The organism is Ruegeria sp. D1(2025), from assembly GCF_056536425.1.
Map to the genome: position 1 here is coordinate 165,371 of NZ_JBQFPO010000005.1, position 110,169 is coordinate 275,539.

Here is a 110,169-nt window from a genome sequence, read left to right on the forward strand (position 1 = left end):
GCTTCTGGTCAGCTATGTACCGGCTGACATGATCGCCCGGGTTGTCGGCGGGGACGGTGTTCTGCCGATCGTGATCGCGGCGCTGGTTGGCATGCCTGCCTATCTGAATTCCTACGTCGCACCGCCGTTACTGGCCGGCCTGACCGAACAGGGGATGAGCGCGGGTGCCGCCATGTCCTTCATGATCGCAGGCGCAGTCAGCTCGATCCCGGCGATGGCAGCGGTTTGGTCGCTGGTCAAACCCCGTGTCTTTGCCACCTATCTGGGTCTGGGGATCAGCGGTGCAATCATGGCCGGAATACTGTTCCAGATGATCTGAAAATGAAAAACCGCCCGGCGTTCAGGCCGGGCGGTTTTCATTAAGTCGTGAAGGCTCAGCCAGCCTCGCAATATCGCGGCAGTTTGAACCGGTACCGCGCCTCGCCGCTTTCCACGTAAACCCGCTTTTCGACGCAAGCGCTGGTGCCAACGGATTGCGCAATCGGAGCTTCGGTCGACGTTATCGATGCAGCTGAACCATCCGGCAGGCGCACCGACGCCACGACGCCGTTCTTCAGGTCGCCATTGATCGGCGAAGCGGTCAAAACATCGGCGACAAAATAAGAGTCGTGTTCGTGCACGCCGTCGTCATTCAGGATCAGCAAACCTGCCGTTACGGCGATGAGGGCCAGCACACCAGCGATGGCCAGACCCTTCGTCTGGGCAAAAGCATAGATGGATACAGCGCGATGCGGGCCAAAAATGGCTGACAATACGTTCAGCATGGTTCTTCCAAGAAAGTAAAACCCCGACCAGTCGGGCCGGGGTCACACGTCAATTATGGGCGCAGGTCGTCTTCGTCCTCTTCCTCGCCGCCACCCTTGGGCAGGTTGAAGAAGCTGTCGGCGTCCACGATCGGTTCGTTCTCTTCCTTGTCATCGCCGTCATCGGACAGCGAGAAGGTCTCGAGACCCTCGATGGCAGTCGGGATCTTGGGCGCGGCGTCCATTTCCAGCGACTGCTCGGTCGAAACCAGCCTGCGGCGTTCGTCATCGCTCATGACGCCGCCTTCGGCGGCTTTCTTGGCGGCGGCCTTCTGAACGATCGCGTCCAGCTCGGACTGTTTGCACAGGCCCAGTGCGACCGGGTCGATCGGCTGCATGTTGGCGATGTTCCAGTGGGTACGCTCGCGGATCGACTGGATGGTCGGTTTGGTGGTGCCGACCAGCTTGGCGATCTGACCGTCGCTGAGTTCGGGATGGAACTTGACCAGCCACAGGATCGAGTTCGGGCGGTCCTGACGCTTGGACAGCGGCGTGTAACGCGGGCCGCGGCGCTTTTCCTCGCCCGAGGCGGCCGGGTTGAACTTGAGCTTCAGCTTGTGCAGCGGATTGTTCTGCGCCGAGTCGATTTCTTCCTGGGTAAGCTGGTTGTTGGCGATGGGGTCGAACCCTTTGACGCCAGCAGCAACATCGCCATCCGCGATGCCCTGCACTTCAAGCTCGTGCATGCCTACGAAATCCGCGATCTGCTTGAAGCTGATCGTGGTGTTGTCCACCAGCCATACGGCTGTTGCCTTGGCCATAAGCGGTTTTGCCATCAGCCCATCTCCTATAAATACATCTTTCCCGTCGCCGGAATTCGGCGGCCCCTTGGTGTTGGGGCAGGTTTCCGTTGTCGGGGAACTTGGCCCGTATATAGTCGCGGGAAGGCAAGAAGGGAAGAGGCGAATGCGCCAAGGAATTGCGGGGCTGGTTTTGTGGGTGTTCGGTTCAATGGCGGCGCTGGCCGACGGCGAAAGAGCGGGTGAGTTCGACTATTACGTACTGGCGCTCAGCTGGTCGCCCAACTGGTGCGCCCGCGAAGGCGATGCGCGCGGATCGTACCAATGCGATGCGCGGCATGATCACGGCTGGATTTTGCATGGTCTCTGGCCGCAATACCATCAGGGCTGGCCAGCCTACTGCCGCACGCCAGAGTCACCGCCAACGCGCCGCATGACCCGGGAAATGGAAGACATTCAGGGCAGTTCTGGTCTCGCGTGGCATCAGTGGAAAAAGCATGGCACCTGTACGGGCCTCAGCGCGACCGACTATTTCACATTGTCCCGCCAAGCCTATCAGCGCGTTGAACGCCCGCCGGTGTTTCGTGAACTGGATGCGTCGGTGAAACTGCCCGCCTCGGTCGTTGAGGACGCGTTTGTGAAAGCAAACCCCGGTCTTGAACGCGATATGGTCACTGTGACCTGCAAACAGGGCTATATAGAAGAGGTCCGCCTGTGTCTGTCGCGTGATCTGAAGCCGGTGCCCTGCGGACGGGATGTGATCCACGACTGCACCGCCAAGGACGCCCTGTTCGATCCGATTCGTTAGAGCTTCTTGTTCTGGCAATCCCGCGCATATTCCAGCGCCTTGGCCGTGCCTTTGAGGTCGATTGCCATCACACGCTCACCTGCCGGGTTGTAGACGGTCATGGTTCTGTTCTGCGCAATCGCGTTTACGAAGTTGCGGTCGGTGAAAAACACCGTCCCCCCTGGCACGCGATCCTGCCTGAACCCGATGGCGGTGGCATCAAAGCTCTTGCCGTCCAGATCGAACCGGATCGGATAGGTTTTCCCGGGTTCGATATCGCCCCATGCCTTGTTGTAGACGGTGAAGTATCCGCGATCACCCAACGCGTCATAGCCCAGCCGCACGACCGACAGATCCTGATAGATCGTCTGGATCAGGCACCCGTTGCCAAGCGCCGGGTCCATCATGATGTTCCAGCCCTCGACAAAGCCTTTGTCGACAAGTTGTTGTGCCATAGCGGAGGTTGCAGTGAAAGCTGCAAAGGTGAAGGCGAGAAGGCGGGTCATCGAGGAATGCTCCAGCTAAAATGGTAGTGTTTGGATATCCTTAGCGCAGTTTTGCGCATAACCAAAGGCTGTGATCCGAAAGCGTGCAGCAGGCGCGTGTCGGATAATAATGCGGCCGCCTCTACCGAAGTGTCGTTTCCGTACCGTTGGAAAGATGGAAGACACACCCTTGTGTGCGAGGCAGCTTAAGCAGATCTTCCTGATCCAGGCCCAGCCAGATCCCCCTTAGCACCAAAGAAGTTACACCGTGGGTCACAATGATTGAGGGTTCTTCTTGCTCATCCAGAAAGGATCGGACTCTTGCCGATATCTCCTCAAAGCTCTCACCGCCAGGGCTGCGAAAAAACCACAAATAGCTTTCGTAAGCGTAGTCGATCTGCGACCTGATGACGTTCTTGGTTACACCTTCCCATTGGCCAAATGCGATTTCCTGAAGGCGGTGGTCAGTTTCCTGTTGCAGATGGGGTGCAATCGCAAGCCGAGCCGTGTGCCGCGCGCGCTCTTGCGGGCTGACGACGACCCGAGACGGTGTGTTCGGAATGCGGCTCAGAATTTGGTTTTGAGTGCGCGCCTGCGCCTTGCCCGTTTCGGTCAGCGGAGAGTCCTTGCGGCCTTGAAATTTCCCAAGAGTATTCCACTCGGTTTCGCCGTGTCGCAGTACGAATAGATCGGGATATCTGCTCATAAGTTACGCCCAACTCTGGAAAATCAAAGCATGATTCAAAAATGTTCTCGGGGCAGGTTCTGTGACCTTACAGTTCTTTCCGCGCCCTCAGCGCCGCCGTGATCGTCCCGTCGTCCAAATAATCCAGCTCACCCCCAATTGGCACACCCTGCGCAAGTGAAGTCAGGCGGACCTGTCCCTCCAACTGGTCGGCAATGTAGTGGGCGGTGGTCTGTCCGTCGACTGTGGCGTTCAGGGCAAGGATGATCTCGGTGATGCCCTCGGCCGTCACGCGGTCTTTGAGGCGGGGTATGCGCAACTCGTCCGGGCCGACACCGTCCAAGGCCGAAAGTGTACCGCCCAGAACGTGATAGCGGCCTTTGAAGACACCGGCACGTTCCATCGCCCAAAGATCAGCGACATCCTCGACGACACAAAGCTCTCCGGTGGCGCGGGCCTCGCTGTCGCAGATGTCGCAGATGTCAGCGGTACAGACATTGCCGCAATTCAGGCATTCGCGGGCGGTGGCGGCGACCTGCTGCATTGCGTCCGAGAGCGGTGTCAGCAGCAGGGCGCGTTTGCGGATCAGGTGCAGCACCGCGCGGCGGGCCGAGCGCGGGCCAAGCCCCGGCAGCTTGGCCATCAGGTCGATCAGGTTGTCGATGTCGCTGTTCGAACTCACGGCCTGTCCTGTTTGGCACCGAAGGGAGCCTCCGGCGGGAGTATTTTGGAAAAGATGAAGATCAGAACGGCAGTTTGATGTCTGCCGGCAGCCCCATGCTTTCAGTCAGCTTGGCCATTTCCGCCTGAGAGCGCTCGGCGGCCTTGGTCTGCGCGTCCTTGATGGCGGCCAGGATCAGGTCCTCGACCACTTCCTTGTCGTCTCCGTTGAAGATCGACGGGTCGATGTCCAGACCTTTGAGTTCGCCCTTGGCGGTGGCGCTGGCCTTGACCAGACCGGCGCCGGATTCGCCGACAACCATGAGGTTGTTCAGTTCTTCCTGCATTTCGGTCATTTTGGTCTGCAGGTCCTGCGCGGATTTCATCATCTTGGCCATATCGCCCAGACCGCCTAAACCTTTGAGCATCGGGTTTCTCCTGTAAATCGATTTGACGCCTAAATACGAAGGGTGACTGCGTGACACAAGGGGCATGGGCATCCTCCTGTATTCCAGGCAGATGTTCAGTCCTCTTCGAACGGGTCCCATTCGTCTTCGACCTCGGGCAGAGCCTCGGTTTCGACCTTGGCGGCGCGCTGTTCCGGGGTTTCGATCCGTTTGATGCGCGCCTTGGGAAACTGCATGAGTACCGCCTGAACCAGCGGGTGCTGCTCGGCCTGTGACCTTAGCGCGAGGTCGGCCGCATCGCGGATCTCGGCGATCGTGGCGGCTTCGCCATCTGCCACGATGGATACGGCCCACCGATTGCCTGTCCAGCGCTGCAGCGCCGTACCCAGCCGTTGGGCAAGGTCTGTCGGGGCATGATCGGTCGGTGTAAATTCGATCCGGCCCGGTGAGTAGGACATCAGCCGCACACCGTTTTCGACCTCGACCAGCAGCTTTACGTCCCGGTTTGTCCGGATCAGTTCGACCACATGTTCGAAGGTCGGATAGCGCGCCAGAGCAGTTTGGACGTCCTGTGCCAGGGCCGCAGTCGGCGCGCCGGCGGGACCGTGTGGAGCGGAAACGTAGGAAGACCTTGCCGATGCCTGAGGTTGTACCGGGGCGTGCGAGGGTACGGCCATGCCTCCACCGGGGCCTCCGTTCGGCGTGGGTGGAGGTGCGTCCTGCAAACGTTTGATCAGTTCTTCCGGGCTTGGCAGGTCGGCCACATGGGTCAACCGAATGACGGCCATTTCCGCTGCCATCATGGCGTTTGGTGCGGCTGAGACCTCTTCGAGCGCTTTCAGCAGCATTTGCCACATGCGGGTCAGGACACGCATCGGCAGGGCTTCGGCCATTTGCTGTCCGCGTGCGCGTTCGTCGGGCGAAACGGTCGGGTCCTCGGCGGCGTCTGGCGTGATTTTGACCACGGACACCCAATGGGTGATTTCGGCCAGATCGCGCAGCACGGCTAGCGGGTCGGCGCCCTCGGCGTACTGAGCGCTTAGCTCTGTCAGAGCCCCCGCCGCGTCGCCGCGCAGGATCATGTCCATCAGGTCCAGGACGCGGCCCCGGTCCGCCAGACCCAACATCGCCCGGACCTGATCGGCACTGGTTTCCCCGGCCCCGTGCGAGATCGCCTGATCCAGCAGCGAAGTTGCATCACGCGCCGAACCCTCGGCCGCCCGGGTGATCAGCGCCAGTGCGTCCTCTGCGATCTGAGCGCCCTCGGCGGTGGCGATCTTGTTCAGAAGACCGATCATGTCCTCGGGTTCGATCCGGCGCAGGTCGAAGCGTTGGCAGCGCGACAGGACCGTCACCGGAACCTTGCGGATTTCGGTGGTCGCGAAGATGAATTTCACATGTTCGGGCGGTTCCTCAAGCGTCTTGAGCAGCGCGTTGAACGCGCTGGTCGAAAGCATGTGAACCTCGTCGATGATATAGATCTTGTAGCGTGCGCTGGCGGCACGATAGCGGACGCTGTCTATGATCTCGCGGATGTCGTTGACGCCGGTGCGGCTGGCGGCGTCCATCTCCATCACGTCGACATGGCGGCCTTCCATGATCGCCACGCAATGTTCGCATTGGCCGCAGGGTTCGGTCGTCGGTTTGCCGTCGCCATCGGGGCCGATGCAGTTCATGCCCTTGGCGATGATCCGCGCCGTCGTCGTTTTGCCGGTGCCGCGGATGCCGGTCATGATGAAGGCCTGCGCGATCCGGTCTGCCTCGAACGCGTTTTTCAGGGTGCGCACCATGGCATCCTGACCAACCAGGTCGGCAAAGGTTTCCGGGCGGTATTTGCGGGCAAGAACCTGATAAGCGGGGCTTGGCGTGTCGGTCATTTCTGCTCTGTCGGATTCGTATCAGAAGTGCAGCGTAGAGTGCGCCGCCGCCTGCGTCCACAGCCGGTTCGCGAAATTCATTTGGGAATGCTTCGGGATGCGCGTAAAAATGAAGGTGAAAGCATTTTTGACCGGATTCTTGTGCGTAACGATTAAGGAGGGCGCGTTGCATGTCTCAGATGATTATTCATGCGCTGCAGGTCGGAGGAGGTACTCTGGCCCTGACATCAATGCCGGGACGTGGGGGTAATTATGCCCAGGACCTGAATGCGATTTCCGACTGGAAACCAGGTCTTGTCATTTCAATGACGACCGAAGTCGAGATGCTGCAGGACGGCGCGCGTGACTTCGGAACCGACATTCAGGCGCGCGCCTGCCGCTGGGTCCATCTGCCGGTCGAAGATTTCGGTGCACCCCCCGACGCCGTGACCGCGCGCTGGCCCGATGTAAGCGCGGCCGTCCGCCATGCCCTGTCAGGGGGCGGGCGCATTCTGGTGCATTGCCGGGGCGGCTGTGGCCGGTCCGGAATGGTGGTGTTGCGCCTGATGGTCGAATGCGGCGAGCAACCGGGTGCAGCCCTGAAACGGTTGAGGGCGGTGCGGCCCTGTGCGGTTGAAACAGATGCACAACTGGCATGGGCCACGCAATTGATTCCGGCCAGCGCGGACCCGTAGCTTAGGCCGACAAATGTCCGGCCTGGGCCGCCACTTGGCGACCTGCCAGGGCCGAAGCTTCAAGCATGGCGCAGGGCGGGTCCGACAGAATTGCGGACGGCAGCGCACGGAACTCTGCGCAGAACATCATGTCTGCATAATCCTCCAACCTGTCGCCCGGAGTTTCCTCATTCGTTCCGCAAAACACCCGGATTTTGTCTGGCCGCGCGTGGAACCGGGCCATGCACCCTTCGGGGCAATGGGCAAGCTCGCTGCTGCCTTCAATGGCGAATTGCGGGGTTGCGGCCGGGCCGGCGCTTGCCACGGCGCGCGTCAGAGCCCGCGCCATTTGCGCCAGTGCCGGACAGGGTTTGCCGGTGCGCTGGCACACAGTGGCAGAAAATTCGTGTGTCCTTGTCTTCCAGATCATAATGCGCCCTCCGCGCGCGGCGCGGGGCAAGGATCAGGTGTGACGGGGCTATGCCATCAGGACCTGCCCGGACACCCCGCCCGAGTTTCGGTTTCAGTATCGATGGCAGGTCTCCTGACTTGCGGGTCATCGCTTTGCCGACCTTCCCAGCCTTTCGGCCAGTGGTGTTTCGGCATTGCTCACCGCTTACAGTTGCGGGGGCAGTCTCGGCCTTGGTTCCTTCCGGCAATGCCAGACAGAACCGCACCGTGTTCCCTTTTCATCCCGGCCCGTTAAAGGGCGCGGAAACCATCTCCTCATCGCTAGCGGTTGCCGGGTCCCCGAGTCAAGCGCATTGCGCGGGCCGAGGCATTTGGTCCGATGCGTGGTCGGGAAAGCGGACGTTTGGTCATGTTTGCACCGGGTTGACTTGAGCGGGCGACTGGCCTGACAGATAGGTGAACTGAACTGTTCAGTTGAGAGCGGAGCATGATATGTTGGACATACAGGAACAGGTCTTGACCGAAGACATACGATTTCCCTCCGGGACGGCTATGCTGTCGGGTCGCCTGTACCTGCCTGTTGCAGCGCCTGATATCGTAGTTGTTCTGAACAGCGCGACCGGCGTTCCCCAGGACTATTATCAGCATTTTGCCCGGTGGCTGGCGGAAGAGCAGGGCATTGCCTGTCTGACCTATGATTACCGCGATTTCGGAAAATCGTTATCGGGGCGTCTGAAGGATTCGCGTGTCACCATGTCCGATTGGGCGCTGATCGATATTCCCGCGGCCCGGGCCGAGATGCGACGGCGATTCCCAAGTGCGCGGCAGTGGACCATTGGTCATTCGCTGGGGGGTATGCTTGAGCCATTGCAATCGGATGTGGATCAGATCGACCGGATGATTTGTGTGTGTTCAGGCCTGGTTACGTTGTCGGATCATCCCTGGCCCTACAGGGGGCTGGCCGGAATCTTCTGGTACGGGCATGCGCCTTTTGCAGTTCATGTGCTGGGGTATCTGCCCGGCAAGGCCATTGGGTTTGGTTCGGACCTGCCGTCAAAGGTCTACTGGCAATGGCGAAAATGGTGCACCTCGCCGAACAGCTATCTGCCTGAAATTGGCCAAAGCCTGCCCGCAGCGACCTGGCCGCGGGCCGGTGGTCCGGTTGACCTGTTTGCGATTTCGGACGACCAGATGGTGCCTGAAAATGCGGTCTGGAGGCTGGCCGAGCTATACGGCCCGGACGCCAACCGTCATGTGCTTGAACCAAAGGATTTCGGGCTGAAATCCATTGGCCACATTGGTGTTTTTGCGCGCAAAAACAAAGCGGTCTGGCCGAGGCTGATCGAGTCTGCGGAGCAGCAAGTCCGTTCCGACCGGAAAGATGTGACGATTGCGGGATGAAGTGAGAGGTTGGACATCGACCCAAGCGGGGCTCGTTGTGGCTGCTTCCTTCCGGACCTGACCAGGTTGGCGAGGCGCTCGCCCGCGCCAACCTCTCAATCGTCGATATAGGGAAGTTGCGCCAGGAAGACAACCCGTCAGAGTGACAGTCTGATCCGCAGAAAGCCTTCCGGGTCATGCCCCAGCACATGCGGATCGTATGCGTCCAGTTCGGAAAGATGCGCCCTTGCTCCCGGCCCGGTTTTTAGAATCGAAGCGTGCCCGGGAAGCCGGACAAGGCTGAAGGGGAAGGGCGCAGATTCAAGCGGGTCGTCCGGTAGTCCCCCCGAAAGATAGTCGCGCAGGACGTCCCTGATGGGTAAGGTCGGCAGATCGATCTGCCGGGCCTGATGCGCAACTGGGAAGTGTCCGCCGCCGCTGGCCCGGTAACTGTTCAGGGCCACAACGAATTTCTGGGTGGGTTCAATTGGGATTCCACCGCAGAAAATCTCGCGGACACGGTTTGCAGCGGGATTGACCAGCATTCCGTGAGAATCAAAACGCGCCGGCTGGGAAAGATCGATCCGATAGGTCAGGCCGAACAGCACATCGAAGTTATGCCCGGCCCGTGTTTCATCGGTCAGAGTGCGGACAGCTCCTGCATCCACCTGATTGAAAATGCCCGCCGACATTTCAAGCCAGTCACGGACCATGTCGCCGGTTACAAGCACGGCGCGCAGTTCATTCGGAAAAGAATGAAGATCCGAAACATTACGCAAACGCACCTTTCCGGGCGGTACATCCGTGTAGGAGCGCGGTCCCGCGCGGCCTCCGAACTTGCAGGGAGAAACAGCGGACAACAGTGGAAGCCCCCGTAGGTCTTCGTCCAAGTAACGACGCAGCGCTGCGGCCTGGGCGCTGGCGACCAGAGCGAGGCCCCGATCCGGTGCGCAAAAGCTGAAATAGCTGTGCAGGCTTTGACTGGTGTGGCCCACGGGTCTTGAGGCCAGTGCACGGGTTTCTTCGTGGCCGTAACTGAACAGATGCTGCATTCCGGGGTCTTCGGAAACCGCTTCGTTCCCGTGCCGGGAGAGAACAGGCGGCAGCTTGACCTGCTGCCCGACAACCGTCCATGGCCCGGCAGAGGTTTTCTGCACATGCAGGTCGATGATGCCAAGATGCGTCCCGGCGACGCCAGGCATGACAACCGGTTTGCCATGTACATGCCCCCGGGTTGCGTCCGTGTGATCCAGCCCTTCGTGATCCTTGCCGGGAAGTGTGAGATGCGTATGGCCTGCAACAATGGCGTCGATCCCGTCGATCGCGGCCAACGGTATGACGGCGTTCTCCAATCCGCGCGCGGGTTCCGAAGGTCCAAGGCCCGAATGCGCCAGCGCGACAATCACATCGCTGCCGTCCGTGCGCAGGGCCTCGACCGTCTTTTGCGCGGCCTCCAGAATATCTTCGAACACGACCACATCCTGTACCCGGTGCGCATTCCATTGCTCTGTCTGCGGCGGCAGGATCGACAAAAGACCCAGACGAAACGGGGTTTCGACGCCGTCAACCAGAAGAGAGCGTTCTAGTATTGCGCGGTCATTCCATTTGGCCCCGGTGGTCAATTGCCGGGCATTGCTGCAAATCACCGGGCACGGTGCGCCGTCCAGAATACGATTCAGCGTCGGCAGGCCAAAGTCGAAATCATGGTTGCCCAGTCCGATTGCGTCATAGCCAAGTTCCCGGAAGGCCTGCATCAACACGTGGTTGTCATCAGTCTGCTCTGCCGCCCAATCGCCAAACGGCGTTCCCTGAAGGGCATCTCCGTTGTCGAACAGGAATACCAGTGCTCCGTCTTTCTGCGCTTCTTCTCTGGCAGCGCGGATCAGACTGGCCGTTCGGGTGAAGCCCCGCGCCGGATCCGGTTCATCCGCGTGATAGTCGAACCCTGTCAGATTCATGTGCAGATCGGTCGTGGCCAAAATCCGAATGCGACCGGCTGAAGTATGTTGGCGCTGAGACGAAACAGTGGTCGGGTGCAATTTTCTACTTTGGGCAATTCAATCTAAGCCATGTTCACTAAAAGAATGAGTAAGTGCAAATAACTTGGCGCCGGTGGGACCATTCAGCGGCATTGCCACGTCCCGGTGTTCATGAATTGGCATTGCAACAACTCGGCAGTCGTGGCAGCCCTGTGCGCAACACACTGAGGATATTAAATGAAAAACGCGGAGTCAGTGACATTTGGCGGCTCGGGCCTGGATCGCGCAGCGCATCTCCGGGGAGATTCGGACAGGCTGGAACAGATGAAAACTGATTCACGCGCCGAATGCCTGCTGGTCTGGCGTGGCAAGATATTGGTGCAGGGCGAAGGTCTGGACCGGCTTGGATTGGTTGCGATGGCACATAGTCTGGTGCGCGAAGGTCCCGGAGGGGTTGTGGAAGGCCCGGTATTTCTGGGCCTTCGTGAAGACGATGCACCGATTTTTGCGGCGGATATATCGGACTGGTCGGCGGATGGGCAGGATTTGTCGGATATCGGTGCTTTTGTAGACCGGTCCGAGCAGCAGCATCCGGACCTGCCGGACGGGTACGTGTTTGCCGAATTGCGCCGGATCATGACGCGGCTGAGCGCCCGCGATGCCGAGCTTGCGGCAGCGGCCAAGGCCGTTATTGGCTGGCATGAAACGCACCGGTTCTGTGCGCGTTGCGGGGCTGCCAGTGAAATTGCACAGGCGGGGTGGCAGCGCAGCTGCCCCACCTGTGGCGGGCAGCATTTTCCGCGCACCGACCCTGTGGTGATCATGCTGATTACCCATGGAAACTCGGTCCTGATGGGCCGGTCTCCGGGTTGGCCCGAAGGCATGTACTCGCTGCTTGCGGGATTTGTCGAACCGGGTGAAACGCTGGAAGCCGCCGTGCGGCGCGAAGTAATGGAAGAGGCAGGCGTGCCGGTTGGTGCCGTTCACTATCTGGCCAGCCAGCCGTGGCCGTTTCCGGCCTCGTTGATGTTCGGCTGCGCGGGTGAGGCCCTGTCCCGCGAACTCAGGATTGATCCGGTCGAGATCGAAGACGCGATGTGGGTCAGCAAATCGGAAATGATGCGCGCTTTTTCCGGAGAGCATCCGGTCTTGTTGCCGGCCCGAAAAGGCGCCATTGCGCATTTCTTGCTGCAAAACTGGCTTGCAGACACTCTGGACTGACGAGACACTGAACGAAGGCAAAGGCACCGAGGGCGGACATGCAGTTTTCAGCGCGCGAAGATATTGAGGCCCCGATTGACGCGGTTTTCGACATGGTCGCGGATTTTGAGCGGTTCGAGCGGATGGCCATGCGCCGGGGTGTCGAAGTACGGCGACTGAACGAACAGGCCCCGATAACAACTGGTGCCACTTGGCTGACGGATTTCAATCTGCGGGGAAAACCGCGTCGGGTCGAAATACAGATGACCGATTGCGATACCCCGTCCCGCATGTGCTTTGAGATGTCCAGCAAAGGTATGAAAGGGGTGACATCGGTTGACTTTCTTGCCCTGTCCCAACGCAAAACCCGGCTGAGTGTCGAAATGTCGCTTGCTGCGAAGTCGCTACCGGCCCGCCTGTTGCTTCAGTCCCTGAAGCTGGGACAATCGCGGTTCCGCCGACAGTTTCAGATTCGCCTGAGCGAATTTGCCCGTGAATTGGAAGAGCGGCATGCACACGGTGTATGACGGAAAACTTGCAGGCATAAATTGAGCGGTCACTCCATTCGCCCCGCCGTTGCGGACGATGCCGAGGGGTTGGCCGCCGTTCTGAAGGCCCTTGTTCTTGCCGGACAACGCAGCAAGCCATCGGATGCGGCCTTTGTACTGTCGCATTATCTTTGCCACCCTCAGCAGATCCGGTGTTCGGTCGCCATCGACCTCGGGGGAACAGTATTGGGGTTCCAGTCTTTGAAGCTTGCAATTGCAGGCAATCCGTACAAGGTCGCTGAGGGGTGGGGCATTATTGGCACGCATATCAACCCGTCATCGGCCCGGCAGGGAATCGGACGGGCCTTGTTCAGATCCACTTTGCGGGCTGCGCAGGAAGTCGGCTTGCCTGCGATAGATGCCACCATTGGGGAAACCAATGTCGGGGGGTTGTCCTACTATGGTGCAATGGGCTTCACCGAATACCGCAGGTTGCCCGGCGCGATTTCGAAGTCGTTCACTCTGTCAGACTGCCAGTCGTTGGGCTGACTTTTTCTGATCGTATTAGCTGGTGAGGATCGCAAAACAATATGGGCCGCTGTCAGGCTATGACAGCGGCCCTTACCGATCAGAGTTCGGGGATCGGTTTCGCCCCCTCGAAAACCACTTAAAACACCAGCAACCAGAAAATCTTTCGATACTTTCGAAACTGACCCGCCTTGCTGATCGGTATGTCACTGTAATGCCGATAAACTTCGAGGCTCACAGTGAAGCAGTTCACATTGTTAAAACTTTTTTCATTTTTTCCAGTCGAAGAAGCCCGGTCCGGCCTGTTGCAGCAATCTCGCTGCCATCTGGCGACCCATTTCCGCGCCGTCTGCAACATCTCCGGTCACATCCTCGGCGATTGATTCTGACCCGTCTGGGCGCAGGACTTCTCCGCGCAGCCGAAGTTGCCCATTCAGAATTTCGGATAGGCCGGCGATCGGTGTCTCGCAGGAACCGTCAAGCGCCGCCAGCAGCGTGCGTTCCGCCGACATGCGCTGTCCGGTCTCGGCATGGTGAATGGCTTCGAGCATTTCAGCCGAACGGGTGTCGGACGCCCGGCGTTCAATGCTGATGGTGCCCTGCGCGATGGCGGGCAGCATGTCCTCGGGTGCAATGGCCGTGGCGGGGACGTCGTCCATCTGCAGTCGGCGCAGTCCGGCCATGGCCAGAAAGGTGCAGTCCGCCACCCCGTCGCCCAGCTTTTTCAGCCGGGTCTGAACGTTGCCCCGGAACTCGACAACCTTCAGGTCAGGCCGCCGGTTCAGCAATTGCGCCTTGCGGCGCAGCGACGACGTGCCGACCACGGCGCCATCGGGCAGGTCATGGATGGAACTCAGGTCCGGCGAGATGAAAGCGTCGCGAACATCCTCGCGCGGCAGGAACGTGTCCAGTACCAGTCCCGAGGGCTGTTCGACCGGCATGTCCTTGGTCGAATGCACGGCGATGTCGATATCGCTGCGCAGCATCGCCTCTTCGATTTCCTTGGTGAACAGGCCCTTGTTGCCGATCTCCTTCAGCGGGCGGTCCGCGTCGATCATGGCGCGATTGTCGCCGGTGGTCTTGATGACCACGATCTCGAACGCCTCTTCGGGCAGATCAAACGCATCGCGCAGTCTTTGACGGGTTTCGTAGGCCTGCGCCAGCGCCAGTGGCGAGCCACGGGTTCCAATCTTCAGCGGCGATGCGGGGGTCGGCAGAGTCAATGTCATGCGCACAGCTTTAGTCGCGTCACATTGCCCTGACAATGGGGGCAGAGCTTGACAAATTGCCGCCGAAGGCAGACCCGTTGCGGCAAACCGGACGATTGGGGACAAATATGGCCGAGACAAAGAAACTGCTGCGGGCGCTGGCGGGCGAGGTGCAGGACGTGCCGCCGATCTGGATGATGCGGCAGGCGGGGCGGTATCTGCCGGAGTATCGCGCGACACGGGCACAGGCAGGGGATTTCCTGTCCTTGTGCTACAACCCCGAACTGGCCGCCGAGGTTACATTGCAGCCGATCCGCCGCTACGGGTTCGACGCAGCCATTCTGTTTGCCGATATCCTGCTGGTGCCACAGGCGCTGGGTGCCGACCTGTGGTTCGTCACGGGTGAAGGGCCGCGCCTGTCGACCATCACACGGCAGTCCGATTTTGACGCTCTGAAGCCGGTAGAGGACATCCACGAAACCTTGTCTCCGGTCTACGAAACGGTGCGGATCCTGGCGCGGGAACTGCCCTCCGAAACCACGCTGATCGGATTTGCTGGCGCGCCCTGGACCGTGGCAACTTACATGATTGCCGGGCGTGGTACGCCGGATCAGGGCCCGGCCCATGCGCTGCGTGAAGGTGACACAGCCTTGTTCGAAGCACTGCTGGACCGGATCACTCTGGCCACTATCGAATACCTCTCCGCCCAGATCGATGCTGGGGCCGAGGTGGTCAAGATTTTCGATAGCTGGGCCGGGTCGCTGAAGGGTGAAGCGTTCCGCAAATACGCCCTTGAACCCTGCCGGGTTATCACGCAGGCGATCAAGGAGCGTCACCCGGGCATCCCCGTCATCGGTTTTCCGCGTGAGGCAGGGGACGGCTATGTCGGTTTTGCCAAGGCCACCGGTGTGGATTGTGTCGCGTTGGATAATTCCGTGTCGCCCGAGTGGGCAGCAGAACATGTGCAGGCCGATGGATGCGTTCAGGGAAATCTGGCGTCGTCGCATATGGTGACAGGTGGGCAGGCGCTGGTCGATGAGACGCGGCGGATTGTCGAGGCCTTCTCGAACGGGCCGCACATTTTCAATCTTGGGCACGGGATCACGCCGGACGCAAACCCGGACAACGTGCAACTGATGATCGATACGGTGCGCGGTCGGTAACGACGGGCAAGGGGGCCAGCCCCCTTCTTGGCCTTCGGCCAATTCATCCCCCGGGGATATTTTCGGCCAGATAAAGGGGCGGATCAGCGCAGGTTATCGAGCTCGGCCAGGATTTCCCCAGTGTGCTCACCGCGGGCAGGGCTGGTGCCAGGTTGCCAATTGCCGTCTGAAAACCGCGGCGCCGCAGCAGCCTGTAGGGTTCCGTCAACCTCCTGCCAGGTTTGGCGGGCGAGGTTCATCTCGTGGTTCTGTGCCTCTTGCGGGCTGAGGACCGGGGCAACGCAGGCGTCGGTGCCATTGAACAGGTCTGCCCAGTGATCGCGGGGCTTGTCGGCAAATATGGCACTCAGCCGCCGCGTCTGGTCGGGCCAGAGCTGAGGCTTGAATTGTTCCTTGAAAGCCGGATCCCCGGACAGATTCAGAACGCTCAGGAAAATGGCGTAGAATTTCGGTTCGAGGCATTGAACCGAGACAAAGCCATCATCGGCGCAGCGATAAGTGCGGCTCCAGTGCGGACCGTCCAGCAGGCTTTGACCGCGGGTGTCCGACAGGTTGCCGGTCTGGCGCAGGCTCATCAGCAGGTTCATCATATGGGCGGATCCGTCGTAGATCGCCGCATCGACAACGGTGCCCCGTCCGGTTCGTTGCGCATTGATCAGTCCGGCCAGAACGCCGGCGACCAGATACATCGCCCCGCCGCCAATATCGCCGACCAGCGTTGCCGGTGTTTGCGGCGGGTGATCCGGAGCAGAGGCGTACCAGAGTGCGCCCGACAGGGCGATATAGTTCAGATCGTGGCCAGCGTCGCCCGACAGCGGGCTGTCCTGACCCCATCCGGTCATGCGGCCGTAAACCAGTCTGGGGTTCCGTGCGTGGCAGATCTGCGGACCGAGCCCCAGTTTTTCCATGACACCTGGGCGAAATCCTTCGATCAGCGCATCGGCCGAGGCGATCAGGCGTTTGGCCGTTTCAAGGTCATCGGGATTTTTGAGGTCCAGATCGATAGAGCGTTTTCCACGATCCAGCAGCGAACGTTCCGGCATTCCGGGTGTCACAGCGCCGCCCTTGCGGTGAATGGTAATGACGTCCGCCCCAAGATCCGCCAGCAACATGGCCGCGAATGGGCCAGGTCCCAGCGCTTCGATTTCGATGACGCGTATTCCGAGCAGCATGACTGTCCTCCGTTGTCGCGCAAAATTTCGGGATGGCCGCAAAAATGCAAGGTCGGAGTTGCCGGGCGGGCGCGTTTCGAATCCGGCGTGCTTGCCTGCCACCACTATTCAGCGCTAGGTCTGTGAGAACCGTCAGAGAAACGACAAAGGGCCCGCGACCATGCAGATGAGTGATACCCGTGAAATCAAGGCATCGCCGGCAGAGTTGTATGCCGCGTTGCTTGACCCGGAGGTTCTGAAAGCCTGTGTCAGCGGCGCGCAAGAGGTTTCGGGCAACCCGCAGGACGGCTACGAGGCCACGGTTGTGCAAAAGGTTGGCCCGGTAAAGGCGACGTTCAAAGGCGTCGTCACAATGTCGGACATGGTCGAGGCCGAGCGGCTGACCATTGCCGGTGAGGGAAAGGGCGGCGCGGCAGGTTTTGCCAAGGGTCGCGCTACGGTTACATTTCAGCCAAACGCCGAGGGCGGCACAGTTCTGAGCTATGACGTCGATGCCAGTGTCGGTGGCAAACTTGCGCAACTGGGCAGCCGTCTGATCGACGGGTTTGCCAAGAAAATGGCAGATCAGTTCTTCGTAAACCTGCAGGCGCATTTCGAAGGCCCGGCAGAAGAAACAGCGAAAGACGGGGATGGAGAAAGCGGCAAAGGATGGCTGGGGCGCTTGACGGGCCGGGACTGATCCGTTTGTAAATGGTCTGTTCGGTAACGGCGCGGCACGGATGGGTCGTTGCCACCACAGGGAATATGCATGACCACCATTCTGTCCATCAGGGATCTGCGAAAATCGTATGCGGATGGCTTTGAGGCGCTGAAAGGCGTCTCTCTGGATATCGAGCAGGGTGAAATACTGGCGCTGCTGGGGCCGAACGGGGCCGGAAAGACGACCCTGATTTCAACGATTTGCGGGATCACCACGCCCAGTTCCGGGTCCGTCACGGTGGGTGGTCACGATATTCAGACAGAGTTTCGCGCCGCCCGCCGGATGATCGGTCTGGTGCCGCAGGAGATTGCGCTGGAACCGTTCGAGAAGGTCTGGAACACGGTGCGGTTTTCGCGAGGTCTGTTCGGGCTGGGCCGAGACAACGCCCGGCTTGAGGAGATTCTGCGCAAGCTCTCGCTGTGGGAAAAGCGCGGAAACGCCATCCGGGAACTGTCGGGCGGCATGAAGCGGCGGGTGCTGATTGCCAAGGCGCTGGCTCATGAGCCACGCGTGCTGTTTCTGGATGAACCCACCGCCGGTGTTGATGTCGAATTGCGCAAGGACATGTGGGAGATCGTGGCCGAGTTGAAGCGGGCCGGTGTCACCATCATCCTGACCACCCACTACATCGAAGAGGCCGAGGCCATCGCCGACCGCGTAGGTGTCATCGACAAGGGTGAGCTGTTGCTGGTGCAGGACAAGGACACCCTGATGGCGCAGATGGGGAAAAAGCAGATCGAGGTCATGCTGACCGAGCCGATCCCGACCATCCCGGACAGTCTGGCCGCGCACAATCTGGTTCTGAACGGAAGCGGGGACACCTTGGTCTACACCTACGACACGCATGCCGACAGGACGGGTATCACCACGTTGCTGAACGATGTGGCACAGGCCGGTCTGGTGTTGCGTGACGTGCAGACCCGGCAGTCGAGCCTTGAGGAGATTTTCGTCAATCTGGTGTCGGGAGAACCCGCATGAACTGGTCTGCCATCGCCGCCATCTATCGGTTCGAGATGCAGCGCTTTTTCCGCACTCTGGCGCAAAGTTTTCTGTCGCCGGTGTTGTCGACCTCTTTGTATTTCGTGGTCTTCGGCACGGCCATCGGCAGCCGCATCCAGGAGGTTGAGGGCGTATCGTATGGCGCCTTCATCGTGCCGGGGCTGATTATGCTGTCGGTGGTGATGCTTTCTATCTCGAACGCATCTTTCGGCATCTATTTCCCGAAATTCCTGGGCACGATCTACGAACTCCTGTCGGCCCCGGTCAATTTCATCGAAATCGTGATCGGTTACGTTGGCGCGGCAGCGACAAAAGCGTTGTTTGTGGGCGTGGTGATTTTGATTACCGCTACCTTCTTTGTGGATCTCAGGATTGAACACCCGTTGGCGATGATGGCCTTTCTGGTGCTGACTTGCCTCAGTTTTTCATTGCTGGGCTTCATCATTGGTATCTGGGCCAGCAATTTCGAACAGATGTCGCTGGTGCCGCAACTTGTGGTCACGCCATTGATCTTTTTGGGCGGCACGTTCTATTCGATCTCGATGCTGCCGCCGGTGTGGCAGACAATCACCCTGTTCAATCCGGTCGTCTATCTGATTTCGGGGTTCCGGTGGTCCTTCTATGGGCTTGCGGATGTGCCTATCGTGTTTAGCCTGCTGGCCATTCTGGCCTTTACAGGGATTTGTCTGGGCATCATCGGCTGGATCTTCAAAACCGGCTGGCGCATTCGCAGCTAGGGCGTTGCATTTTTGCCCATCGGATGTGTTTATTTGGTTCACGTCGCGTTTATGGCCGCGTCCGTCTCTTGTTTACCGTCAGGCAGCACTCTACATCGGCATCCATGAAACTCAGCCTTCCGTTTGTCAAAAAGCAGCCGCTTGTGGCCGTTGTGCGTTTGTCCGGCGCGATTGGGATGGCCGGTCGTGGGTCGCTGAACGACACCACGTTGGCCCCGATTCTGGAAAAGGCATTTCGCAAGGGCAAGCCTGCTGCCGTAGCGCTTGAGATCAACTCGCCCGGCGGTTCCCCGGTGCAAAGTTCCTTGATCGGCGCACGTATCCGGCGACTGGCGGAGGAGCTTAAAGTCCCTGTTTTCGCCTTTGTCGAGGATGTCGCGGCCTCGGGCGGCTACTGGCTGGCGGCGTCTGCGGATGAGATCTTTGCCGATGACAGTTCCGTACTGGGTTCGATTGGCGTGATTTCTTCGGGCTTTGGTGCGCATGTGTTCCTGAAACGCCAGGGGCTCGAACGGCGCGTACACACAGCGGGTCAGTCGAAATCCATGCTGGACCCCTTCGCGCCGGAAAAGAAAGAGGATGTGGCACGACTGCAGGGTTTGCTGGGCGATATCCACGATAACTTCATCACCCATGTCGTCACTCGACGCGGTGACAAGCTGGATGATGCGGCGGACCTTTTCAGTGGCGAGATCTGGCTGGCTAAACGCGCGCAGGAGCTGGGGTTGATCGATGGTATTGCCCATCTCAAACCTAAGATCCAGGAGCGGTTTGGCGATAAGGTGAAATTCCGCCGCTACGGCGTCCGCAAACCGATCTGGTCCCGCTTTGGGGCCGCCGTGGCGCAGGATGCCATTGCCGGGCTGGAGGAGCGGGCGGCTTACGCGCGCTTCGGTTTGTAACGTGATCATCAAGGCCGTCACTCTTTTTCTGATCGCCATGGGTGTATTGGCGATGTTCGGAAAGCTGCGCTTTCCGGGGCAGAAGCGGCTGCAGTCCTCAAGATGTCCCCGCTGCGGGCGGTTCAGGATCGGTAAAGGCCCCTGCGCCTGCGAAAAAGGAGGGCGGTCATGACGGCATGGCTGCTATCCGGCCTCGGATTGCTGATCCTTTTGCTGGCCGGTGACGCGCTGGTTCGGGGGGCGGTGAACCTGAGTCTGCGTCTGGGCGTGCCCGCCTTGATTGTCAGTCTGACGATTGTTGCCTTTGGCACATCGGCACCGGAACTGCTGATCTCCATCAGTGCCATACTGGAAAACGCGCCCGGTATCGCACTGGGGAACGTGGTTGGGTCGAACACGGCGAATATCCTGTTGGTGCTGGGCCTTCCCGCGCTGCTTGCCACGCTTCACACCAGTGAATGCGACAGCCGCAAGAACTATGTTTTCATGTTGCTGGCCTCGGTTCTGTTCATTGGGCTGGCCTTCTGCGGCACGTTCACCGTGATCAGTGGCCTCATATTGCTGGCTGCGTTGGCCCTGATGCTGTGGCACGCGTTCCGGGAAGCCCGCGCCCATCGCAAGGCCTGTGGCAAAGCTTGCGCCGACGATGAGGAGCTGGAAGGATTGGAAGAAGCCGATCCCGAAATGCCCTATTGGAAAGTGTCGATCTTTTTGGTTCTGGGTCTGGTCGGCCTGCCGATGGGTGCGCATTTGCTGGTCGAGAACGCAACAGTAATTGCGCGGCATTACGGTGTCAGTGAAACCGTGATCGGACTGACGCTGGTGGCGGTCGGAACATCTTTGCCCGAGCTGGCGACAACGGTCATGGCGGCGCTGCGCCGGCAGGCAGATGTGGCGCTGGGGAACGTCATCGGTTCGAACATGTTCAATCTGCTGGCGATTGTGGGGATCGCGACGCTGGTCGGTCCCATTCCCGTCGGTCCCGAGTTCCTGCACTTCGATCTGTGGGTCATGCTGGGCGCGTCGCTTCTGCTGATCCCGTTTGTTTTCCTCAAGCAAGACATCACACGGACCTGGGGTTTTGTCCTGTCCATCCTTTACGTGATTTATGTCATCATCCTGCTGGCGTGATCTGACTAAGAAAGGTGATCCATGACCCGAGCTCTAGTTACCGGTTCAGGCATTCGTCTTGGCCGGGCCATGGCGCTTTTTCTTGCGCGGCGGGGATATGACGTCGCGGTTCACTACGCCAGTTCGCGGGCCCCGGCAGAGGAGACCGTGGCCGAGGTTCAGGCGATGGGGCGCAAATCCGTTGCACTACAGGCCGACCTGCTGGACGAAGCCCAGGTCCAGGCGTTGCTGCCTCGCGCGGTCGAGGCGCTGGGCGGGCCGATCACCTGTCTGGTCAACAATGCTTCGGTCTTTGAGTACGACAATATCCGGACGGCCACCCGGCAAAGCTGGGACCGCCATCTCGACAGCAATCTGCGCGCGCCGTTTGTGCTGACGCAGGCAATGGCCGCGCAGGGGCTGGAGCCTGAAACGGACGAATCGGGCGAGCCCGTTGCCACCGGACTGATCATCAACATGGTGGACATGCGGGTGCGCAAGCTGACGCCGGAATTCATGTCCTACACCATAGCCAAGATGGGTCTTTGGGCGCTGACACGCACCGCGGCGCAGGCGCTGACGCCCGCGATTCGCGTCAATGCGATCGGGCCGGGCCCGACGATGCAGGGCCATCGGCAAAGCGAAGGGCACTTCAAAGCGCAACGCGCCAATACTGTTCTGGAACGCGGCGCGAACCCCTCCGATATCACCGCGGCGCTGGGGTATTTTCTGGATGCACATGCCGTAACCGGGCAGTTGCTTTGCGTCGACGGCGGCCAGCACCTTGGCTGGCGGACGCCTGACGTGCTGGGCCTGGAATAGGCAATTTTGCTGTAAGTTTTGCACCGCTCTCATTTGTGTTACCGGCACGTTACAAAAATGTCTTTTTTTTCATACACTTGTCACGCGTGAGAAAAAATCTCTATAAATAACAGGTGGTTATATGATCGCCTAATTATTAGGCAAACAGGGAAATAGGCAATGAAACAAGGGAAAAACGAGGCGATACAAAAGTTATCTGCACAGTTATCCACAGAAACCGTGGACTTGTTTACTCTTGATCTGAGGCCGACAAGATTGCAGCCATGGTCAGAGAATCATATCTCAGGCCAATGACCACCCAGGACGACCCTTCATCAGACACGCAGCCCACCGGCTATGCCTGCATTCAGCGTTACGTGAAAACGTTGGACAGCTCACCTGGTGTTTATCGCATGCTGGATAGCGACAGCCGCGTTCTTTATGTGGGAAAGGCGCGGAACCTCAGGGCGCGAGTGTCGAACTATGCGCGTCCGGGGCATTCGGGGCGGATCGAGCGGATGATTGCTGCGACGTCGTCGATGATGTTCCTGACCACCCGGACCGAGACCGAAGCGCTGCTGCTGGAACAGAACCTGATCAAGCAGCTCAAGCCGAAATACAACGTGCTGCTGCGCGATGACAAAAGCTTTCCGAATATTCTTGTCGCAAAGGATCATTCTTTTCCGCAGATCAAGAAACATCGCGGGGCGAAAAAGGAAAAGGGGGCCTATTTCGGCCCATTTGCCAGTGCGGGTGCGGTGAACCGGACCCTGAACCAGCTGCAAAAGGCGTTCCTGCTGCGCAACTGCTCGGATTCCATGTTCGACAGCCGCACACGACCTTGTCTGCTTTATCAGATCAAGCGCTGTTCCGGACCGTGCGTCGGCCTGATCTCCGAGGCTGACTATGGCGCAAGCGTCAAGGACGCAGAACGGTTCCTGTCCGGGCGGTCCACTCGGGTGCAGGAGGAATTGGCCGAACAGATGATGGTCGCCTCCGAGGCGATGGAGTTCGAACGCGCCGCCGGTCTGCGTGATCGCATCCGGGCGCTGACGCAGGTGCAGACCTCGCAGGGCATCAATCCGCGCGGGGTGGCCGAGGCAGATATCATCGGTCTTTACATGGACAGCGGGCAGGCCTGCGTTCAGGTGTTTTTCATCCGCGCCAACCAGAATTGGGGCAACAAGGATTTCTATCCTCGTGTGGGGCCCGAAGTATCGGCGGCCGAGGTCATGGAAGCTTTTCTGGGTCAGTTCTACGACAACAAGGAACCGCCCCGGCAATTGATCCTGTCAGACGGGATTGAAAACGCCGATCTGATGCAGGAGGCACTGTCTGAGAAGGCTGGCCGAAAGGTTGAGATTCTTGTGCCCCAGCGCGGTGAAAAGCAGGAGCTCGTGGCTGGCGCCTTGCGCAACGCCCGTGAATCTCTGGGCCGGCGCATGTCGGAAAGCGCAACGCAGGCCAAGCTGTTGCGCGGCGTGGCCGAGGCGTTTGATCTGGACAGTCAGCCGAACCGGATCGAGGTTTACGACAACAGCCACATTCAGGGCACCAACGCTGTGGGCGGCATGATTGTTGCGGGCCCGGAAGGGTTCATGAAAAACGCCTATCGTAAGTTCAACATCCGGGGCGACGATCTGACACCGGGTGACGATTTCGGCATGATGAAAGAGGTTCTGACCCGTCGGTTCACCCGTCTGCAAAAGGAGGACCCAGACCGGGACAAGGGGCTTTGGCCCGATTTGCTGTTGATTGATGGCGGCGCCGGTCAGGTGAGTGCCGTGCATGAAATTATGGTCGAACATGGTGTCGAAGACATCCCGATGGTCGGTGTCGCCAAAGGCGTTGATCGCGATCACGGCAAAGAAGAATTTCACCGGATCGGTCAGCGCCCCTTTGCGCTGAAACGCAACGACCCGGTGCTGTATTTCATTCAGCGCCTAAGGGACGAGGCGCATCGGTTTGCCATCGGAACACATCGCGCGAAACGGGCCAAAGCGGTGGGCGCGACACCTCTGGACGAAATCCCGGGGGTGGGTGCCGCGCGCAAAAGGGCGTTGCTGGCGCATTTCGGCAGTGCCAAGGCCGTCAGCCGAGCCAATCTGGCAGATCTGAAGGCGGTCGAGGGGATCTCAGCCGGGCTGGCGCAGAAGGTTTACGATTACTTCCACGACAAGGGCTAGACCTTCCGCCCGCGCCACAGGATGTACAGCCCCGAGGCAACGATCAGCGCGCTGCCGGTCCACATGGTCCGGTCCAATTGCTCGCCAAACATGACGACCCCCAGTCCGATACCGAACAACAACCGGGAATAGCGGAAGGGCGTGACCGCCGAGACCTCGCCCGTGCGCATCGCCTTCATCAGCGATGCATAGGCGATTGTGCCCATCAGTGTGGCACCAACCAGGTGCAGGCTTGTGTGCAGGGTCAAAGCGGCCATCGGCACATTTTCCCAGAACCGATAGGCCAAACCGGCAACGACGATGCAAAGAAAGCCATAGAACCCCAGCACTTCGGTTCCCAGTGACGCGGGAGCGGCACGGCTGGCCAGATCGCGTCCGGCAAAGCCCAGCATTCCCAGAACGGCGAGGATGGAAAGGGCCGAGAAACTGTCCCCGGTCGGCTGGATGATGATCACGACGCCGATCAGCCCGATCAGGATTGCGCTCCACCGCCGCCAGCCGACGGTTTCACCAAAGAACAGGGCCGCTCCGGCGACCACGACAAGGGGCGTGGCCTGCAGAATTACCGTGGCCGAAGACAGCGGTGTCAGCGCAATGGCCAGCACGTAGAACAAACGCCCAAGGATTTCGAAGACCACGCGCACCTTCATCGGGCGCGATAGCACGTCAGGCTGAAACAGCCGCGTGCCACGCAGCAAGGCGGCAATTCCAAACACAAGCGCACCGCCCGCGCCGAACAGAATCAGGACCTGCCAGATCGGCAACGCGGCCGAGGCGCTTTTTAGCAGCGCGTCCTCGAGCGCAAACAGCGCCATTGCCGAGATCATCCATAAACTGCCGATCAGATTTGACCGGGGGTCCGTTTGAATATGCGGTGTCATGCTGCTGTCGTTCCCCAACCGGTCCGCGCGCCAATCTGACGGCAAAGCGCGTGCGCGCCAAGCTGTATCTGGTTGAGATGCCCGGCTTGCGACCCTTTGACCACCAGAGCCGCAACCGCCTGTGATCGGGTCAGTTTTTTGCATGGCCGTCTTTTCTGTCCCGAACCGGCGATGTAGTGTCGATCCATGAAGTGGAACCTGCCCAATATCCTGACCGTCCTGCGCCTGTTGGCAGCACCCGGTCTGGCCGTGATGTTTCTGTATTTCACCCGCCCCTGGGCGGACTGGTTCGCTTTGATCCTGTTTCTGACGGCCGCCATCACCGACTGGTTCGATGGATATCTGGCGCGTGCGTGGAAACAGGAAACCAAGATCGGGGCCATGCTGGACCCGATTGCCGACAAGGCGATGGTGGTGATCGCCCTGATGATTCTGGTCGGCTATTCCGCCGAGCACTGGACGCCCTGGCTGGTGCTGCCCGCAACCGTCATCCTGTTTCGCGAGGTTTTCGTCTCGGGCTTGCGTGAATATCTGGGTGACGTGGCCGGGACGCTGAAAGTCACGAAGCTGGCCAAATGGAAAACCACTGCGCAGATGGTGGCGATTGCCATCCTGTTTTCGCAAGGGATATTCGAGCACCATTTTGTGATGGGGTCCTTTGGCATGGATGCCGAAACTCTCGATCGGGTCCTGATGGGCGAGATCGAGGATTTGAACGGCCTGCGCTGGCATCTTGAGGGGATGTTCTGGTCCGGGCGGATCGGGCTTTGGTTGTTGTGGATCGCGGCCACTCTGACATTGATCACGGGCTACGACTACCTACGTAAAGCCATGCCGCATCTGAAGGAGAGCTGAGTGATGGATGTGCTGTATTTCGCATGGGTGCGCGAACGCATCGGCCTGCCGAAAGAAAGGGTCGAGACCGAGGCCGCAACGGTATCCGAACTTGTGGCCGAGCTGAGCGCGCGAGAAGACCGCTATGCCGCAGCCTTTGCGGACCTGTCCGCATTGCGGGTAGCGCTGGATCAGGAACTTTCGGACTTTGACGCCTCGCTGGCCGGTGTGCGTGAAGTGGCGTTCTTTCCGCCCATGACCGGCGGCTGACGCGATGCGTATTGCCGTTCAGGAAGAAGCGTTTGACCTTGGCGCCGAAGCCAACGCTTTTGCGTCAGGGGATGCAGCCAACGGCGCCATCGTGACCTTTACCGGTATCGTGCGCGATCTGGCCACAGGTGATCTGGATGTGATGGAGATCGAGCATTACCCGGGCATGACCGAGCGCGCGCTGACCAGGATCGCCGTAGAGGCGCAGGAACGCTGGTCTTTGGGGGATGTTCTGGTAATCCACCGCCACGGGCGGCTGGCCCCGGGGGACCGGATCATGATGGTTGCCACGGCTGCGCGGCATCGCAAGGATGCATTCGAGGCGGCAGAGTACTTGATGGACTATCTGAAATCCCGCGCACCCTTCTGGAAGAAAGAGATCACCTCGGGCGGGGCGGAGTGGGTGGCCGCGAAAGATGAAGACGAAGACGCGTTGACCCGCTGGTAATACGCGAACCGGCACCCGTCGGGCGGATGCCGGCGCGTGTCAGGGCAGATCAGCCGGATTGTTCCGCGTTGCAGGTCCGTGCTGCCTCAATGGCTTTCTTTGTGCCATCCAGGTTGACGGTGAATGCGAATTCCTTTTCCGGGAACACGATCATTTCGTTTTTGTTGATGACGTCGTCAACGAACTGAGAGTTGTTCGCCAGGATGTACCCGCCGGTATATCCATCGGCCAGGTGCTTGGTTTTCTTGTGCGCTTCGGCCTCATAAACGTTGCCGTCCAGTGACAGGAAGATCTTTTCCTTCTTACCTTTCAGGCCGATGTCATTCTTCGTGAAAACCCCCAGATAGCCCATCTCATGGTCTTTGGTCAGGCCCATTTGAACGACGTTCTGGTTTTCGTCCATGCGCTCGATCAGGCAGGACCCGCGCGTATCATCTACAAATATGGTCCATCCGGATTCTTCCCCCCAATTTGAAAACGTATCGTTTTCCGAGGGGATGACATCGCCGGAAGCCAGGGCTGAGGTTGCGGAAAATGCGCAAAGCACTCTGGCGGTTTTCAAAGTGTCTTGGAAATTCATAGTACACTCCAATTTTCTGGATAGTGGACAGTGATGTGTGTAGGAAAAAAACACACCAATTCGTAGTATTGAATTTGTCGCCAATATTGAAGGCGAAAGAAACAGACCGGCCAAAACACGCCGATCTTGTTTACTGTTGTCCTGAGGCAAGCTCAGGTTGTGCAGTCGACGCCAAGGTTCAGTCGGCGTTGTTTATCCGCCCGCGCAGTTCTTCCGCTTCTTGCCGCGCCGCGCGCAGGCCGTCCATCGCGGCGGCTAGTTCGGCTTCGGTCTGGGTCAGCTGGTTGGACAGTTCGGCCTCGCGTTGTTGCAGGTAGGTAATCGCCTGATCGCGGGTTTCTTCGGCTTCATGTAACTCCTGGCTCATACGGTCCAGATCAGCGACGTCGCTTTGGCGGACGCGGGACAGACGATGGGCCAGCCAGTTGGCGAACCAGCCCATGCAGAAAGCTGCAAACAGGATAACGGCAGTGGCGATGATGAATTCGGTTCTGTTCACTTTACTGATCCCCTGCATCCGCATCAGATGCGCTGTTTTCCGGTACTTCAGGCTCGGATGGCGTTGCCTCCAGCGCATCTAACCCGGTTTCCCTGTCCGCAACCGGTTCGGGCCGGATCAGGCGAAATTCGATGCGGCGGTTTTCTTCCCGGCCTTCTTCGCTGTCGTTGTCCGCGATGGGTTGCGTTTCACCATAGCCGACGGCCGAGTAGCTTGCCGTCGGGATCCGGCGCGCGCGCAGCTCACTCAGAACGGACTGGGCGCGGGACTGGCTCAGCTGCTGGTTCATCTCTTCGCGGCCCTGACTGTCCGTGTGGCCCTGAATTTCAAGCCGGATGGGGCCACATTCCCGCAGGATCTCTGCGATCTGGTTCAGCGTATCCCGCGATTCGGTGGCAACGGTGGCCGAACCGGGTTCAAACGCGATCTTGCCTGTCGCCTGAATCTCGGCAATCCGGGATTCGCACAGCTCCGGATCGGGCAGGGCATCTTCGGGTTCGGGCGGTTCCTGATAGGTGATCGACAGGGTGAAATCCTGCGCTTCACCCAGTTTGTCAGACAGATGCCCGGCTATGCGGGCCTTTGCATCTTCCTCATGGCTGACACCGGACAGTTCCACCACCTCGGGCGTGACCGTCAGAACACCGTTGTGCAGTTCCGACAACGCCTCAAGCCCGGCCAGCACCCGCAGCGGCCAGTCGGCGGGCAGATCGGGAACAATGCGGGTTGCCACGTGCACCTGTTCCGAGCCGAAGGCCGCGCGGGCAAAACTGTCGACCATGTCCCGCAGGGTTTCATCCCCGACACGCCCGCGCAGTTGCACCAGGCCTTCCGGGCTGCGGGTTGCGGAAAACTCGGGCGGGCCGGCCTGGTCTTGGGTGTCGGGTTCGGGCAAAACGGCGTGCAGGGCAAAGACTTCCGGCAATGCGTTTTCCAATTCACCCACGACCCGGTCGAATGTGGCGGGGTCCGCGCCTTGCGCCGCAATCAGCGTGATGTCGGCATCGGACATGGTCACGGAACCCTGCCCGATATCGGCCAGCGCCCCGATGCTGAGCTCGGCTGCGCGGGCCCAGCGAGGCGAGGGGACACCCAGCCCGATGGTGCAACTGTAAGGACCGGACAATCCTGCTGCTTGCGCGGCGGCTACGATTGTCTGACGGGCCTCGTCATCCTGCGCCGAACAGGCGTCGAAACGCCCCCCTTCTTCGGTGATCAGGTAGCGCAGCGTAAAAGGTGTGATCACCGGGCGCGGTGCTGAAATCGACAGGCCGATCCGAAGGCTTGGCGGTGCTGCACGCGTCAGATCGCGCTCCAGCATCTCTTTTTCCTTCTGGCTGTCGGTGATGGCCGTGATCCGCACCAGCCCGGGGCTGGCCGAGATCTTGGCCCGGGGCAGCTTCGCCAGCGCGCTCAGCGCGTAAGTAAATGCGTCGTCCCAGCCCTTCGGCTTGGGATAGTCAGCCGTTTCCAGCAGATCTGACACGGGAGTGTTTGGAACCAGTTTTTCCAACTGGCTGATCATGGCGTCACGATCCACGCTGGCCGGGATCAGACCGATGACCGAGATGCCACTGTCGTTGCGCAGGATTTCGGTCGAAAACCGCGGTGCCGCCAACGTTGTGGTGGGCGCAACTTCCATCTCATCGATGACACGCGATGTATCGACTTCGGTTCCGGCAGCGGTCAGCGCGTTGAATCGCGTTGCCTCGTCCGAAGCGGTGCCGGTCAGAACCACGCGCAGCCCGTCTGAATGCACTTCGGCCCAGTCGTGACCCTTGAGATCCAGCGCCCGCCGCACGGCAAATTCCGAAGCTTCTTCGACCTTTGTCACGGCATAACTGGCCGCCAGCAGCGACAAACCGCCCGACACGAGAAAGATCAGGACAACAGCGATGGAAAAAGGCAAACGCATGTGCGGTTTCGGGACTCCTCGGGCGATTGGTCGGGACTCTTACAGAGGCGTGGCCTGGGGTGCAATCAGAGCAGAAGCGCGACGCAGAGGAAGATCAGCGGAATCAAGCCGGTGTCGCGGTTGGCCCGGAACAGTTGCAACAGTTTGGCGTTGTCTTCGATATCCAGCCCGCGCAATTGCCAGGCCATGTGCCAGCCCATCGCCCATGGCCCGGTCAAGGCAACGACCAGTGCCATGATGGACGCCTGTTGGGCCGCACCATCGATGATGGCAAGTCCCATAAGCGCGACGGTTGCGACCAGAAAATACTTGAGCCATTTCGCCGTATCCGTCCCGAACAGCCGCGCAGTGGATTTGATGCCGATCAGTTCGTCATCCTCGGCATCCTGATGGGCATAGATGGTATCGTAAAACAGCGTCCAGGCGATGCCTGACAGGTACAGGGTAACTGCGGGCCAGCCTACCGTGCCGCTATGGGCGGTCCAGGCCAGCAGCGCGCCCCAATTGAAGGCCAGGCCCAGAAAGACCTGAGGCCACCAAGTGAACCGCTTTGCGTAAGGGTAGATGGTCACGGGCAACAGGGACAGAACGCCCATGGCGATGGCCGCCTGATTGAACGTCAGAAGAATCCCCAGCGCCAGCAGGCATTGCAGGCCCATCCAGACAACGGCCTGTCGAACGCTGACCTGACCGGACGGGATCGGCCGGGACCGTGTGCGCTCCACCTGCCCGTCAAATTCGCGGTCGGTGATATCGTTCCAGGTACAGCCTGCACCACGCATAAGAAAGGCTCCGATGGCGCAGCCGATCGCGATCCACAGATCTTCCCAGCGTGGGTTCCCATCGCTGAGAATCGCCAGCGCAAGGCCCCACCAGCAGGGAATCAGCAGCAGCCACGTGCCGATGGGCCGGTCCGCGCGGCTGAGGCGCAGGTAGGGCCGCGCAAAAGCGGGCGCATGGGTGTCGACCCAGTTGCCGCTGACGGCATCGGCGACCTGACCATCTGGTGTTGGAGCATTGCCTTGCATATGTAAGGTCTCATGAGTGCAAAAATCAGACTGTATGTAGAGCACCCTCTGGGTCGGGGGCAATCCGTTGAATTGACCCGCGAGCAGGCACATTACCTGTTCGGCGTCATGCGTCTGGCTGTCGGGGCACACGTTGCCCTGTTCAACAGCCGGGACGGAGAGTGGCTGGCCGAGGTGGCCGAGGCAGGCAAACGCGGCGGCACGCTGGCCTGTGTCGAACAGACCAGACCGTTGCAGATGCCGCCTGACCTTTGGTTTCTGTTCGCGCCGATCAAAAAGGCACGCACCGACTTCATCGTTGAAAAGGCGGCGGAAATGGGTGCCGCTCGGATCATGCCGGTGCAGACCGAATTCACCAATTCCGAACGAATCCGGCAGGACCGTTTGCAGGCCCATGCGGTTGAGGCCGCCGAACAGTGCGGCGGAACCTTCGTACCCGAAGTTTGCGAGCTGCAGCGCCTGGACCGTGTGCTGGATGCTTGGCCCGATGGGCGGCAACTGATGTTCTGCAACGAGGCGGAAGTAGGCTCTGCGCTGAGGCTGGCCGAACAGGAAAAGGGCGGGCCGTGGGCCATTCTGATCGGTCCCGAGGGCGGGTTTTCCGAGCGTGAGCGCAACCGCTTGACCGCATTGCCTTATGCGCATGTGGTCAGTCTGGGCCCGCGCATTCTGCGCGCGGATACCGCGACTGTGGCGGCCCTGACCATGTGGCAGCAGGCGTTGGGGGATTGGTCGTGACCTGGTGTTTGGCGCAGGCAACCGACCTGCCCACGATCGAGGAATTCCTGCGCCGTCACCTGCAATCTTCAATGTTTCCGCTGGCCAATCTGCGGGATTTCGGACTGAACGGATCGGAACCCCGGTCCTTGAAAATCTGGATGCTGGGCGAGCCGCTACGCGCCGTTCTGGCCATCACGAACGAAGGAATGCTGTTGCCGCAGTGCCCGGATTGCACCGATGTCGAGCTTGAAGCGGTATTAAAGATGTTGAAAAGCCGCCCGGTCATCGGTGTGATCGGTGAGGCCGCCCAAGCCCGGCGCATTTTGCAACTGGCTGGCTGGCGAAACAGACCCGCTATCCTCAGCCGGGATGAGCCTGCCTTTTCGCTGGAACTGGAACAGCTGATTATTCCAGACCTGCCGGGAGCGCGCCTTGTCCCCTTGTCGGCAATTGACCGGGCGCTGGCCGTTCACTGGCGGCACAGCTACCATCTGGAATCCTTGGGAAAGGACTCGGATCAGGCGCAACATCAGGCCGAGCGCGACATTGACGGGTATCTGAGCCGGGACAGCCACCGGGCGTTGTTGGTGAACAACCAACCTGTCTGCATGACCGGTTTCAACGCCGTTTTGCCTGAAGTGGTTCAGATTGGCGGGGTTTATACGCCGCCCGAACTGCGCCGCCGCGGCTATGCCCGAACCGCCGTCGCGCTGCATCTGGCCGAGACGCGCGCAATCGGTGTGTCACGTGCCGTACTTTTTGCCGCTTCAGATTTTGCGGCGCGGGCCTATATCGCAGTAGGATTTGTTCGGGCAGGTCAGTTCTCGGTGAACCTGTTCAAGACGGAAAAGGAGGCCGCCGCATGAGTTTCATCCGCCCGGAAGCGAAACTGGCCCTTTGGCGTTGGCGCGAAGTGCTGGTGGCCGTTGCCGTTTTTCTGGTGGGCCTCAGTTGGATCGGCGGGCCCGGCGGGCTGCTGGGCTGGATGGGATGGATTTTGGTCGCCGTGGCGGTGGCGCTGGCGGTGATCGGGGTGCAGCGGGTGCGATTCCGCATGGGCGCGGGTGGTCCCGGTGTCGTGACAATAGACGAGGGGCAGATCACCTATCTCGGGCCTCTGGATGGCGGCATTGTCGCGGCGCGCGAAATCGAGAGGCTGGCGCTGGACCCGACCTCGGACCCGGCGCATTGGGTGCTGGACCAGCCGGGACAGCCCGCACTTCACATTCCTGTGAACGCCGAAGGCGCCGAGGCGCTGTTTGATGTGTTCTCGGCCCTGCCGGGGCTGAAAACCGAACAGATGTTGTCGGAACTCAACGGCGGATCGCCGCATCCGGTGGTAATCTGGGAACGCACGCCCTCGCGCCCGTCGCATGTGCGCCTGCATTGACACTGGCCGCGTTTGCGACCACGACTGACCCAGCAACAGACACTTCAGGAGCGGAGCGCGGTTCATGTCCATTCCCCAGTCCGGCGGCGGGCCGATCGAACGCCACGAGCAACTGGCCGAATATCTGGAATCGGGCTGCAAGCCCAAGGCCGATTGGCGTATCGGTACCGAGCATGAGAAGTTCGGGTATTGCAAGGACACGCTGAAACCGCTGCCGTTTGAAGGCACCCGGTCCATCGTTGCGGTGCTTGAAGGCTTGCGCGACCGTCACGGCTGGAGCGAGGTACGCGAAGCCGGGCATCTGATCGGTCTGGAAAAGGACGGCGCGAATGTCAGCCTGGAACCGGGCGGCGCGCTGGAATTGTCGGGTGCCCCACTGGAGACCATCCACGAAACCTGTGACGAGGTGAACACTCACCTGCGCGAGGTGAAGGATATCGCCGACGAGATTGGTGTCGGTTTCATTGGTTTGGGGGCGGCTCCGATCTGGACCCATGACCAGATGCCGCTGATGCCCAAGGGCCGTTATCGGCTGATGAACGACTATATGGAAGAAGTCGGCACCATGGGCCGCGCCATGATGCGGCGCACATGCACGGTACAGGTCAATATCGACTTCGGCTCCGAGGCCGACATGGTTCAGAAACTGCGCGTGGCACTGGCGTTGCAGCCGGTGGCAACGGCGCTGTTCGCGAACTCCCCATTCTTCGAAGGCAAGGTCAACGGACAGAAAAGCTGGCGCAGCCACATCTGGCGGCATCTGGACGATGCCCGCACCGGGATGTTGCCCTTCGTGTTCGAGGACGGATTCGGGTTCGAGCGTTACGTTCAGTATGCGCTCGATGTGCCGATGTATTTCGTCTATCGCGACGGACAGTATATCAACGCTCTGGGCATGTCCTTCCGTGATTTTCTGCAGGGGAAACTGCCGGCGCTGCCGGGGGAAACCCCGACCCTGTCCGACTGGGCCGACCACCTGACCACCGCCTTCCCTGAAGCGCGGATCAAGAAATTCATGGAAATGCGCGGAGCCGATGGCGGCCCGTGGCGTCGCCTGTGCGCGCTGCCTGCCTTCTGGGTCGGGCTGACCTACGATCAGAGCGCGCTGGATGCGGCGTGGGATCTGGTCAAAGGCTGGGACGCGGAAACCCGCGAGGCGCTGCGGGTTGAGGCCGCCAAAGACGGGCTGCAGGCGCGGGTTGGCAACATCAGCATGCGTGATCTGGCACGCGAAGTGGTGGCCATTTCCGAGGCCGGCCTGAAATCCCGTGCCCGCCCCGGCGCCGGAGGTCTGGTCCCCGATGAGACCCATTTCCTGAATGCGCTGAAGGACAGTATCGAAACCGGTAAGATTCCGGCAGACGAGTTGCTGGATCACTTCTATGGAGACTGGAACGGCGATCTGACCCGTATTTACCCTGAATACAGCTACTGAGACCATCGGGCGCGTTAAGGCATGATTTGCCAAAACAGGCCTAATGTCTTGTACTTCTTGCGGGCCGTCAGATACTAGCACGCATTCCGTCGCGCGAGTGATCCATGGCCCGTATCAGTGAACTTCATTATTCCAACGCCTACGCCGCCAGTTCGGGCGTAAACGAATTTCTTGAAGTCGCACTGCGCCCGGATGAGATTCCGGCAGATTTCACGGTCTCGTTCTACCAGGCAAACGGGCAGGTCGGGATCGAAATTCCGCTGGATCATCCCTCAGTTCAGATGTCGGTCGATGCCGACAACAACGAGCTTGTTTTTGTCATATCGGCGGATGACTTCCCGATCCTTCTGACGGATCCCAACGGTGGCGGGCCGACCAACTACGAAGCCTATGCACTGACCAATACGAACACTGGTCAGGTCATCGATTTTTACGATATCGGTGGCGGCACAACGAACATCGTCGCGCAAAACGGGCTTGCGGCGGGGCAGACTTCGGTCAACCTGCCGGTTCTGGTCGGACCGAACCAGACCACGACAACGTTGCAATTCAATCAGCCCGATCCGGATACCCTGACCTACGGGTCAGTGGCCCCAGGCGACAGCGGTGCGGCCTGTTTCACGGCGGGCACAATGGTGGAGACGCCCGACGGACGTCGCGCTGTCGAAAATCTGCGTCCCGGCGATCTGGTGAACACAATCGACGACGGGCCACTGCCGGTTCGCTGGGTTGGCGGGCGCACGGTCTCAGGTCGTGGCCGCTTTGCGCCGATCCGGATCCACTCAGGTACACTTGGGGCCGAGGCCGATATTCTGGTCTCTCCCCAGCATCGTATCCTGATCACCGGTTGGCAGGCCGAATTGCTGTTTGGCGAAGATGAGGTACTGGTTCCCGCGATATCTCTGGTCAACGGCACCACCGTGACACAAGACCCTTGCGACATTGTCAGGTACATCCATCTGCTGTTTGACCGCCATCAGCTTGTCACCACCTCTGGCCTGATCTCCGAGAGCTTTTTTCCGGGGCAGGAGGGGCTTGCGGGGTTGGGAACGGACACTCAGGACGAGTTGCTGGCGCTATTTCCCCAGCTGCGCAATCACCCCGAGGCATATGGCCTTGCTGCGCGCCCGGTGCGGCAGGACAGAACCACCGCGCTGTTACGTTCCGCCTGAATGTGCGCGCCCTCTTGCTTTCGCGGGCTGCTGTGATAGCAGGTCCGCAGCAGCATTCAGGGGCCAAAGTCAGGAAGCGTCATGGACGATCTTAAGGCAAAATATCTGGGTCAGATCGCAGACGCGGGCGACGAGAACGCACTCGAAGCGATCCGCCTGGCCGCCGTGGGCAAAAAGGGCGAAGTCGCGCTGAAGATGCGCGAGCTGGGCAAAATGACACCCGAGGAACGCCAGGTTGCAGGCCCGGCGCTGAATGCCCTGAAGGATGAGATCAACTCGGCGCTATCCGCCAAAAAAGCCGCTCTGGCCGACGCCACGCTGGATGAGCGTCTGCGCACCGAATGGCTGGACGTCACGCTGCCGACCCGCGCCCGCCGTCAGGGCTCGATTCATCCGGTCAGCCAGGCGACCGAGGAACTGACCGCGATTTTTGCCGAACTGGGCTTCTCGGTGGCTGAAGGGCCGCGGATCGAGACCGACTGGCATAACTTCGACGCGCTGAACATCCCCGGCCACCACCCCGCGCGGGCCGAGATGGATACGTTCTACATGCACCGCGCCGAGGGCGACAATCGCCCGCCGCATGTGCTGCGGACGCATACGTCTCCGGTGCAGATTCGCTCGATGGAGAAACAAGGCGCGCCGATCCGCGTGATCTGTCCGGGCGGTGTCTACCGCGCCGACTATGACCAGACCCACACGCCGATGTTCCATCAGGTCGAGGGGCTGGCCATCGACAAGGACATCTCGATGGCGAACCTGAAATGGGTTCTGGAAGAGTTCGTAAAGGCCTTCTTCGAGGTCGACGACGTCGAACTGCGCTTCCGCGCCTCGCACTTCCCCTTCACCGAGCCGTCGGCCGAGGTCGATATCCGCTGTTCCTGGGACAACGGTCAGCTGAAGATCGGTGAGGGCGACGACTGGATGGAGATTCTGGGCTCGGGCATGGTTCACCCCAAGGTGATCGCCGCCGGAGGGATTGATCCTGAGGTCTATCAGGGTTTCGCTTTTGGCATCGGGATCGACCGTCTGGCGATGCTGAAATACGGGATTCCTGATTTGCGGGCGTTCTTTGATAGCGACCTGCGCTGGCTGCGCCACTATGGGTTTGCAGCGCTGGATATGCCGAACCTGCATGGTGGTTTGTCGCGGTGACAATTACTTCAAGCAGCATTTTCGAGGGGATCGCTGCTTTGAGCCAAGTAGTCATAGCGGTCTCAGTGGCTGCGGGTGTTTGGGTTGCTTATCGCCAACTGCATTCGTGGAAAGGTGAAAAGCTAGCACTGAAACGAGCGGAACTGGGCGAAGAGTTGATTTCGCATACTTCTGAATTGATTAGCAAGTTTCAGGCCATTCGAAGCCCTATAGGGTTTGGAGCTCCAGAAGGCGAGGAAGACGATGGGGCTTATGACTTTCGTCGAAGGTTGAAGGAACTGGCTGATCTGGATCATGAATTTGCCGAGTTGAGGCGGCTTGGTGTTCGTCAAAAAGCGCTTGTCGGAGATCGTGAAGTTCAGGATGCCATAGACATCGTTTTTGATGCGCGTGTAAAATTGATCGTTGCGCTAAAGGGAAAGATTAGAGAGGCAAGAAGGGACAACGCTCGATTTGGAAGAGAGTTGTCAGAAAAAGATATTAAACGAATTGAGAAATACGAAGACATCATTTGGGGCGATCACGATCAGACACCGGGATCGATAACAGAAAGGTTGTCTAGAGCTTTAAATGTAATTGAAAGTAAACTTCTGCCTCATGTCCGCCACTTTGGATCTGACTGACTTGCCTTTTCGTCGAACAATTCAGTTGGCATTGAAACAAGCGCGAAGCGAAGGCCGATAGCGTGGCGCGGCGCATTGATCTGATGTAGGGTGGGCTTCAGCCCACCATGCGACGGTTGCCGGGCGGAAGCCCGGCCTACACCAATATGTGACGTGACAGCGCGACACATGCCGCTAGGCTCGCGCACATGATTGATCGACTGCTCTGCCTTTTCTTGCTGACCGCCACCCATGCTGCCGCGATTGAGACCTGTCACGGCGATGCCGCCTGCCCGTTGGGCGACCGCTCGTATCATGTGCTGGAACCGGATGGATGGGATGGCGAAACGCCTCTGCCGGTGCTGCTGCATTTCCACGGCTGGGCGCGGCAGGGGGCCGTGGTGGTCAACCATCAGCGCATCGCCGGGGCCACGAAGCTGCGGGGCGTGTTGCTGGTGGCCCCGAACGGGCTGGGCAAAAGCTGGGATTTCTGGACGCCGGACACTGGCGACGTGGGTTTTGCCGACCGGGTGCTAAAGGATGTGGCCAAACGCTATCCGATTGACCCCGATCACATCTATGTCTCGGGCTATTCCTATGGCGGCGCGATGGCGTGGCGCTTTGTCTGCCAGTCCGGCAATGACGTGACCGCTTTGTTGGCTGTGGCGGGCAGTATCCCGCAGACCGAGGATTGCCCAGAATCCCCGCGCCAGGCGCGCCATGTTCACGGGACCGATGACACAGTAATGAGCTTCCCCTTTGGTCCGGGCGGCGATACGACCTATCCGGTGGCGCTGTGGCGGGAAAAACTCGGCTGTGCAACCGCAACCCCGCGCGGCGACTGGAGTGTCGAGCCTTTCCTGACGCTCAGCCGGGTGGAATGGACCGATTGCGCGCGGGGAAAGGTGGTGCTGGACACCCATCCCGGCGGACATTTCATCCCTCATGGCTGGATCGGCTGGCAACTGGATGAGCTTTTGGGCCGCACCCCAGCCTATCCGTGACGCGCGGCGCTTGCACCCCGGCGCAATCTTTGCCATTGCCTTTGCCGACTGGATGTTTGCCAAAAAAGGCCCCGTGCAATGAAATTCACTCTGTCCTGGCTGAAAGACCACCTCGACACTGACGCTTCGGTTGATGAGATCGCCGAGGCGCTGACCGATCTTGGGCTGGAGGTCGAAGAGATCGTGAACCCGGCGGACCGGCTGAAGGACTTTAGGCTCGGCTATGTGAAACATGCCGAGAAACACCCCGATGCGGACAAGCTGCGCGTCTGCAAAGTCGAAACCGATGAGGGTGAGTTGCAGATCATCTGCGGTGCCCCGAATGCGCGTGAGGGTATCACGGTCGTTGTTTGCAAACCCGGCATGTATATCCCCGGTCTGGACCTGACGATCAGCGTGGGCAAGATCCGTGGCGTCGAAAGCTTCGGCATGATGGCGTCTGAACGCGAGCTTGAGTTGTCGGACGAACATGACGGCATCATCGAACTGCCTTCAGGCGAAGTCGGCGACAGGTTTGTTGACTGGCTGGCTGAGAATGACCCCTCGAAAGTCGATCCGATGATCGAGATCGCGATCACTCCGAACCGTCCGGACGCGCTGGGCGTTGAAGGGATTGCCCGCGATCTGGCCGCGCGTGGCATCGGCACCCTGAAACAGCGTGACTACGTGCCGGTCCCGGGTGACTACGAAAGCCCGATCAAGGTGACGATTGAAGAGGACACGCTGGACGGCTGTCCGCATTTCACCGGTCGTTTGATCCGGGGTGTCAAGAACGGTCCCAGCCCGCAATGGCTGCAGGATCAGCTGAAAGCGATCGGCCTGCGCCCGATTTCGGCCTTGGTGGATATCACCAACTATATGACGTTTGACCACAACCGCCCTCTACACGTATTCGACGCGGACAAGGTGCAGGGCAACCTGCGCGTTCACCGCGCCAAAGGCGGCGAAAAGCTGGTGGCACTGGACGAGAAGGAATACACGATTCAGCCCGGCATGATGGTGATTTCGGATGACAAGGGCCCGGAATCGATTGCGGGCATCATGGGCGGGCAGGAAACCGGCTGCACCGAAGAGACCGTTAACGTTTTCCTCGAAAGCGCCTTTTGGGATCACGTTCAGATTGCTTTGACGGGCCGGGCGCTCAGGATCAATTCCGATGCCCGTTACCGTTTTGAACGTGGCGTCGACCCGGAATACACCCGTGAAGGGCTTGAGCATGCGACGCAGATGATCCTTGATATCTGTGGCGGTGAAGTTTCGAACGTGGTCGAGGCAGGCAAGGCGCCGAATCACGCGCGTGCCTACAAGCTGGACGCGGCGCGGGTTCGGTCCCTGGTCGGCATGGACATCCCCGAAAGCGAGCAGCGCCAGACCCTGACCCGACTGGGCTTTCGTCTGGAAGGCGAGATGGCTCATGTTCCCAGCTGGCGCCCCGATGTCATGGGTGAGGCCGATCTGGTTGAAGAAGTCGCGCGGATTGCGTCCCTGACCAAGCTGCAGGGAAAGCCATTGCCGCGGGTCACAGACGGCATTCCGAAGCCGGTGATGACCCCGGCGCAGCGGCGGCAGTCGATGGCGCGACGCACCTGTGCGGCGCTTGGGTACAACGAATGCGTCAGCTACACGTTCATCGATCAGGCCTCGGCCGCGCTGTTTGGCGGGGGCGATGATGCGACGAAGCTGGAAAATCCGATCTCGTCCGAGATGAGCCATATGCGCCCGGACCTTTTGCCGGGGCTGCTGCAGGCTGCGGCCCGCAATCAGGCGCGTGGGTACGCGGACGTGGCTTTGTTCGAGGTCGGTCCGGTTTTTCATGATGGCGAACCGGGCGATCAGAAGACCCAAATTACCGGCCTGCTGGTCGGTCGAAATGGCCCCAAGGATGTGCATGGCGCGTCGCGCCCGGTCGACGTGTTCGACGCCAAGGCGGATGCCGAAGCCGTTCTGGCCGCGATCGGCGCACCTGCCAAGGTTCAGGTTTTGCGTGACGGTGACACCTGGTGGCATCCGGGTCGTCACGGTCGGATTTGTCTGGGCCCGAAGAAGGTGCTGGGTGTATTTGGCGAACTGCACCCGCGCGTCCTGCAGGCGATGGATATCAAGGGACCGGCAATGGCCTTCACGATCTGGCCGGACGAGGTGCCTTTGCCCCGAAAATCCGGCGCCACCCGCGCGGCGCTGGAACTTCGTGACCTGCAGGCGGTCGAGCGCGATTTTGCCTTTGTTGTCGACGCCGGGGTCGAGGCCCTGACACTGGTCAATGCTGCGGCAGGTGCCGACAAGGCGCTGATTGAGGACGTGCGTGTGTTCGACGAATTTATCGGTGGAAGTGTGGGTGAAGGCAAAAAGTCCCTGGCCATTACCGTGCGACTTCAGCCGACGGACAAAACGCTGAAGGAAAAAGACATCGAAGCCGTCAGCGCCAGGATCGTTGAAAAGGTCGCCAAGGCCACGGGCGGTACGCTGCGGGGCTGATGGAGTCCGCCTCCGGCGGGAGTATTTTCAAAAAGATGAAGGGGCGGTTGCGCCCCTTTGTTGTCTGGAGAGGAGAAAGCCATGCTGAACGTTTATCTGTCCGGGGAAATCCATACGGACTGGCGTGAACAGATCATCGAAGGTGCCAAGGGGCTGAGCATCGGGTTCAACAGCCCGGTGACGGATCATGCGGCCAGTGACGATTGCGGCGTTGCCATTCTGGGCGCCGAGCCGGACAAATACTGGCATGACCACAAAGGCGCGATGGTCAACGCCATCAGAACGCGCAAGGGGATCTCCGATGCGGATGTGGTCGTGGTTCGGTTTGGCGACAAATACAAGCAATGGAACGCCGCCTTTGATGCCGGTTATGCGGTGGCTTTGGGTAAGTCTCTGATCGTGATGCACGGGCCAGATCATCAGCACGCGCTGAAAGAGGTGGACGCTGCCGCACTGGCCGTGACCGAGACACCGGAACAGGTCGTCGGTGTCCTGCGCTATGTGTTGACCGGCGCGCTGCCGAAGTGATCTGCGGACCGAACGCAGGTCATTTTCCTCGGATTTACCGTCTGAATGCAGGCGTCCTTGCAAACGGCCCCGGTCCGCGCTGATTGCTGCCAACTGGCGTCTTCGGCGTGACGGGTCGGATTCCAAGCACTGGCGTCACTGGGGAAAAACATGCCGCCTTTCCCATGAAAATGATTGCGCGTTTGTGAGAATGGCGCAGTCATCCTATACGAAATCACAACACTTGGGGTTTGCCCCAGCTGGAAAAACTGGTGAATCGTGCGAAGGAACGCGCGAAAAGGCAGAAGGAACAGACCGAAAAATCGCGGGCAGGCCAGAGGGAGCCGGATAAACGTAAGGAGACTTGCGGCATGCTGAAAAAGTGACTGCTGCTGCATCAATTGTTTGGGATCTGCGCAGATGCATAGGTATCTGTTTTAATAATAGCGAAAACTGCGGCTTAGGGAGTGATCGGGAATGGAAATGGACCAGATTGTAGAAATGACAAACGGCTATCTGCCGGTTGTGCTGAATGCAGGCAAGGCGCTGATTGTTCTGATTTTGGGTTGGATCGCAGCGGGTGCAATCAGCGGTATGGTCCGTCGCCGGATCAACAGAACACCTCAGATCGATCCAACATTGGGCAACTTTGCCGCCAGCATCATCAAATGGGTCATTCTCGCGATGGTTGTCGTTGCCGTACTTGGGATCTTTGGGATCCAGGCGACCAGTATCGTGGCCATTCTGGGTGCCGCATCGCTGGCCATCGGCCTGGCCCTGCAGGGAACGCTGAGCGATCTGGCCGCAGGTGTCATGCTGGTCGTGTTCCGCCCCTACAAGCTGGGCCAGTATGTCGATATCGGCGGGACGGCGGGGACCGTAAAAGACCTCAATCTGTTCACGACGGAACTGGTGACGCCGGACAACGTGCAGATCATCGTTCCGAATGGCCAGTCATGGGGATCGATCATCACCAACTACTCGGCACATGATACGCGCCGCGTCGATCTGGTGTTTGGCATTGACTATGGCGACAGCGCAGATGAGGCGATGAATATTATTCTGGATGTGGCCAAGGCGGATGAACGTATTCACAGCGATCCGGAGCCATGGGTGCGTGTGACCAATTTGGGTGACAGCTCAGTCGATCTGACTGCGCGCCTTTGGTGTGCGGCGGCGGACTACTGGGACGTCAGGTTTGAACTCACCAAGACGATCAAGGAAGCCTTTGACGCCAAGGGTGTATCGATCCCCTATCCGCATTCAGTGGAGATTCAGAAACAGGGCTGATGGCTCCCGCCCGTCGGGCGGGCATTGGAAATGCCCTTCTCCTGTTGGGTCCGGCGCCGCGCGAAAACGCGCGGCGCTTTTTTTTTGCGGCCACGCTGGAGCTTGAGACGACAGCGCCGCGCCCGAAGGCGCGGCGCTATGCCTAACGCTGTAAAGCACCCGCATCAGCGGGCGCTTTCAACGGCGGGAGGGCTTAGGATTTAACAATAACGTTGGGAGAGACGACATCAATTCCCAGCGCCTTGCCGACCGCGAAATAGGTCAGCTGCCCGGCGTGAACGTTCAGACCGTTCAGCAGGTGCGGGTCATCCTGACATGCCTGTTTCCAACCCTTGTCCGCAAGTGCCAGCATGAACGGCATGGTCGCGTTGCCCAATGCAATGGTCGAGGTGCGCGCAACAGCGCCCGGCATGTTGGCCACGCAATAGTGCATGATGCCATCGACCTCGTAGATCGGTTCCGCATGGGTGGTGGCTTTCGAGGTTTCAAAGCAGCCGCCCTGGTCGATGGCCACGTCCACCAGCACCGCACCCGGCTTCATTGTGGACAATTGTGCGCGCGAGACCAGCTTGGGAGCTTCTGCACCGGGGATCAGAACGGCGCCGATCACCATGTCTGCGGTCTGGATCAGTTCAGCCGTTGCGCCAGCGGTCGAGTACTGGTTCTTGAACGTCCCGCCATAGACGTCGTCCAGATACCGCAGACGTGGTAGTGAACGGTCCAGAACAGTGACGTCCGCGCCCATGCCGGCTGCGATCTTGGCAGCGTGGGTACCAACAACACCACCGCCGATCACGACGACCTTTGCCGGGCCAACACCGGGAACGCCGCCCATCAGAACTCCGCGGCCACCATTGGCCTTTTGCAGTGTCCACGAGCCGACCTGAGGGGCCAGACGGCCAGCAACTTCAGACATCGGGGCCAGCAACGGCAGGCCGCCATTGGCGTCGGTCACGGTTTCGTAGGCAATGGCGGTGCAGCCGGAGTCCAGCAGGTCGCGGGTCTGATCCGGATCGGGGGCCAGGTGAAGGTAGGTGAACAGCAGCTGGCCTTCGCGCAGCATCTTGCGCTCGACCGCCTGCGGTTCCTTGACTTTCACGATCATGTCCGCCGTCGCGAACACCTCGGCCGCGGTGTCGACGATGCTGGCACCGGCAGCGGTATAGGCGTCATTGTCAAAGCCGGATCCCAGGCCGGCTCCGGTTTCGATGATGACCTCATGGCCGCGCGCGACAGCTTCCTGTGCGGCGTTGGGCGTCATACCGACACGGAATTCCTGAGGTTTGATTTCCTTTGGGCAACCGATTTTCATTTTGGGCTCTCCATCCATAAACTGCCTAAATTATGGGCACTCACAGCCGCAATTTCTGTGAAACTTTGCCCGGAAACTAAGTTTGTTTCGGTGGATTCTTCGATATACTGTCAGAATCTTGCAAAGGATTTGCGTGAATGAGCATAGATTCGACTGATCGAAAGATTCTGGCCGCCCTGCAGCGCAATGGCAGAATGTCCAATGCCGAGCTTTCAGAGCAGGTGAATCTGTCGCCCTCAGCCTGCCACAGACGTGTACAGCGGCTCGAGGTCGAAGGCTATATCCGCAACTACGTGGCGCTGCTGGATGCGCGCAAGATGAACGTTCCGACAACCGTGTTTGTCGAGATCACGTTACAGGGTCAGGCCGAAGAGGTTCTGGATGCGTTCGAGAAGGCAGTATCGCGGATACCGGATGTTCTGGAATGCCATCTTATGGCGGGTACTGCGGATTACATCCTGAAGGTCGTCGCGGAAAACACCGAGGACTTTGCCCGTATCCACCGGCAATACCTGTCACGTTTGCCCGGCGTGGCGCAGATGCAGAGTTCCTTTGCGCTGCGGACCGTGTTCAAGACCACCGCATTGCCCGTGTGATCTTCAGGCTGGGCCGGGATAGGTGAACAGGACCAGATGCAGGGCGTTGAAGACGAAATGCATCACAACGGGAACCCAAATTCGTCCCGTCGCGAAATAACCCAGACCGCAGCCCAGCCCAAGCAGTGATGCAAACAGGACCAGAGGGACGCCACCGCCCGCATGGGCCACGCCAAACAGAAGGCTTGCGACCGCAATTCCGGCGGCAGGGCCGAACCGGGACACAAGAACCGTTTGCAGATAGCCGCGAAAGAAGGCCTCTTCCGCGAGGCAGGTCAGGAACAGGTTAGAAAGGGCAAAGGTCAGCCACCATTCGGGCAGGCCGACTTCCGGATGCACGGCCCCAGTCAGTAATCCCGCTGCAAAGAGCAGCGGCAAAGTTACGACACCAAGTGCAAGAGGCATCCAGCGTACCGGAGATTTTCGGCTCAACATCGTAGGACAAGCAAGCACGACCGCGAAAAACACCAGTGGTTTGTCTAGATTCAGGTGCAATGAGAACAGCGCGCTGTCTGGACCCGCGCGGACCTGATCGAGGACCAGAAGATTATGAAATCCGGGCAGCAGATGTGCGCCAAGTGCGATGCACCAGACAATCAACGCCAGATGCCCGACCAGAACCCACCGGCCCTGTAGTCGATGAAGAAACCAGGCCCCGATCAAGCCTGACACGGCAAGTCCGGTTGCCAGCGGCGACAGAAGCCCGGTCATCAGCGCGGCGACCGCGAATAGAAAAAGCAACGCAAGACCCAGCCGCAGGTGCCCGGCCAAGGTGCTTACCTGAGCGGTTATCAGGACCGTCCATGGCCAGATCATTGGCAACAGAGAAACAAAATGGTCCACAAAAGCCTCATGCGTTCAATGTCGGCATTGTTGCCGCCTGATTGCGGGAAATGGCAATATCGCTCTGGCCTGTTGGTTTCAACCTGTTGGCATTGCGTCAATTCTAACGCTTGTATCCCCGGCACCATGGGTCCACATTCAGGACAAAGACCGCACAACGGCCCTGTTTTCGTGGTCTGCACCTGTCAGGTCAGCGCCACTTGCCCGGGGATTTGGCGATGTCACCGCATTTTCGGTGACATCCGGCAGTTACACTTGCCCGGTACGGTCCAGACCCGACGAACGATAAGGAGCAGACCTTGACCTACGAAAACAACAGTACCCCCAAAGATTGGCTTGAGGCGGAACTGGAAGACACGCTGGACGAAGATTTTGAGATCGAGTTCAGCGAACCGATGCTTTCGATGGAGGTCCGCAAGATCTACAAGGACCAGCATCCCGACATGCTGGACCGCAAGGTTTATTTTCAGAACCTGCTGCGCCTGCAGGCCGAGCTGATCAAGGTGCAGGATTGGGTGGTTCACACCGGCGCCAAGGTCTGCATTCTGTTCGAAGGCCGTGACAGCGCCGGCAAAGGGGGGGTGATCAAACGCATCACTCAACGCCTGAACCCGCGCGTCGCCCGAGTTGTGGCCTTGCCTGCGCCCAGCCGCAGGGAGCAGAGCCAGTGGTATTTTCAACGATACGTTCCGCATCTGCCTGCGGCAGGTGAAATCGTGTTCTTCGACCGCTCGTGGTACAACCGGGCCGGAGTCGAACGCGTCATGGGCTTTGCCAATGAAAACCAGGTCGAGCAGTTCTTTCAGGACGTTCCCGAATTTGAACGGATGCTGGTGCGGTCGGGGATCATTCTTCTGAAATATTGGTTCTCGATCACCGATGAAGAACAGCAACTGCGATTCCTCATGCGGATTCACGACCCGATGAAACAGTGGAAACTGTCACCCATGGATTTGGAATCCCGCATCCGCTGGGAGGCGTACACCAAGGCCAAGGAAGACATGTTCTTCCGCACCAATATCCCCGAGGCACCTTGGTACATTGTGGAAGGCAATGACAAAAAGCGCGAGCGGCTGAACTGTATCGAGCACCTGCTGACCAAAATCCCCTACGAGGACGTGCCGCAGGACAAGGTCAATCTGCCCGACCGCCGATATAATCCCGAATACGAACGGCGCATCCTGCCGGATGAGCTTTACGTTCCCAAGATCTATTGATGACGTTGTGCGAGGCTGGTTGTCCAGCCTCGCACCGGAACGCCGGATCAGGCGGCGTCCATCATGCAGTCAACGTTGAAGATATTGAACATCATGAAGTCACAGCCGTCTTCGGCGACCATGCCGGTATCAGCAGGGTCTTCCATCTGTTCGCTGTCTTCACCCGTCACAAGATCAAAGTCATCCATGTCACCGGTTTCGTCGCCTGCGGTTTCGGTGCCATCCCAATCGAAATGATCGAACTGGGCCTGCAGGTTTTCCAGGAATGAAGCGATCTCATCCAGAAAGGCCTGTACGTCAAAACAATCGGACTCCGGTTTGCCTGAATCGGTCACTTCGGTATCGGGCGTTTCGGTCACTGGTTCTTCGGTCTCGGTATCATCCGCCCCCGTTGTTTCGGTCTCCGGTTCCTCAGGCTCGGTTTCATCCGCGTCCGTTGTTTCAGTCCCCGGCTCTTCCGTTTCGGTATCTTCGGTGTCGGTTGTTTCGGTCTCCGGATCTTCCGTTTCCGTCACCTCTGTATCGGTCGTTTCGCCATCCGGCTGCTCGGGTTCCGTCACATCCGTGCCCGTCATCTCGGTATCCGTTTCCTCCGGGTCGGGTGTTTCCTCGACCGGTGTGACCGGCGTGGCGGGTGCCGAGGGTTCTCCGGTGTCCGGCAGAACAGCGGCATCGGTTGCGGCAAAGTTCTGGGTGACCATGACCGCGTCAAATCCCTGCATGTCCCCGGTTTCAATGCCAATACCGATATACTCGAATTCAGGGTTCAGGATATTGGCGCGGTGGCCCGGGCTGTTCATCAGACCCTGATGCAGTTGGGCAACATCGTCGCTGATGCCGGGGGCGCCCCGTTCGGATTGCCAGGCGATGTTTTCGCCGGTGCGCCAGCTGCCTTCCAGGTCGAACCCGGCATTCTCCATCCGCTGAGTCGCGCTCGATCCGCCCGATCCGGTGTGGCTGAAGGTATCCGTGTTCAGCATCCAGCTGCTGTGGTTTTCCGACGAGTCGTTCAGCTGGGTTTCAAGTTTCAGCTGGTTCAGCCCGCGGGATGTGCGCTCCTGATTGATCAGCGCCAGCATTTCGCGTTCGAACGTGTTTGCAGTCGACATTGTTGCCTCCGTTTATGGTTGAGTCCTTGCGGACGACGCCACTTAGAGGTGCAAGGCGCGACAGCGATAGAGACTGTCGAAAGATCGGCGGTTTACGGCGACGCAGCGCTTTCCGGGCAGGATTCGCTGCGCTGCAAAATGCCGGGCAAAATGCTGCTGATGGGAAAATGGCAGCTTGTCGCGCGGTCTGTCCCACGGGTCGGCGGAATGTAACCGGCAAACGGGCGATGCCCCCTGAAAACGACAAACCCCCGGGCAGGGCCTCGGGGGTCGTCAAATAGTGTCATCCAAAGCTGGACGAGCAAGGTGCTTAGAGCAAACCTTCGCGCTGTGCTTTCTTACGTGCCAGTTTACGGGCACGGCGGATCGCTTCAGCTTTCTCGCGCGCTTTTTTCTCGGACGGTTTCTCGAAATGTTGCTTCAGCTTCATTTCACGGAACACGCCTTCGCGCTGCAGCTTTTTCTTCAGGGCCCGAAGCGCCTGATCGACGTTATTGTCGCGAACACTAACCTGCATGTGGTTGTCACCACCTTTCTAGATAGAGTTGCAAGGAAATTGCAGGAGTTGGCCGTATAGCAAAGCCGTTATATCTTGTCTAGTACTGGCTCTGAGAACCGGAGAACCGCTATGACCACCACTTATGAAGATGCAAAGCAACAGCTTTTGGACGCGATGCTGACCCACGTTCCGTTTGACGGCTGGTCCGAGGTGGGCTTTCGCGCGGCTATTGCGGACTGTGACATGGATGAAGGTCTGGCACGTGCGATCTGTCCGCGTGGCGCGGTCGATCTGGCGCTGGCTTTCCATGCACGCGGCGATGCAGTCATGGTCGAACGTCTGAAATCCGAAGATCTGGGTGATCTGAAATTCCGCGATCGGGTCGCTGCCGCTGTGCGCTTTCGGTTGCAGGCCGTCGAGGATAAGGAATTGGTCCGCAAGGGTATGACCCTTTTTGCGCTGCCCCTTCATGCGGCAGACGGGGCCAAGGCACTGTGGCAGACCTGCGACCTGATCTGGGATACGCTTGGCGACACTTCCGATGATGTGAACTGGTACACCAAGCGCGCCACCCTGTCGGGAGTGTATTCTTCGACCCTGCTGTTCTGGCTGGGTGATGAGTCCCCCGCGCATCAGAAGACATGGGAGTTTCTGGACCGGCGCATCGACAATGTCATGCAGTTCGAGAAGCTCAAGGCACAGGTGAACGACAATCCACTGTTCAAGCCGTTCCTTGCGGTTCCGAACTGGCTGGCCGGGCAGGTGAAGCCGCCGATGAAAATGCGGACCGATCTGCCCGGGATGCTGAATCCGCGCAAGTAAGCGTCTGGGCCTTCCAGAAATTGCCTGCTAGGCATTGGGCAAAGGAGATTTGCCCATGACCCAGACGATGCGCGCCGTTGAAATATCCGAACCTGGCGGCCCGGATGTTCTGCGATTGACCGAACGCCCGATTCCGAAACCGGCCAATGGTCAGGTAATCCTGAAGGTCGCCTATGCCGGGGTGAACCGCCCCGACGCGCTGCAGCGCGCAGGTGCATATGATCCCCCTCCGGGCGCCAGTGATCTGCCGGGCCTGGAAGCTTCCGGCGAAGTGGTTTCCATCGGATCAGGGGTTGAAGGGCTGTCACTCGGCGATCAGGTCTGCGCGCTTCTGCCAGGCGGTGGTTACGCCGAATATGTCGCCACGCCCGCCGCCCATTGTCTGCCTGTGCCAAATGGTATGGGCATGAAAGAAGCCGCATGCCTGCCCGAAACCTTCTTCACCGTCTGGTCCAACGTCTTCACGCGCGGCGGGCTGAAAGCCGGTGAGCGGTTTTTGGTCCATGGCGGATCCAGCGGAATTGGCACAACGGCGATCCAGTTGGCCAATGCCTTTGGCGCACGGGTCTTTGCAACAGCCGGATCTGCCGAGAAATGCGAAGCCTGTGTCCGGCTAGGAGCAGAAAAGGCGATCAACTACCGGGACGAAGATTTCGTGGCGGCGATGCGGGTCGAAGGCGGGGCGAATCTGATCCTCGATATGGTGGGGGGCGATTACATCCCGCGCAACGTCAAGGCGTTGGCCGAGGATGGACGTCTGGTGCAGATCGCGTTCCTGCAGGGTCCGAAGGTCGAGTTGAACTTTGCCATGATGATGGTGAAACGCCTGACCCTGACCGGAAGCACCCTGCGCCCGCAAAGCGATCTGGCCAAGGCAAAGATCGCGCAGGACTTGCGCGAGGCGGTCTGGCCGCTTCTGGATGCCGGAAAGATCTCACCTGTGATGGACAGCGAGTTTGCCTTGGCCGAAGCGGCGGCAGCGCATGCGCGCATGGAAAGCTCGGGCCATATCGGCAAGATCGTTCTGAACGTCGCAGGCTAAGGGAACAGCGCGCGGGGGTGCCCCGCGCGCGACCGCGTCAGGCGATGGCCCGACGATACAGGTGCCAGGTCGAATGGCCAAGAACGGGCATCACCACGATCAGGCCCAGCAGCATCGGGATGGCCCCCAGAATAAGAAGGGCCGCGACGATGAAGCCCCAGGTCAACACCACACCCGGGTTTTGGCGCGTCACGCGGAAGGATGTTACCACAGCCACCGGCAGCCCGACCTGCTTGTCCAGGAGAAGCGGAAAGCTGACAACACTGATCGCCAGGGCGACAAGCGCAAACAGGAAACCGACGGCGGTTCCGACAACGATCATGGTCCAGCCTGCGCCGGTTGTGAACACCTGCGCTGCAAACACACTCAGAGAGGCGGGCGGTTCCGGTCCCAGCGTCTGTGCATAGATGGCTTGTGCGGCCATCAGCCAGATCAGCAGCAACATGACCAGGTAGAAGCCAAGCGCCAATATGGCACCGAAGGACGGCGACCGGAAGACACCGAACGCGTCCAGCCATTGAACCACTTCGCCCTGTTCGCGCTTGCGGCTGATTTCGTACAGACCCACGGCTGCGACCGGGCCGATCAGGGCAAAGCCCGCGATCAGGGGCGCCAGCAGTGGCACCATGTTCATGTTCAGCCCGAAGCCGACCATCAGAAGCCCGGCAATCGGGTAGATCAGCACCACGAAGATCGCGTCGGCGCGTGTTTCCAGAAAGTCCTGATATCCGGCTTTCAGGCAGGAACGCAGGTCCTGAAGTGTCAGCGTTTGAACCACCGGCAGGTGCTTGGTGTCGGCGCTTCCGATCCGCGATACGCTTTCCGATATATGATCGCCGGACGCACTGATGTTTCTGGCGGCCCAGCTGATTGGATTACCGATTGTTTTTGCCATACTCATCCCCTCCCCTAACGAGGTTGCGTCTCGGATCATGTCCGGCGCAGGGGGTCGTGGCCGGATCAGCCGACAACGTGTGAAATCACTATAGCACAGTATCTTCTTTTGCGCCGCCATAATTCTGAGACAGGTCAATTGCCCTGTGCCTCAGTCATGTTAGCTTGGTTACAGGCGCAAGGAGGTGAGCATGCAGCAAACAGCACGTACCGTGGTCATTCATGAAACCGGCGGCCCCGAGGTTCTGCGAATCGAAGACAGGCCCGTGGGCGATCCCGGTCCGGGAGAGATTCGCATCCGGCATCACGCCTGTGGGCTGAATTTCATCGATGTCTATCAGCGGACCGGCCTTTATCCGCTGGAACTTCCGCACGCCCTTGGCATGGAGGCCGCAGGGGTCGTTGAGGCCGTCGGCGAGGGTGTGAGCCACCTTCAACCCGGTCAGCGTGCCGCTTACGCAGCGGCTCCCCCAGGGGCCTATTGCGAGGCGCGCGTGATGCCGGCGGCGCAGGTCTGCCCGCTGCCCGACAGCATTCCGTTTGATGCCGCCGCTGCTATGATGCTCAAAGGGATGACGGTCGAATATCTGTTTCACCGGACGACGCCCCTGAAACGCGGCGACACGGTGTTGTTTCACGCCGCCGCCGGCGGGGTGGGACTGATCGCCTGCCAGTGGGCCAAGTCCGAGGGCATCACCCTGATCGGCACGGCGGGCACGGATGAAAAATGCCAGTTGGCCAGGTTCAACGGGGCCGCCGAATGCATCAATTACCGGACCGAAAATTTTGCCGAACGCGTGGCCGAGATCACCCACGGCAAAGGCGTGGACGCGGTCATGGATTCAATCGGCGCGGATACGTTCGAAGGTTCTCTGGATTGCTTGAAACCATTGGGCATGATGATCTCTTTCGGTAATGCGTCCGGACCGGTGCCACCGGTGGATATCGGCATACTCGGCCGTAAAGGCTCTCTGAAGATCACCCGCCCGACCTTGTTCACCCACATCGCGGATCATTCGGTATGCCAGGCCATGGCCCGGCGTCTGTTCGGCAAGGTCGAAGGCCGGGAAGTCAGGCTGCACATCGATCAGCGCTTTGCCCTGTCACAGGTCGCCGATGCGCATCGGGCGCTGGAGGCGCGCCAGACGACCGGCAGCACGGTTCTTGAACCCTGAACGCAAATGGCGGCGGAAATCTCCGCCGCCATTCGTTCTGAAAGGATCAGAAAATTACTGCTGCTGCAGTTCAGCAGGGGTTTTATGAGCGATGGTTTCCCAGTTCGCGTCCGCTTTTTCGTTGAAGCCCGGGATGTCACCTTCCCAGCGTTCCTGGATGTCCGCCGACAGGTTCAGGTACAGCTTGTTGTCAACGATTTTCCAGTAGTTCGGATCACCGTCGAACTTGAAGCCCATGGCCGTGCCGAAGGCGCAGTAGCCGCCATATGCCGGCAGGTAAGCCTCTGGGTTCTCTTCGAATGCGGCTTTGTTTTCTTCCGAGGAGAAGCGGTACAGCGCTTCGTTGTGCAGTGCGGTGATGCGGTAGTCGCCTTTGGTCGCTTCACCTGCGGTGAAATAGGCCACCGGGTCGTAGCCCTGCAGGGCGAGGCCGGTCGAACTTGCGTTCAGTTCAACACCCGCCGCCATGGCCGAGCTTGCAATTGCAACAGACAGCGCGACGCCGCCGATAAGGGATTTGATCTTGTTCATTGCTTCACCTTTCGTGAACCGGGTCACCAGGTGGCGTTGGAATTGCACCTTGGTTTCCCTCGTGATTTTGTCCTGTGCGGTCGGTAATTGGCCGTCACAACACCCCAGTTGGGAAGCGGTCTGTTCACGTTCAAAGCAATCAATTGTGATTGTGCGGTTATGAATAGGTGATGTGCAGGAACGAAGGGTTCAGCCAACCGGTTGCGGATCGGGCACCAGCGCCATCGTGAACGCGATCACCTTGGCTGCAGACATCTCGCAGGGCCGGAGCAGCGCACCGCTGTTCTTGGTCTGATACAGGTTCAGGCTGATGAAATCTGTGCCGTCCAGCTGATGCGCCACCAGCTTGTGCGACTTGCCTTTCGCCACGGTCTGGCGGCACACGACATAACGCCCGTTGCGGCTTGTACCGGTGAAAGTGCCCATGGGCAGGGCAAAGAACGCGTTCAGAAATTCGTCTGGCGGGGTCACGATTTGCCGATTTTCGGCTCGGTCCCGGCCTTGATACGCGCGACGTTGGCACTGTGCCGCCAGTAGACCAACAGGGTCAGGATTATCCCCAGAATGAACGTCGCGCCATCCGTCAGAACAACGATCCAAACCGTCAGCAGGGCCGCCGCTGCAAGCGCGCCAACCGAGGAGATCCTCCAGATCGCTGCCGCCACAAGCCAGCTCAGACAGCAGGCAACTCCGACCCGCCAGTCCAGGGCCAGCCACAGGCCCAGAAAGGTCGCAACACCCTTGCCGCCTTTGAAGCCCAGCCAGACCGGAAAGCAATGTCCCAGAAAAGCGGTCAGGGCGGCAATCTGGGCTGCGTCTTCTCCGGCCAGTGAACGTGCCAGCAGAACAGCCACCGCCCCTTTGGCCGCATCGAAAATCAGGGTCAGCGCGGCGGCGGCCTTGTTGCCGGTGCGCAGAACATTGGTGGCGCCGATATTGCCGGACCCGATACTGCGCAAGTTGCCCAGTCCCATGACCCTGGCGATGATCATGCCGAAGGGAACCGACCCCATAAGGTAACCGATCACGGCCCACAGGATCAGTTGGGTCATGGTACTGTCGATCAGGGGCATCAGGTTCTCCGGTAAACTTCTTTGCCAGCGACAAAAGTCGCTGTGACCTTACCCTGCATCCGCTGGCCGTCAAACGGTGTGTTCTGCGACTTGGATTTCAGGGCGAACCGGTCCAGCACAAAGGGGACATCGGGATCGAACAGCACCAGATCGGCCGGTGCGCCTTCGGACAGGCGACCGCACTCCAGGCCCAACCGTTTCGCCGGGTTCAGGGCCATGGCGCGAAACAGCGTCGGCAGGTCCAGCTGCTCGGCATGATAAAGGCGCAGCGCGGCGGGCAGCAGTGTTTCCAGCGCCACCGCGCCCGAGGCGGCTTCTTCAAACGGCAGACGCTTGCTTTCTTCGTCCTGCGGCGTGTGCATCGAGCTGATCGTGTCGATCAACCCGGTGCGCAGCGCCTCGATCACCGCCAGCCGGTCGTCTTCGGACCGCAGCGGGGGTTTGACCTTGAAGAAGGTACGGTAGTCGGCTACGTCCAGTTCGTTCAGCGTCAGATGATGGATCGAGGTCCCGGCGGTGATGTCCAGCCCATTGCGCTTGGCGCGTTCCAGCGCGGGCAGGGCGCGGGCGGTGGTGATCTGGTCGGCGTGGTATTTTGCACCGGTCATTTCCAGCAGGGCGATGTCGCGGTCCAGCCCCATCCGCTCGGCCATCGGCGACACGGCGGGCAGGCCGCGCAGGGCAGCGAACTTGCCACTGGTCGCGGCGGCCCCGGCGCTCAGGCCCGGTTCCTGCGGATGCGCGATGACCAGCGCACCGCAGGATTTCGCATAGGTCAAAGCGCGAGAGAACACTTTGGTATTGGCGATAACGTGATCGCAATCGGTGAACGCAACGGCTCCTGCGTCTTGCAGGAAACCGATCTCGGTCATTTCGCGGCCTTCGCGGCCCTTGGTCAGGGCGGCCATCGGCAGCACGTTAACCGGTGTATCGGCCTGAGCCCGACGGGTGACGAATTCCAACGTTTCCGGCGTGTCGATGGCGGGGTTGGTGTCGGGCCGGGTGACCATGGTGGTCACACCTCCCGCAGCAGCGGCGAGACCTGCGGATTTATAGCTTTCCTTGTGCCGTTCACCCGGTTCGCAGACCTTGACGCCAATATCGACGATACCCGGTGCCAGACAGTGGCCGCCGCAGTCGATGATTTGGGAGTCGTAAACCGGTGCCTGCCCCTCTCCGCGCGCCACAATCCGGCCCTCGGCGACCTGCAGCCACCCGGTTGCATCCGTTCCGGCCTCGGGGTCGATCAGGCGGGCGTTTGAGAAGAGAACGGTGCTCATGAAATGGCCCTTTCGATTGCGGCTTTGGTGGCGGCAGGGTCTGCCTGGTATTTGATCAGATGTTTGTCACCGCTGTTGGTGACGATCTGGACGAAGCTGCCTAGGATGTTGACCGCATCGATCTGGTTCAGTGGCACATTGCGGGGGCCGGGGCCGGTCAGGATGGTATCCGTCATCTGCCATGTGGCAACCAGTTCTTCGGAGGCCAGATACCAGGCGCGGATGCCGATGGCGGCAAGCCCCGCGGGTGCGCCTGTCCAGACGTAGGGGTTGCCGATCAGCCATAGAACCAGCATCGCACACGCCATGGCCCCGGCAGCGAGCCAGGCGTTGGTGCGGATATAGGCGCCTTTGTCCGGTGCGAAACTTACAGGATCAGCCACAGGACACCTCCGATAACCAGAAAGATCACCAGCGCCAGAATGGCCGACCCCATACGGCGCGGTTTGTCATCAACAGGGGCGGTCTGCGGCGCCGAGAACGGTTTGGCGCTTTCGGTTTCAATCGGGCCACCGGTCCAGTTGGTGACCTCTTCGGTATAAAGACTGGTCAGGTGCAGCCTCGGGTCCGGCGTCACCGTTGCCGCTCGGTCGCCGAAGGCGGCACTGCGCACGACCATCACCCAGCCTTCGATGGCGTCCAACGCGGCGCGGTCCAGTTGGTCGGCAGAGACGCCGCAGCCCTCGTTCAGATAGCCGTAAAGCCCGAGGTCTTCGAGGTCCGAGACCGGAAAAACGTCGATCTGGTCCGGGTTCAGCCCGTCAACCCCCAGAACCTGATCGGCAGCGCCCGGTTCGCGCAGGAACTTCGCCTCTTCGGAACGCATGTCCAGCGTGAACAGGCGGATCACGCCGCGTTCGTGGGGGGCGACAGTCAGATCGCTCATGCGGCTTCGCGCAGGTTGCGGGCCAGCAGTTCCATTGCGGCCATCCGCACTGCGACGCCCATCTCGACCTGTTCCTGAATGACGGACCGGTTGATGTCATCGGCCAGTGTGCCGTCGATCTCGACGCCACGGTTCATCGGGCCGGGGTGCATGACGATCGCGTCGGGCTTGGCCAGTGCCAGCTTTGCGGCATCCAGACCGTAGCGGTGGTAATATTCACGTTCCGAGGGGATGAAGCCGCCATCCATCCGCTCTTTCTGAAGGCGCAGCATCATGACGACATCCACGTCCTTCAGACCCTCGTTCATGTCGTCGTAGATTTCGGCTCCGAACTCGGCGAATTGCGCAGGCACCAGCGTCGGCGGGCCGATCAGGCGGATGCGGTTCTCCATCTTGCCCAGCAGGATCAGGTTCGAGCGGGCCACACGGGAATGGGCCACGTCTCCGCAAATGGCGATGTTCAGACGGTGTAGCCGGCCCTTGGCGCGCCGAATGGTCAGCGCGTCCAGCAGCGCCTGCGTCGGGTGCTCGTGCCGCCCGTCGCCCGCGTTCAGCACGGCGCAGTTCACCTTCTGCGCCAGCAGATCGACCGCGCCGGAATGCGGGTGCCGCACCACCAGCAGATCGGGATGCATCGCGTTCAGTGTCATAGCTGTATCAATCAGCGTCTCGCCCTTTTTGATCGAACTGGCCTGCATCGCCATGTTCATCACATCCGCGCCCAGCCGCTTGCCCGCAATCTCGAAGCTTGCCTGCGTGCGGGTCGAGTTCTCGAAGAACATGTTAATCTGGGTCAGCCCCGCCAGCACATCCGAGTGTTTCGACGACTGGCGATTCATGTCGACGTATTTCTCGGCCAGATCCAGAATGGCGGTGATATCGGATTGCGACAGATGCTCGATGCCAAGAAGGTGACGATGGGCGAAACGCATGGGCGGGCTCCTGTCTGACAATCGGGCCGCTTATAAGAAGCCACGCAGCGCAAGGCAACCTAAGGATCAGTGCTCTCGGGCAGTTTCTCGCACCCGCCTTTCGGCAGGCACTGCTCGCCGGGTTTGCACCATTTGCCATAACCGCAATCGATGGCCCGGACCGGCACACAGCCTTGATTTCTGGAGCATTTGAAACCGGGACGGCACTGCGATCCGGTTTTTTCGCACAAAAACCAGCCCGGACGGGAGCAACCGCCAGCCGGCAGACAGGACGATCCCGCAGAGCAGACATTTCCGTCGTCGCAGGCGCTTGGCAGCCCGGGGTTGAACTCAGGCGTGATCCGTTCGCATTCTCCGCGCCCGTTGCAGAAACTGTTGCTTGGACAATCCAGGCGCGACGTGCATTTGTTTGCCCCTGCAGGCGCACAGCGGGTGCCGCCTGCCACGCAGCGTTCAAATGGCCCGCAGGACCGGCCCCCGCCGCAATAGGTTCCGCCTGCGCGGATGCAGTGGCCGTCAAAGCTGCACCGCTGTCCTCCGCTGCAGCAGGTGCTGCCGCATTGGAACTGCCCTGCGCGGCACTGCCCGTGCTTGTCGTGAAAGGTCGCCATGGCCGGTCCGCTGCCAAAGACGTTGAACAGCAGCAGGAGCAGGAGATATCTCAGAGCAATCAGCATGTGCATGGCCATCGTCGGTGCGACCGGGTGCCATGGCAAGGTCTATTCGCTTTCCCTCGGGCCAAAGCTGGTTAGATTATGAGGCATGGAATCGGCAATGGACCATCATACCGCGCGCGCCCTGCTGGAATGGCAGGTTGAACTGGGCGTCACCGACGCTATCGGTGACGCGCCGGTTGACCGCTATGCCTTGCCGGATACCGCGCCGAAGGCCCGGACACAGGTTGTTGAACATTCGTCGCAAGAAAAGCCGCGACAGGCGGACCCAATTGCGGCTGCCGAAAAGGCCGCGCGCGGGGCAGGGTCGCTGCCGGAATTGCGCGCAACGATGGATGCGTTCGATCTGTGCGACCTGAAGCGGGGCGCACGGCAGCTGGTGTTTGCGGATGGCACCCCCGGCGCGCGGGTGATGATCATAGGCGAGGCCCCGGGCCGGGATGAGGATCGCGAAGGCAAGCCGTTCGTGGGTCGCGCCGGGCAATTGCTGGACCGGATGCTGGCTGCCATTGATCTGAACCGGGCCGAGAATGTCTATATCACGAACGTCCTGCCATGGCGCCCGCCGCAGAACCGTGATCCGAAGCCCGAGGAAATCGGCATGATGAACCCGTTTCTGCAGCGTCATATCGCATTGGCAAACCCTGAGGTTCTTGTGGTGATGGGCAATATCAGCTGTCAGGCCGTGCTGGGAAAACGCGGCATCACACGGCTGCGCGGGAATTGGGAACAGGCGCTGGATCTGCCGGTCATACCAATGTTTCACCCTGCCTATCTGCTGCGGCAGCCGCAGATGAAGCGGCAGGCCTGGGCCGATCTGCTGGAACTCAGGGCGTGGCTGGAGGCGAAGCGATGAAAATACTGGCGTTCTCGGACCTGCATATGGCGCGCAACCGCGCCGCCGATCTGGTTGCGGCCAGTGCAGAGGCCGATCTGGTGATCGGGGCCGGGGATTACTGCAACATGCGTCAGGGTCTGGACGAAGCGATGGCCATGCTGTCCGGTATCGCTGCACCGATGGTTCTGGTGCCGGGCAATGCCGAAAGCGCGGAAGAGCTGGCAGATGCCGTCCCTGACGGGGTGCATGTGCTGCACGGGTCTGGTATGACCGTCGACGGGCTGCGGCTGTTCGGTCTGGGCTACGGCGTTCCGGTTACGCCTTTTGGCGACTGGTCCTGTGACATGACCGAAGGCGATGCGACCGAAATGCTGGCACGATGCGTCGGGACTGACATCCTGATCGCGCATTCACCGCCGAAAGGATACGGCGATAAGACATCTCAGGGGCTTTCAGTCGGGTCTACGGCCATCAGGAATGCAATTGAACGGATTCAGCCCGCGTTGGTGCTTGGTGGCCATATCCATGACAGCTGGGGGTATCGCGGTTCGATCGGCCGGTCGCAGGTCGCCAATCTCGGTCCGCAAGTCAACTGGTTCGAGGTCCGCGCATGATCGAGAACGTGACGCTGCTGGCCTTTGTGCCTGCGGCCATCGCACTGAACCTCACGCCGGGTGCGGATATGATGTTCTGTTTCGGGCAGGGGCTGCGATCCGGCACAAAACCCGCGATTGCCGCCAGCGCCGGAATTTCGATGGGCTCGATGATCCATGTTTCGCTGGCCGGACTGGGATTGGGCGCGGTTGTTGCCGCTGTTCCGTGGGTGTTCGACGCGATCCGCTGGCTGGGTGTCGCCTATCTGCTGTATCTGGCATGGGGTGCGATACGGCACGGCGCGATCTCGGCCGAAGGTCCGGCAAAACCGACACGCTATGCCTTTCGCGACGGGTTTCTGGTCAACCTGACCAACCCGAAAGTCATTCTGTTTGTCCTCGCCTTTATTCCGCAATTCGTAAACCCCGCCTCGGGGTCCGTTCTGCTGCAATTCCTGATCTTCGGGGCGATCATTTCCATCGGCGGGTTCGTTATCAACGGGCTGGTGGGCGTGTTTGCCGGAGGCGCGGGTCAAATGCTGATCAACAGCCCCCGCGCGTCCAGAATTCTGAGCTGGGTCAGTGGCGGCATCTGCACCGCTCTGGCGATCCGGCTTGCCATCATGGAAAGGGCCTGACGCCAAATGTCACGCATTGATGAAACCATGGAGTTCATCCCGGTTCGTATCGCCGTTCTGACCGTGTCAGATACGCGCTCGATCGAGGAAGACCGTTCCGGCCAGACCCTGGTCGACCGGATTGAACGGGCCGGCCACACCGTGGCAGACCGCAAGATCCTACCGGATGAGCGCAGCCAGATCGCAGATCAGCTGCGCGCCTGGATCGCCGAGCCCAATATTGACGTTGTCCTGTCGACCGGGGGGACCGGCCTGACGGGGCGCGATGTCACGGTCGAGGCGCATCGAGACGTCTATGAAAAGGAAATCGAGGCGTTTGGAACCGTCTTCACCATCATCTCGATGGAAAAGATCGGCACTTCGGCTGTTCAGTCGCGCGCAACAGGCGGCGTGGCGGGCGGGACCTATCTGTTTGCCCTCCCCGGCAGTCCCGGCGCGTGCAAGGACGCCTGGGACGGGATTTTGGAAAAACAGTTCGATTACCGGCATCGCCCCTGCAATTTTGTGGAAATAATGCCGCGATTGGACGAACATCTGCGACGGAAGTAGACTGGTCATACGTTCAAGTCCTTATAACCGCCTTGTGGCTTGGCTTATTTTCCGGTCCAGCTACATTTCGCGTATGGCAGCCTGTTGCAACTTGGGTGAATGATTGTGCGATTTCTGAGGCAAAGCCTTGTTGGTGTCTTTCTGGCGTCCCTGACGCTGGCCCTGTTGTTTGTGGCTGCACAGATGATCGCAAATGCGCTGCAGGATGTGCTGACCAGGGACGAAAACCGCCCGCCAGCGCAGGAGAGGGTGTTTGCGGTCAGCGTCAAACCCGCGCTGGTGGAAACGGTAATCCCCTATCTGGATGCGTTTGGCGAAGTGCAAAGCCGCCGCAGGCTTGAGTTGCGCGCAGCTCTGGGTGGGCGGGTTGTGTCCCTGGCCGAGGAATTTGAAGATGGCGGCGTTGTGTCCGCTGGCGAGGTACTGGTTGAACTGGACCCCGCCGATGCGCAATCGGCGCTGGACCGTGCCAAATCCGATCTGCTGGATGCCCAGTTCGAAGAGCGCGATGCCGAGCGGTCGCTGCTGCTGGCGCAGGATGAGTTGAACTCGGCCGAAGCTCAGGCCGAGTTGCGCGGACGCGCCCTGCAGCGCCAGAAGGATCTGCAAAGCCGTGGTGTCGGTGCCGCCGCCAGCGTGGAAGAGGCTGAACTGGCCGCAGCGTCGGCTCAGCAATCGGTTCTGGCCCGGCGGATCGCACTGGCGCAGGCCGAATCCCGCGTCGATCAGGCCACCACGTTGCTGGCCCGCGCGCGGATCGCCTTGGAAGCGGCCGAGCGGGATCTGGACGACATGACGATCCGCGCCCGGTTTGGCGGCACGCTGACCGATGTCACACTGGTCGAGGGCCGATTGGTGACGGCCAATGAAAAACTGGCCGAACTGGTCGATCCGGACGCGCTGGAAGTGGCGTTTCGGGTGTCGACCGCACAGTATGTGCGCCTGCTGGACGCGCGGGGCGAGCTGATCAAAGCCCCCGTTTCCGTGTCGCTGGAAGTGACCGGCACTGACCTGGTCGCCCTTGGTCGGATCAGCCGCGACAGCGGATCGGCGGGGGAAGGGCAGACGGGCCGGTTGATCTATGCCCGCCTGAATGATGCGTTTGGCTTCAAACCCGGTGACTTCGTGACGGTCTCGGTCGAGGAACAACCCGTCGAGAATGTTGTTCGCCTGCCGTCGACGGCTCTTGATGCGTTTGGCACCGTACTGGTGCTGGGTGATGGCGACCGGCTTGAGGCGCTGCCTGTGCAATTGATCCGCCGACAGGGCGATGAGGTTCTGCTGCGCGGGGAGGGGCTGGAAGGGCGCGAGGTGGTGATCGGACGCACCCCGTTGCTGGGCGCGGGCGTACGTGTTCGTCCCTTGCGGGCCGAAGCCCGAGCGCAGCCGGACACGGATATGGTCGAGTTGTCGGATGAACAACGCGCGCAATTTGTAGCACAGGTCGAAGCCAGCGCAGGTATGTCGCAGGACGCCAAGGCCCGCGTGCTGGGCCAGTTGAGCGAGGCGAAAGTGCCTGCATCGCTGGTGCGCCGTCTTGAAAGCCCGACAGGGGGATAAGCGTCATGATGCGCGAAATCCCCGGTGCAGCAGGCGGTATCCTGAGCTACTTCATCCGGCACCGGACCGTGGCCAATCTTTTGCTGCTGGTGATGTTGGTTCTGGGCGCCGCCGCGATTCCGAACATGCGGGCGCAGTTCTTTCCCGATGTGGTGCTGGAACGGGTGGACGTCACCGTCAATTGGGATCAGGCCGGCCCCGAGGATATGGACAGTGCCATCGTCAGGGTTCTGGAACCGGCCCTGCTGGCTGTCGAGGGCGTGACCAGCACCGAATCCAGTTCGCATCCCGGACATTCGCGCATCCGGATGGAGTTCGAACCGGACTGGGACATGGCCAGGGCCGTCGAGGAGGTGCGCACCGCCGTTGACGCTGTGACCGATCTGCCGGACGACGCTGACGAGCCCATTATCCGGCGCGGCGCCTGGCGGGACCGCGTCACGGACGTTGTACTGACCGGACCGGTCGGGACCGAACAGCTTGCGAACTTCACCGATGAACTGATCAGCCGCCTGTTCGCAGCCGGTGTGACCCGAACATCGATCCGCGGCATTGCCGCGCCGCGTGTGGTGGTCGAGGTGCCGACCGCGCAGCTGATTGCCAATGACATCACCCTGTCCGAAATCGCCTCGGCCATTGCGGCCGAGGTCAATGCCAGCCCTGCGGGGCTGGTAACTGGGGCAAATGCACGCATCAAAGCCGGCACAGAAAAACGTACGCCCGAAGAAATCGAAGGCATTGCGCTGCGCACGTTCGAGGACGGCGCGAAGCTGGTGGTCGGCGATGTGGCGCGGATTTTCGTCGAAGGCGTCACCCGTCATCGCAGCTATTTCGTCGATGACGACCCGGCCATGTCGATCCGCGTCGATCGCTCGAATCTTGGGGATGCGATCGACATCCAGCATCGGGTCGAGGATGTCGTCGCCGAGATGCAAGCCAGTCTGCCCGATGGTGTCACGATCGAACTGATCCGGACCCGGGCGCAGGCCATCACCGACAGGCTGAACATTCTTGTCGACAATGGTCTGCTCGGCCTGGGTCTTGTGGTCTGCCTGCTGTTTCTCTTTCTCAATGCGCGTATTGCGTTCTGGGTTGCAGCCGGTATTCCCGTCGCCATGTCCGCCGCGATCGCGTTCATGTATATCGGCGGGCTCTCCATCAACATGGTTTCACTGTTCGGCCTGATCATCACACTGGGTATTGTGGTCGATGACGCCATCGTGGTCGGTGAACATGCCGATTTCCGTGCACGTCGATTGGGCGAGGCACCGATGGTTGCAGCAGAACGGGCCGCCCGGCGCATGGCGATGCCGGTTTTTGCTGCAACAGTCACGACGGTTATCGCCTTTTTTGGCCTGACCCTGGTTGGCGGGCGCTTCGGGGTGTTGATCCGCGATGTCCCGTTTACCGTGATTGCCGTCCTGATCGCCTCACTGATCGAGTGTTTCCTGATCCTGCCGAACCATATGGCCCATGCCATAAAACACTCGGCCAAGGAACACTGGTATGACCTGCCCAACCGGGTGGTGAACAAGGGTTTTCGCTGGGTGCGCGACCACCTGTTCCGACCACTGATCGCCTGGGTGGTCTGGGCCCGCTATGTGGTTGTCGCGGTGATGGTGGTGATTCTGGCCAGTCAGGTCGCTCTGTTTATCCGTGGAGATGTGAACTGGCGCTTTTTCAACGCGCCCGAGCGTGGTTCGGTCACAGGCAGCTTCATCATGCGCGAAGGGGCGACGCGGGATGACACGCTGGAAATGATGCGCATGTTGCAGCAGGCCGCCGAAGAGATGGGTCAGATCTATGCGGAGCGCCATGGGCGCAATCCCATCGAATATGCGCTGGCCCAGATCGGCGACACGCCGGGCTATGGGCTTGCGGCGGCAGACGGCAAGGACGGGTCGCTGCTGGGGGGTATTTCCATCGAACTGATCGATGCCGATCAGCGCCCCTATTCCAGTTTCGAGTTTGTCGGAGAATTGCAGGAATATGTTCCGCGCCATCCCAAGGTCGAGCTTGTCACGTTTCGCGGCTGGCGGTCCGGCCCAGGCGGCGATGCGATCGATGTTCAGTTTTATGGGGCTGAGATCGACACGCTCAAATCGGCGTCCGAGGATTTGCAGACCGAACTGTCGAAATACCCCGAGGTTTCCGCGCTGCAGGACGATCTGGCCTATGACAAGGAAGACTTCATCCTGGAACTCACAGCACAGGGTCAGGCCCTGGGATTCCGGATCGAAACGCTGGGCCGGGTTCTGCGCAGCCGCCTGAACGGCATCGAGGCCGCAACCTTCCCGGATGGTCCGCGCAGCGCCGAAATACGGGTTGAACTGCCCGAAAGCGAACTGACGGCCGATTTTCTGGAACGCACACTGATGCGGTCGCCCGAAGGGATATACGTACCGCTGGCCGATATCGTTTCGGTCCAGCGAAAGTCAGGCTTTTCCACGATCCGGCGCGAGAATGGCTTGCGGGTGGTCTCGGTAAATGGCGACATCTCCGAAGATGACCCCGATCGCGCCGCTGAAATTGAACGTGCTCTCAGTCAGGAAATCCTACCCAAAATCGCCTCCGAGCGGCAGGTCGAATGGCGCATGTCGGGGCTGAGTGAGCAGGCAGATGATTTCCTGTCGCAGGCGCGCACCGGCCTGATCCTGTGCCTGACGGGCATTTATCTGGTTCTGGCCTGGGTCTTTGCGAGCTGGACGCGGCCGTTGTTAGTCATGGCGATCATTCCATTTGGCCTCGTGGGTGCCATCTGGGGCCACTACATCTGGGCTGTACCGCTTAGCATGTTCACGGTCGTGGGCCTGCTGGGGATGACAGGAATAATCATCAACGACTCCATCGTGCTGGTGACGACCATCGACGCCTATCAGCAGGACAGGGGGTTGATTCCGTCCATTGTCGAAGGCACAGCCGACAGGTTGCGGCCGGTGATGCTAACCACTTTGACTACGGTTCTTGGTCTCACTCCGCTGCTGTACGAAGGCTCGCAGCAGGCGCAGTTCCTCAAGCCCACAGTGATCACGCTGGTCTACGGTCTTGGGTTCGGAATGCTTCTGGTTCTGTTGCTTGTACCTGCGCTGCTGGCCATCCTGAATGACGTGACACGTCCGATGACCTCAATGCGTCGCGCCCTGCGCGCGCCGGATAGGGTGGTGCAAGGGATGATTGTCATAACCGGTTTGGCATTGCTGGCCTGGTTTGCGGTGACGATGGTGTGGCCCGCTGTCGCGGGCACGCCGCTGACCGCTCTGGCCGACTTTTACCCCGGCGAAGATGGTTCTGCGGTTCTGCGTATGGGACTGGGTGTGTTCGCTGCCGGCGCAGCGCTGATCCTGGTGCTGAGCGTTGCGCTTTCCGGTCTGATTTACGCGCGGCTCAGAGGCCGGATCGGGGCTTGACCCCGTCCAATGCGGTCTCCAGCAGGTCGGCGACACGTGCGCTCATATTCAATTCGCCGCGCGTGATCTGATCGATGGGAAACCAGCGCGCGTCCATCGCGTCATCGCCGGCAACCGGATCGCCGGCCTGATATCGGCAGGCTACGCCGACCAGCAGGTAATGCGACAGAACCTGCCCGTTAGGATCACGACGCAGCAGATCCAGATTGTCAAGATACTGCAGAGGTTCAGCCATCACCGATGTTTCTTCGTGCAGCTCGCGCTGCGCGGCCTGCATCACGGTCTCGCCCCATTCGACATGACCGCCGGGAAATCCCCAAAGCCCGGCATCCGGTTGCTTGGAGCGCTGAACCAGCAACACCTGATCCTGATGGACAACAACGGCCAGAGCGCCGATTTTTGGGTATTGCATCACCGGATCAGCCCGCGCTGCATCCCTGAATGTCAACCGCGTGGCTGCTGCCCAGCACTGTGATCCTGACGGCTGACCGGTCCAGTGCAAAGGGACTGCCCGATGCATTGACCACCTCGGTCCGGGCGATCAGCGTGTCGCCCTGCCGCCGGGTTTCGGGATGCGCGGCCCACAAGGCCGGATTGCCCGGCTCGATCACGGCGACCTCGGTCCCTCCGGCTGATGGCATGGTGATGCGCGCCTCGATTTGCATGCCATCTTTTGTGGGCGACAGGTGGCACTTGGCGCTGGCCACACGGGCCTCGTTGGCGGAATAGGGGCGTTGTGCCAATGCGGCGGCAATGGCCGGGTTGCGTCCTGCGTTCTTGTCCAGAGTATGATCGAAACCCAGCCGCTCGGGGATGCAGACATCCTTGCACACGCCCAGATCCATCTCACCGCGCAGACGCACTGGTTTGGCAGGGTTCTTTGGCGTGATCTCGACCGGAAGAACCAGCTGATCCTGATACCCGATCGAGCGCAATCCGTTCTGGTCAAAAACATCCGGCGCAGGCCAGGTGATCGAAATGTCGCCAACGTTGCGCGACCCTTTCCAGTCGAACTGTGGCGGGATGCCCGCATCGCCCGGCGCGCGCCAGTAGGTTTTCCAGCCGTCTTTCAGGGTCAGGCGCAACGCACCCAGATAGGTACCGTTGGCAGTGCGCCCGCCATCCAGAATATCCAGTTGCACAGGTTTGCCCACGCTCTGCGACAGGGCAGGCGAGGCAAGGGCAAAACAGGCGGTCAGCGCAACTGCGGCGGGTCTGAGAAGTGATCGCATACTACATAAATGCGCGCTCTGGCGCGCGAATCCAAGTCACGTTCCGGTCACTGGGGTGAAATACCGCTAAATGTCGGACGATCCCTTGCCAATTGTGGTCCCACGGGTTCATTGTTGAGACAGGACTCAGTCAGAAACGGCGGCTTATGGATCTTACCGGAAAACTGTTGATTGCTATGCCGGGAATGGGCGATCCGCGCTTTGACCACTCGGTTGTCTATATCTGCAGCCATGGTGAAGACGGCGCCATGGGGCTGATTGTCAACAAACCGTCGGACCTGCGCATCAAGACATTGCTGGGGCAGCTCAATATTGCCTGCAACATTCCCGTCATAGGTGAGCGTCTGGTCCATTTCGGCGGTCCGGTCGAGATGTCGCGCGGCTTCGTCCTGCACAGCGCCGATTACGAAGCCAACCTCCACTCGATGCAGATTTCGACCGATTTCAGCATGACGGCCACGCTGGACGTGCTGGAAGATCTGGCTTCGGGGCGGGGGCCTTTGAACTCGATGCTAACGCTGGGATACTCCGGATGGGGCCCGGGCCAGCTTGAGGACGAGATTGCCATGAATGGCTGGCTGACGACCGATGCAACCTCGAAACTGGTGTTCGACGTCGCTGATGACGAAAAGTGGGAGGCCGCGCTGGCAACCCTTGGCGTTGATCCCCTGACCTTGTCGGCCAGCGCAGGACGCGCCTGATCAGCTGTCGCGCGGGGCCGCCGCGCGGCGCAGCCGGTCGTTGATCGCTGCCCCAAGGCCATGGTCGGGGATCGGGGCGACCGCAATCGGGCGACCCGTTGTGTTCAGTGCATGAAGGGCAGAAAACAGGTTGGCCGCGGCTTCGGTCAGAACACCATCAGCCGACAAGTTCAAATCGCAGTCGACCGGCCCAAAGCCCAGCAGGACTTCATCCCCCTGTCGGGATAGCGCATTTAGCCGAACCGGCGCGTCCGGCGCATAATGAGACTGTAATTGTCCCGGCGCCGTCAAAAGGTCCCCGGGCTGGTGATGATGCAGTCGTGTGTTCAGAACCTCCTCGATCTGTTCCAGCGCCACGCCCCCCGGACGCAGCAGCGCCGGTTCTCCGGCCAGGCCGACGATGGACGATTCCAGCCCGACACCGCAGGGGCCGTCATCCAGAATGGCTGCGATACGCCCACCCAGACCGGCGCGCACATGCTCGGCGGTGGTCGGGCTGATCTGTCCTGACGGGTTGGCGGATGGCGCGGCCACCGGACCATCGAATTCGGCCAGCAATGCCCGCGCGCTGGGATGCGCAGGCACCCGGACGGCCAGCGTGTCCAGCCCGGCTGTGACCAGCGATGAAATGCCATGTCCGTCGCGCAGCGGCAGGACCAGCGTCAAAGGCCCGGGCCAGAACGCGGCGGCCAGTCGCTCGGCCTGATCGGACCAGCGGACGAACCGCTGCGCTGCCTGAACGGATGCGACATGCGCGATCAGCGGATTGAAGCTGGGCCGCCCCTTTGCTTCATAAATCCCGGCGACCGCTTCGCCATGACGGGCATCACCGCCCAGGCCATAGACCGTCTCGGTCGCAAACGCGACCAGAAGACCCTGCCGCAGCAGGTCCGCAGCGCGTGAGATGCCGGCCGGGTCTGCGCTCAGGTCGAGTGTGCCGTGGGGGATCATGACTGGTGACGCCGCGTTTTGATTGCTTGTAACATGGGGAAGAGTAGGTAATGCCTTCGAGCCCAGATGCATAGTGCCGTGCGCGGATGATTCCAAGCCCGCCTGCACAAACCGAACTGACAGCCCCGAGGGAAGCCATGACGTATCGCGCCCCAGTCCCAGATTATGAATTCCTGTTCCGCAATGTGATCGGCTTCGACCAGATCGCAGCCACCGAGATGTTTTCAGAGGCCAGTACGGATGTGGTCAGCGCCATTCTGACCGAAGCAGGCAGGATGTGCGAAGAGGTGATGGCCCCGCTGCAACGTCCCGGTGATCTGGAGCCGGCGCGGCTGGAAAACGGGGTTCTGCGCTCGTCTCCAGGGTATGCCGATGGCTGGAAGGCGATATCCGAAGGGGGCTGGATCGGGATAAGTGGCGATCCTGAATATGGCGGCATGGGCCTGCCGATGACCTTGACCAGCGCCGTGAACGAGATGATGAGCGCGGCCTGCCTTTCGCTGCAACTGGCCCCGCTGATGAGCCAGGGCCAGATCGAGGCGCTGGAGCATCATGCCAGCGCCGAGCTGAAAGAGCTTTACCTGCCCAAACTGATGTCGGGCGAATGGTCCGGCACGATGAACCTGACCGAGGCGCAGGCCGGGTCGGACGTGGGTGCCCTGGCCTCAAAGGCGGAACCGAGCGGGGATGGCACCTACGCGGTGACGGGTCAGAAGATCTTCATCTCGTGGGGCGACAACGATTTCGCGGAAAACGTCTGCCACCTGGTGCTGGCGCGCCTGCCGGACGGCGTTCCCGGGACGAAGGGAATTTCCCTGTTTCTGGTGCCCAAGTTCATCCCGGATGAGAACGGCAATCCGGGCGTGGCGAACGATCTGAAGGTTGTGTCGCTTGAGCACAAGATGGGCCTGCACGGCTCACCGACCTGCGTCATGCAATATGACGGGGCCAGAGGTTGGCTGGTTGGCAAGGAACATGGCGGCATGGCCGCGATGTTTACGATGATGAACAATGCCCGTCTGGGTGTTGGCGGGCAGGGCGTCGGCGTTGCGGAAGGCGCCTATCAGCATGCGCTGGCCTACGCGCTTGAGCGCAAGCAGGGCAAGACGCCCTCGGGTACGATTATCGACCATGCTGATGTGCGCCGCATGCTGATGGAAATGCGCGCGGATGTGTTCGCGGCACGGGCCATCCTGCTGGCCAATGCAGTGGCCATCGACATGGCCAACGCGACCGGCGATGCGGACTGGTCGGCCCGCGCGGCGCTGCTGACGCCGATTGGCAAGGCTTTTGGCACGCAGACCGGCATGCGTGTCGCTGAAACCGGCGTGCAGGTTCACGGCGGCATGGGCTTTATCGAGGAAACCGGAGCGGCCCAGTATTACCGCGACGTTCGCGTGACCGCGATTTACGAAGGCACCAATGGCATTCAGGCGATGGATCTGGTCGCCCGCAAAATGATGGACGGCGGTGAGGCTGCGGCACGGCTGCTGGATGAAATCGAAGATCACGCAGAACAGGCGCGGGCCACCATGCCGGAACTGGCCGGTCCGGTCTGGGAAGCCACCGAAAGCCTGCGTGAGGTCACCGAATGGCTGGTTTCCCAGTCGGAAATGAACAACCGCTTTGCCGGGGCCGTCCCATATTTGCAAGCTTTTGCGCGGGTTCTGGGCGCGCATTACCATCTGGCGGCGGCGCTGGCGGAACCCGATGGGCCGCGGTTCAAGCTGGCACGGTTCTACATCAACGCTTTGTTGCCCGAATATGCGGGCCTGCTGGCACAGGCGCAAAACGGGGCGGACGATATCTTTGCGCTCAACCCGGACGAGCTGCTGGCATGAAGGATGGTGAGCAACGATTGACGACACACTACCCCTGGCCGGACCCTCCGGCCCCCGGTGAGGCGATCGAGATTGCCGAAGGCGTCCTTTGGTTGCGCCTGCCGCTGCCCATGGCGCTGGATCACGTCAATGTCTATGCGCTGGATGATGGCGACGGCTGGACGGTGATCGACACCGGCATTTCGTCCAGAAAGTCGCGTGGCATCTGGCAAACGCTGATGGACGGGCCACTGGCGGGCAAGCCGGTGACCCGTGTTGTCGTTACGCATCATCACCCCGACCATGTTGGCAATGCAGGGTGGTTCCAGACCGAACACGGCGCTGAACTGGTGGCCAGCCGCACCGCATGGCTGTTTTCGCGGATGCTGACGCTGGACGTGCAGGAAACCTGGCCGCAGGAAACGCTGGACTACTACCGCAGCGCGGGCATGGCGCATGAAATTCTGGCAAAGCGTATGTCGGACCGGCCCTTCAACTTTGCCGACACCGTCTATCCGATGCCGTTGGGCTATAGCCGGATCAAACAGGGCGACGTGATCCGCATGGGCGGGCGTGACTGGGACGTTCACATGGGCAATGGCCACGCGCCCGAACACGCCACGTTCTGGAGCCGCGATGACAATCTTGTCCTGTCCGGCGATCAGATCATCAGCTCGATCAGCCCCAATCTGGGTGTCTATGTCACCGAACCCATGGCGGATCCGGTGGCCGAGTGGCTTGAAGCCTGCGAGCGGCTGTCGGCGCTGGCGCGTCCCGATCATCTGGTGCTGGCCGGGCACAAGCTGCCCTTCACCGGATTGCCGGTTCGCATGCGGCAACTGGTCGACAATCATCACGGCGCGCTCCGGCGGCTGCTGGATCATCTGGACCGGCCCAAATCTGCCGCCGAGTGCTTTGCCCCCCTGTTCAAGCGTCCGATTGGCGAAGGTGAATACGGTCTCGCGCTGGTCGAGGCGGTTGCACATCTGAACCATCTCTACCACATTGATGCTGTAACCCGGTCGCGCCGCGCGGACGGGGCGTGGGAGTTTCAGCGCAAAGGGTAAGCCATGCAGGATCAGATCGAAACCTCGGCCGAGGCCGCAGAATCCGCCGCATTGCCACGCTGTTACGAGGTCCACGCCAACTCCAGTGCGCAATCGGGCAACAAGGATCTTCCCGGCCGCCTGAAAAAACCGGTCGAAACCAAAAGCCCGGCGCAGTGGGCCTATGAACGCCTGATCCTGTATATCCAGAATTTTGAAAAGACGCTGGACGGCGATCAGGAGGTTGCCATGGGCTTCACCGGCGGCGATGCCGGGGTGATGCGGATCGAGGGGATGGGTTATTTCGACCCTGACGTGATCACCTTTTTCGGCTCGGACGCCACCGGTGCGCGCACCCAACTGGTACAGCATGTCAGCCAGTTGAACGTGATGCTGCGCGCGCTGCCCAAATCGGTCGAGGACAAACCTGCCAACCGCATCGGTTTTCGGCTGGCTGCGGATCTGGAAGAAAGCTGACAGTCCCGCTTGCAATTCACGCAATCGCAGCCTTGAATGAGCGTATCATTCAGGAGAGCGCCGCGTGACACATTTCTCAACCGTTACAGAGGCCTGGCGGGGGGCTTGGGCGCGCCGTCGGGTGTTCGTACCGATCTATGTTGCGGTGCGACTTTTGCTGGTGGCGCTGATTGCGCCGGGCGTGGCGATAGCCGTGCAACTGGCGGTGTCGCTGTCCAATCAAAGCGCCCTGACCGATCAGGCCATTGCCGGGTTCATCCTGTCCCCGGTGGGCTTTATCGCGGCGATCCTTGCGCTCAGCCTGTTTCTGCTGGCCGAAGTGTTTGTCTTCTCCGTCATGGCGGGTTCTCTGCGCATGGGCGAGGCCGATCCCTGGCGCGCCGGCAGTTCCGCCATCCGGCTGATCCTGTCCCGACTGCCCGCTTTGTTCGGCTTTGCAGTCCGGTTTGTCCTGCGCGTGTTGCTGCTGGTTCTGCCCTTTGCAGCCATTGCCGCCGTTGTCGCGTGGTGGACACTGACGGAATACGACATCAACTATTACCTGACCTTCCAGCCACCCTCGTTCTGGGTGGCGGTTTTGCTGATCGGGTTAATCGTTCTGGCATTGGCCTGGGTTTTGATCCGCAGGCTGTCGGCCTGGGCCCTGTCGCTGCATCTGGTTCTGTTTGAAAGCTGCAATCCCGCAGACGCGTTTGAGGCCAGCACCGGGCGGATGGAGGGCAAACGCGGACGCCTCAAGATCGAATTGGCGCAGTGGCTGGGTATTCGCATTGCGATCGCAGCCGGAATTGCGGCTGTGGCCGGGTTTCTGTTCGATCTCGTGCCCCTGCAACCAGGTGGTCGTCTGCAACTGGCACTGACCTACACGCTGGTGATTGCCGCGCTCTGGTCGCTGGCCGGTCTTGTTCTGGCAGCCGTCGCGCTGGGCGCTTTGGCGGTGCTGCTGGACGGGTTTTTCGAGGCGAAAACGTCAGACATCCCCCACCCCGAACCGGGCAACTTGAGGTTGCCGCTATTTGGTGTTTTGGGGGCTGCCGTCCTTGCAGTGCTGGTCGGTGGCTGGTTCGGGCAGCGGTTGCTTGATCAGGTGCAGGCCCCCGACCACGCGGATGTCATCGGCCACCGTGGGGCCGCGGCCTTGCGTCCCGAAAACACCATGGCGGCCGTTCTGAAGGCCATCGAGGATGGCGCGGACTGGGTTGAGATCGACGTGCAGGAAACAGCCGATGGTGAGGTCATCGTCGCCCATGACAGGGATTTCATGAAACTGGCGGGCGTCAACCTCAAGGTCTGGGATGCCACAATAGACGACGTCGCAGACATCGATATCGGCAGTTGGTTCGGACCCGAATACGCCTCGGAACGCACGCCGACTCTGCGTGAGGTGTTGGAAGCCGCAAAAGGCCGATCGAAGGTGATCATCGAACTGAAATATTACGGCCATGACGTCGATCTGGAAAACCGGGTTGCCACAATTGTCGAAGAAATGGGGATGCAGGACGATATCGCCACAATGTCCCTGAAATATCCGGCGGTGCAGAAGATGAAGGCTCTGCGCCCGGAATGGCGCGCCGGTGTTCTGGCCGCGACCGCAGTTGGCAATCTGTCGGGGTTGGATGGCGATTTTCTGGCGGTGAACGCGGCGATGGCGACACCCGGGCTAATCCGGTCTGTCCATGCTGCCGGTAAGGATTTTTATGTGTGGACGGTGAACGATCCGTTGCAGATGTCGGCTTTGGCGTCGATGGGCGTCGATGGTCTGATCACCGACCGGCCTGCCATGGCCCGCGAGGTTCTGCGCGTCCGAGCCGAGATGGGTCCGGCGGAACGTTTGCTGCTGTGGTTGGCCACCGAGTTCGGGATGACCGTGGACACAGAGGCGATGCGCGATGCGAGCCCTTAAACCGGCGCTTGTCCTGATCGCCCTTGGCACATCCGCCGCCGCGCAAGATCTGATGCGCGGCATCGAGATGCCCGGCCATCAGGCCCTGATGGCACAATCGGCCGGGGCTGAAGCGGCGCCATTTGAAACCGATGGCTGCTCGGGCGGGCTGTCGGCCAGCTGGCGATTGGTGGCTGACATGATCCCAAGCTTCGCCGCACGCTATGAAAACGACCCTCCGTGGGAATATTGCTGCGTTACCCATGACAGCGCCTATCACAACGCCGGCGGCGCAACGCGGGCCGAAGACAGCTATGACGCCCGCCTGTCGGCGGACGATGCACTGCACGCCTGCGTCGCACAACATGGCGAAGCGCATGCCGAAGAATACGCGGATCGTTACGGGGTGACACCCGAACAGGTCCGAACAGCGCATTCGGTCACGGCGGATGCCATGTACATGGCGGTGCGATTTGGTGGCGGCCCCTGTTCCGGCCTGCCATGGCGATGGGGCTTCGGCTATCCGGGCTGTTCGGTATTCGGATCACAGTCACCTGCGCGCGAATGACGTGGTGACAGCGCTTTCGTTTTCCTTTATCCAAAGCCCAAACACGCGAATTCAGGAGTCTTCCGACATGGCCGAACACAAGCACGGCGAGATGGACATCACAGTTCAAACCAAAACCTTCGAAGGGTTCGTCAAAGCCACAGTCTGGTGCTGTGTGGCCATTGCTTTCCTGGGATTGTTCCTGGCGGTTTTCGCGTCTTGATCTGAACGGGGCGAACCGTGCTCAGAATAATTGTTGCCTGCCTGCTGGCAGTGACCGTGGCGGGCTGCACCGGATCGAATCGTCCGCAGGCAGACCTGGCCGAAGTCGCTGCACGGTCCTACCGTGACCCCGGCCCGTCGACGCTGACGCTTTACACGATGATCAACACCCGGACCGGATCGGGCGCGCATACGTCGCTGATGATCAGCGCCAGAGAGCGGGTGATCTTTGACCCTGCGGGATCGTTCCGTGCGGATGTGGTTCCGAACAAGGATGATGTCCTATACGGTATCACGCCCGCTGTCGAACGCGCCTATCGCAGCTCGCACGCGCGCGAGACGCATTATGCGCGCATCCAGACCATCGAGGTCACGCCGCAACAGGCCGAGACCGCCTATCAACTGGCCAAGCAGTCCGGCCCGGTGGCAAGCGCGTATTGCGCCCATTCGACGGCCAGTATCCTGAGGCAAGTGCCGGGGTTCGAACAGATCGACGTCACATTCTACCCGGTCAAACTGTCGGAACAGTTCGCCCAGATTCCGGGCGTGGTGACGGAAGAATACCGTGAATACGACGACGCGGACCTGCAAAAGGGACTGGCTGCGAACAACGCGCGCCTCAATCAACTGGACGCGACCTCAACCCAGTAGGTAGAGCAACCCGTACAGCGTGGCGGCGCCCGAAAGGATTGCCGCCAGAACGTTCTTGGTGACCAAACCGACCGACAGCGCCACCACGGCGGCAGCCATGCGGGGCAGGTCCGGCTGACCTTCGGTTGCGGCGGGCCAGACAACTAGTGGTGCGATCAGCGCCGGAATGATCGCCACCGCCGTGTACCGCAGATGACGCAGCAGCCACGGCGGCATGGGGCGGTCTCCGACAAGACCGATAAAGGTAAAACGCAAGGCAAAGCTGCCGACGGCCAGCCCGACGATGATGATCCACATGGTTGTAGGGTCAATCTGGGTCATGTCTCTTTCCGCTCCAGCCTGCGTTCCAGCATCAGTTCGGCCTGCGCGCCCGCCATCATGCCCGCCGCGCCCGCGATCAGCAGGCCCAGATTGAATGGCACCGATACGGCCAGCAGGGCGACAATGATCGCCACGAGCGCCGCAATCACATGCGCCAGCGTCCGCATCATTGGTCCGATCATGGCCAGAAACGTGATCGGCAAGGCGAAATCCAGTGCCCAGCTTTCCGGGATTTGCGCGCCCAGCACCGCCCCGAGATAGGTGGCGAATATCCAAAGCGGGGTGATCGGTGTGACCGAGCCAAAGAAATAGGCCATCCGCTGCGGTACAGTCATCTTCGGCTCTTTTTCAAACTGGACGATCCCACAAGCATAGGATTGATCGACCGTCAGGTAGGCCGCAATGGCCCTTTGCCACAACGGGGCGGCCCCCAGATAAGGTGTCAGCGAGGCGGAATACATCGCCACCCGCAGGTTCACCGCAAGCGCAGAGATCAAAACAATCGCCGTAGGCGTGTTGTCCTGCAACAGTTGCAGGGCGGTGAACTGCGCGGCACCCGCAAACACCGTTGCGGAAAACGCGATGGTTTGAACGATATCCAGCCCGGCCTCGGTCGCGAAAACACCAAACAGCGTGCCAAAGGGGATGGCCACGAAGATAAACGGCGTGCCGTCCCGAAAACCCTTCCAGAAGTAAGACTTGGATGTGGTGTCTGCCATGGCTAGATCCTATGGTGTCGCCAGCACAACTAGCGGTCTTGGGAAAGGGTTGCAATTGGCCACGCACACGGACCTGTCGGACTACATCATCGCGCCTGATCCCGGCGCGGCGCGCCTGACCCGCGCAGTGGAAGGCGTGGACCAGAACGGTGAGGTCAGCCAGATCTCGGTGGTCGAGGAACGCCCGCTGACGATTTTCCTCAATGCGCAGGAGATCGTGACGGCGATGACCATCGGCGACTACCCCGAATATCTGGCGCTGGGTTTTCTGCGCAATCAGGGGATGCTGCTGGCGGATGATGAGATCACCGGCGTCGATTATGACGACGATCTGGAAACCGTGGTTGTTCGCACAGCGCGCCAGACCTCGTACGAGGACAAGCTGAAGAAAAAGACCCGCACAAGCGGTTGCGCGGTCGGTACCGTCTTTGGCGACATGATGGACGGGCTTGAGGATGTCTGCCTGCCGCAGGTTTCTGTCCGCACCTCATGGCTTTATGAACTTGCGGCCCGGATCAACCGTACCCCGTCGCTGTATCTTCAGGCCGGGGCGATTCACGGCACCGTCCTGTGCCGGGAAAACCGCCCGCTGGTCTATATGGAAGATGTGGGTCGCCACAACGCCGTCGACAAGATCGCTGGCTGGATGCTTTCGACCAGGGAGGAGGCTGGTGACAAGATCCTCTACACCACGGGCCGCCTGACGTCCGAGATGGTGATCAAGACCGCGATGATGGGCATTCCGGTTCTGGCTTCGCGATCGGGATTCACGGCATGGGGCGTTGAAATTGCACGTGAGGTCGGGTTGACCCTGATCGGTCGGATGCGCGGCCAGCGGTTCGTATGCCTGTCCGGCGAGGATCGTCTTGTTCGGGATATCGACCCCTCGTCCGTGGCGGTTGAGGACAAAAAACATCGCAGGAAAAGCGCAGGATGACCAAACCAAAGGGCGTGATCCTTGCAGGCGGTCTGGCCACCCGGATGGGCGGAGGCGACAAGGGCCTGCTGCAACTGGGCGGGCAAAGCCTGCTGACCCGGGTAATTGACAGGCTGGCGCCGCAGGTCGATGGTCTGGCGCTGAACGCCAATGGCGATCCGTCCCGGTTCAGTGCCCTGAACCTGCCTGTGCTGCCGGACACAATCGAAGGTTTTGCCGGTCCGCTGGCCGGTGTTCTGGCCGGTCTCGACTGGGCCGCGGAGCAGGGCGCCAATAGCATCGTCACCGCTGCTGCCGACACGCCGTTCTTTCCCCGCGATCTGGTGGCGCGGCTGATGCAGGCGGCTGAAGGGCAGGCGCATCCGCTTGTATTGGCGACGACCCCGCGCACGGGTGACCAAGCTCTGAAATCCGGCGGTGGAAAGCGGGTCAACCGGCACCCGACATTCGGGTTGTGGCCAGTCGCATTGCGCGACGATCTGCGGGCCGCGTTGCAGGACGGGCTGCGCAAGGTCGTCTTGTGGACCGATAAACATGACGGTCGCGAGGCGTTGTTTCCGGTAGACCCTTTCGATCCGTTCTTCAACGTGAACACGCCCGAAGACCTCGAAAGGGCGCAGACCTTGCTGGAGCAGGCATGAGGGTCTACGGCGTCACCGGCTGGAAAAACGCGGGCAAGACCGGGTTGATGGAGCGACTGGTGGCCGAGATCACCGGACGGGGGTTCACGGTTTCAACCGTCAAACACGCACATCATGCCTTTGACGTCGATCAGCCGGGCACCGACAGCAACCGTCACCGTGATGCCGGTGCCTCCGAGGTTCTGCTGGCGTCCGGGCAGCGTGTCGCCCTGATGCAGGAACTGCGCGGCGCGCCCGAGCCGTCTCTGGACTCGCTGCTGGCCCGGCTATCACCGGTCGATCTGGTCCTGATCGAAGGATACAAACGTGAAAGCCACCCCAAGGTCGAGGCATTTCGGGCCGAACCCGGCAACCCGCTGATCGCTTTAAAGGATGAAACGATCCGGGCGGTGGCCAGCGACACGCCACTGGATCTGGATCGCCCGGTCTTTGACCTGAACGACACTGCGCGCATTGCTGCGTTCATCCTGCAAGAGGTTGGTTTGTGACCACATTCGACACCTTTGCGATGGTCGATTGGTCTGGTGGAAATGACACCGGGCCAACGCCCCGCAAGGATGCGATCTGGGGGTGCGTGGTACGCGATGGGGCCCCTGGCGAAGCGGAATACCTGCGCAACCGGCATGTAGCGGAAGACTGGCTGACAGGGCTGATCGAAACGGAACTGACCGCAGGCCGTCGTCTGTGTCTGGGGTTCGACTTCCCGTTTGGCTATCCCCGGGGGTTTGCCCGCGCGCTGACCGGCTCGGGCGATCCGCTGGTCTTGTGGGACTGGTTCGAGCACCGGATCGAAGACGCGCCAAGGGCCAATAGCCGTTTCGACCTTGCCGGCCGGATCAATCGGGATTTCGGCGGCAAGGGGCCATTCTGGTTCAACGGTCTGGCCCGCGAAATCCCGGGCCTGCCAAAGACCAAAACGGACTATCACAATCCCTTCCCGGATCGTCGACAGGTGGAAATTCTGGCCAAGGGCAGCTTCACCTGCTGGCAGATGGGTGGATCCGGCGCGGTTGGCGGGCAGGTGATGACCGGACTGCCGGTTCTGTCCCGCCTGCGCCGCCGATTTGCCGGGCAGGTGGCCGTCTGGCCGTTCGAAGTGCTGGACAAACCGGTCGCCTTTGTCGAAATCTGGCCTTCATTGACGCTGGGCAGGGAACCCGATGACCGGATCAGGGATGCCTGGCAGGTCGAACAGGTCACGATGTCTCTGGCGCAGATGCCAGAGGCGGAACTGACCCGGCAGCTGACCGTCAGCGCCGCCGAAGAAGGATGGATTTTGGGCGTGCCACAGGACAAACCGAATATCACACCACCGCCATTGCAAAACGACTGCTTTGCCCTGCCCGCAGGCGTGGACTGGACCCCGGTGGATGAGGCATTGGCCTTGCTGCAGGACCGGCTTTCGGTAGTGAAGGGGGCTGAGACCGTGCCACTGGGTCAGGCGACAGGTCGTATTCTGGCGGCGGATCAGATCGCGAAACGCTCCAATCCGCCGCAACCCAATACGGCGGTAGATGGCTATGGGTTTGCAGGGCCTTTTGCAGAAGGCGCACAGGTTCTGCCCCTGATCCAAGGGCGCGCGGCGGCGGGTATACCGTTTGAAGGCACCGTTCCCCCCGGTCAGGCCCTTCGGGTTCTGACCGGGGCGGCTCTGCCTGCGGGTGTGGATACCGTCATTCTGGAAGAGGATGTGACCGTTCAGGACGGCCACATTGCCTTTCACGGCCCTCTAAAAAAGGGCGCGAATACCCGAAAGGCAGGCGAGGATGTGGCCGCCGGAGATCTGGCTTTGGCCGCAGGTCGCCGCCTGACACCCCCGGATCTGGCGCTGCTGTCAGCAGTGGGAATTGCCGAGGTTCCGGTGCGCAAGACCCTGCGCGTGGCGGTTCTGTCCACCGGTGACGAACTGATCGAAGCCGGAGAGCCCGCCGGACCCGGGCAGATATTCGATGCCAACCGCCCGATGTTGCTGTCTCTGGCAGCCCGGATGGGATTCGCTGCGGTTGATCTGGGCCGTGTGGCCGATGATCGTGACGCGTTGGCGACGCGGCTGGACGAGGCGTCCGAGCGGGCCGATGTGATTCTGACCAGTGGTGGCGCATCCGCGGGCGACGAAGATCATGTCTCCGCTCTGCTGCGGCAGGCCGGGGCGATGCATGAATGGCGTATTGCGCTGAAACCGGGCCGTCCGCTGGCGCTGGGGATGTGGAAGGGCACTCCGGTCTTCGGCTTGCCGGGCAATCCGGTGGCGGCACTGGTCTGCACGCTGATCTTTGCGCGCCCCGCCCTGGGGCTGATGGCCGGTGAAGGCTGGCAGGAACCGCAAGCGTTTGACCTGCCCGCTGGCTTTGAAAAACGCAAGAAGCCTGGTCGCCGTGAATATCTGCGTGCTCGGGTCCGGGACGGTCGTGCTGAAGTATTCGCGTCAGAAGGTTCGGGCCGGATCAGCGGCCTCAGCTGGGCCGAGGGACTGGTCGAGATCGAAGACGGCGCGCGCCATATCCGGCCCGGCGACCCGGTCCGGTTCATTCCCTATGGCAGTTTCGGTCTGTAGCGGCGCCTGTCAGTCGAAGGTACCCGCAACCCGTCCCAGCAGCATAAACGCGCGGGCGGTTCGGGTTTCACCCAGCGCGGTCAGTTCAGCATCGCTGGCGATGGGCTCGAATTCCACGATCATGTTGTCGAACCGCCGCAGAAAATGGTGCGCGGCGTCGCGGAAAATCGGGTCCTGCTTCATTCGCGCCGCCGTCAAGGCCAGCGAGGACCGGTCCCGAATGCCGCCCAGAGCGGCCACTGCACGGCCGCGTGCGCCCTGCGCGAACTGGCGCCAGATTTCAGGTCGGGCCATGTCGGGACGCAGGTCGTCCATATAGATCCCCTCCTGGCTGAGAAGGGTCAGCACATCCTGCGAGGCCTGCACCAGTTGTGCGGTCTTTCTGTCCTTCAGCGCCAGCCTCAGGGCGTCGAACCCTTCGGCATCGTCCTGTGTTTCGGGAAAGTTCAGGGCACGGATAAAGATACCGGTCGGCAGAGGGCGCGCGATGTCTTCTGCTGGTGTGCCAAGCGCAAGTGAGGTCTGGTCCCCAGGTGATGGTGCGGCCCTGCGCACAGGTTCGCGGCGCTTGGAAGAAAACGTAGCCAATGCGCTTTCCGTCTTCTTCGCTGTCTGCGCGATTTCATCCAGCTTCTTGCTGACGGCGGGCTCATACGTACTGGCGGCGCGCTGCTGCTGCGTGACATAGGCGTTTCGGATCGCGTCGATTGCCGTCTGCAGTCGGGCACTTTCCTCGCGCATGATACGGCTGGCGCGCATGGCCATGGCCGCCACCCAGATCATGGCCACGGGCATGAACACTGCAAGCAGCGTGACGATGAAACTACTGGTTTCGACCCGGCCGGGCAGCACCAGAAAAACCACCGAAACAACCAGCCAGATCAGGCTGAGAACAACAGCCGCGATCTCGATGCCGCTCACCGACGGTGCTCCGGGGCGATCATAGATGCCCAGAGATGTCGGTTGCTTGGTTTCGCGGTCAGGATTGGACCCCGACATGATCAACGCTCCGATCAGGCGTACTCGATACTCAGAATTTCATAAGACCGCACACCGCCGGGGGTGCGGACTTCGACACTGTCCCCCTCTTCCTTGCCGATCAGGGCGCGGGCAAGGGGGGATTTGATGTTCAGCAGGCCTTTTTCGATGTTGGCCTCATATTCACCCACGATTTTCCAGGTCTTTTCTTCGTCGGTGTCTTCATCGACCAGCCTGACCTTGGCGCCGAACTTGATCGCGCCCGACAGTTTGGCCGGATCAATTACGTCAGCCAGCGACAGGATACCTTCCAGCTCTTTGATGCGCCCTTCGATAAAACCCTGTTTTTCACGGGCCGAATGATACTCGGCGTTTTCCTTCAGGTCGCCCAGTTCCCGCGCCGTCGCGATGGCCTCGATGATCGCCGGGCGTTCGACGGACTTCAGGTTCTTCAATTCCGCCTCAAGCGCGGCATTGCCCGCGGGCGTCATGGGAATTTTTTCCATTTTGTCTTCGTCCACGCATAAATTGAGTCGCCCCGCCGCTCAAAGCGTCGGGGCGAATGATGGGTCGTCAGATACCTGACCCAAATGCAGCGTGAAATGCAAGGGGGCTCAGCGGTTCCGGTGCTTTATTCGCGAACTCGCGCCGTCTGGATGGGGCAAGGCATGCCTGCGGCGATGCCCCAGAAGGTCGCCCCTGCGCCAGTGATGCGCTTCGGTTCCCAGCCACAGCAACTCAATCATACTGCACCACCTCGAATTCGATGCCGTTGTCATCCTCGAAATAGAACCGCCTGCCGGGTTCGTAATCCGCATGGTTGTGCGGCTTGAATCCCGCTTTGCGCACCTTGCTTTCAGTGGCATCGATATCCTCGACCAGCACGCCGACATGGTTCAGCCCGCCGACATAGTCATAACTGCTCTCGCCCGAGCGCATGGGTTTGCCCGGTGCATAGAGCGCAAGATAGGTGTGTGCACTGCCCACGTGGACTGTATAGCCGCCAGCGATTGCCGGACCTTCCCACCGGGTTTTCCAGCCAAAGACCTTCTCCATCCAGTCTGCCGACGCCTTTGGGTCGCGGACAGTGAAATTGGTGTGTTCAAGCGTCGCCATCATGGGATCTCCTTTGCGAATTCAGGCTTGTCACGACTCAACGTAATTTCTAAACCTAACTTTAGGTCAAGAGATTTTTTGAGGTTCCGATGGCTGTATCCGAAGGGCTGGCAATTGGCGCACTGGCCCGGCGCACCGGACTGGCTGTTTCAGCCATCCGGTATTACGAGGCGCAGGGGCTGATTGCACCCTGGCGCAATGCGGGTGGACAGCGGCGGTACCAGCGTGCCGATATCCGGCGGCTGAGCTTTGTCATGATCGCCCAGCAATTCGGCCTGACCCTGCCGGAGATCCGAGAGGTGCTGTCGGGCCTGCCCGGAAACCGCACCCCCACACCGCAGGATTGGAAGCAGATCAGCACCACCCTGCGCGCCCGGCTGGATCAGCGAATCGATACCCTGACACGATTGCGTGACAATCTGGATGGCTGCATCGGGTGCGGCTGCCTCAGCCTGCCGAAATGCGCCCTTTACAACCCCGATGACCGGGCAAAATCCAATGGTAGCGGTCCCAGGTATCTCATGGGTGATACACCAGACGGCTGAACTGCCGTATTGCTGCTGTTTTACGCCGTGTTTCGATTGACCAAGGTCTTGCCGACCGGGTAATCAGCCGTGAAACAAAATTGCGCACACCACGCAGTGAAAGCGCCAATTCGGAAAGTTAGCTAAGGAGCCCGCGATGGCCGAGATTGAACGCGAAGCGATGGAATACGATGTGGTGATCGTGGGCGCAGGCCCCGCGGGCCTGTCGGCGGCCATTCGTCTGAAACAGCTGGATGCCGACCTGAACGTCGTTGTTCTGGAAAAGGGCTCGGAAGTGGGCGCACATATCCTGTCGGGTGCGGTACTGGATCCGTGCGGTCTGGATGCGCTGATCCCGGACTGGAAGGAAAAGGGCGCGCCGCTGAACGTGCCTGTGCACGAAGACAATTTCTACATGCTGGGTGAGGCAGGCAAGATCCGCATCCCGAACTTCCCGATGCCGCCGCTGATGAACAACCATGGCAATTACATCGTGTCGATGGGCAATGTCTGCCGCTGGATGGCGGAACAGGCCGAGGAACTGGGCGTCGAAATCTTCCCGGGCATGGCCTGTTCCGAGCTGGTTTACGGCGACAATGGCGAAGTCAAAGGCGTTGTTGCTGGCGTTTTTGGCCTGGAAGCGGATGGGTCCTATGGCCCAAATACCGAGCCGGGCATGGAGCTGCACGGCAAATATGTCTTCCTGTCGGAAGGTGTCCGCGGTTCACTGTCCAAGGAAGTCATCGCCAAATACGACCTGTCGGCCGGCAAAGAGCCGCAGAAATACGGCGTCGGCATGAAAGAGATCTGGGAGATTGATCCGGCCAAGCACAAGGAAGGATCGGTCACGCACACGATGGGCTGGCCTCTGGGCAGCAATGCGGGCGGCGGGTCGTTCATCTATCATCTGGAAAACAATCAGGTCTATGTCGGTTTCGTGGTGCACCTGAACTACAAGAACCCGCACTTGTATCCTTACATGGAATTCCAGCGCTTCAAGCATCACCCGATGGTCGCCGAACTGCTGAAAGGCGGCAAGCGCGTGGCCTACGGCGCCCGCGCGATCACCGAAGGCGGCCTTCAGTCGATGCCGAAACTGGTCGCACCCGGCGTGGCGCTGTTGGGCTGTTCTGCGGGCATGGTCAACGTGCCGCGCATCAAGGGCAACCACAACGCGATGCTGTCGGGCAAGGCCGCAGCCGAGGCTGCTTATGACGCCATCAAGGCCGACCGCTCGGGCGACGAACTGACCGCCTACGAGGCCGACGTGCGCGAAGGCGCAATCGGCAGCGACCTCAAGAAGGTGCGCAACGTCAAGCCGCTGTGGTCGAAATACGGCCTGACTGCTTCGCTGGTGCTGGGCGGCATGGACATGTGGACCAACACGCTTGGCTTCTCGTTGCTGGGTACTCTGAGTCATGGCAAGAACGACGCGGAATCGACCGAAGATGCCAGCAAGCACAAGCCGATCGACTATCCCAAACCTGACGGAACGCTGTCGTTCGATCGTTTGACCAACGTTTCCTTCGCGGCCACCAATCACGAGGAAAGCCAGCCCTGCCACCTGCGCCTGGCCGACCCCGAGATTCCAGTCAAGGTCAACCTGCCCAGGTTCGACGAACCGGCGCAGCGCTACTGCCCGGCGGGCGTCTACGAGATGGTCGAGGATGAAAACGGTCCGCGATTCGTGATCAACTTCCAGAACTGCGTCCACTGCAAGACCTGCGACATCAAGGATCCCAGCCAAAATATCACCTGGACCACACCGCAGGGCGGCGACGGGCCGAACTATCCAAACATGTAAGCGAAAACCCGGGCAATGGCGGCGTCGTGAAGGCTCTGCCATTGCCTCTCAGGGGCCAAAGCCCTAGCTTATCGTTCAGATAACGATAGCGAGGCAGAATTCTGGTGATTTCCCTGGTTCGACGCGTGGCATTGGCTGCAATGCTTTCTTCCCCTATTGCCGTTCCGGTCTTGGCCGATACCGGCGCCGGGGCGTATCTTGCGGGTCGTCAGGCGATCTATGAAAGCGACTATACGGCGGCCGAGAAGTATTACTCGCAGGCCCTGCGCTTTGATCCGGAAAACCTGCACTTGCTGGAAAGCGTGGTCGTGGCCCGTCTCGCGCTGGGCGAGATCCAGCGAGCCCTGCCCGTCGCGCAGAAAATCGTGGACGACGACTTGCCAAGCCAGGCCGCGCGCATGGTGCTGTCGGCGACTTTGGTGGCAGACGAAAAATATGACGCGTTTCTGGCGCTTGATCCGGAAACGCAAGGTGTCGGGCCGCTGGTTGACGGGCTAATGATTGCCTGGACCAACATGGCGCAGGGCGCCATGACCAAAGCGATGGAGCAGTTTGACAAGGTTTCCACGCAGGACGGTCTGAGGGAGTTTTCGCTGTATCACAAGGCAATGGCCCTTGCGTCCGTGGGCGATTTCGAAGGGGCTGAGGCAATTTTTGCCGAAAACAACGGAACCATTGCCCGCTTCAGCCGCCGCGCTGCACTTGCCCGGGCCGAGGTCCTGTCGCAACTGGACCGCAATGCCGACGCGCTGGCATTTCTGGACGAAGTGTTTTCCATAGGCAGCGACCCGACCATCGAAGGCTACGAGACGCGTCTGACCGACGGCGAAACCCTGCCTTTCACACATATCGGATCAGCTCGGGACGGCATGGCCGAGGTTTTCTTTTCGGTTGGCGCAGCACTGAATGGCGAAGCGGCACAGAACTATGTTCTGCTCTATACACGTGTGGCGACCTTTCTGCGCCCCGATCACGTCGACGCGATTTTGCTGGGGGCAGAGCTGCTGGACGATCTGGAACAGTTTGATCTTGCAGTTGCGGCCTATCGGACAGTGCCTTCCGACAGCGCCGATTTTCACGTTGCCGAACTGGGCCGGGCCGAGGTTCTGGGACGTGCAGGCAAGAAAGACGCTGCAGCGGAAGTTCTGCAGAACCTGGCGGCACAACGCCCTAACCTGCCGTCCGTTCATGTGGCACTGGCCGATTTGTTGCGCCGGGACGAAAACTATGCCGCCGCTGTGCCGTCCTACGACCGGGCGATCGAGCTGACCGAAACTGGGGCGGGCGGCAGCTGGTTTCTGCATTATGCCCGCGGAATTTCGCATGAGCGTCTCAAGAACTGGGATCAGGCCGAGGCGGATTTCCGCCGCGCGCTTGAACTGAACCCGGATCAGCCGCAAGTGCTGAATTACCTCGGCTACTCGCTGGTCGAAAGGCGCGAAAAGCTGGACGAGGCGCTTGAAATGATCGAACGCGCCGTCGCCACGCGCCCGGACAGCGGTTATATCGTGGACAGCCTCGGCTGGGTTCTGTTCCGGCTCGGCCGCTATGAAGAAGCCGTTGAGCATATGGAACGCGCCATCGAACTGATGCCGGTCGACCCGGTGGTCAATGATCATCTGGGCGACGTCTATTGGGCCGTTGGACGCGACCGCGAGGCCGAGTTCCAGTGGAAACGCGCCCTGTCTTTCATCGACCCCGACGACACCGATGGTGAGGCCGATCCCGACCGTATCCGGCGCAAGCTCGAGATCGGGCTGGACGCGGTTCTGGCGGAAGAAGGCGCAGAGCCGCTTCAGGTTGCCAATGAAGGCTGAGGCATTTGCCCCCGCCAAGATCAACCTGACCCTGCATGTGACTGGCCAGCGCGAAGATGGCTATCACCTGCTGGATTCTCTGGTCGTGTTCGCAGATATCGGTGATCACCTGACGTTCGAGCCCGGCCCGGACCTGTCGATGGACGTCACCGGTGAACATGCCCGGGGTGTACCATCCGATCAGCGTAATCTGGTTTGGCAGGCGGCGGATGCAGTTGGCTGGACAGGCCGAATTACCCTGAACAAGTTGTTGCCCCATGGGGGCGGTATCGGCGGCGGGTCTTCGGATGCGGCCGCGACATTGCGTGTGCTCGCGGGATCGGGCAACGGAAAGCTGCCGAACCCGGTGTCACTGGGTGCTGATATCCCGGTCTGTTTGATGGCGAAAGCCGCGCGAATGCGGGGCATAGGCGAACAGATCAAGCCTGTTTCCCTGCCACAGCTTTATGCGGTTCTGGTCAACCCTTGCATCGGGGTTCCGACCGGTTCCGTTTTCAAGGCGATGGAAACGCGCCACAACCCGGCTATGCCCGAGGATATCCCTGAATTTGAAACGGCGGAAGACTGCGCCGCGTGGCTGAAAGGCCAGCGCAACGATCTGCAGGCACCGGCCATGGGCATTGCGCCTCAGATCGGGCGGGTTCTGGATGAGCTCGACGCCTCGCGCGGTGTTCTTCTGTCGCGGATGTCCGGCTCGGGCTCGACCTGTTTCGGGCTTTACCCGTCCATGAAGGCCGCGCATTTCGCGGCCTATGAGATCGGCGCGGCCCATTCCGAATGGTGGTGCCGCGCAACACAGCTTAGTTGAGGCGCGCGACCACGTAATCGGCCAGATCCCGCAGCAGCGACCGGATCTCGTGATCTGGCAGCACCTCAAGCGCGGTTTTGGCCTTGGCAGCCCAGCCGATGGCATCCGAACGGGTGGCCTCCAGCGTGCCGTATTTGTTCATCAGGCTTAGCGCGTGATCCAGATCGCCATCCTGCTGGCGGCCCTTGCCAATCGTGCGTTCCCAGAAGGCGTGTTCGTCTGCCGTGGCCTGCGCCACGGCCTTGATCACCGGCAGGGTCAGCTTACGCTCGCGGAAATCATCGCCGACATTCTTGCCGGTTGCCTTACTGTCGCCCTGATAGTCCAGCAGGTCATCGGCGATCTGAAAGGCAATGCCAAGCGCGTCGCCATAGTCGAACAGCGCTTTCACCTGCTCTTCCGATGCACCGGCAATCACGCCACCTACCTCGGTTGCAGCCGAAAACAGCGCGGCCGTTTTTCCGCGCACCACCTGCAGATAAATGCCCTCGTGGGTGCCCAGGTCGGTGGCTGCCGTCATCTGCAACACTTCACCCTCGGCAATCGTGGCCGAAGCGTTTGCCAGAATGTCCAGAACGCGCAACGACCCTGTTTCCACCATCAGCTGGAAGCTGCGGGAAAACAGGTAGTCGCCAACCAGAACACTGGATTTGTTGTCCCACAGCAGGTTTGCCGTGGGCCTCCCGCGCCGCTGGGCGCTTTCGTCCACAACGTCGTCATGCAGAAGCGTGGCGGTATGAATGAATTCGACCGTCGCGGCCAGACGCACATGGTGGTCGCCTGAATAGCCAAACAGACGGGCTGCGGCCAAAGTCAGCATGGGGCGCAGACGCTTGCCGCCCGCCTCAACCAGATGAGCGGTCACTTCGGGGATACGGGGGGCGTGTTCCGACGCCATGCGCGTGCGGATCAGATGGTTTACCGCATCCATTTCACCGGCCAGAATGTCGGCCAGCCGTTCATGTGGTTTCGAGATTGTGCTGACGTTCATCACACTCCTGATACAAGGCTCGACTTCCGCCGCTCCTTGCCCTTACATCCATCCCCATGGAAGAACTATTGCGCAGCACCGATCCGACAATCCTGGCCTTTGCATCCGCTCTCCTTGAAGGCGAGGATATAGACTGCTTTCAGATGGACGTAAATATGAGCATCCTCGAAGGCGGCATAGGAATTTTTCCCCGCCGCCTGATGGTGCGCGCCGACGACCTGATCCGCGCCGAACGGGTAATGCGTGACAACGACATCCCCTTGGGCCGATGAGCGGGTTCTCCGACAGCGAGCTGAGCTGCAACGAGTTCCTCGGCGGACGCGTGCGGCTGTGGCAGCCTTTGTCCGGCTATCGCGCAGGTGTTGACCCGGTTCTGCTGGCGGCCTCGGTTCCGGCCACGGCAGGCCAGACCGTGCTGGAGCTGGGCTGCGGGGCAGGCGCCGCCATCCTCTGCCTTGCCGCCCGCGTGCCGGGCCTGCACCTGACGGGGGTCGAATTGCAACCCGACTACGCTGATCTGGCGCGGCGCAACGCCGCAGAGGACGATGTGCCGCTGGAAGTGATACAGGCAAACCTGACCGATCTGCCCAATGATCTGAGGCAAAGACAGTTCGATCACATTATCGCCAACCCGCCCTATTACCGCCCCGGCGCACACAGCCCGGCGCAGGATCAAGGGCGGCAGGTGGCACTGGGCGAGCAGACACCGCTGTCGGACTGGATCGGCGTGGCCGCCAGGCGACTGGCCCCGCGCGGCTATCTGCACATGATCCAAAAGGCCGAACGCCTGCCGGACATGTTGTCGGCCTGTGCCGGCAGACTGGGTTCAGTCGAAGTCCTGCCGCTGACGCCGCGCGCGACCCGAGATGCGGAACTGGTCATTCTGCGCGCACGGAAAGAGGGGCGCGCCGCCTTCCAGCTCCATTCCCCGCTGATCCTGCACACAGGCGCACGGCATGAGAGGGACGGTGAGAGCTATACGCCCCAGATAACTTCGGTGCTGCGGAACGGGGCCGCGCTACCCGGATTTTCGGATTGATAGGCGGTGACCGGCCGAATTTGTCGGATTTGTGACAGATTCTGTGCGTCTGCGGCGTGACAGGCTGGAAACGATGTGGTCAACTTCCCATGTAATACTCAGACATCCAACTAAGGAGGATCGCCATGAGCGTGAGCGCACATCTGACGGAACTGAAGAAAAAACACGAAAGTCTCGGTCTCGAAGTGGAAAAAGCCCAACGCTCGCCAGGAATTGATGATCTCCATATTGCGCAGCTCAAAAAGCAGAAGCTCAAGCTGAAGGAAGAGATCGAACGCCTGTCCAATTAAAGCGTCCAGCACCTGACCTGAATCACTCTGTATCGCCAATGTCCCGAAAGCACCAAAGGCGCGACAGGTTATTGGCGATGCAAGTTCAGGGCAGGGCGAACTAGGACTTCAGACTGGCCCGCGCCGCAATTGTGGCCCCGCCGGTGATCAACAGCGCCGCGACCGCCAGACCCCAGGACGGGGCGGCGATCCCGGCCAGAACCAGCGCAAGCGTAGACAGCAATGGTGCCGCATAGGACGCGGTGCCCAGTATCTGAATGTCGCCCCGCTTGACCCCGATATCCCAAACATAAAACGCCAGCCCGACCGGTCCCAGACCCAGGGCAAGGATCGATGCCCAGCCGAATGCGGTCGCGGGCCAGACCGTTTCTTCCACGGCAAGATGCAGCGCGCCCGAGGCAATTGCCGCGGCGATGCAGAAAACGGCAACCGAACTGGTGGGGGTATCGCCCAGACGGCGGGACAGAACAGAATAGCCCGACCAGGTCAACGCGCACATCAGTGCCAGCGCATATCCGGGCAGGTGTTGCACCTGAAACCCGGTGCTGCCGCCACCGGCAATGATCAGCGCCGCGCCCGCGAAACCGAAGCAGGCACCAATCAGATGCCCGATGCGCAACCGCTCGCCGGGCAACAGCCCCGACAGCAGAACGATCAGCAAAGGCCAGAGATATGCGATCAAACCCGCCTCGGCTGCAGGGGCCATCCTCAGTGCCGAGAAATACAGGGCGTGATAGCCGAACAGACCCAGCGTTCCGAACAGATAAGTTGTCCAGGGTACGCGCCCAAGTTGTTGCAATCCGCCGGTGGCCCAGGTCCAGATCAGGCCCAGGGTGCCGCCGATTGAAAAGCAGACGGCGTTCAGCAGCAACGGTGGTGTCGGTGTCGAGCCGACCGTGAACAGGGCCAGCAGGGACCACAGCAGCACAGCGATAAAACCAATGGCCGTTGCGCGCATTCTGCTCATGGGGCAGCCTCTTCGGGAATCTGAAATTGACAGGGCCGGCCCATTTGGACCGGCCCGTTCAAAATTGCAATCGTTCTTGATCAGACGAAGAACTGCGCACCGTTGGCCGAGATGGTCGAGCCGTTGATGAACTGGGAATCGTCCGATGCCAGGAACGCCACGCAGCGCGCGATTTCCTCGGGCTCGCCCAGGCGGCCGGCCGGGATCTGACCGATGATCGATTCGCGGACTTTTTCAGGAACCGCCATCACCATTTCAGTGGCAATGTAGCCCGGGCAGATAGCGTTGGCGGTGATGCCCGCACGTGCACCTTCCTGCGCCAGCGACTTCACAATGCCCAGATCGCCCGCTTTTGTCGCGGCATAGTTCACCTGCGCGAACTGGCCCTTCTGTCCATTGATCGAGCTGATGACGATCACGCGGCCAAACTTACGCTCGCGCATGCCGGGCCAGATCGGGTGCACGGTGTTGAACACGCCGGTCAGGTTGGTGTCGATCACCTGATGCCACTGCTCGGGCGTCATCTTGTGGAAAGGGGCGTCTTTGGTGATGCCGGCATTTGCCACAACGATGTCGATCGGGCCAACCTCGGCCTCGACCTTTTCGATACCCGCCTTGGACTCGTCATAGTCGGCGACGTTCCACTTATAGGTGGCGATACCGGTTTCCTCGGTGAATTTCGCGGCGGCTTCGTCATTCCCCGCATAGGTGGCTGCAACGTTGTACCCTTCGGCCTTGAGCGCCTTGGAAATTGCTGCGCCGATGCCGCGGGAGCCGCCGGTTACGAGTGCTGTACGTGCCATTTAGGAATCCTCCAAATTTAGTCGGCTTGGTAATTCTGTTACTCTGAGAGAGATTGGTGCGCAATATCGTTTCGTTCAGGTCTTTGCTTTTCTGCTCAGCGAAATTGTCGCAGCTACGGTGTAAGGCTTGATTGTAACAAAAAAGGGCGCCCGTGGGACGCCCTTTTCTATTTGGTTCTCAACGCACTTAGTCGCGCTCCACGCACAGGGCGACACCCATGCCGCCGCCGATGCACAGGGTCGCCAGACCCTTCTTCGCGTCGCGGCGCTTCATTTCGAACAGCAGCGTGTTCAGAACGCGGCAGCCCGAGGCACCGATCGGGTGGCCGATGGCAATCGCGCCGCCGTTCACGTTCACGATCGACGGGTCCCAGCCCATGTCCTTGTTCACGGCGCAGGCCTGCGCGGCAAAGGCTTCGTTCGCCTCGACCAGATCCAGATCGTCTACCGACCAGCCAGCTTTCTCCAGCGCCTTGCGCGACGCGTAGATCGGGCCCACACCCATGATCGACGGGTCCAGACCGGCAGTGGCGTAGGATGCGATACGGGCCAGCGGCTCGATCCCGCGCTTTTCGGCGTTTTCAGCAGACATCAGCAGGGTTGCGGCCGCGCCGTCGTTCAGGCCCGAGGCGTTTGCCGCGGTGACAGAACCGTCCTTGGTGAAGGCAGGGCGCAGCTTGGCCATGGCTTCCATGGTCGCGCCGTGACGGATGTATTCGTCGCTGTCCATCACGATGTCGCCCTTGCGGGTCTTGATGGTGAACGGCGTGATCTCGTCGGCGAACTTGCCGGCCTTCTGCGCGGCTTCGGCCTTGTTCTGCGAGGCAACGGCGAATTCGTCCTGCATGTCGCGGCTGATCTGCCACTTCTCGGCGACGTTTTCAGCGGTCTGACCCATGTGATAACCGTTGAAGGCATCCCACAGACCATCGCGGATCATCGTGTCGATGTATTTCATGTCGCCCATCTTGTGACCGGCGCGCAGGGCGGCGGCATGGGGCGAAAGGGTCATGTTTTCCTGGCCGCCGGCGGCGACGATTTCGGCATCGCCCAGCTGGATGTGCTGTGCGCCCAGAGCAACGGCACGCAGGCCCGAGCCACAGACCTGGTTGATGCCCCAGGCCGCGCTTTCCTGCGGCAGGCCGGCATTGATATGCGCCTGGCGCGCGGGGTTCTGGCCCTGAGCGGCGGTCAGAACCTGGCCCATGATGGTTTCGCTAACCTCGCTTTTGTCGATTCCCGCGCGTTCTACAACGGCCTCAAGCACAGCGGCCCCAAGATCGTGGGCGGGAGTGTTGGCAAACGAGCCGCCAAAGCTGCCGACACCGGTACGTGCGGCGGATGCGATTACTACGTTGGTCATTCGATTAATCCTTTACCGTCATGGTCCTGTGGGAAATGTGACGGCGCAGATCGTAGAGGATCCCCCTGCAATCAAGAGCGCCCCGTGATCCCCGCTCCAGCACCATTTGGATATCGCAATGCTGCACGCGCAGCAACGGGCAGCTTGTCTCAGGGCGGCAGGTCGTAGGCTGAAATGTGTTGCGGCAGGTGTTAAGTCCCTGTCTCCTGTGTCTTTTCCGCTTTCCATGGCGGTTTGACCGAGGGCGCGCCGAACAGAAAGCCCTGCAGGCAATCGACACCGCTGGCCACCAGAAACTCGGCATCCTGCTTGGTTTCGACCGATTCGGCAGTCACGAGGATCTCGAATTCGCGGGCAACCGCGATCAGGGCTCTGACCAGCGCCTGATTGTCGGGGTTCGTGCTGACACCACGCACGAATTGTCCGTCGATCTTGGCCGCGTCGAACAGAAACTCGCGAAAGTGGCGAAAGCTGAAGTTGCTGGCGCCAAAATCGTCCAGCGCAAAGGCGATGCCGCGGGCCTGCAGACGATCCATGAAATCGACCACCAGTTCCGGTACCTGCATCGCCGAACTTTCCGAGATTTCAAGGATCAGCCGTTCACCCAGAGCGGGGTCATTTTTCATGAACCGCTCAAGAATACGCGACCAGCGGGCGTAACCGATCGAGCGGGCCGACATGTTGACCGACAGACGGATCCCCGGATTGCGCGTCAGGGTGCGCAAACCCATTTCAAGCGCGACACAGTCCAGCTCGCGCCCGATTGGCGTGTTTTCAACCTCGGGCATGAACTCGCGCGCGGGAATGACCCGCCCGGTTTCGTCCAGCACCCGGATGAACCCTTCGTAAAACGCCACGCCGTGGGGGGAATTGGCCTGCATGACCGGCTGAAAAGCAAGCTTGCATTGCTTGTGTTTCACCGCCTCTGTCGCCATTTGCACCGTCGACAAATCGCGCGAAGCCACCGCCGCGTTCAGCGGATTGTCCGCGCCTTCCGGCAGATCAGCCAGTTTCCTGTCCCGCATGGGCACGCCCAGTCCTTGCGTAAGATCAATAGGGGTCCGCGCCCATATCAGAGCAAAGAAGTGAATCTGACGTTAATGGAGACAGAAGCGTAAAAGCTGCTATGTGCCGGGGATCACTTGGCCGATCGGCTGGTCTGGCGCAAGGTGGTTGCCGCGCCGATCAGGGCCCCAAGAAGGCCCAGCGTCATCATTGCAAAGCCCAAACCCAGGAATACCGAAGGTCCTCCGCCAATGGCTGTCAGCATGGCAAGGACAAGGCCGGTCAGGCCAAAAACAGTATAAAGGGTCGTTGTACGAGACATAATGGCCTCCGGGCACGCTAAATCAAAACATCGTTCTAATATGAAGCCGGGGCCAAATATTTCAAGTATTCAGCGTAAGATAGTCGTTGCGCTCAGGATTGTTCCGCCTGTTTTGCGGGCAAAAATTCCTCGAGATGTTCAAATCCGGGCGTTCCGCGATCTTCGGGATGTCGGGCCAGATGGCTGGCCTTGATCTGCTCAGAATTCTTCCGGCTTCCGTCATGGCTGTAGCCCGGCGGCGCAAAGCAATAGGCCAGGCGCTGCCGCCATGTCAGCCCGGGCTGCGTCGCGTCGCGCCAGATGCCGACCCATTCGTGAAAGGCCACGCGCAGCGGGTTGAACGTGCCGATATTATGCACCAGCCCATAGTCGACACGGTCATCATCCTGTTCCGGTACAAAAGTACCGAACATCTTGTCCCAGATGATGAACACACCAGCATAGTTGCAATCCAGGTAACGCGCATTGCGGCCATGATGCGCGCGGTGATGGCTAGGGGTGTTCATCACTGCCTCGAACCAACGCGGCATTTTGCTGATGGCTTCGGTGTGAATCCAGAACTGATAGATAAGATTCAGCCCGCCGACGAAAAGCACCATCGCGGGGTGAAACCCCAGCAGGATCAGCGGCGCGCGCACCACCATCATGAAGGTGAATGTATAGGTCCAGGTCTGCCGCAGCGCAGTGGTCAGGTTGTAATGCTGCGAACTGTGATGGTTCACATGGCTGGCCCAGACCCAGCGGATGCGATGGCCAAACCGGTGCACCCAGTAATAGCGTAGGTCATCCAGCACGAAGCACAGGATAATCACCGGGATCGAGGTGCCAAGGTCCAGCGGCGTGATCCGCCACAGCCACATGAAAAAGGCGTATGCGATGAAGCCCAGCAGAAAGCCCGAGGCGATGTTGCCCGCACCCATGATCAGCGAGGTTACGGCGTCGCGCGTCTCATACCGCCCACCGCGGCCCTTGATGGCGATCCACAGAAACTCGGCCAGAATGGCGGCGATGAAGAACGGGACGGCCCATTGCACGGCGTCGGGAAAGCTCAATTGGTCGGTCATGAAGGGTCCATCATCAGACGCCAGTGCTGGCGTTCGCTGTCATCAAGGCTGAGGATTACGCGTGGGGTGCTGAAATCATGAAACTGAACCTCGATGCCTTTGGGATGGTCCATCCAGTCGAAATCAAGCAAATGCCGCGCCACGGTATCCGCACCGAACGACCACAAAAGCCCCTTGCCAGCGTCCGTGCGGATCAGCGCCGCATGGCCGTCATGGGCAATCATGACATCAATAATGTAGTCCTCCGGGGCATGTCGCAGCCATTCCGACCGCGCCGTGTCCGGTGTCAGCAGGCGCAAACGGGATTTGCCCGTCGCATGCAGCAACAGGGTAATTCCGGCGATACCGCCGACCACCAGAACCAGCAGGATTTCAAGCGGCATTCCGTCCTCCCGCCGACAAGTTGCAAGGCGGATAACCGACTGTCAAAGGTGGCGTCGCGTCAGCCTTTTTCCAGACTTTCAAGGATTTCATGCTGCACCACGCGCCGGACGAACGGGACCAGACCTTCGGGACCAGACGTGCGGTCTTTCAGGTGAATGCAGATATCCGGACGGCGGGAGGCGATAATGCCCACCATTTCACCCCGTACCTTGTCATCCAGCCCCGCACCCATGATGGCGCATGCAATCCGGGGTTCGGCGTCCAGTTGCCGCCGCACCTCATCAGGATCATGTGCACCCAGCCATTGAATCGGCAGGTGATCCAGTTGCTGCGCGACATCCCCGATCACATTCGGCAAGCGTCCAATCAGCAAAACCACAGGTCTCATCGTCACCTCCATTCCCAAAACGCAAACTGCCCCGCCCAACAGGAGGGGCGGGGACAGTATATCACGAGATTGAAATGGACGGGCCTACATTACCGGATTGTACCGATGGTCTTTTCAGCTTTCACCCTCTGTGCCGACCAGCGCCGCGATGATCGCCTTGGCGCTGTCCGAATTCCATTCCGCATCCCCGATCAGACGCGCGATTTCCTGCCCCTCGGGGTTTAGGATGACGGTGATTGGCAAAGCGATGACGCCGAATTCACGCGCGGCGGCCTGGCTGGGGTCCTGATGGCGCGGAAGGTTGACGATTCCGTTCTCGTCGAAGAACTTCTTGATCCCGGCCGGGGTGTTTCGACCGGTGGCCAGGGTGAGAACCTGAAATTTGTCGCCGCCGAATTCTTCCTGCAACTCTGCAATCTGGGGCATTTCCTTGCGACAGGGCGCGCACCACGTGGCCCAGAAATTCACCAGCACGTATTTACCGGCGTAGTCCTCAAGCGAGCCTACACCACCGTCGTCCTCCAGCTGGAACTCGATGGTCTTTGCCGGTTTGGGTTCCTTATGCAGGATCAGCCGTTTCAGGCTGCCGTCCCGCAGCGGCGCCAGAGTTTCGGCATCACTGGCCAAAGCCGCATTTGCACCCAGCGCAAGGGCCATATAAAGGGGGATCAGACGTAACAGGCGCATATCAACTCCGGGTTTTCCAACATGACCGATCAATCCTCGAACCAGATGTGGGGCGGCCGCTTTGCCGCCGGACCAGACGCGATCATGGAGGCGATCAACGCCTCGATCGGGTTCGATCGGCGGATGGCAGCCCAGGACATCGCAGGCTCGCGCGCCCATGCCGCCATGCTGGCTGCCACGGGCGTTATAACTGATAGTGACGCGCAGGCCATTCGGGAAGGGCTGCTCACCGTTTTGTCAGAAATCCAGAACGGAGAATTTCAGTTCTCGACCGCGCTGGAAGACATCCACATGAATGTCGAAGCGCGCCTGAAGGAAGTGATCGGAGAGCCCGCAGGCCGTTTGCACACGGGCCGCAGCCGTAACGATCAGGTGGCAACCGATTTCAAACTCTGGGTCCGCGATCAGCTGGACGCGGCGGAAACCGGGTTGCTGGCCCTGATCCGCGCGCTTTTGGCGCAGGCCGAGGCCGGGGCGGACTGGGTCATGCCCGGATTTACCCATCTGCAAACCGCGCAACCAGTGACGTGGGGTCACCACATGATGGCCTATGTCGAGATGTTTGGCCGTGATCTGTCCCGCGTGCGCGACGCCCGCGCCCGGATGAACGAATCGCCGCTGGGTGCCGCCGCGCTTGCAGGCACTTCTTTCCCGATCGACCGGCACATGACGGCCGAGGCGCTCGGCTTTGACCGCCCCGCCGCGAACTCGCTGGATGCGGTCAGCGACCGCGACTTCGCGCTGGAATTCCTTTCGACCGCCTCGATCTGTGCCGTGCATCTGTCGCGCTTCGCCGAGGAACTGGTGATCTGGTCCTCGGCCCAGTTCCGGTTTGTGACGCTGTCCGACCGGTTCTCGACCGGATCGTCGATCATGCCGCAAAAGAAAAACCCCGATGCGGCGGAACTGATCCGCGCCAAGGTGGGGCGTATCTATGGCGCCAATACCGCGCTGATGATGGTGATGAAGGGTCTGCCGCTGGCCTATTCCAAGGACATGCAGGAAGACAAGGAGCAGGTCTTCGACGCCGCTGACAACTGGATGCTGGCGCTGGCGGCGATGGAAGGCATGGTCAAGGACATGACCGCCAACCGCGACAGCCTTGCAGTCGCCGCCGGATCAGGTTTTTCGACCGCCACCGACCTGGCTGACTGGCTGGTGCGCGTTCTGGGCCTGCCGTTCCGCGACGCCCACCACGTCACCGGCGCGCTGGTGGCCATGGCCGAAGCCAAGGCCTGCGACCTGCCCGATCTGACCCTTGAGGCCATGCAGTCTGTCCATGCCGATATCACGAATGATGTCTATTCTGTCCTAGCCGTCGAAAATTCGGTAAACTCGCGCCAGTCCTATGGTGGCACGGCACCGGATCAGGTCCGCGCCCAGGTTGAGCGATGGAAGGGACTGGTGTGAAACAAGTCATGCGCATCTTCATGCTGATCGCGGTCGGAGTTGCTCTGGCCGGGTGCGGCGCGGACGGCGAGCCGACCACCCCAACCATGAGCGCCAGTGTCGGTGTCGGATCAAATGGCGTTCACGTCGGCGCAGGCGTCGGATTCTGGCGCGGACCCGTCGGTGTGTTCTTTGGTGTCTGACCGGCCGAACGAAAGAACGAAAAACTCTTGATGAAAACCTTTCTTCTGATCCTTTCGCTGGCCGCCCTTGCAGCTTGCGACCCAAACTACAAACCGCGCTCTGAACCGGCGTCGGAACCCAGAGGTTCGGGCATTTCCATCTCGGGGTATGGCCGCGTGGGAATTTCGACGACAAAATAAGGGTTCCGCCGGAATCATTTGCTCCGAATGCCCTTTTTGGTCTAAGCGCGCAGTCATGGATCACTTTCTCTACCGCGACGGCGCGCTCTACGCCGAGGATGTCCCTATTTCCGAGATTGCAGCCGCGGTCGGAACGCCGTTCTACGTCTATTCCACCGCGACATTGCTGCGGCACTTTCAGTTGTTCGATGACGCGCTTGAGGGCACCGATCACCTTGTCTGCTACGCGATGAAGGCGGCCAGCAATCAGGCGATTCTGAAAACGCTGGCGCAAGCCGGTGCGGGAATGGACGTGGTCTCGGGCGGGGAATACATGCGCGCCAAGGCAGCCGGTGTGCCGGGCGACAGGATCGTGTTTTCGGGCGTTGGCAAGACGGCGGATGAAATTCGCACCGCACTGACCGGTGGCATCCGCCAGTTCAACGTGGAATCCGAGCCCGAGATGGAGGTGATCAATGCCGTCGCGCAGGAGCTGGACGTTGTGGCGCCGATCACAGTGCGGGTGAACCCCGACGTCGACGCCAAGACCCACGCCAAGATCGCGACCGGCAAGTCCGAGAACAAGTTCGGCATCCCGATTGCGCGCGCTTCCGAAGTCTACGCCCATGCTGCCAGTCTACCCGGGCTGGAGGTGATCGGCATCGACGTTCATATCGGCTCGCAACTGACCGAGCTTGAGCCGTTCGAGCTGGCATACACCAAGGTGGCGGAGCTGACCAAAAAGCTGCGGTCTGAAGGGCACGATATTCGTCGCCTCGATCTGGGCGGTGGCCTCGGCATTCCGTACACCCGCTCGAATGACGCACCACCACTGCCAGTGGAATACGGTGCACTGATCAAGAAAACGCTGGGCCATCTGGGTTGCGAGATCGAGATCGAGCCGGGCCGATTGATTGCCGGAAATGCCGGGCTGATGGTCAGCAAGGTGATCTATGTGAAATCCGGCGAGGGTCGCGATTTCCTGATCCTTGACGGCGCCATGAACGACCTGATCCGCCCCGCAATGTACGAGGCGTATCATGACATTGTCGCCGTTCATGAACCCGCGCCGGGGGTCGAACAGCAACCCTATGACATCGTGGGCCCGGTCTGCGAAACCGGTGATACCTTTGCCAAGCAGCGCGATATGCCGCCGCTGAACGCCGGTGATCTGGTCGCGTTCCGTAGCGCCGGGGCCTATGGTGCGGTGATGGCCAGCGAATACAACACCCGTCCCCTGATCCCCGAGGTTCTAGTGCATGGGGATCAATTTGCGGTTATTCGTGAACGCCCAAGCTTTGACGAAATCATAAACCGCGATACCATACCCCCATGGCTCTGACGCGATGATCGCACGGGCCTGATCAGGAGGCCCGCCTTGAGCGACAGATCAAACCTGCCTATTCCCCGGCTCTCTCTGCGGCTGACGCACGCAGGGATGCTGGCCGAGCGGGTTTTGCGCGCGTTTTGGCCGTTTTTCTCGGTTTTGATGGCCATTCTGGCTTCTCTGATGTTGGGTCTGCAGGATCTTGTCAGTGTCGAATTTGTCTGGGCGGCGGGCAGTGTCGCGCTGATCGGACTGCTTTCTGCGCTCATGTTCGGGGTCAGGCGATTCCATCTGCCGACACGCGCCGAGGCGCTGGGGAGGCTGGATGAAACACTGCCGGGACGCCCGATCCAGGCCTTGGTGGACGATCAGGCCATCGGCTCCATGGACGCGGCCTCGGTCGCCTTGTGGCAGGCGCACCAGAAACGCATGGCACAAAAGGTGGCGCAGGCCGAACCCGTAAAGCCTGACCTTAGGCTGGCAGACCGCGACCCCTTTGCCTTGCGCTATGCAGCGCTTCTGGCGCTGGTGATCGCAACCCTGTTCGGGTCGTTCTGGCGTATCGGATCCGTGGCCGAGATGACGCCGGGGACCGCGACAGCGGGGCAGGGGCCAAGCTGGGAAGGCTGGATCGAACCGCCCAGATATACCGGTCTGCCGACGCTCTATCTGGCCGATCAGCCGGGCCCCGATCTGACGCTTCCACAGGGCAGCCGCATCACGTTGCGCTTTTATGGTGAAGTCGGGGCACATAGCCTGACCGAGACCACGTCTCTTTTGGGGGCCGAGGCCGAGACGAATCCCGAACAGGATTTCGTGGCCGAACATTCAGGGCAATTGAAGATCGAAGGCCCTGCAGGGCGCGAATGGGCGCTGAACCTGCTTGCCGACGCCGCGCCGCAGATTGCGGTGACCGATGTGGCCGAAGCCGAGGCGGGTGGTCAGATGAAACTGCCCTTTGCGGCAAGCGATGATTATGGCGTGGTCTCGGGCACCGCATTGATCGAACTTGATCTGGCCTCGGTTGATCGCCGCTTTGGCCTGACTGCAGACCCTGAACCGCGCGAAGCCGTGACCGTTGAACTGCCGATGCCGATCACCGGCGACCGGGCCGATTTCACGGAAGACCTGATCGAGGATTTCTCGGAACATCCCTGGGCGCACCTGCCGGTCACGATAACCCTGATGGCGCGGGATGCCGCCGATCAGGAAACCTGGTCCGATCCCTATCAGACGGCCCTTCCTGCGCGCCGTTTCTTCGACCCGCTGGCTGCCGCGGTGATTGAACAAAGGCGTGACCTGTTGTGGGCCCGTTCCAATGCGCCGCGCATTGCGCAAGTTCTACGCGCCGTGTCCCACCGTCCCGAGGATTTGTTTCGGTCCGACACCGCCTATCTGAGGCTTCGGGTCGTGCTGCGCCGGTTGGAGACGTTCACCGACTATGGTCTGAAGCCGGATCAGCAGGCCGAGATAGCCCAGGCCCTGTGGGATCTGGCCGTGCTGATCGAAGATGGCACTCTGGCCGATGCGCTGGAACGCATGCGCCGCGCGCAGGAGCGCCTGACGGAGGCGATGAAGAATGGTGCCAGTGACGAGGAAATCGCCGAGCTGATGCAGGAGTTGCGCGAAGCCACGCAGGATTACATGCGACAGCTTCAGCGGCTGGCACAAGAAAACGGTGAAGGCGGCGAGAACCAGACAGGCCCAAATGGCGAGTCTCTGCAGATGACCCAGGACGATCTGCAGCGGATGATGGACCGCATTCAGGAGCTGATGGAACAGGGCCGCATGGCCGAGGCGCAGCAGGCGCTGGAAGAGTTTCAGCAGATGATGGAAAACATGCGCGTGACCCAAGGTCAGGGGCAGGGCGGACAGTCCGAGGGTCAACAGGCCATGGAAGGGCTTGCGGAAACCCTGCGCGAACAGCAGGGCCTCAGCGATCAGGCGTTCCGGGATTTGCAGGAACAGTTCAACCCCGGTGCGCAGGCCGGTGAAAGCCGCGGCAACGAAGGCCGTTCCGGTGGCCTGGGCCGGGGCCAGAGCCATGAAGGTCAGGGCGGTCAGGGTGACGGCTCGGACGATCAGGCCGGCGGCGGACAACAGGGCCAGGGATCGCTTGCAGACCGCCAGCAGGCTTTGCGCGAAGAACTCAGACGTCAGGAACGGGGCTTGCCGGGTGCGGGAACCGCAGAAGGTGAAGCGGCGCGCGAGGCGCTGGGCCGCGCCGGTCGCGCCATGGACGAAGCCGAAGACGCCCTGCGCGGCGACGATCTGGCCGAAGCCATCGACCGCCAGTCCGAAGCGATGGAGGCCCTGCGCGAGGGGATGCGCTCGCTGGGCGAGGCGCTGGCGCAGAACCAGCAGAACCAACCGGGACAGGGCTCGCAGGAAGGCGACATGGAGGCTAACAACCGTGACCCGCTGGGCCGCAGCCCGGGTGCCGCCGGGTCGATCTCGACCGACGACAACCTGTTGCAGGGGGAAGACGTCTATCGCCGCGCGCGTGAACTGCTGGACGAAATCCGCCGCCGCACCGGTGAATCCGATCGGCCCAAGATCGAGCTGGAATACCTCAAACGCTTGCTGGAACGTTTCTGACGCTTGGTTTTGCGCGGCTCAGTTCTGAACCGCCCCGGATTGCGCCTGAAGCCAGACACGCGCCTGATCCACCAGCGAGACATAGGGTTTCAGAACAGGGTCGGCCTGCGGAACAGCTTCACTGATCTGCTGCGCGTTGCTGTAGATCAGAAACAGAAGAACGCCGATGATCAGGATCAGTGAGAATCCCCGCAGAAAGCCGCCCGATTTGCGCGGCGCGGGCTGATCGTCGGTATCGGACGCGTTCACCTCATCGCTGCGCAGGCTGGAATTGATCGCCTCGACATCCGGCAAAGCGTCTTTCTGCCCCGCATCGGCGGCGGTTTCCACGGGAACGGATTGCGTCGCAGGCGCCGGTTTGGCGACCGGTTCCAGCGCAAGATCAGGCTGGCTTTCAAGGCCGCCCCCTTCCTTGGCCCGCAATTCCGCCTCGCGGGCTGCCTCCTCCTTCAGGATGCTGGCGACAGAGGGGTCGACACCGCTTTTGGCCTCGGCAGGCTGCGCCTCTGCGGGCTCGTTCAAGTCGTCGGCTGGCGGCGATGCGGGCTCGGGCGCCTCATCGGTTGCAGCGTCCGGTGCTGCCGGTTCGGGCGCAGAGGCTGCTTCAGCCGGGTTCTTCGCCTGAAACCACGTCTCTTCACAATTGGAACACTGAACGTCGCGGCCTTCTTCCGGAATAACCTCATCCGGAACTTCATACTGGGCACTGCAATTGGGACACGTAAGACGCATGCTGCCTCCTGGCCGATTGATCGGCCTGATAGTAGTTTTTTAAGGAACCATATTCCGTTAAGACCCAACAGCAAAGGGCGATTTCGGTTTCACGGGTCAAGTGTCACCAAATCGACCCGGTGCAGGCATTGAAACCGCAACCGCGCTCGGGCAAGAAGAGCGGCAGAAAAAACCTGGGGGCGCACCTTGTGATCGAGCTGGAGAATGTCAGCTACACCTATGGCGGCGGCGAACTGCTGAGCGACGTGTCGATTCAGTTGCCGCCGGGGTCCTTCCATTTCCTGACCGGTCCCTCGGGTGCGGGCAAGACCACGTTCCTCAAACTATGCTACGGCGCTCTGTTGCCGACATCCGGTCGTCTCAGCGCGTTTGACAGCGATATTGCCCGGCTGGACCGCGACCAGATGGCCCTGTTGCGCCGCCGGATCGGCGTGGTTCATCAGGATTGCCAGTTTCTCGACCACATGACACTGGCGGAAAACGTGGCCCTGCCGCTGATGGTTTCGGGGCGGGCCGAAACGGCCGAACAGGACAACCTGACAGAACTGCTGAGCTGGGTCGGGCTTGGATCAAGGCTTGAGGCGCATCCGCCGGAACTGTCGGGCGGCGAACGCCAGCGCGCCGCGCTGGCCCGCGCGGTGATCCTGTCGCCGGATGTGGTGCTGGCGGATGAACCCACCGGCAATGTGGACTGGGAAATGTCGCAGCGCCTGCTGCGCCTGCTGGTCGAACTGAACCGGATGGGCAAAACGGTGCTGATCGCGACCCATGACCTCAGCCTAATCCGCGCCGCCAAAAGCCAGGTACAGGCGCGTGTTCTGCGGATCTCGCAGCGCAAGCTGCAGCTCGCGGGGGCCGATCTATGAGCAATGGCACCATCCGCAACCTGCTGTCGCGCGACAAACGCGCCGACCGGGTGGTTCCGCCCACAGGGTATACCGCGCATCTGACCCTGTTCGTGTCGGGCGCGATGGGATTTCTGGCGGTATTTGCGCTGGCCCTGTCGCTGGCTTCGGGCCGCGTGGCGGATCGCTGGGCGTCGGAACTGGCCGGTGCCGCCACCTTGCGCATCAACGCCCCTGCCGGACAGCTTGCGGCCCAGACCGAAGCCGCCCTGACCGTCCTTGGCCAGACCCCTGGAGTCGCCTCGGCCCGCGCCTTGACGGATCAGGAACAGGCCGCTCTGCTATCGCCATGGTTCGGACCCGATCTGCCACTGGACACTCTGCCCGTGCCGCAACTGATCGAGATTATCGAAGGCGAGCCGGGGCTGGATGCCGCCGGGCTGCGCCTCCGACTGAGCGCCGAGGTACCTGGCGCGGTTCTGGATGACCACACACGCTGGCGCGAACCGCTGGTTGACGCGGCCATGTCCGTGCGGCGACTGGGCTGGATTTCCATTTTGCTGATCGGTGGTGCAACCGCCGCAATGATCACGCTGGCTGCCAACGCCTCGCTGGCTGCCAACGCCCGGATCATCGAGGTCCTACGCCAGGTCGGTGCCCGCGACCGTTTCATCGCCGGAGCCTTCGTTCGCCGCTTTACCTATCGGGCGCTTCTGGGGGCCGGGATTGGAACCTTGTTTGGAATGATCGGCGTGTCACTGCTGCCCGAAACCTCGGATGCGGGCGGGTTTCTGACCGGGCTCGGCTTTCAGGGGGCAGGATGGTTGCTGCCAGCCGTCATCCCGCTTCTGGGCGCTATGGTTGCGTTCTTCGCGACCTGGAGCGCCGCCCGCAGAAAACTAAAGGAGCTTTCCTGATGCGAACAGGTTTTCAATGGATTCGCTCTTTGATCTTCATGATCACAATCTATGCGTGGATGCTGATCCTTGGCATTGTCTTCGCGCCCTATGCCCTGTTCACCAAACGCGGCGCATTGCAGGCCTGCAAGACCTACGCCCGCAGCACGATCTGGATGGCCCGCTGGATGGTCGGCATCCGCTGCGAGGTGCGCGGATCACCCCCCCATGACGAAGTCGTCATCGGCGCCAAGCACCAGTCCTTCCTCGACATCATCATGATCTTCAGTGCCATCCCCCACGGCAAGTTCATCATGAAACAAGAGCTTCTGTGGACCCCGATCATTGGCATGTATGCCCGCCGCTTGGGGTGCATTCCGGTCAACCGCGGCAAAAGGGGCGCGGCCGTAGCGAAGATGGTCAAGGATGTCGCAAAGGAATTCACCGAACCCGGACAGCTGGTGATCTATCCGCAAGGCACCCGTGTCGCGCCGGGCGTTCAGAAACCATACAAGGTCGGAACCGCGGTGCTATATGAAGGTCTCGGGTTCCCATGTGTTCCGGTAGCCACCAATGCGGGCGTTTTCTGGCCCCGCTCCGGGATCATGCGCAAGCCCGGCCTTGCAATTGTCGATTTCCTGGATCCGATCGAACCGGGCGTGGCCCGGGACGAATTTCTGGACCGGCTGGAACAGGAAATCGAGACGCGGTCGAACAGTCTGATGCGGGAAGTGGGGTTTGATCCGGATGGAGTTCATTGACGACATAGCCGCGCTTGAGGCGCTTTACGGCAAACCCGGCGCGCCGTCCTTGCGCAAGGTGGTGCGCCATCTGACACCGCTTTACCGGAAATGGATCATGGCTTCACGCCTTTGTATTCTCAGCACGGTGGGCCCCGAAGGTGTCGATGGCAGCCCGCGTGGCGATGATGGTCCCGTGGTGCTGGAGCTTGACGCCAAAACTCTGGCGCTTCCGGATTGGCGTGGAAACAACAGGCTGGATTCCTTGCGCAATATCGTCCGCGACCCGCGCGTTTCGCTGATGTTCATGGTGCCGGGGTCGAACAACGTCGTTCGGCTGAACGGCACCGCGCGCCTGACCGCAGACACCGGAATGCGTGACCGGTTCGAGAAACACGGAAAGACCCCGGCAACCGTCATCGTCATCGAGATTGACGAAATCTACACCCAATGCGCCCGTGCCCTGATGAGGGCCGGAACTTGGGCAGGCAGGGACGAGAGCACCGATCTGCCAACGATCGGTGAAATGCTGGCCGAAGCGTCAGATGGCGAGGAAGGTGGCGCGGACTACGATCGTGAATGGGGCGCCCGCGCGGCAAAAACCATGTGGTAACGGGGGCTTTGCCCCCGCCGCGCGACTCCCCGGGATACTTTCGGCCAGATGAAGAGCGGATCCGAACTTCATCTGGCCCCAAATATCCCGGAGCGCGAGGCGGAGCCTCGCATCCTTTGGTTCGGGCTGGTGGATCCCTACGAGTGTATCGGACCGTCGCCACAGGCCAGTGCTGCTTCGCGTACTGCTTCGGAATAGGTGGGGTGGGCATGGCAGGTCAGGGCCAGATCTTCGGCCGAGGCACCAAACTCCATCGCCACGCAGACCTCGTGGATCAAATCGCCGGCAGCCGGGCCGATGATATGCGCGCCCAGAATTCGGTCCGTGTCCTTGTCGGCGAGGATTTTGACAAATCCATCGGCGGCAAAATTCGCCTTGGCGCGGCCATTTCCCATGAACATGAATTTGCCGACCTTGTAGGCGCGGCCCTGTTCCTTGAGGGTCGCTTCGGTCTCGCCCACATTGGCCACCTCGGGCCAGGTGTAGATCACGCCGGGAATGACACCATAATTGACGTGCCCATGCTTGCCTGCAACCTGCTCGGCGGCGGCCATGCCTTCGTCTTCGGCCTTGTGTGCCAGCATCGGGCCTTCGGTCACGTCACCGATGGCATAGATCCCCGGCACATTGGTCTGCCAGTCGGCCCCAACCTTGATCTGGCCACGCGGCGTCATCTCAACACCTAGCGCATCCAGTCCCAATCCGTCCGAGTACGGCTTGCGCCCGGTGGCGACCAGCACGGTATCGGTTTCGATCACGTGTTCGCTGTCGTCCTTGAGCAGCTTGTAGGTCACCTTGGCTTTGGTCTTGGTGGCTTCGGTCTTCTGGACTGCCGCCCCCATGACGAATTTCAGGCCCTGTTTCTTGAGGATGCGCTGGAAGGTCTTCTGCACTTCGGGGTCCATACCCGGCGTGATTTCCTTGAGGAATTCGATCACCGTCACCTCGGCCCCCAGGCGGCTGTAGACCGAACCCAGTTCCAGCCCTATCACGCCGGCGCCGATGACGACCATCTTCTTCGGAATTTTGCCCAGCGACAGTGCCCCTGTCGATGTCACGACGACCTTTTCATCGACCTCGACACCCGGCAGAGCAGACGGTTCGGAGCCGGAGGCGATGATGATGTTCTTGGCCTCATGCACCTCATCACCCACCTTGACCTGACCGGCAGCGGGGATCGAACCCCATCCCTTCAGCCAGTCGATCTTGTTCTTCTTGAACAGGAACTCGATGCCCTTGGTGTTGCCCTCGATCACCTCGTCCTTGTAGGCCTGCATCTGTTTCCAGTCGACAGAGGGGCTTTTGCCCTTCAAGCCCATCTTGGCAAAGTTATGCTCGGCCTCGTGCAGCTGATGGCTGGCATGCAGCAGTGCCTTCGACGGAATGCAGCCCACATTCAGGCAGGTACCGCCCAGCGTCTCTCGCCCTTCGACCACGGCGGTCTTCAGACCCAACTGGGCACAGCGAATGGCGCAGACATAGCCGCCGGGTCCGGCGCCGATAACGATGACATCATAATTTGCCATAATACTCTCCTAAATCGACCGGATGGTCCGGTGGCCGCACGACCCGGCATCGGCGGGTCGGGGCATGTTCGTCCTTAGACGGGTTCCAACAGCTTGATCGTGATATGGGCAATGCCGCCGCGCTCGTGATGCATGGCCAGTTCCTCGGATCCGAAAAAATCCCTCGCCTTGTCCAAATCTAGAACCTCGAACATCGCTATTGCATGGTCCTTCTGATCCGGGTCGCGCCAGACATGCAGGTCGCGGATACCCGCGGCCTTGCGCATCGGCTTGTCCTCGCGGAACACTTTCAGCCAGGCATCGAAATCGGCCACATCGGCCTGCCAGAGTACATGTGTCGCCATGATTACAGATCCATAAGCAGGCGGCGCGGATCTTCCAGCGCCTCTTTTACACGTACAAGGAAGGTCACGGCGCCTTTGCCGTCAACGATCCGGTGATCGTAGGACAGCGCCAGATACATCATCGGGCGGATCTTGATCTCACCATTGATGACCATCGGACGATCCTGGATCTTGTGCATGCCCAGAATACCCGACTGCGGGGGGTTCAGGATCGGCGACGACATTAGCGAGCCATACACACCACCGTTCGAGATGGTGAAGGTGCCGCCCTGCATTTCGGCCATCGACAGCTTGCCGTCACGGGCGCGCTTGCCCTTTTCGGCGATGGCTTTTTCGATCGCGGCAAAGGACATGCTGTCAGCATCACGGATGACCGGAACAACCAGACCTTGAGGCGTACCGGCGGCAACCCCCATGTGCACGAAGTTCTTGTAGACGATATCGGTGCCGTCGATCTCGGCGTTGACTTCCGGAACCTCTTTCAGCGCGTGGCAGCAGGCCTTGGTGAAGAAGGACATGAAGCCAAGCCGCACACCGTGCTTCTTCTCGAACTGCTCCTTGTACTGGTTGCGCAGGGCCATCACCTCGGTCATGTCCACCTCGTTATAGGTGGTCAGGATCGCGGCGGTGTTCTGTGCATCCTTCAGGCGCTTGGCGATGGTCTGGCGCAGACGGGTCATGCGCACGCGCTCCTCGCGGGCCTCGTCCTCGGCGGCAACCGGTGCGCGCGGAGCCTGGGCAGCGGGGGCGGGCACAGCCGCCGCAGGCGCTGGGGCTGAAGCCGCTGCAACAGCTTTTGCCACGTCTTCCTTCATGATGCGGCCATCGCGGCCCGTGCCCGTGACCTGATCGGAGGACAGACCGGCCTCGGCCATCGCCTTTTCGGCGGACGGCGCGTTTGCAACATCCTTGCTAGCGCTGGCCGCCGCCGGAGCAGCCGCAGCGGCAGCAACAGCTGGTGCGGGCGCCGCGCCAGCGGCCGCACCCGAGATCACCGCCAATTTCGCGGTAGCATCAACAGTCGACCCTTCGGGCGCCACGATTTCGGCCAGAACGCCGGCTGCCGGGGCCGGGACCTCGACAGACACCTTGTCGGTCTCCAGCTCACACAGCATCTCGTCCTGCGCAACGCTGTCACCAACCTGCTTGAACCAGGTGGATACGGTTGCTTCTGTAACGGACTCGCCCAAAGTCGGGACCATCACGTCGACGCTGCCTCCGGATGCTGCCGGTGCTGCCGCCGGAGCCGGGGCGGCCGCAGCCGGCGCAGGGGCGGCGCCTTCACCGGCGGTAATGGTGGCCAGCAGGGCGTTCACGCCAACCGTTTCACCCTCTGCCGCTACAATCTCGCCCATCACACCTGCGGCGGGCGAAGGTACTTCAACTGTCACCTTGTCGGTTTCCAGTTCACACAGCATCTCGTCCACTGCCACGGCGTCGCCGGGTTTTTTGAACCATGTTGCGACCGTGGCTTCTGTGACGGATTCGCCAAGCGTGGGAACACGAACTTCAATCGTCATCGCTTACTTTCCTTCAATGCTCAGCGCTTCGTTCACGAGCGCCTCTTGTTGGGCTTTGTGTTGGCTGGCCAGACCCGTCGCGGGCGAGGCCGAGGTTGCGCGACCGGCATAGACCGGGCGGGTGTGTTTTGCGCCGATACGGGTCAGCACCCATTCGATATTGGGTTCGATAAAGGACCAGGCGCCCTGGTTTTTGGGTTCTTCCTGACACCAGACCATTTCGGCACCCTTGAAGCGCTCAAGCTCGTTGATCAGCGAATGCGCCGGGAACGGGTAATACTGCTCGATCCGCATCAGATAGACGTCATCAATGCCGCGTGCGTCGCGTTCCTCCAGCAGGTCGAAGTAGACCTTGCCGGAACACATGACGACGCGTTTGATCTTGTCATCGGCAACCAGCTTGGTGTCCGAATTACCCTTCTGCGCGTCGTCCCACAGCACCCGGTGGAAGCTTGAGCCGGTAGTGAAATCCTCGGCTGTGCTGACCGCCAGCTTGTGGCGCAGCAGCGACTTGGGCGTCACCAGGATCAGCGGCTTGCGGAAGGTTCGGTGCAGCTGACGGCGCAGGATGTGGAAGTAGTTCGCAGGCGTCGTACAGTTGGCCACGATCCAGTTGTCCTGACCGCACATCTGCAAGAACCGCTCCAGACGGGCCGAGCTGTGTTCAGGTCCCTGACCTTCGAACCCATGCGGCAGCAGCGTGACCAGACCGGACATTCGCAGCCATTTGCTTTCGCCCGAGCTGATGAACTGGTCGAACATGATCTGCGCACCGTTGGCAAAGTCACCAAACTGCGCCTCCCAAAGAACCAGTGCGTTGGGTTCCGCCAGCGAATAACCGTATTCGAAACCCAGAACCGCGTATTCGGACAGCATCGAGTCAATCACGTCATATTGCGACTGGCCCGCGCGAATATGGTTCAGCGGGTAATAACGCTCTTCGGTTTCCTGGTGGACGAAACCCGAGTGGCGCTGGCTGAACGTGCCGCGCGTCGCGTCCTGACCTGCCAGTCGCACCGGGTAGCCCTCGGTCAGCAACGATCCGAAGGCCAGCGCCTCGCCCGTGGCCCAGTCGAACCCCTGACCCGACTCGAACATCTGTTTCTTGTGATCCAGCAGACGACCCACGGTCTTGTGCAGGGCAAAGCCCTCGGGCGCACGGGTCAGCGCACCTCCGATTTCGCTCAGCGTTTCGGGTGAGATGGCCGTCTCGCCGCGCATGTATTCTTCTTTGTTCTTGTCCAGATGAGACCAGCGCCCGTCCAGCCAGTCGGCCTTGTTTGGTTTATAGTCCTTTCCGGCTTCGAACTCGTTGTTCAGATGCGCCTGGAAGGCCGCCTTCATGTCCTCGATCTCGCCCTCGGGGATCAGGCCGTCCTTGACCAGCCGCTCGGTATAAAGCGACAGCGTGGTCTTATGCGTCTTGATCTTCTTGTACATGATCGGGTTGGTGAACATGGGCTCGTCGCCCTCGTTGTGCCCGAACCGGC

At 60.6% G+C, this 110,169-nt stretch carries 120 protein-coding genes, 1 other RNA gene and 1 riboswitch (2 of these 122 only partly in view); of the genes, 68 read left to right on the plus strand and 53 right to left on the minus strand.

Annotated elements, in window-relative coordinates; all coding sequences use genetic code 11:
- Positions 1-319, plus strand: partial view of a permease gene (locus ACR1XU_RS13900; protein WP_480904538.1) — the 3' end only. Its footprint begins 713 nt before the window's first position; the window shows 319 of its 1,032 coding nt (coding positions 714-1,032); its start codon lies off the left edge, out of view; its stop codon occupies positions 317-319.
- A gap of 55 nt (positions 320-374) precedes the next feature.
- On the opposite strand, the gene ACR1XU_RS13905 is transcribed toward ACR1XU_RS13900, so the two are convergent.
- Both ACR1XU_RS13905 and ACR1XU_RS13910 read right to left on the minus strand, forming a co-directional pair.
- Entirely contained in the window at positions 375-764 is a 390-nt protein-coding gene (locus ACR1XU_RS13905) for a hypothetical protein (protein ID WP_480904540.1), read from the minus strand.
- A 53-nt stretch (positions 765-817) separates the two neighbouring features.
- Positions 818-1,579 carry a DUF1013 domain-containing protein gene (locus ACR1XU_RS13910; protein ID WP_170614294.1) on the minus strand — a complete coding sequence of 254 codons (762 nt, stop codon included), beginning with the start codon at positions 1,577-1,579 and terminating at the stop codon, positions 818-820.
- Between the two features lie 130 nt (positions 1,580-1,709).
- Between ACR1XU_RS13910 and ACR1XU_RS13915 the strand changes: the two genes are divergently transcribed.
- Positions 1,710-2,351: a ribonuclease T2 family protein gene (locus tag ACR1XU_RS13915; RefSeq protein WP_480904542.1), complete on the plus strand. Its 642-nt coding sequence runs from the start codon at positions 1,710-1,712 to the stop codon at positions 2,349-2,351.
- Here the strand turns inward: ACR1XU_RS13915 and ACR1XU_RS13920 are convergent.
- The 5 genes from ACR1XU_RS13920 to ACR1XU_RS13940 form a co-directional block, all read right to left on the minus strand.
- Entirely contained in the window at positions 2,348-2,836 is a 489-nt protein-coding gene (locus tag ACR1XU_RS13920) for a hypothetical protein (RefSeq protein ID WP_480904545.1), read from the minus strand. The two genes, ACR1XU_RS13915 and ACR1XU_RS13920, sit on opposite strands and share 4 nt — an antisense overlap.
- Before the next feature lie 121 nt (positions 2,837-2,957).
- Complete coding sequence (locus tag ACR1XU_RS13925; RefSeq protein WP_480904547.1) at positions 2,958-3,521, minus strand: histidine phosphatase family protein; 564 nt, start codon at positions 3,519-3,521, stop codon at positions 2,958-2,960.
- A 67-nt stretch (positions 3,522-3,588) separates the two neighbouring features.
- On the minus strand, positions 3,589-4,182 hold the full coding sequence (gene recR, locus ACR1XU_RS13930; RefSeq protein ID WP_170614298.1) for a recombination mediator RecR: 594 nt from the start codon (positions 4,180-4,182) through the stop codon (positions 3,589-3,591).
- Between the two features lie 61 nt (positions 4,183-4,243).
- The gene (locus tag ACR1XU_RS13935) at positions 4,244-4,588 is read right to left on the minus strand and encodes a YbaB/EbfC family nucleoid-associated protein (protein ID WP_480904550.1); all 345 of its coding nucleotides are present in this window, start codon (positions 4,586-4,588) and stop codon (positions 4,244-4,246) included.
- A gap of 95 nt (positions 4,589-4,683) precedes the next feature.
- Positions 4,684-6,444 carry a DNA polymerase III subunit gamma/tau gene (locus ACR1XU_RS13940; RefSeq protein WP_480904553.1) on the minus strand — a complete coding sequence of 587 codons (1,761 nt, stop codon included), beginning with the start codon at positions 6,442-6,444 and terminating at the stop codon, positions 4,684-4,686.
- Between the two features lie 170 nt (positions 6,445-6,614).
- On the opposite strand from ACR1XU_RS13940, the gene ACR1XU_RS13945 reads away from it, so the two are divergent.
- Complete coding sequence (locus ACR1XU_RS13945; RefSeq protein WP_170679524.1) at positions 6,615-7,118, plus strand: phosphatase domain-containing protein; 504 nt, start codon at positions 6,615-6,617, stop codon at positions 7,116-7,118.
- Position 7,119: 1 nt separating this feature from the next.
- Here ACR1XU_RS13945 and ACR1XU_RS13950 read toward each other — a convergent pair whose 3' ends face one another.
- On the minus strand, positions 7,120-7,527 hold the full coding sequence (locus tag ACR1XU_RS13950) for a hypothetical protein (protein ID WP_170679526.1): 408 nt from the start codon (positions 7,525-7,527) through the stop codon (positions 7,120-7,122).
- A gap of 87 nt (positions 7,528-7,614) precedes the next feature.
- A riboswitch (cobalamin riboswitch) is annotated at positions 7,615-7,835 on the minus strand.
- Positions 7,836-8,000: 165 nt separating this feature from the next.
- On the opposite strand from ACR1XU_RS13950, the gene ACR1XU_RS13955 reads away from it, so the two are divergent.
- On the plus strand, positions 8,001-8,909 hold the full coding sequence (locus ACR1XU_RS13955) for an alpha/beta hydrolase family protein (RefSeq protein ID WP_480904556.1): 909 nt from the start codon (positions 8,001-8,003) through the stop codon (positions 8,907-8,909).
- On the opposite strand, the gene ffs is transcribed toward ACR1XU_RS13955, so the two are convergent.
- Both ffs and ACR1XU_RS13965 read right to left on the minus strand, forming a co-directional pair.
- An RNA gene (gene ffs / locus ACR1XU_RS13960) (signal recognition particle sRNA small type) lies at positions 8,909-9,007 on the minus strand. The genes ACR1XU_RS13955 and ffs overlap by 1 nt on opposite strands.
- Positions 9,008-9,046: 39 nt before the next feature.
- Positions 9,047-10,927 carry a bifunctional 2',3'-cyclic-nucleotide 2'-phosphodiesterase/3'-nucleotidase gene (locus ACR1XU_RS13965; protein ID WP_480904559.1) on the minus strand — a complete coding sequence of 627 codons (1,881 nt, stop codon included), beginning with the start codon at positions 10,925-10,927 and terminating at the stop codon, positions 9,047-9,049.
- 177 nt (positions 10,928-11,104) lie between these two features.
- Between ACR1XU_RS13965 and nudC the strand changes: the two genes are divergently transcribed.
- Genes nudC through ACR1XU_RS13980 form a run of 3 tightly spaced genes read left to right on the plus strand, consistent with a single transcriptional unit; the run spans position 11,105 to position 13,104 of the window.
- Positions 11,105-12,088, plus strand: a complete 984-nt coding sequence (nudC, locus tag ACR1XU_RS13970) for an NAD(+) diphosphatase (RefSeq protein WP_480904562.1) — start codon at positions 11,105-11,107, stop codon at positions 12,086-12,088.
- Positions 12,089-12,126: 38 nt separating this feature from the next.
- Positions 12,127-12,594, plus strand: a complete 468-nt coding sequence (locus ACR1XU_RS13975) for an SRPBCC family protein (protein ID WP_170679533.1) — start codon at positions 12,127-12,129, stop codon at positions 12,592-12,594.
- A 21-nt stretch (positions 12,595-12,615) separates the two neighbouring features.
- Positions 12,616-13,104 (plus strand): N-acetyltransferase family protein, encoded by a 489-nt coding sequence (locus ACR1XU_RS13980; RefSeq protein ID WP_480904565.1) that lies wholly within the window; start codon positions 12,616-12,618, stop codon positions 13,102-13,104.
- Positions 13,105-13,352: 248 nt separating this feature from the next.
- On the opposite strand, the gene hemC is transcribed toward ACR1XU_RS13980, so the two are convergent.
- Complete coding sequence (gene hemC, locus ACR1XU_RS13985; RefSeq protein WP_480904568.1) at positions 13,353-14,312, minus strand: hydroxymethylbilane synthase; 960 nt, start codon at positions 14,310-14,312, stop codon at positions 13,353-13,355.
- A 107-nt stretch (positions 14,313-14,419) separates the two neighbouring features.
- On the opposite strand from hemC, the gene hemE reads away from it, so the two are divergent.
- A complete protein-coding gene (gene hemE, locus ACR1XU_RS13990) occupies positions 14,420-15,454 on the plus strand; it encodes a uroporphyrinogen decarboxylase (protein ID WP_480904571.1) in 1,035 nt (344 codons plus the stop codon).
- A gap of 83 nt (positions 15,455-15,537) precedes the next feature.
- Here hemE and ACR1XU_RS13995 read toward each other — a convergent pair whose 3' ends face one another.
- Positions 15,538-16,626: a CaiB/BaiF CoA transferase family protein gene (locus tag ACR1XU_RS13995; protein WP_480904574.1), complete on the minus strand. Its 1,089-nt coding sequence runs from the start codon at positions 16,624-16,626 to the stop codon at positions 15,538-15,540.
- Positions 16,627-16,786: 160 nt separating this feature from the next.
- Between ACR1XU_RS13995 and ACR1XU_RS14000 the strand changes: the two genes are divergently transcribed.
- The 7 genes from ACR1XU_RS14000 to uvrC all read left to right on the plus strand — a co-directional run bounded on the left by ACR1XU_RS14000 (position 16,787) and on the right by uvrC (position 24,061).
- Complete coding sequence (locus tag ACR1XU_RS14000; protein ID WP_480904577.1) at positions 16,787-17,305, plus strand: SRPBCC family protein; 519 nt, start codon at positions 16,787-16,789, stop codon at positions 17,303-17,305.
- 69 nt (positions 17,306-17,374) lie between these two features.
- A complete protein-coding gene (locus ACR1XU_RS14005) occupies positions 17,375-18,304 on the plus strand; it encodes an ABC transporter ATP-binding protein (RefSeq protein ID WP_480904580.1) in 930 nt (309 codons plus the stop codon).
- A complete protein-coding gene (locus tag ACR1XU_RS14010) occupies positions 18,301-19,062 on the plus strand; it encodes an ABC transporter permease (protein WP_170614311.1) in 762 nt (253 codons plus the stop codon). Before ACR1XU_RS14005 ends, ACR1XU_RS14010 begins: the two co-directional genes overlap by 4 nt.
- Before the next feature lie 104 nt (positions 19,063-19,166).
- On the plus strand, positions 19,167-19,964 hold the full coding sequence (locus tag ACR1XU_RS14015) for a S49 family peptidase (RefSeq protein WP_480904583.1): 798 nt from the start codon (positions 19,167-19,169) through the stop codon (positions 19,962-19,964).
- Between the two features lie 168 nt (positions 19,965-20,132).
- Entirely contained in the window at positions 20,133-21,095 is a 963-nt protein-coding gene (locus ACR1XU_RS14020; protein WP_480904586.1) for a calcium/sodium antiporter, read from the plus strand.
- A gap of 21 nt (positions 21,096-21,116) precedes the next feature.
- Positions 21,117-21,896 (plus strand): SDR family oxidoreductase, encoded by a 780-nt coding sequence (locus ACR1XU_RS14025; protein ID WP_480904589.1) that lies wholly within the window; start codon positions 21,117-21,119, stop codon positions 21,894-21,896.
- Positions 21,897-22,186: 290 nt separating this feature from the next.
- Positions 22,187-24,061, plus strand: a complete 1,875-nt coding sequence (gene uvrC, locus ACR1XU_RS14030; RefSeq protein ID WP_480904833.1) for an excinuclease ABC subunit UvrC — start codon at positions 22,187-22,189, stop codon at positions 24,059-24,061.
- On the opposite strand, the gene ACR1XU_RS14035 is transcribed toward uvrC, so the two are convergent.
- Together ACR1XU_RS14035 and ACR1XU_RS14040 are read right to left on the minus strand one after the other, a co-directional pair.
- The gene (locus tag ACR1XU_RS14035) at positions 24,058-24,942 is read right to left on the minus strand and encodes a DMT family transporter (RefSeq protein ID WP_170807355.1); all 885 of its coding nucleotides are present in this window, start codon (positions 24,940-24,942) and stop codon (positions 24,058-24,060) included. The two genes, uvrC and ACR1XU_RS14035, sit on opposite strands and share 4 nt — an antisense overlap.
- Entirely contained in the window at positions 24,939-25,130 is a 192-nt protein-coding gene (locus tag ACR1XU_RS14040; RefSeq protein WP_480904592.1) for a hypothetical protein, read from the minus strand. Before ACR1XU_RS14040 ends, ACR1XU_RS14035 begins: the two co-directional genes overlap by 4 nt.
- Here ACR1XU_RS14040 and pgsA point away from each other — a divergent pair.
- From pgsA to ACR1XU_RS14055, 3 genes are read left to right on the plus strand one after another with little or no spacing between them, the layout of a single operon-like run.
- Positions 25,129-25,797 (plus strand): CDP-diacylglycerol--glycerol-3-phosphate 3-phosphatidyltransferase, encoded by a 669-nt coding sequence (gene pgsA / locus ACR1XU_RS14045; RefSeq protein ID WP_170614317.1) that lies wholly within the window; start codon positions 25,129-25,131, stop codon positions 25,795-25,797. The two genes, ACR1XU_RS14040 and pgsA, sit on opposite strands and share 2 nt — an antisense overlap.
- Positions 25,798-25,800: 3 nt before the next feature.
- On the plus strand, positions 25,801-26,046 hold the full coding sequence (gene moaD, locus ACR1XU_RS14050; protein ID WP_480904836.1) for a molybdopterin converting factor subunit 1: 246 nt from the start codon (positions 25,801-25,803) through the stop codon (positions 26,044-26,046).
- A 4-nt stretch (positions 26,047-26,050) separates the two neighbouring features.
- Positions 26,051-26,494 carry a molybdenum cofactor biosynthesis protein MoaE gene (locus ACR1XU_RS14055; RefSeq protein WP_480904595.1) on the plus strand — a complete coding sequence of 148 codons (444 nt, stop codon included), beginning with the start codon at positions 26,051-26,053 and terminating at the stop codon, positions 26,492-26,494.
- A gap of 49 nt (positions 26,495-26,543) precedes the next feature.
- On the opposite strand, the gene ACR1XU_RS14060 is transcribed toward ACR1XU_RS14055, so the two are convergent.
- The 4 genes from ACR1XU_RS14060 to ubiA form a co-directional block, all read right to left on the minus strand.
- Positions 26,544-27,074: a hypothetical protein gene (locus ACR1XU_RS14060; RefSeq protein ID WP_480904598.1), complete on the minus strand. Its 531-nt coding sequence runs from the start codon at positions 27,072-27,074 to the stop codon at positions 26,544-26,546.
- A gap of 178 nt (positions 27,075-27,252) precedes the next feature.
- Positions 27,253-27,573, minus strand: a complete 321-nt coding sequence (locus ACR1XU_RS14065; RefSeq protein WP_170614320.1) for a hypothetical protein — start codon at positions 27,571-27,573, stop codon at positions 27,253-27,255.
- 1 nt (position 27,574) lies between these two features.
- Positions 27,575-29,488 carry an OmpA family protein gene (locus tag ACR1XU_RS14070; protein ID WP_480904601.1) on the minus strand — a complete coding sequence of 638 codons (1,914 nt, stop codon included), beginning with the start codon at positions 29,486-29,488 and terminating at the stop codon, positions 27,575-27,577.
- A 65-nt stretch (positions 29,489-29,553) separates the two neighbouring features.
- Positions 29,554-30,516 carry a 4-hydroxybenzoate octaprenyltransferase gene (gene ubiA / locus ACR1XU_RS14075; RefSeq protein WP_480904603.1) on the minus strand — a complete coding sequence of 321 codons (963 nt, stop codon included), beginning with the start codon at positions 30,514-30,516 and terminating at the stop codon, positions 29,554-29,556.
- Between the two features lie 12 nt (positions 30,517-30,528).
- On the opposite strand from ubiA, the gene ACR1XU_RS14080 reads away from it, so the two are divergent.
- From ACR1XU_RS14080 to ACR1XU_RS14130, 11 genes are all read left to right on the plus strand, one after another.
- The gene (locus ACR1XU_RS14080) at positions 30,529-31,254 is read left to right on the plus strand and encodes a 16S rRNA (uracil(1498)-N(3))-methyltransferase (protein WP_321249436.1); all 726 of its coding nucleotides are present in this window, start codon (positions 30,529-30,531) and stop codon (positions 31,252-31,254) included.
- Entirely contained in the window at positions 31,251-32,102 is an 852-nt protein-coding gene (locus tag ACR1XU_RS14085; protein ID WP_480904606.1) for a GNAT family N-acetyltransferase, read from the plus strand. Before ACR1XU_RS14080 ends, ACR1XU_RS14085 begins: the two co-directional genes overlap by 4 nt.
- Positions 32,099-32,626, plus strand: coding sequence for a hypothetical protein (locus tag ACR1XU_RS14090; RefSeq protein WP_480904609.1), 528 nt, complete (start codon positions 32,099-32,101; stop codon positions 32,624-32,626). Before ACR1XU_RS14085 ends, ACR1XU_RS14090 begins: the two co-directional genes overlap by 4 nt.
- 64 nt (positions 32,627-32,690) lie before the next feature.
- Positions 32,691-34,061, plus strand: a complete 1,371-nt coding sequence (locus ACR1XU_RS14095; RefSeq protein WP_170807362.1) for a glutamate--cysteine ligase — start codon at positions 32,691-32,693, stop codon at positions 34,059-34,061.
- A gap of 104 nt (positions 34,062-34,165) precedes the next feature.
- Complete coding sequence (locus tag ACR1XU_RS14100) at positions 34,166-35,233, plus strand: Hint domain-containing protein (protein WP_480904612.1); 1,068 nt, start codon at positions 34,166-34,168, stop codon at positions 35,231-35,233.
- An 81-nt stretch (positions 35,234-35,314) separates the two neighbouring features.
- The gene (gene pheS / locus ACR1XU_RS14105; protein WP_480904615.1) at positions 35,315-36,388 is read left to right on the plus strand and encodes a phenylalanine--tRNA ligase subunit alpha; all 1,074 of its coding nucleotides are present in this window, start codon (positions 35,315-35,317) and stop codon (positions 36,386-36,388) included.
- 38 nt (positions 36,389-36,426) lie between these two features.
- Positions 36,427-37,011: a hypothetical protein gene (locus ACR1XU_RS14110; protein ID WP_480915620.1), complete on the plus strand. Its 585-nt coding sequence runs from the start codon at positions 36,427-36,429 to the stop codon at positions 37,009-37,011.
- 188 nt (positions 37,012-37,199) lie between these two features.
- A complete protein-coding gene (locus tag ACR1XU_RS14115; RefSeq protein ID WP_480904621.1) occupies positions 37,200-37,994 on the plus strand; it encodes a CE1 family esterase in 795 nt (264 codons plus the stop codon).
- Between the two features lie 78 nt (positions 37,995-38,072).
- A complete protein-coding gene (pheT, locus tag ACR1XU_RS14120) occupies positions 38,073-40,469 on the plus strand; it encodes a phenylalanine--tRNA ligase subunit beta (protein WP_480904624.1) in 2,397 nt (798 codons plus the stop codon).
- Between the two features lie 81 nt (positions 40,470-40,550).
- On the plus strand, positions 40,551-40,997 hold the full coding sequence (locus ACR1XU_RS14125) for a YtoQ family protein (protein ID WP_480904626.1): 447 nt from the start codon (positions 40,551-40,553) through the stop codon (positions 40,995-40,997).
- Between the two features lie 462 nt (positions 40,998-41,459).
- Positions 41,460-42,266, plus strand: a complete 807-nt coding sequence (locus ACR1XU_RS14130; protein WP_170614333.1) for a mechanosensitive ion channel family protein — start codon at positions 41,460-41,462, stop codon at positions 42,264-42,266.
- A gap of 193 nt (positions 42,267-42,459) precedes the next feature.
- On the opposite strand, the gene ald is transcribed toward ACR1XU_RS14130, so the two are convergent.
- The gene (ald, locus tag ACR1XU_RS14135) at positions 42,460-43,578 is read right to left on the minus strand and encodes an alanine dehydrogenase (RefSeq protein WP_170614334.1); all 1,119 of its coding nucleotides are present in this window, start codon (positions 43,576-43,578) and stop codon (positions 42,460-42,462) included.
- A 137-nt stretch (positions 43,579-43,715) separates the two neighbouring features.
- On the opposite strand from ald, the gene ACR1XU_RS14140 reads away from it, so the two are divergent.
- Positions 43,716-44,174: an Lrp/AsnC family transcriptional regulator gene (locus tag ACR1XU_RS14140; protein WP_170614335.1), complete on the plus strand. Its 459-nt coding sequence runs from the start codon at positions 43,716-43,718 to the stop codon at positions 44,172-44,174.
- A 3-nt stretch (positions 44,175-44,177) separates the two neighbouring features.
- Here ACR1XU_RS14140 and ACR1XU_RS14145 read toward each other — a convergent pair whose 3' ends face one another.
- Positions 44,178-45,017, minus strand: a complete 840-nt coding sequence (locus tag ACR1XU_RS14145) for a CPBP family intramembrane glutamic endopeptidase (RefSeq protein WP_480904631.1) — start codon at positions 45,015-45,017, stop codon at positions 44,178-44,180.
- A gap of 299 nt (positions 45,018-45,316) precedes the next feature.
- On the opposite strand from ACR1XU_RS14145, the gene ppk2 reads away from it, so the two are divergent.
- The gene (gene ppk2 / locus ACR1XU_RS14150; protein ID WP_170614336.1) at positions 45,317-46,234 is read left to right on the plus strand and encodes a polyphosphate kinase 2; all 918 of its coding nucleotides are present in this window, start codon (positions 45,317-45,319) and stop codon (positions 46,232-46,234) included.
- Positions 46,235-46,281: 47 nt separating this feature from the next.
- On the opposite strand, the gene ACR1XU_RS14155 is transcribed toward ppk2, so the two are convergent.
- Both ACR1XU_RS14155 and rpsU read right to left on the minus strand, forming a co-directional pair.
- Complete coding sequence (locus tag ACR1XU_RS14155) at positions 46,282-47,343, minus strand: CAP domain-containing protein (protein ID WP_480904634.1); 1,062 nt, start codon at positions 47,341-47,343, stop codon at positions 46,282-46,284.
- Between the two features lie 310 nt (positions 47,344-47,653).
- Entirely contained in the window at positions 47,654-47,860 is a 207-nt protein-coding gene (gene rpsU / locus ACR1XU_RS14160) for a 30S ribosomal protein S21 (RefSeq protein ID WP_005614280.1), read from the minus strand.
- Positions 47,861-47,971: 111 nt separating this feature from the next.
- Here rpsU and ACR1XU_RS14165 point away from each other — a divergent pair, with 111 nt between their 5' ends.
- Both ACR1XU_RS14165 and ACR1XU_RS14170 read left to right on the plus strand, forming a co-directional pair.
- Positions 47,972-48,664, plus strand: a complete 693-nt coding sequence (locus ACR1XU_RS14165; protein ID WP_170815817.1) for a COQ9 family protein — start codon at positions 47,972-47,974, stop codon at positions 48,662-48,664.
- A 55-nt stretch (positions 48,665-48,719) separates the two neighbouring features.
- Positions 48,720-49,706, plus strand: coding sequence for an NAD(P)H-quinone oxidoreductase (locus tag ACR1XU_RS14170; RefSeq protein ID WP_170619267.1), 987 nt, complete (start codon positions 48,720-48,722; stop codon positions 49,704-49,706).
- A gap of 37 nt (positions 49,707-49,743) precedes the next feature.
- On the opposite strand, the gene ACR1XU_RS14175 is transcribed toward ACR1XU_RS14170, so the two are convergent.
- Entirely contained in the window at positions 49,744-50,601 is an 858-nt protein-coding gene (locus ACR1XU_RS14175) for a DUF2189 domain-containing protein (RefSeq protein ID WP_170807373.1), read from the minus strand.
- 190 nt (positions 50,602-50,791) lie between these two features.
- Between ACR1XU_RS14175 and ACR1XU_RS14180 the strand changes: the two genes are divergently transcribed.
- Positions 50,792-51,775 carry a quinone oxidoreductase family protein gene (locus tag ACR1XU_RS14180; RefSeq protein WP_170614341.1) on the plus strand — a complete coding sequence of 328 codons (984 nt, stop codon included), beginning with the start codon at positions 50,792-50,794 and terminating at the stop codon, positions 51,773-51,775.
- A 54-nt stretch (positions 51,776-51,829) separates the two neighbouring features.
- Here ACR1XU_RS14180 and ACR1XU_RS14185 read toward each other — a convergent pair whose 3' ends face one another.
- From ACR1XU_RS14185 to ACR1XU_RS14215, 7 genes are all read right to left on the minus strand, one after another.
- A complete protein-coding gene (locus ACR1XU_RS14185) occupies positions 51,830-52,306 on the minus strand; it encodes a YHS domain-containing (seleno)protein (RefSeq protein ID WP_170679775.1) in 477 nt (158 codons plus the stop codon).
- A gap of 189 nt (positions 52,307-52,495) precedes the next feature.
- Positions 52,496-52,777: a hypothetical protein gene (locus tag ACR1XU_RS14190; RefSeq protein WP_321249379.1), complete on the minus strand. Its 282-nt coding sequence runs from the start codon at positions 52,775-52,777 to the stop codon at positions 52,496-52,498.
- Entirely contained in the window at positions 52,774-53,379 is a 606-nt protein-coding gene (plsY, locus tag ACR1XU_RS14195) for a glycerol-3-phosphate 1-O-acyltransferase PlsY (protein ID WP_170614342.1), read from the minus strand. The genes ACR1XU_RS14190 and plsY overlap by 4 nt, the downstream gene beginning before the upstream one ends.
- Positions 53,379-54,659: a dihydroorotase gene (pyrC, locus tag ACR1XU_RS14200; RefSeq protein WP_480904639.1), complete on the minus strand. Its 1,281-nt coding sequence runs from the start codon at positions 54,657-54,659 to the stop codon at positions 53,379-53,381. The genes plsY and pyrC overlap by 1 nt, the downstream gene beginning before the upstream one ends.
- Complete coding sequence (locus ACR1XU_RS14205) at positions 54,656-55,042, minus strand: hypothetical protein (RefSeq protein WP_480904641.1); 387 nt, start codon at positions 55,040-55,042, stop codon at positions 54,656-54,658. The genes pyrC and ACR1XU_RS14205 overlap by 4 nt, the downstream gene beginning before the upstream one ends.
- The gene (locus ACR1XU_RS14210; RefSeq protein ID WP_480904644.1) at positions 55,027-55,545 is read right to left on the minus strand and encodes a hypothetical protein; all 519 of its coding nucleotides are present in this window, start codon (positions 55,543-55,545) and stop codon (positions 55,027-55,029) included. The genes ACR1XU_RS14205 and ACR1XU_RS14210 overlap by 16 nt, the downstream gene beginning before the upstream one ends.
- On the minus strand, positions 55,542-56,477 hold the full coding sequence (locus ACR1XU_RS14215) for an aspartate carbamoyltransferase catalytic subunit (protein ID WP_170679609.1): 936 nt from the start codon (positions 56,475-56,477) through the stop codon (positions 55,542-55,544). The genes ACR1XU_RS14210 and ACR1XU_RS14215 overlap by 4 nt, the downstream gene beginning before the upstream one ends.
- A gap of 762 nt (positions 56,478-57,239) precedes the next feature.
- On the opposite strand from ACR1XU_RS14215, the gene ACR1XU_RS14220 reads away from it, so the two are divergent.
- The 6 genes from ACR1XU_RS14220 to ACR1XU_RS14245 all read left to right on the plus strand — a co-directional run bounded on the left by ACR1XU_RS14220 (position 57,240) and on the right by ACR1XU_RS14245 (position 64,736).
- The gene (locus ACR1XU_RS14220; RefSeq protein WP_170614347.1) at positions 57,240-58,007 is read left to right on the plus strand and encodes a uracil-DNA glycosylase; all 768 of its coding nucleotides are present in this window, start codon (positions 57,240-57,242) and stop codon (positions 58,005-58,007) included.
- Positions 58,004-58,603: a metallophosphoesterase family protein gene (locus ACR1XU_RS14225; protein ID WP_170679613.1), complete on the plus strand. Its 600-nt coding sequence runs from the start codon at positions 58,004-58,006 to the stop codon at positions 58,601-58,603. The genes ACR1XU_RS14220 and ACR1XU_RS14225 overlap by 4 nt, the downstream gene beginning before the upstream one ends.
- Positions 58,600-59,220, plus strand: a complete 621-nt coding sequence (locus ACR1XU_RS14230; RefSeq protein WP_480904650.1) for a LysE family translocator — start codon at positions 58,600-58,602, stop codon at positions 59,218-59,220. The genes ACR1XU_RS14225 and ACR1XU_RS14230 overlap by 4 nt, the downstream gene beginning before the upstream one ends.
- A gap of 6 nt (positions 59,221-59,226) precedes the next feature.
- Positions 59,227-59,769: a molybdenum cofactor biosynthesis protein B gene (gene moaB, locus ACR1XU_RS14235; RefSeq protein ID WP_480904653.1), complete on the plus strand. Its 543-nt coding sequence runs from the start codon at positions 59,227-59,229 to the stop codon at positions 59,767-59,769.
- Between the two features lie 105 nt (positions 59,770-59,874).
- Positions 59,875-61,329 carry an efflux RND transporter periplasmic adaptor subunit gene (locus tag ACR1XU_RS14240; RefSeq protein WP_480904656.1) on the plus strand — a complete coding sequence of 485 codons (1,455 nt, stop codon included), beginning with the start codon at positions 59,875-59,877 and terminating at the stop codon, positions 61,327-61,329.
- Positions 61,330-61,334: 5 nt separating this feature from the next.
- Positions 61,335-64,736, plus strand: coding sequence for an efflux RND transporter permease subunit (locus ACR1XU_RS14245; RefSeq protein WP_480904658.1), 3,402 nt, complete (start codon positions 61,335-61,337; stop codon positions 64,734-64,736).
- On the opposite strand, the gene ACR1XU_RS14250 is transcribed toward ACR1XU_RS14245, so the two are convergent.
- Complete coding sequence (locus ACR1XU_RS14250; protein WP_480915621.1) at positions 64,714-65,184, minus strand: NUDIX hydrolase; 471 nt, start codon at positions 65,182-65,184, stop codon at positions 64,714-64,716. The genes ACR1XU_RS14245 and ACR1XU_RS14250 overlap by 23 nt on opposite strands.
- Positions 65,156-65,968 (minus strand): protein-disulfide reductase DsbD domain-containing protein, encoded by an 813-nt coding sequence (locus ACR1XU_RS14255; protein WP_480904662.1) that lies wholly within the window; start codon positions 65,966-65,968, stop codon positions 65,156-65,158. The genes ACR1XU_RS14250 and ACR1XU_RS14255 overlap by 29 nt, the downstream gene beginning before the upstream one ends.
- 146 nt (positions 65,969-66,114) lie before the next feature.
- Between ACR1XU_RS14255 and ACR1XU_RS14260 the strand changes: the two genes are divergently transcribed.
- Positions 66,115-66,669: a YqgE/AlgH family protein gene (locus ACR1XU_RS14260; RefSeq protein ID WP_170679624.1), complete on the plus strand. Its 555-nt coding sequence runs from the start codon at positions 66,115-66,117 to the stop codon at positions 66,667-66,669.
- Here the strand turns inward: ACR1XU_RS14260 and ACR1XU_RS14265 are convergent, their stop codons facing one another.
- Entirely contained in the window at positions 66,670-67,620 is a 951-nt protein-coding gene (locus tag ACR1XU_RS14265) for an L-threonylcarbamoyladenylate synthase (protein ID WP_480904666.1), read from the minus strand.
- Between the two features lie 137 nt (positions 67,621-67,757).
- Here ACR1XU_RS14265 and ACR1XU_RS14270 point away from each other — a divergent pair, with 137 nt between their 5' ends.
- The 7 genes from ACR1XU_RS14270 to ACR1XU_RS14300 all read left to right on the plus strand — a co-directional run bounded on the left by ACR1XU_RS14270 (position 67,758) and on the right by ACR1XU_RS14300 (position 74,265).
- Positions 67,758-69,461: an acyl-CoA dehydrogenase family protein gene (locus tag ACR1XU_RS14270; protein WP_480813074.1), complete on the plus strand. Its 1,704-nt coding sequence runs from the start codon at positions 67,758-67,760 to the stop codon at positions 69,459-69,461.
- Complete coding sequence (locus tag ACR1XU_RS14275; RefSeq protein ID WP_480904669.1) at positions 69,458-70,507, plus strand: MBL fold metallo-hydrolase; 1,050 nt, start codon at positions 69,458-69,460, stop codon at positions 70,505-70,507. Before ACR1XU_RS14270 ends, ACR1XU_RS14275 begins: the two co-directional genes overlap by 4 nt.
- Before the next feature lie 3 nt (positions 70,508-70,510).
- Complete coding sequence (locus tag ACR1XU_RS14280; protein ID WP_170614358.1) at positions 70,511-70,963, plus strand: DUF6173 family protein; 453 nt, start codon at positions 70,511-70,513, stop codon at positions 70,961-70,963.
- A 64-nt stretch (positions 70,964-71,027) separates the two neighbouring features.
- Positions 71,028-72,866 (plus strand): glycerophosphodiester phosphodiesterase, encoded by a 1,839-nt coding sequence (locus ACR1XU_RS14285; protein ID WP_480904672.1) that lies wholly within the window; start codon positions 71,028-71,030, stop codon positions 72,864-72,866.
- Complete coding sequence (locus ACR1XU_RS14290) at positions 72,853-73,413, plus strand: hypothetical protein (protein WP_480904675.1); 561 nt, start codon at positions 72,853-72,855, stop codon at positions 73,411-73,413. Before ACR1XU_RS14285 ends, ACR1XU_RS14290 begins: the two co-directional genes overlap by 14 nt.
- Before the next feature lie 67 nt (positions 73,414-73,480).
- Positions 73,481-73,615, plus strand: coding sequence for an aa3-type cytochrome c oxidase subunit IV (locus ACR1XU_RS14295; RefSeq protein WP_170614361.1), 135 nt, complete (start codon positions 73,481-73,483; stop codon positions 73,613-73,615).
- 17 nt (positions 73,616-73,632) lie between these two features.
- Entirely contained in the window at positions 73,633-74,265 is a 633-nt protein-coding gene (locus tag ACR1XU_RS14300) for a hypothetical protein (protein WP_480904678.1), read from the plus strand.
- Here ACR1XU_RS14300 and ACR1XU_RS14305 read toward each other — a convergent pair.
- Positions 74,254-74,586 (minus strand): AzlD domain-containing protein, encoded by a 333-nt coding sequence (locus tag ACR1XU_RS14305; protein ID WP_480904681.1) that lies wholly within the window; start codon positions 74,584-74,586, stop codon positions 74,254-74,256. The two genes, ACR1XU_RS14300 and ACR1XU_RS14305, sit on opposite strands and share 12 nt — an antisense overlap.
- Positions 74,583-75,305, minus strand: a complete 723-nt coding sequence (locus tag ACR1XU_RS14310; protein ID WP_170614364.1) for an AzlC family ABC transporter permease — start codon at positions 75,303-75,305, stop codon at positions 74,583-74,585. The genes ACR1XU_RS14305 and ACR1XU_RS14310 overlap by 4 nt, the downstream gene beginning before the upstream one ends.
- Here ACR1XU_RS14310 and ACR1XU_RS14315 point away from each other — a divergent pair.
- Genes ACR1XU_RS14315 through ACR1XU_RS14330 form a run of 4 tightly spaced genes read left to right on the plus strand, consistent with a single transcriptional unit; the run spans position 75,304 to position 79,437 of the window.
- A complete protein-coding gene (locus tag ACR1XU_RS14315) occupies positions 75,304-76,242 on the plus strand; it encodes a formate dehydrogenase accessory sulfurtransferase FdhD (RefSeq protein WP_480813078.1) in 939 nt (312 codons plus the stop codon). The genes ACR1XU_RS14310 and ACR1XU_RS14315 overlap by 2 nt on opposite strands.
- On the plus strand, positions 76,239-76,883 hold the full coding sequence (mobA, locus tag ACR1XU_RS14320) for a molybdenum cofactor guanylyltransferase MobA (protein WP_480904684.1): 645 nt from the start codon (positions 76,239-76,241) through the stop codon (positions 76,881-76,883). Before ACR1XU_RS14315 ends, mobA begins: the two co-directional genes overlap by 4 nt.
- Complete coding sequence (gene mobB / locus ACR1XU_RS14325; protein ID WP_480491280.1) at positions 76,880-77,371, plus strand: molybdopterin-guanine dinucleotide biosynthesis protein B; 492 nt, start codon at positions 76,880-76,882, stop codon at positions 77,369-77,371. The genes mobA and mobB overlap by 4 nt, the downstream gene beginning before the upstream one ends.
- A complete protein-coding gene (locus tag ACR1XU_RS14330) occupies positions 77,368-79,437 on the plus strand; it encodes a molybdenum cofactor synthesis domain-containing protein (RefSeq protein ID WP_480904688.1) in 2,070 nt (689 codons plus the stop codon). The genes mobB and ACR1XU_RS14330 overlap by 4 nt, the downstream gene beginning before the upstream one ends.
- A gap of 9 nt (positions 79,438-79,446) precedes the next feature.
- On the opposite strand, the gene ACR1XU_RS14335 is transcribed toward ACR1XU_RS14330, so the two are convergent.
- The 3 genes from ACR1XU_RS14335 to ACR1XU_RS14345 form a co-directional block, all read right to left on the minus strand.
- A complete protein-coding gene (locus ACR1XU_RS14335; RefSeq protein ID WP_480904691.1) occupies positions 79,447-80,436 on the minus strand; it encodes a hypothetical protein in 990 nt (329 codons plus the stop codon).
- 14 nt (positions 80,437-80,450) lie between these two features.
- On the minus strand, positions 80,451-80,921 hold the full coding sequence (gene greA / locus ACR1XU_RS14340; RefSeq protein ID WP_170614368.1) for a transcription elongation factor GreA: 471 nt from the start codon (positions 80,919-80,921) through the stop codon (positions 80,451-80,453).
- A 232-nt stretch (positions 80,922-81,153) separates the two neighbouring features.
- Entirely contained in the window at positions 81,154-81,534 is a 381-nt protein-coding gene (locus ACR1XU_RS14345) for a VOC family protein (RefSeq protein ID WP_480904693.1), read from the minus strand.
- 86 nt (positions 81,535-81,620) lie between these two features.
- On the opposite strand from ACR1XU_RS14345, the gene soxR reads away from it, so the two are divergent.
- The 4 genes from soxR (at position 81,621) to ACR1XU_RS14365 (ending at position 86,484) form a co-directional block, all read left to right on the plus strand.
- The gene (soxR, locus tag ACR1XU_RS14350) at positions 81,621-82,076 is read left to right on the plus strand and encodes a redox-sensitive transcriptional activator SoxR (protein ID WP_480904695.1); all 456 of its coding nucleotides are present in this window, start codon (positions 81,621-81,623) and stop codon (positions 82,074-82,076) included.
- Between the two features lie 136 nt (positions 82,077-82,212).
- Positions 82,213-83,859 (plus strand): electron transfer flavoprotein-ubiquinone oxidoreductase, encoded by a 1,647-nt coding sequence (locus ACR1XU_RS14355; RefSeq protein ID WP_480904698.1) that lies wholly within the window; start codon positions 82,213-82,215, stop codon positions 83,857-83,859.
- Between the two features lie 140 nt (positions 83,860-83,999).
- Positions 84,000-85,676: a tetratricopeptide repeat protein gene (locus ACR1XU_RS14360; protein ID WP_480904701.1), complete on the plus strand. Its 1,677-nt coding sequence runs from the start codon at positions 84,000-84,002 to the stop codon at positions 85,674-85,676.
- Entirely contained in the window at positions 85,666-86,484 is an 819-nt protein-coding gene (locus ACR1XU_RS14365; RefSeq protein ID WP_480904704.1) for a 4-(cytidine 5'-diphospho)-2-C-methyl-D-erythritol kinase, read from the plus strand. The genes ACR1XU_RS14360 and ACR1XU_RS14365 overlap by 11 nt, the downstream gene beginning before the upstream one ends.
- On the opposite strand, the gene ACR1XU_RS14370 is transcribed toward ACR1XU_RS14365, so the two are convergent.
- Positions 86,477-87,475 (minus strand): polyprenyl synthetase family protein, encoded by a 999-nt coding sequence (locus tag ACR1XU_RS14370; protein ID WP_480904707.1) that lies wholly within the window; start codon positions 87,473-87,475, stop codon positions 86,477-86,479. The two genes, ACR1XU_RS14365 and ACR1XU_RS14370, sit on opposite strands and share 8 nt — an antisense overlap.
- Positions 87,476-87,531: 56 nt before the next feature.
- Between ACR1XU_RS14370 and ACR1XU_RS14375 the strand changes: the two genes are divergently transcribed.
- The 3 genes from ACR1XU_RS14375 (at position 87,532) to ACR1XU_RS14385 (ending at position 88,804) form a co-directional block, all read left to right on the plus strand.
- Positions 87,532-87,747: a putative signal transducing protein gene (locus ACR1XU_RS14375; protein ID WP_170614375.1), complete on the plus strand. Its 216-nt coding sequence runs from the start codon at positions 87,532-87,534 to the stop codon at positions 87,745-87,747.
- The gene (locus ACR1XU_RS14380) at positions 87,744-88,514 is read left to right on the plus strand and encodes a tRNA1(Val) (adenine(37)-N6)-methyltransferase (protein ID WP_480904710.1); all 771 of its coding nucleotides are present in this window, start codon (positions 87,744-87,746) and stop codon (positions 88,512-88,514) included. The genes ACR1XU_RS14375 and ACR1XU_RS14380 overlap by 4 nt, the downstream gene beginning before the upstream one ends.
- A 125-nt stretch (positions 88,515-88,639) precedes the next feature.
- Positions 88,640-88,804 carry a YdcH family protein gene (locus tag ACR1XU_RS14385; RefSeq protein WP_170614377.1) on the plus strand — a complete coding sequence of 55 codons (165 nt, stop codon included), beginning with the start codon at positions 88,640-88,642 and terminating at the stop codon, positions 88,802-88,804.
- A gap of 100 nt (positions 88,805-88,904) precedes the next feature.
- Here ACR1XU_RS14385 and yddG read toward each other — a convergent pair whose 3' ends face one another.
- The 9 genes from yddG to ACR1XU_RS14430 form a co-directional block, all read right to left on the minus strand.
- Positions 88,905-89,771, minus strand: coding sequence for an aromatic amino acid exporter YddG (gene yddG / locus ACR1XU_RS14390; protein WP_480813086.1), 867 nt, complete (start codon positions 89,769-89,771; stop codon positions 88,905-88,907).
- A gap of 80 nt (positions 89,772-89,851) precedes the next feature.
- Positions 89,852-90,574, minus strand: a complete 723-nt coding sequence (gene phbB / locus ACR1XU_RS14395) for an acetoacetyl-CoA reductase (RefSeq protein WP_480904713.1) — start codon at positions 90,572-90,574, stop codon at positions 89,852-89,854.
- A gap of 187 nt (positions 90,575-90,761) precedes the next feature.
- Positions 90,762-91,937, minus strand: coding sequence for an acetyl-CoA C-acetyltransferase (locus ACR1XU_RS14400; RefSeq protein WP_170614380.1), 1,176 nt, complete (start codon positions 91,935-91,937; stop codon positions 90,762-90,764).
- A gap of 191 nt (positions 91,938-92,128) precedes the next feature.
- Positions 92,129-92,962, minus strand: coding sequence for an EAL domain-containing protein (locus tag ACR1XU_RS14405; protein WP_480904717.1), 834 nt, complete (start codon positions 92,960-92,962; stop codon positions 92,129-92,131).
- A 113-nt stretch (positions 92,963-93,075) separates the two neighbouring features.
- Complete coding sequence (locus ACR1XU_RS14410; RefSeq protein WP_170614382.1) at positions 93,076-93,264, minus strand: hypothetical protein; 189 nt, start codon at positions 93,262-93,264, stop codon at positions 93,076-93,078.
- A 92-nt stretch (positions 93,265-93,356) separates the two neighbouring features.
- Positions 93,357-94,328 (minus strand): sterol desaturase family protein, encoded by a 972-nt coding sequence (locus ACR1XU_RS14415; protein ID WP_480904720.1) that lies wholly within the window; start codon positions 94,326-94,328, stop codon positions 93,357-93,359.
- The gene (locus ACR1XU_RS14420; RefSeq protein ID WP_170614384.1) at positions 94,325-94,711 is read right to left on the minus strand and encodes a hypothetical protein; all 387 of its coding nucleotides are present in this window, start codon (positions 94,709-94,711) and stop codon (positions 94,325-94,327) included. The genes ACR1XU_RS14415 and ACR1XU_RS14420 overlap by 4 nt, the downstream gene beginning before the upstream one ends.
- 59 nt (positions 94,712-94,770) lie before the next feature.
- Positions 94,771-95,100 carry a hypothetical protein gene (locus ACR1XU_RS14425; protein ID WP_170614385.1) on the minus strand — a complete coding sequence of 110 codons (330 nt, stop codon included), beginning with the start codon at positions 95,098-95,100 and terminating at the stop codon, positions 94,771-94,773.
- Between the two features lie 114 nt (positions 95,101-95,214).
- Positions 95,215-95,787: a TlpA disulfide reductase family protein gene (locus ACR1XU_RS14430; protein ID WP_170807406.1), complete on the minus strand. Its 573-nt coding sequence runs from the start codon at positions 95,785-95,787 to the stop codon at positions 95,215-95,217.
- Positions 95,788-95,808: 21 nt separating this feature from the next.
- On the opposite strand from ACR1XU_RS14430, the gene argH reads away from it, so the two are divergent.
- The 5 genes from argH to ACR1XU_RS14455 are packed head-to-tail and all read left to right on the plus strand — an operon-like array spanning position 95,809 to position 101,463.
- Complete coding sequence (gene argH / locus ACR1XU_RS14435; protein ID WP_480904723.1) at positions 95,809-97,197, plus strand: argininosuccinate lyase; 1,389 nt, start codon at positions 95,809-95,811, stop codon at positions 97,195-97,197.
- A complete protein-coding gene (locus ACR1XU_RS14440; protein ID WP_321249300.1) occupies positions 97,194-97,379 on the plus strand; it encodes an argininosuccinate lyase in 186 nt (61 codons plus the stop codon). Before argH ends, ACR1XU_RS14440 begins: the two co-directional genes overlap by 4 nt.
- Positions 97,380-97,409: 30 nt before the next feature.
- Positions 97,410-97,559, plus strand: coding sequence for a hypothetical protein (locus ACR1XU_RS14445; RefSeq protein ID WP_321249298.1), 150 nt, complete (start codon positions 97,410-97,412; stop codon positions 97,557-97,559).
- A gap of 55 nt (positions 97,560-97,614) precedes the next feature.
- Positions 97,615-98,880, plus strand: coding sequence for a diaminopimelate decarboxylase (gene lysA, locus ACR1XU_RS14450; RefSeq protein WP_480904726.1), 1,266 nt, complete (start codon positions 97,615-97,617; stop codon positions 98,878-98,880).
- 36 nt (positions 98,881-98,916) lie between these two features.
- Positions 98,917-101,463 (plus strand): TIGR02302 family protein, encoded by a 2,547-nt coding sequence (locus ACR1XU_RS14455; protein ID WP_480904728.1) that lies wholly within the window; start codon positions 98,917-98,919, stop codon positions 101,461-101,463.
- 18 nt (positions 101,464-101,481) lie between these two features.
- Here ACR1XU_RS14455 and ACR1XU_RS14460 read toward each other — a convergent pair whose 3' ends face one another.
- Positions 101,482-102,195 (minus strand): zinc-ribbon domain-containing protein, encoded by a 714-nt coding sequence (locus tag ACR1XU_RS14460; RefSeq protein WP_480904731.1) that lies wholly within the window; start codon positions 102,193-102,195, stop codon positions 101,482-101,484.
- Positions 102,196-102,383: 188 nt separating this feature from the next.
- Between ACR1XU_RS14460 and ACR1XU_RS14465 the strand changes: the two genes are divergently transcribed.
- The 4 genes from ACR1XU_RS14465 to ACR1XU_RS14480 are packed head-to-tail and all read left to right on the plus strand — an operon-like array spanning position 102,384 to position 105,289.
- A complete protein-coding gene (locus ACR1XU_RS14465; protein WP_480904839.1) occupies positions 102,384-103,061 on the plus strand; it encodes a cell division ATP-binding protein FtsE in 678 nt (225 codons plus the stop codon).
- Positions 103,058-103,957 carry a cell division protein FtsX gene (locus ACR1XU_RS14470; protein WP_480904734.1) on the plus strand — a complete coding sequence of 300 codons (900 nt, stop codon included), beginning with the start codon at positions 103,058-103,060 and terminating at the stop codon, positions 103,955-103,957. The genes ACR1XU_RS14465 and ACR1XU_RS14470 overlap by 4 nt, the downstream gene beginning before the upstream one ends.
- The gene (locus tag ACR1XU_RS14475; protein ID WP_480904737.1) at positions 103,957-104,697 is read left to right on the plus strand and encodes a lysophospholipid acyltransferase family protein; all 741 of its coding nucleotides are present in this window, start codon (positions 103,957-103,959) and stop codon (positions 104,695-104,697) included. Before ACR1XU_RS14470 ends, ACR1XU_RS14475 begins: the two co-directional genes overlap by 1 nt.
- Positions 104,684-105,289, plus strand: coding sequence for a pyridoxamine 5'-phosphate oxidase family protein (locus ACR1XU_RS14480; protein ID WP_480813097.1), 606 nt, complete (start codon positions 104,684-104,686; stop codon positions 105,287-105,289). The genes ACR1XU_RS14475 and ACR1XU_RS14480 overlap by 14 nt, the downstream gene beginning before the upstream one ends.
- Positions 105,290-105,426: 137 nt before the next feature.
- Here the strand turns inward: ACR1XU_RS14480 and lpdA are convergent, their stop codons facing one another.
- From lpdA to ACR1XU_RS14500, 4 genes are all read right to left on the minus strand, one after another.
- Positions 105,427-106,815 (minus strand): dihydrolipoyl dehydrogenase, encoded by a 1,389-nt coding sequence (lpdA, locus tag ACR1XU_RS14485; RefSeq protein ID WP_480904740.1) that lies wholly within the window; start codon positions 106,813-106,815, stop codon positions 105,427-105,429.
- A gap of 74 nt (positions 106,816-106,889) precedes the next feature.
- Entirely contained in the window at positions 106,890-107,159 is a 270-nt protein-coding gene (locus tag ACR1XU_RS14490) for a hypothetical protein (RefSeq protein WP_480904742.1), read from the minus strand.
- Between the two features lie 2 nt (positions 107,160-107,161).
- On the minus strand, positions 107,162-108,679 hold the full coding sequence (gene odhB / locus ACR1XU_RS14495; RefSeq protein ID WP_480904745.1) for a 2-oxoglutarate dehydrogenase complex dihydrolipoyllysine-residue succinyltransferase: 1,518 nt from the start codon (positions 108,677-108,679) through the stop codon (positions 107,162-107,164).
- A gap of 3 nt (positions 108,680-108,682) precedes the next feature.
- Positions 108,683-110,169, minus strand: the 3' portion of a protein-coding gene (locus ACR1XU_RS14500) for a 2-oxoglutarate dehydrogenase E1 component (RefSeq protein WP_480904748.1). It continues 1,471 nt past the right edge of the window; only the last 1,487 of its 2,958 coding nucleotides appear in the window; its start codon lies beyond the right edge, outside the window — the gene reads right to left on this strand; it ends in the stop codon at positions 108,683-108,685.

Coding starts and splice junctions, on each gene's coding strand:
- ACR1XU_RS14355 (WP_480904698.1), top strand. CDS start 82,213: ATGGCCGAGATTGAACGCGAAGCGATGGAATACGATGTGGTGATCGTG.
- ACR1XU_RS14360 (WP_480904701.1), top strand. CDS start 84,000: ATGCTTTCTTCCCCTATTGCCGTTCCGGTCTTGGCCGATACCGGCGCC.
- ACR1XU_RS14035 (WP_170807355.1), bottom strand. CDS start 24,942: ATGACACCGCATATTCAAACGGACCCCCGGTCAAATCTGATCGGCAGT.
- uvrC (WP_480904833.1), top strand. CDS start 22,187: ATGACCACCCAGGACGACCCTTCATCAGACACGCAGCCCACCGGCTAT.
- ACR1XU_RS14210 (WP_480904644.1), bottom strand. CDS start 55,545: ATGAGCGATCTGACTGTCGCCCCCCACGAACGCGGCGTGATCCGCCTG.
- ACR1XU_RS14165 (WP_170815817.1), top strand. CDS start 47,972: ATGACCACCACTTATGAAGATGCAAAGCAACAGCTTTTGGACGCGATG.
- moaB (WP_480904653.1), top strand. CDS start 59,227: ATGTCACGCATTGATGAAACCATGGAGTTCATCCCGGTTCGTATCGCC.
- ACR1XU_RS14365 (WP_480904704.1), top strand. CDS start 85,666: ATGAAGGCTGAGGCATTTGCCCCCGCCAAGATCAACCTGACCCTGCAT.
- ACR1XU_RS14180 (WP_170614341.1), top strand. CDS start 50,792: ATGCAGCAAACAGCACGTACCGTGGTCATTCATGAAACCGGCGGCCCC.
- nudC (WP_480904562.1), top strand. CDS start 11,105: ATGAAAAACGCGGAGTCAGTGACATTTGGCGGCTCGGGCCTGGATCGC.
- ACR1XU_RS14140 (WP_170614335.1), top strand. CDS start 43,716: ATGAGCATAGATTCGACTGATCGAAAGATTCTGGCCGCCCTGCAGCGC.
- ACR1XU_RS14405 (WP_480904717.1), bottom strand. CDS start 92,962: ATGCGGGACAGGAAACTGGCTGATCTGCCGGAAGGCGCGGACAATCCG.
- ACR1XU_RS13925 (WP_480904547.1), bottom strand. CDS start 3,521: ATGAGCAGATATCCCGATCTATTCGTACTGCGACACGGCGAAACCGAG.
- hemC (WP_480904568.1), bottom strand. CDS start 14,312: ATGACATTGACTCTGCCGACCCCCGCATCGCCGCTGAAGATTGGAACC.
- ACR1XU_RS14425 (WP_170614385.1), bottom strand. CDS start 95,100: ATGAGACCTGTGGTTTTGCTGATTGGACGCTTGCCGAATGTGATCGGG.
- pgsA (WP_170614317.1), top strand. CDS start 25,129: ATGAAGTGGAACCTGCCCAATATCCTGACCGTCCTGCGCCTGTTGGCA.
- ACR1XU_RS14185 (WP_170679775.1), bottom strand. CDS start 52,306: ATGAACAAGATCAAATCCCTTATCGGCGGCGTCGCGCTGTCTGTTGCA.
- ACR1XU_RS13910 (WP_170614294.1), bottom strand. CDS start 1,579: ATGGCAAAACCGCTTATGGCCAAGGCAACAGCCGTATGGCTGGTGGAC.
- mobB (WP_480491280.1), top strand. CDS start 76,880: ATGAGGGTCTACGGCGTCACCGGCTGGAAAAACGCGGGCAAGACCGGG.
- hemE (WP_480904571.1), top strand. CDS start 14,420: ATGGCCGAGACAAAGAAACTGCTGCGGGCGCTGGCGGGCGAGGTGCAG.
- ACR1XU_RS14025 (WP_480904589.1), top strand. CDS start 21,117: ATGACCCGAGCTCTAGTTACCGGTTCAGGCATTCGTCTTGGCCGGGCC.
- ACR1XU_RS14130 (WP_170614333.1), top strand. CDS start 41,460: ATGGACCAGATTGTAGAAATGACAAACGGCTATCTGCCGGTTGTGCTG.
- ACR1XU_RS14215 (WP_170679609.1), bottom strand. CDS start 56,477: ATGCGTTTCGCCCATCGTCACCTTCTTGGCATCGAGCATCTGTCGCAA.
- ACR1XU_RS14260 (WP_170679624.1), top strand. CDS start 66,115: ATGGATCTTACCGGAAAACTGTTGATTGCTATGCCGGGAATGGGCGAT.
- ACR1XU_RS14095 (WP_170807362.1), top strand. CDS start 32,691: ATGTCCATTCCCCAGTCCGGCGGCGGGCCGATCGAACGCCACGAGCAA.
- ACR1XU_RS14275 (WP_480904669.1), top strand. CDS start 69,458: ATGAAGGATGGTGAGCAACGATTGACGACACACTACCCCTGGCCGGAC.
- ACR1XU_RS14335 (WP_480904691.1), bottom strand. CDS start 80,436: ATGTCGGGGTCCAATCCTGACCGCGAAACCAAGCAACCGACATCTCTG.
- pheT (WP_480904624.1), top strand. CDS start 38,073: ATGAAATTCACTCTGTCCTGGCTGAAAGACCACCTCGACACTGACGCT.
- ACR1XU_RS13905 (WP_480904540.1), bottom strand. CDS start 764: ATGCTGAACGTATTGTCAGCCATTTTTGGCCCGCATCGCGCTGTATCC.
- ACR1XU_RS14220 (WP_170614347.1), top strand. CDS start 57,240: ATGGAATCGGCAATGGACCATCATACCGCGCGCGCCCTGCTGGAATGG.
- ACR1XU_RS14245 (WP_480904658.1), top strand. CDS start 61,335: ATGATGCGCGAAATCCCCGGTGCAGCAGGCGGTATCCTGAGCTACTTC.
- ACR1XU_RS14475 (WP_480904737.1), top strand. CDS start 103,957: ATGCGAACAGGTTTTCAATGGATTCGCTCTTTGATCTTCATGATCACA.
- ACR1XU_RS14380 (WP_480904710.1), top strand. CDS start 87,744: ATGAGCGGGTTCTCCGACAGCGAGCTGAGCTGCAACGAGTTCCTCGGC.
- ACR1XU_RS14470 (WP_480904734.1), top strand. CDS start 103,058: ATGAGCAATGGCACCATCCGCAACCTGCTGTCGCGCGACAAACGCGCC.
- ACR1XU_RS14445 (WP_321249298.1), top strand. CDS start 97,410: ATGAAAACCTTTCTTCTGATCCTTTCGCTGGCCGCCCTTGCAGCTTGC.
- ACR1XU_RS14100 (WP_480904612.1), top strand. CDS start 34,166: ATGGCCCGTATCAGTGAACTTCATTATTCCAACGCCTACGCCGCCAGT.
- mobA (WP_480904684.1), top strand. CDS start 76,239: ATGACCAAACCAAAGGGCGTGATCCTTGCAGGCGGTCTGGCCACCCGG.
- ACR1XU_RS14080 (WP_321249436.1), top strand. CDS start 30,529: ATGAGTGCAAAAATCAGACTGTATGTAGAGCACCCTCTGGGTCGGGGG.
- greA (WP_170614368.1), bottom strand. CDS start 80,921: ATGGAAAAAATTCCCATGACGCCCGCGGGCAATGCCGCGCTTGAGGCG.
- ACR1XU_RS14155 (WP_480904634.1), bottom strand. CDS start 47,343: ATGTCGACTGCAAACACGTTCGAACGCGAAATGCTGGCGCTGATCAAT.
- pyrC (WP_480904639.1), bottom strand. CDS start 54,659: ATGAGCACCGTTCTCTTCTCAAACGCCCGCCTGATCGACCCCGAGGCC.
- ACR1XU_RS14175 (WP_170807373.1), bottom strand. CDS start 50,601: ATGGCAAAAACAATCGGTAATCCAATCAGCTGGGCCGCCAGAAACATC.
- ACR1XU_RS14125 (WP_480904626.1), top strand. CDS start 40,551: ATGCTGAACGTTTATCTGTCCGGGGAAATCCATACGGACTGGCGTGAA.
- ACR1XU_RS14005 (WP_480904580.1), top strand. CDS start 17,375: ATGACCACCATTCTGTCCATCAGGGATCTGCGAAAATCGTATGCGGAT.
- ACR1XU_RS14310 (WP_170614364.1), bottom strand. CDS start 75,305: ATGGCAGACACCACATCCAAGTCTTACTTCTGGAAGGGTTTTCGGGAC.
- ACR1XU_RS13995 (WP_480904574.1), bottom strand. CDS start 16,626: ATGCTGCTCGGAATACGCGTCATCGAAATCGAAGCGCTGGGACCTGGC.
- ACR1XU_RS14020 (WP_480904586.1), top strand. CDS start 20,133: ATGACGGCATGGCTGCTATCCGGCCTCGGATTGCTGATCCTTTTGCTG.
- ACR1XU_RS14295 (WP_170614361.1), top strand. CDS start 73,481: ATGGCCGAACACAAGCACGGCGAGATGGACATCACAGTTCAAACCAAA.
- ACR1XU_RS14385 (WP_170614377.1), top strand. CDS start 88,640: ATGAGCGTGAGCGCACATCTGACGGAACTGAAGAAAAAACACGAAAGT.
- ACR1XU_RS14410 (WP_170614382.1), bottom strand. CDS start 93,264: ATGTCTCGTACAACGACCCTTTATACTGTTTTTGGCCTGACCGGCCTT.
- ACR1XU_RS14040 (WP_480904592.1), bottom strand. CDS start 25,130: ATGGATCGACACTACATCGCCGGTTCGGGACAGAAAAGACGGCCATGC.
- ACR1XU_RS14255 (WP_480904662.1), bottom strand. CDS start 65,968: ATGCGATCACTTCTCAGACCCGCCGCAGTTGCGCTGACCGCCTGTTTT.
- lysA (WP_480904726.1), top strand. CDS start 97,615: ATGGATCACTTTCTCTACCGCGACGGCGCGCTCTACGCCGAGGATGTC.
- moaD (WP_480904836.1), top strand. CDS start 25,801: ATGGATGTGCTGTATTTCGCATGGGTGCGCGAACGCATCGGCCTGCCG.
- ACR1XU_RS13920 (WP_480904545.1), bottom strand. CDS start 2,836: ATGACCCGCCTTCTCGCCTTCACCTTTGCAGCTTTCACTGCAACCTCC.
- ACR1XU_RS14010 (WP_170614311.1), top strand. CDS start 18,301: ATGAACTGGTCTGCCATCGCCGCCATCTATCGGTTCGAGATGCAGCGC.
- ACR1XU_RS14280 (WP_170614358.1), top strand. CDS start 70,511: ATGCAGGATCAGATCGAAACCTCGGCCGAGGCCGCAGAATCCGCCGCA.
- ACR1XU_RS14070 (WP_480904601.1), bottom strand. CDS start 29,488: ATGCGTTTGCCTTTTTCCATCGCTGTTGTCCTGATCTTTCTCGTGTCG.
- ACR1XU_RS14420 (WP_170614384.1), bottom strand. CDS start 94,711: ATGCCGCTTGAAATCCTGCTGGTTCTGGTGGTCGGCGGTATCGCCGGA.
- ACR1XU_RS14230 (WP_480904650.1), top strand. CDS start 58,600: ATGATCGAGAACGTGACGCTGCTGGCCTTTGTGCCTGCGGCCATCGCA.
- yddG (WP_480813086.1), bottom strand. CDS start 89,771: ATGAGCAGAATGCGCGCAACGGCCATTGGTTTTATCGCTGTGCTGCTG.
- odhB (WP_480904745.1), bottom strand. CDS start 108,679: ATGACGATTGAAGTTCGTGTTCCCACGCTTGGCGAATCCGTCACAGAA.
- ACR1XU_RS14270 (WP_480813074.1), top strand. CDS start 67,758: ATGACGTATCGCGCCCCAGTCCCAGATTATGAATTCCTGTTCCGCAAT.
- ACR1XU_RS14305 (WP_480904681.1), bottom strand. CDS start 74,586: ATGACCCAGATTGACCCTACAACCATGTGGATCATCATCGTCGGGCTG.
- soxR (WP_480904695.1), top strand. CDS start 81,621: ATGGCTGTATCCGAAGGGCTGGCAATTGGCGCACTGGCCCGGCGCACC.
- ACR1XU_RS13950 (WP_170679526.1), bottom strand. CDS start 7,527: ATGATCTGGAAGACAAGGACACACGAATTTTCTGCCACTGTGTGCCAG.
- ACR1XU_RS13955 (WP_480904556.1), top strand. CDS start 8,001: ATGTTGGACATACAGGAACAGGTCTTGACCGAAGACATACGATTTCCC.
- ACR1XU_RS14375 (WP_170614375.1), top strand. CDS start 87,532: ATGGAAGAACTATTGCGCAGCACCGATCCGACAATCCTGGCCTTTGCA.
- lpdA (WP_480904740.1), bottom strand. CDS start 106,815: ATGGCAAATTATGATGTCATCGTTATCGGCGCCGGACCCGGCGGCTAT.
- argH (WP_480904723.1), top strand. CDS start 95,809: ATGACCGATCAATCCTCGAACCAGATGTGGGGCGGCCGCTTTGCCGCC.
- plsY (WP_170614342.1), bottom strand. CDS start 53,379: ATGCCCCTGATCGACAGTACCATGACCCAACTGATCCTGTGGGCCGTG.
- rpsU (WP_005614280.1), bottom strand. CDS start 47,860: ATGCAGGTTAGTGTTCGCGACAATAACGTCGATCAGGCGCTTCGGGCC.
- pheS (WP_480904615.1), top strand. CDS start 35,315: ATGGACGATCTTAAGGCAAAATATCTGGGTCAGATCGCAGACGCGGGC.
- ACR1XU_RS14400 (WP_170614380.1), bottom strand. CDS start 91,937: ATGACCAACGTAGTAATCGCATCCGCCGCACGTACCGGTGTCGGCAGC.
- ACR1XU_RS14090 (WP_480904609.1), top strand. CDS start 32,099: ATGAGTTTCATCCGCCCGGAAGCGAAACTGGCCCTTTGGCGTTGGCGC.
- ACR1XU_RS13940 (WP_480904553.1), bottom strand. CDS start 6,444: ATGACCGACACGCCAAGCCCCGCTTATCAGGTTCTTGCCCGCAAATAC.
- ACR1XU_RS14170 (WP_170619267.1), top strand. CDS start 48,720: ATGACCCAGACGATGCGCGCCGTTGAAATATCCGAACCTGGCGGCCCG.
- ACR1XU_RS14015 (WP_480904583.1), top strand. CDS start 19,167: ATGAAACTCAGCCTTCCGTTTGTCAAAAAGCAGCCGCTTGTGGCCGTT.
- ACR1XU_RS14060 (WP_480904598.1), bottom strand. CDS start 27,074: ATGAATTTCCAAGACACTTTGAAAACCGCCAGAGTGCTTTGCGCATTT.
- ACR1XU_RS13975 (WP_170679533.1), top strand. CDS start 12,127: ATGCAGTTTTCAGCGCGCGAAGATATTGAGGCCCCGATTGACGCGGTT.
- ACR1XU_RS14000 (WP_480904577.1), top strand. CDS start 16,787: ATGCAGATGAGTGATACCCGTGAAATCAAGGCATCGCCGGCAGAGTTG.
- ACR1XU_RS14055 (WP_480904595.1), top strand. CDS start 26,051: ATGCGTATTGCCGTTCAGGAAGAAGCGTTTGACCTTGGCGCCGAAGCC.
- ACR1XU_RS14115 (WP_480904621.1), top strand. CDS start 37,200: ATGATTGATCGACTGCTCTGCCTTTTCTTGCTGACCGCCACCCATGCT.
- ACR1XU_RS14415 (WP_480904720.1), bottom strand. CDS start 94,328: ATGACCGACCAATTGAGCTTTCCCGACGCCGTGCAATGGGCCGTCCCG.
- ACR1XU_RS13945 (WP_170679524.1), top strand. CDS start 6,615: ATGTCTCAGATGATTATTCATGCGCTGCAGGTCGGAGGAGGTACTCTG.
- ACR1XU_RS14345 (WP_480904693.1), bottom strand. CDS start 81,534: ATGATGGCGACGCTTGAACACACCAATTTCACTGTCCGCGACCCAAAG.
- ACR1XU_RS14225 (WP_170679613.1), top strand. CDS start 58,004: ATGAAAATACTGGCGTTCTCGGACCTGCATATGGCGCGCAACCGCGCC.
- ACR1XU_RS13915 (WP_480904542.1), top strand. CDS start 1,710: ATGCGCCAAGGAATTGCGGGGCTGGTTTTGTGGGTGTTCGGTTCAATG.
- ACR1XU_RS14265 (WP_480904666.1), bottom strand. CDS start 67,620: ATGATCCCCCACGGCACACTCGACCTGAGCGCAGACCCGGCCGGCATC.
- ACR1XU_RS14490 (WP_480904742.1), bottom strand. CDS start 107,159: ATGGCGACACATGTACTCTGGCAGGCCGATGTGGCCGATTTCGATGCC.
- ACR1XU_RS14480 (WP_480813097.1), top strand. CDS start 104,684: ATGGAGTTCATTGACGACATAGCCGCGCTTGAGGCGCTTTACGGCAAA.
- ACR1XU_RS14290 (WP_480904675.1), top strand. CDS start 72,853: ATGCGAGCCCTTAAACCGGCGCTTGTCCTGATCGCCCTTGGCACATCC.
- ald (WP_170614334.1), bottom strand. CDS start 43,578: ATGAAAATCGGTTGCCCAAAGGAAATCAAACCTCAGGAATTCCGTGTC.
- ACR1XU_RS14315 (WP_480813078.1), top strand. CDS start 75,304: ATGGCTAGATCCTATGGTGTCGCCAGCACAACTAGCGGTCTTGGGAAA.
- ubiA (WP_480904603.1), bottom strand. CDS start 30,516: ATGCAAGGCAATGCTCCAACACCAGATGGTCAGGTCGCCGATGCCGTC.
- ACR1XU_RS14460 (WP_480904731.1), bottom strand. CDS start 102,195: ATGCGTCTTACGTGTCCCAATTGCAGTGCCCAGTATGAAGTTCCGGAT.
- phbB (WP_480904713.1), bottom strand. CDS start 90,574: ATGGCACGTACAGCACTCGTAACCGGCGGCTCCCGCGGCATCGGCGCA.
- ACR1XU_RS14370 (WP_480904707.1), bottom strand. CDS start 87,475: ATGAACGTCAGCACAATCTCGAAACCACATGAACGGCTGGCCGACATT.
- ACR1XU_RS13935 (WP_480904550.1), bottom strand. CDS start 4,588: ATGCTCAAAGGTTTAGGCGGTCTGGGCGATATGGCCAAGATGATGAAA.
- ACR1XU_RS14430 (WP_170807406.1), bottom strand. CDS start 95,787: ATGCGCCTGTTACGTCTGATCCCCCTTTATATGGCCCTTGCGCTGGGT.